Annotated in this window: 84 protein-coding genes, 3 tRNA genes, 1 CRISPR repeat array and 1 riboswitch; of the genes, 46 read left to right on the plus strand and 41 right to left on the minus strand. The window is 41.3% G+C overall.

Translation table 11 applies throughout. The features are described from left to right. Positions 1 to 65 precede the first annotated feature (65 nt). The 16 genes from KDU71_RS07650 to KDU71_RS23195 all read right to left on the minus strand — a co-directional run bounded on the left by KDU71_RS07650 (position 66) and on the right by KDU71_RS23195 (position 7,818). Positions 66 to 467, minus strand: coding sequence for a hypothetical protein (locus KDU71_RS07650; RefSeq protein ID WP_212189338.1), 402 nt, complete (start codon positions 465 to 467; stop codon positions 66 to 68). Between the two features lie 4 nt (positions 468 to 471). Then, positions 472 to 1,083, minus strand: coding sequence for a hypothetical protein (locus tag KDU71_RS07655; protein WP_212189339.1), 612 nt, complete (start codon positions 1,081 to 1,083; stop codon positions 472 to 474). Continuing rightward, positions 1,034 to 1,861: a hypothetical protein gene (locus KDU71_RS07660; protein ID WP_212189340.1), complete on the minus strand. Its 828-nt coding sequence runs from the start codon at positions 1,859 to 1,861 to the stop codon at positions 1,034 to 1,036. The genes KDU71_RS07655 and KDU71_RS07660 overlap by 50 nt, the downstream gene beginning before the upstream one ends. After that, a complete protein-coding gene (locus KDU71_RS07665; RefSeq protein ID WP_212189341.1) occupies positions 1,858 to 2,136 on the minus strand; it encodes a hypothetical protein in 279 nt (92 codons plus the stop codon). The genes KDU71_RS07660 and KDU71_RS07665 overlap by 4 nt, the downstream gene beginning before the upstream one ends. After that, positions 2,136 to 2,585: a hypothetical protein gene (locus KDU71_RS07670; protein WP_212189342.1), complete on the minus strand. Its 450-nt coding sequence runs from the start codon at positions 2,583 to 2,585 to the stop codon at positions 2,136 to 2,138. Before KDU71_RS07670 ends, KDU71_RS07665 begins: the two co-directional genes overlap by 1 nt. A 75-nt stretch (positions 2,586 to 2,660) precedes the next feature. Continuing rightward, complete coding sequence (locus KDU71_RS07675) at positions 2,661 to 3,167, minus strand: hypothetical protein (RefSeq protein ID WP_212189343.1); 507 nt, start codon at positions 3,165 to 3,167, stop codon at positions 2,661 to 2,663. Next, a complete protein-coding gene (locus KDU71_RS07680) occupies positions 3,164 to 3,526 on the minus strand; it encodes a hypothetical protein (RefSeq protein WP_212189344.1) in 363 nt (120 codons plus the stop codon). Before KDU71_RS07680 ends, KDU71_RS07675 begins: the two co-directional genes overlap by 4 nt. A 300-nt stretch (positions 3,527 to 3,826) precedes the next feature. Next, positions 3,827 to 3,936 (minus strand) — tRNA-OTHER (locus KDU71_RS07685). Positions 3,937 to 4,058: 122 nt separating this feature from the next. Further along, positions 4,059 to 4,131: transfer RNA gene (locus KDU71_RS07690), tRNA-Asn, on the minus strand. Positions 4,132 to 4,429: 298 nt separating this feature from the next. Next, positions 4,430 to 5,053, minus strand: coding sequence for an MBL fold metallo-hydrolase (locus tag KDU71_RS07695; RefSeq protein WP_212189345.1), 624 nt, complete (start codon positions 5,051 to 5,053; stop codon positions 4,430 to 4,432). A gap of 1 nt (position 5,054) precedes the next feature. Next, a complete protein-coding gene (locus KDU71_RS07700) occupies positions 5,055 to 5,861 on the minus strand; it encodes a recombinase RecT (protein ID WP_212189346.1) in 807 nt (268 codons plus the stop codon). A 7-nt stretch (positions 5,862 to 5,868) separates the two neighbouring features. Next, positions 5,869 to 6,909 carry a DUF1351 domain-containing protein gene (locus tag KDU71_RS07705; RefSeq protein WP_212189347.1) on the minus strand — a complete coding sequence of 347 codons (1,041 nt, stop codon included), beginning with the start codon at positions 6,907 to 6,909 and terminating at the stop codon, positions 5,869 to 5,871. Positions 6,910 to 6,914: 5 nt separating this feature from the next. Beyond that, positions 6,915 to 7,109, minus strand: a complete 195-nt coding sequence (locus tag KDU71_RS07710; protein ID WP_212189348.1) for a hypothetical protein — start codon at positions 7,107 to 7,109, stop codon at positions 6,915 to 6,917. After that, positions 7,109 to 7,312 (minus strand): hypothetical protein, encoded by a 204-nt coding sequence (locus KDU71_RS07715; protein WP_212189349.1) that lies wholly within the window; start codon positions 7,310 to 7,312, stop codon positions 7,109 to 7,111. Before KDU71_RS07715 ends, KDU71_RS07710 begins: the two co-directional genes overlap by 1 nt. 10 nt (positions 7,313 to 7,322) lie before the next feature. After that, complete coding sequence (locus KDU71_RS07720) at positions 7,323 to 7,559, minus strand: excisionase (protein ID WP_212189350.1); 237 nt, start codon at positions 7,557 to 7,559, stop codon at positions 7,323 to 7,325. Then, complete coding sequence (locus KDU71_RS23195; protein ID WP_212189351.1) at positions 7,522 to 7,818, minus strand: response regulator transcription factor; 297 nt, start codon at positions 7,816 to 7,818, stop codon at positions 7,522 to 7,524. Before KDU71_RS23195 ends, KDU71_RS07720 begins: the two co-directional genes overlap by 38 nt. A gap of 328 nt (positions 7,819 to 8,146) precedes the next feature. Between KDU71_RS23195 and KDU71_RS07730 the strand changes: the two genes are divergently transcribed. From KDU71_RS07730 to KDU71_RS07760, 7 genes are all read left to right on the plus strand, one after another. Then, complete coding sequence (locus tag KDU71_RS07730; RefSeq protein WP_212189352.1) at positions 8,147 to 8,668, plus strand: helix-turn-helix domain-containing protein; 522 nt, start codon at positions 8,147 to 8,149, stop codon at positions 8,666 to 8,668. An 18-nt stretch (positions 8,669 to 8,686) separates the two neighbouring features. Next, on the plus strand, positions 8,687 to 8,992 hold the full coding sequence (locus KDU71_RS07735) for a hypothetical protein (RefSeq protein WP_212189353.1): 306 nt from the start codon (positions 8,687 to 8,689) through the stop codon (positions 8,990 to 8,992). 277 nt (positions 8,993 to 9,269) lie between these two features. Further along, complete coding sequence (locus tag KDU71_RS07740) at positions 9,270 to 9,659, plus strand: hypothetical protein (protein ID WP_212189354.1); 390 nt, start codon at positions 9,270 to 9,272, stop codon at positions 9,657 to 9,659. Beyond that, complete coding sequence (locus KDU71_RS07745; RefSeq protein ID WP_212189355.1) at positions 9,613 to 10,029, plus strand: hypothetical protein; 417 nt, start codon at positions 9,613 to 9,615, stop codon at positions 10,027 to 10,029. Before KDU71_RS07740 ends, KDU71_RS07745 begins: the two co-directional genes overlap by 47 nt. Next, positions 10,026 to 10,829, plus strand: a complete 804-nt coding sequence (locus KDU71_RS07750) for a DUF1566 domain-containing protein (protein WP_212189356.1) — start codon at positions 10,026 to 10,028, stop codon at positions 10,827 to 10,829. The genes KDU71_RS07745 and KDU71_RS07750 overlap by 4 nt, the downstream gene beginning before the upstream one ends. Then, positions 10,829 to 11,596 (plus strand): hypothetical protein, encoded by a 768-nt coding sequence (locus KDU71_RS07755; protein WP_212189357.1) that lies wholly within the window; start codon positions 10,829 to 10,831, stop codon positions 11,594 to 11,596. Before KDU71_RS07750 ends, KDU71_RS07755 begins: the two co-directional genes overlap by 1 nt. Positions 11,597 to 11,616: 20 nt before the next feature. Continuing rightward, positions 11,617 to 11,808, plus strand: a complete 192-nt coding sequence (locus KDU71_RS07760; RefSeq protein ID WP_212189358.1) for a hypothetical protein — start codon at positions 11,617 to 11,619, stop codon at positions 11,806 to 11,808. Here KDU71_RS07760 and KDU71_RS07765 read toward each other — a convergent pair. After that, positions 11,786 to 13,012: a phage integrase SAM-like domain-containing protein gene (locus tag KDU71_RS07765; protein WP_212189359.1), complete on the minus strand. Its 1,227-nt coding sequence runs from the start codon at positions 13,010 to 13,012 to the stop codon at positions 11,786 to 11,788. The genes KDU71_RS07760 and KDU71_RS07765 overlap by 23 nt on opposite strands. A 315-nt stretch (positions 13,013 to 13,327) precedes the next feature. Here KDU71_RS07765 and KDU71_RS07770 point away from each other — a divergent pair, with 315 nt between their 5' ends. Continuing rightward, positions 13,328 to 14,377 carry a nucleoid-associated protein gene (locus tag KDU71_RS07770; protein ID WP_212189360.1) on the plus strand — a complete coding sequence of 350 codons (1,050 nt, stop codon included), beginning with the start codon at positions 13,328 to 13,330 and terminating at the stop codon, positions 14,375 to 14,377. A gap of 82 nt (positions 14,378 to 14,459) precedes the next feature. Here KDU71_RS07770 and KDU71_RS07775 read toward each other — a convergent pair whose 3' ends face one another. Both KDU71_RS07775 and KDU71_RS07780 read right to left on the minus strand, forming a co-directional pair. Next, entirely contained in the window at positions 14,460 to 15,212 is a 753-nt protein-coding gene (locus tag KDU71_RS07775; RefSeq protein ID WP_212189361.1) for a creatininase family protein, read from the minus strand. A 55-nt stretch (positions 15,213 to 15,267) separates the two neighbouring features. After that, positions 15,268 to 17,685: a S9 family peptidase gene (locus KDU71_RS07780; RefSeq protein ID WP_212189362.1), complete on the minus strand. Its 2,418-nt coding sequence runs from the start codon at positions 17,683 to 17,685 to the stop codon at positions 15,268 to 15,270. A 184-nt stretch (positions 17,686 to 17,869) separates the two neighbouring features. On the opposite strand from KDU71_RS07780, the gene KDU71_RS07785 reads away from it, so the two are divergent. Beyond that, positions 17,870 to 18,079 carry a DUF3820 family protein gene (locus KDU71_RS07785; protein ID WP_212189363.1) on the plus strand — a complete coding sequence of 70 codons (210 nt, stop codon included), beginning with the start codon at positions 17,870 to 17,872 and terminating at the stop codon, positions 18,077 to 18,079. Positions 18,080 to 18,129: 50 nt separating this feature from the next. Here the strand turns inward: KDU71_RS07785 and KDU71_RS07790 are convergent, their stop codons facing one another. Together KDU71_RS07790 and KDU71_RS07795 are read right to left on the minus strand one after the other, a co-directional pair. Next, positions 18,130 to 19,017 carry a DUF3078 domain-containing protein gene (locus KDU71_RS07790; protein WP_212189364.1) on the minus strand — a complete coding sequence of 296 codons (888 nt, stop codon included), beginning with the start codon at positions 19,015 to 19,017 and terminating at the stop codon, positions 18,130 to 18,132. 56 nt (positions 19,018 to 19,073) lie between these two features. After that, positions 19,074 to 20,012: a mechanosensitive ion channel family protein gene (locus tag KDU71_RS07795; protein ID WP_244828278.1), complete on the minus strand. Its 939-nt coding sequence runs from the start codon at positions 20,010 to 20,012 to the stop codon at positions 19,074 to 19,076. A 35-nt stretch (positions 20,013 to 20,047) separates the two neighbouring features. Here KDU71_RS07795 and KDU71_RS07800 point away from each other — a divergent pair, with 35 nt between their 5' ends. Then, positions 20,048 to 20,653, plus strand: coding sequence for an HAD family hydrolase (locus tag KDU71_RS07800; protein ID WP_212189365.1), 606 nt, complete (start codon positions 20,048 to 20,050; stop codon positions 20,651 to 20,653). A 5-nt stretch (positions 20,654 to 20,658) separates the two neighbouring features. Then, positions 20,659 to 21,288 (plus strand): trimeric intracellular cation channel family protein, encoded by a 630-nt coding sequence (locus tag KDU71_RS07805; protein WP_212189366.1) that lies wholly within the window; start codon positions 20,659 to 20,661, stop codon positions 21,286 to 21,288. Between the two features lie 67 nt (positions 21,289 to 21,355). On the opposite strand, the gene KDU71_RS07810 is transcribed toward KDU71_RS07805, so the two are convergent. From KDU71_RS07810 to KDU71_RS07820, 3 genes are all read right to left on the minus strand, one after another. Beyond that, a complete protein-coding gene (locus KDU71_RS07810) occupies positions 21,356 to 23,362 on the minus strand; it encodes a tetratricopeptide repeat protein (protein WP_212189367.1) in 2,007 nt (668 codons plus the stop codon). Beyond that, positions 23,363 to 25,510 (minus strand): tetratricopeptide repeat protein, encoded by a 2,148-nt coding sequence (locus KDU71_RS07815; RefSeq protein ID WP_212189368.1) that lies wholly within the window; start codon positions 25,508 to 25,510, stop codon positions 23,363 to 23,365. A 128-nt stretch (positions 25,511 to 25,638) separates the two neighbouring features. Next, complete coding sequence (locus KDU71_RS07820) at positions 25,639 to 27,261, minus strand: M23 family metallopeptidase (protein ID WP_212189369.1); 1,623 nt, start codon at positions 27,259 to 27,261, stop codon at positions 25,639 to 25,641. 302 nt (positions 27,262 to 27,563) lie between these two features. Here KDU71_RS07820 and KDU71_RS07825 point away from each other — a divergent pair, with 302 nt between their 5' ends. Both KDU71_RS07825 and KDU71_RS07830 read left to right on the plus strand, forming a co-directional pair. Then, entirely contained in the window at positions 27,564 to 28,316 is a 753-nt protein-coding gene (locus KDU71_RS07825) for a NigD1/NigD2 family lipoprotein (RefSeq protein ID WP_212189370.1), read from the plus strand. A gap of 313 nt (positions 28,317 to 28,629) precedes the next feature. Beyond that, positions 28,630 to 28,703, plus strand: a tRNA-Arg gene (locus tag KDU71_RS07830). A gap of 110 nt (positions 28,704 to 28,813) precedes the next feature. After that, positions 28,814 to 30,234: direct repeats of the CRISPR family, unit length 36 nt; unit sequence GGTATATCGTATTGCTTATTAGAATCAAACCACAAC. 192 nt (positions 30,235 to 30,426) lie between these two features. Here the strand turns inward: KDU71_RS07830 and cas2 are convergent. The 8 genes from cas2 to KDU71_RS07870 all read right to left on the minus strand — a co-directional run bounded on the left by cas2 (position 30,427) and on the right by KDU71_RS07870 (position 40,470). Next, positions 30,427 to 30,765, minus strand: a complete 339-nt coding sequence (cas2, locus tag KDU71_RS07835) for a CRISPR-associated endonuclease Cas2 (RefSeq protein ID WP_212189371.1) — start codon at positions 30,763 to 30,765, stop codon at positions 30,427 to 30,429. 49 nt (positions 30,766 to 30,814) lie between these two features. Next, the gene (cas1, locus tag KDU71_RS07840; protein ID WP_212189372.1) at positions 30,815 to 31,702 is read right to left on the minus strand and encodes a type II CRISPR-associated endonuclease Cas1; all 888 of its coding nucleotides are present in this window, start codon (positions 31,700 to 31,702) and stop codon (positions 30,815 to 30,817) included. Positions 31,703 to 31,849: 147 nt separating this feature from the next. After that, the gene (locus KDU71_RS07845; RefSeq protein WP_212189373.1) at positions 31,850 to 32,437 is read right to left on the minus strand and encodes a transposase; all 588 of its coding nucleotides are present in this window, start codon (positions 32,435 to 32,437) and stop codon (positions 31,850 to 31,852) included. An 89-nt stretch (positions 32,438 to 32,526) separates the two neighbouring features. After that, positions 32,527 to 33,267 carry a hypothetical protein gene (locus KDU71_RS07850; RefSeq protein ID WP_212189374.1) on the minus strand — a complete coding sequence of 247 codons (741 nt, stop codon included), beginning with the start codon at positions 33,265 to 33,267 and terminating at the stop codon, positions 32,527 to 32,529. A 446-nt stretch (positions 33,268 to 33,713) separates the two neighbouring features. Then, positions 33,714 to 37,787 carry a type II CRISPR RNA-guided endonuclease Cas9 gene (gene cas9, locus KDU71_RS07855; protein ID WP_212189375.1) on the minus strand — a complete coding sequence of 1,358 codons (4,074 nt, stop codon included), beginning with the start codon at positions 37,785 to 37,787 and terminating at the stop codon, positions 33,714 to 33,716. Between the two features lie 597 nt (positions 37,788 to 38,384). Further along, positions 38,385 to 39,668, minus strand: coding sequence for a hypothetical protein (locus tag KDU71_RS07860; protein WP_212189376.1), 1,284 nt, complete (start codon positions 39,666 to 39,668; stop codon positions 38,385 to 38,387). Positions 39,669 to 39,850: 182 nt separating this feature from the next. After that, on the minus strand, positions 39,851 to 40,204 hold the full coding sequence (locus tag KDU71_RS07865) for a hypothetical protein (protein WP_212189377.1): 354 nt from the start codon (positions 40,202 to 40,204) through the stop codon (positions 39,851 to 39,853). Positions 40,205 to 40,269: 65 nt separating this feature from the next. Further along, complete coding sequence (locus KDU71_RS07870) at positions 40,270 to 40,470, minus strand: hypothetical protein (protein ID WP_212189378.1); 201 nt, start codon at positions 40,468 to 40,470, stop codon at positions 40,270 to 40,272. Between the two features lie 250 nt (positions 40,471 to 40,720). Between KDU71_RS07870 and KDU71_RS07875 the strand changes: the two genes are divergently transcribed. The 11 genes from KDU71_RS07875 to KDU71_RS07925 all read left to right on the plus strand — a co-directional run bounded on the left by KDU71_RS07875 (position 40,721) and on the right by KDU71_RS07925 (position 53,937). Next, a complete protein-coding gene (locus KDU71_RS07875) occupies positions 40,721 to 43,090 on the plus strand; it encodes a heavy metal translocating P-type ATPase (RefSeq protein ID WP_212189379.1) in 2,370 nt (789 codons plus the stop codon). 202 nt (positions 43,091 to 43,292) lie between these two features. After that, entirely contained in the window at positions 43,293 to 43,499 is a 207-nt protein-coding gene (ccoS, locus tag KDU71_RS07880; protein WP_212189380.1) for a cbb3-type cytochrome oxidase assembly protein CcoS, read from the plus strand. Positions 43,500 to 43,534: 35 nt separating this feature from the next. After that, a complete protein-coding gene (gene ccoN, locus KDU71_RS07885; protein ID WP_212189381.1) occupies positions 43,535 to 45,679 on the plus strand; it encodes a cytochrome-c oxidase, cbb3-type subunit I in 2,145 nt (714 codons plus the stop codon). A gap of 12 nt (positions 45,680 to 45,691) precedes the next feature. Further along, positions 45,692 to 45,886: a cbb3-type cytochrome c oxidase subunit 3 gene (locus KDU71_RS07890; protein ID WP_212189382.1), complete on the plus strand. Its 195-nt coding sequence runs from the start codon at positions 45,692 to 45,694 to the stop codon at positions 45,884 to 45,886. 59 nt (positions 45,887 to 45,945) lie between these two features. Continuing rightward, positions 45,946 to 46,569 (plus strand): c-type cytochrome, encoded by a 624-nt coding sequence (locus tag KDU71_RS07895; RefSeq protein WP_212189383.1) that lies wholly within the window; start codon positions 45,946 to 45,948, stop codon positions 46,567 to 46,569. A gap of 110 nt (positions 46,570 to 46,679) precedes the next feature. After that, positions 46,680 to 48,074, plus strand: a complete 1,395-nt coding sequence (gene ccoG / locus KDU71_RS07900) for a cytochrome c oxidase accessory protein CcoG (protein ID WP_212189384.1) — start codon at positions 46,680 to 46,682, stop codon at positions 48,072 to 48,074. Positions 48,075 to 48,105: 31 nt separating this feature from the next. Further along, entirely contained in the window at positions 48,106 to 48,549 is a 444-nt protein-coding gene (locus KDU71_RS07905) for a FixH family protein (protein ID WP_212189385.1), read from the plus strand. Between the two features lie 7 nt (positions 48,550 to 48,556). Beyond that, positions 48,557 to 49,258 (plus strand): sulfite exporter TauE/SafE family protein, encoded by a 702-nt coding sequence (locus KDU71_RS07910; RefSeq protein ID WP_212189386.1) that lies wholly within the window; start codon positions 48,557 to 48,559, stop codon positions 49,256 to 49,258. Between the two features lie 122 nt (positions 49,259 to 49,380). Beyond that, positions 49,381 to 49,592, plus strand: a riboswitch (cobalamin riboswitch). Positions 49,593 to 49,681: 89 nt separating this feature from the next. Then, the gene (locus KDU71_RS07915; protein WP_212189387.1) at positions 49,682 to 51,586 is read left to right on the plus strand and encodes a TonB-dependent receptor plug domain-containing protein; all 1,905 of its coding nucleotides are present in this window, start codon (positions 49,682 to 49,684) and stop codon (positions 51,584 to 51,586) included. A 6-nt stretch (positions 51,587 to 51,592) separates the two neighbouring features. Further along, positions 51,593 to 52,633, plus strand: coding sequence for a YncE family protein (locus tag KDU71_RS07920; protein WP_212189388.1), 1,041 nt, complete (start codon positions 51,593 to 51,595; stop codon positions 52,631 to 52,633). A gap of 224 nt (positions 52,634 to 52,857) precedes the next feature. Further along, complete coding sequence (locus KDU71_RS07925; protein WP_212189389.1) at positions 52,858 to 53,937, plus strand: YncE family protein; 1,080 nt, start codon at positions 52,858 to 52,860, stop codon at positions 53,935 to 53,937. 52 nt (positions 53,938 to 53,989) lie between these two features. On the opposite strand, the gene KDU71_RS07930 is transcribed toward KDU71_RS07925, so the two are convergent. Both KDU71_RS07930 and KDU71_RS07935 read right to left on the minus strand, forming a co-directional pair. Then, positions 53,990 to 54,421, minus strand: a complete 432-nt coding sequence (locus KDU71_RS07930; protein ID WP_212189390.1) for a thioesterase family protein — start codon at positions 54,419 to 54,421, stop codon at positions 53,990 to 53,992. A 122-nt stretch (positions 54,422 to 54,543) separates the two neighbouring features. Beyond that, entirely contained in the window at positions 54,544 to 56,121 is a 1,578-nt protein-coding gene (locus KDU71_RS07935) for a peptide chain release factor 3 (protein ID WP_212189391.1), read from the minus strand. A 184-nt stretch (positions 56,122 to 56,305) separates the two neighbouring features. Here KDU71_RS07935 and KDU71_RS07940 point away from each other — a divergent pair, with 184 nt between their 5' ends. The 10 genes from KDU71_RS07940 (at position 56,306) to KDU71_RS07985 (ending at position 66,602) form a co-directional block, all read left to right on the plus strand. Next, a complete protein-coding gene (locus KDU71_RS07940) occupies positions 56,306 to 57,166 on the plus strand; it encodes a histidinol-phosphatase (RefSeq protein ID WP_212189392.1) in 861 nt (286 codons plus the stop codon). Between the two features lie 96 nt (positions 57,167 to 57,262). Continuing rightward, complete coding sequence (locus tag KDU71_RS07945; protein ID WP_212189393.1) at positions 57,263 to 57,910, plus strand: cation diffusion facilitator family transporter; 648 nt, start codon at positions 57,263 to 57,265, stop codon at positions 57,908 to 57,910. A 7-nt stretch (positions 57,911 to 57,917) separates the two neighbouring features. Next, on the plus strand, positions 57,918 to 58,490 hold the full coding sequence (locus tag KDU71_RS07950) for an AraC family transcriptional regulator (RefSeq protein ID WP_212189394.1): 573 nt from the start codon (positions 57,918 to 57,920) through the stop codon (positions 58,488 to 58,490). Between the two features lie 119 nt (positions 58,491 to 58,609). Continuing rightward, positions 58,610 to 59,899, plus strand: a complete 1,290-nt coding sequence (locus KDU71_RS07955) for a permease (protein ID WP_212189395.1) — start codon at positions 58,610 to 58,612, stop codon at positions 59,897 to 59,899. Positions 59,900 to 59,906: 7 nt separating this feature from the next. After that, positions 59,907 to 60,164, plus strand: a complete 258-nt coding sequence (locus tag KDU71_RS07960) for a hypothetical protein (protein WP_212189396.1) — start codon at positions 59,907 to 59,909, stop codon at positions 60,162 to 60,164. Positions 60,165 to 60,291: 127 nt separating this feature from the next. Continuing rightward, the gene (locus KDU71_RS07965) at positions 60,292 to 61,902 is read left to right on the plus strand and encodes an XdhC family protein (protein ID WP_212189397.1); all 1,611 of its coding nucleotides are present in this window, start codon (positions 60,292 to 60,294) and stop codon (positions 61,900 to 61,902) included. A 119-nt stretch (positions 61,903 to 62,021) separates the two neighbouring features. Further along, on the plus strand, positions 62,022 to 62,507 hold the full coding sequence (locus KDU71_RS07970; protein WP_212189398.1) for a hypothetical protein: 486 nt from the start codon (positions 62,022 to 62,024) through the stop codon (positions 62,505 to 62,507). Positions 62,508 to 62,553: 46 nt separating this feature from the next. Beyond that, positions 62,554 to 63,033 carry a (2Fe-2S)-binding protein gene (locus KDU71_RS07975; RefSeq protein WP_212189399.1) on the plus strand — a complete coding sequence of 160 codons (480 nt, stop codon included), beginning with the start codon at positions 62,554 to 62,556 and terminating at the stop codon, positions 63,031 to 63,033. Further along, positions 63,030 to 65,174, plus strand: coding sequence for a xanthine dehydrogenase family protein molybdopterin-binding subunit (locus tag KDU71_RS07980; RefSeq protein ID WP_212189400.1), 2,145 nt, complete (start codon positions 63,030 to 63,032; stop codon positions 65,172 to 65,174). The genes KDU71_RS07975 and KDU71_RS07980 overlap by 4 nt, the downstream gene beginning before the upstream one ends. Before the next feature lie 165 nt (positions 65,175 to 65,339). Further along, complete coding sequence (locus tag KDU71_RS07985; protein WP_212189401.1) at positions 65,340 to 66,602, plus strand: KamA family radical SAM protein; 1,263 nt, start codon at positions 65,340 to 65,342, stop codon at positions 66,600 to 66,602. A 30-nt stretch (positions 66,603 to 66,632) separates the two neighbouring features. Here KDU71_RS07985 and KDU71_RS07990 read toward each other — a convergent pair whose 3' ends face one another. Further along, on the minus strand, positions 66,633 to 68,255 hold the full coding sequence (locus KDU71_RS07990) for a diflavin oxidoreductase (protein ID WP_212189402.1): 1,623 nt from the start codon (positions 68,253 to 68,255) through the stop codon (positions 66,633 to 66,635). Between the two features lie 176 nt (positions 68,256 to 68,431). Between KDU71_RS07990 and KDU71_RS07995 the strand changes: the two genes are divergently transcribed. Beyond that, a complete protein-coding gene (locus KDU71_RS07995; protein WP_212189403.1) occupies positions 68,432 to 69,202 on the plus strand; it encodes a hypothetical protein in 771 nt (256 codons plus the stop codon). Between the two features lie 30 nt (positions 69,203 to 69,232). Here KDU71_RS07995 and KDU71_RS08000 read toward each other — a convergent pair whose 3' ends face one another. The 4 genes from KDU71_RS08000 to KDU71_RS08015 form a co-directional block, all read right to left on the minus strand. Continuing rightward, the gene (locus KDU71_RS08000) at positions 69,233 to 71,638 is read right to left on the minus strand and encodes a mechanosensitive ion channel family protein (protein WP_212189404.1); all 2,406 of its coding nucleotides are present in this window, start codon (positions 71,636 to 71,638) and stop codon (positions 69,233 to 69,235) included. Positions 71,639 to 71,764: 126 nt separating this feature from the next. Continuing rightward, positions 71,765 to 75,022: a VPS10 domain-containing protein gene (locus KDU71_RS08005; protein ID WP_212189412.1), complete on the minus strand. Its 3,258-nt coding sequence runs from the start codon at positions 75,020 to 75,022 to the stop codon at positions 71,765 to 71,767. 281 nt (positions 75,023 to 75,303) lie between these two features. Continuing rightward, entirely contained in the window at positions 75,304 to 76,104 is an 801-nt protein-coding gene (locus tag KDU71_RS08010) for a hypothetical protein (protein WP_212189413.1), read from the minus strand. A 376-nt stretch (positions 76,105 to 76,480) separates the two neighbouring features. Continuing rightward, entirely contained in the window at positions 76,481 to 78,817 is a 2,337-nt protein-coding gene (locus KDU71_RS08015) for a S9 family peptidase (protein ID WP_212189415.1), read from the minus strand. Positions 78,818 to 79,104: 287 nt separating this feature from the next. Between KDU71_RS08015 and KDU71_RS08020 the strand changes: the two genes are divergently transcribed. The 9 genes from KDU71_RS08020 to KDU71_RS08060 all read left to right on the plus strand — a co-directional run bounded on the left by KDU71_RS08020 (position 79,105) and on the right by KDU71_RS08060 (position 94,234). After that, positions 79,105 to 81,351, plus strand: a complete 2,247-nt coding sequence (locus KDU71_RS08020) for a spermine/spermidine synthase domain-containing protein (RefSeq protein WP_212189417.1) — start codon at positions 79,105 to 79,107, stop codon at positions 81,349 to 81,351. A gap of 109 nt (positions 81,352 to 81,460) precedes the next feature. Next, positions 81,461 to 82,249, plus strand: a complete 789-nt coding sequence (locus KDU71_RS08025; protein ID WP_212189418.1) for a PhzF family phenazine biosynthesis protein — start codon at positions 81,461 to 81,463, stop codon at positions 82,247 to 82,249. 142 nt (positions 82,250 to 82,391) lie between these two features. Then, the gene (locus KDU71_RS08030) at positions 82,392 to 85,742 is read left to right on the plus strand and encodes a two-component regulator propeller domain-containing protein (protein WP_212189420.1); all 3,351 of its coding nucleotides are present in this window, start codon (positions 82,392 to 82,394) and stop codon (positions 85,740 to 85,742) included. A 124-nt stretch (positions 85,743 to 85,866) separates the two neighbouring features. Further along, positions 85,867 to 86,448, plus strand: coding sequence for a peptide deformylase (gene def, locus KDU71_RS08035; protein WP_212189422.1), 582 nt, complete (start codon positions 85,867 to 85,869; stop codon positions 86,446 to 86,448). A gap of 214 nt (positions 86,449 to 86,662) precedes the next feature. After that, positions 86,663 to 87,724: an efflux RND transporter periplasmic adaptor subunit gene (locus KDU71_RS08040; protein WP_212189424.1), complete on the plus strand. Its 1,062-nt coding sequence runs from the start codon at positions 86,663 to 86,665 to the stop codon at positions 87,722 to 87,724. 12 nt (positions 87,725 to 87,736) lie between these two features. Then, positions 87,737 to 90,808 carry an efflux RND transporter permease subunit gene (locus KDU71_RS08045; protein ID WP_212189428.1) on the plus strand — a complete coding sequence of 1,024 codons (3,072 nt, stop codon included), beginning with the start codon at positions 87,737 to 87,739 and terminating at the stop codon, positions 90,806 to 90,808. Positions 90,809 to 90,914: 106 nt separating this feature from the next. Further along, the gene (locus tag KDU71_RS08050; RefSeq protein ID WP_212189430.1) at positions 90,915 to 92,276 is read left to right on the plus strand and encodes a TolC family protein; all 1,362 of its coding nucleotides are present in this window, start codon (positions 90,915 to 90,917) and stop codon (positions 92,274 to 92,276) included. A 176-nt stretch (positions 92,277 to 92,452) separates the two neighbouring features. Beyond that, a complete protein-coding gene (locus tag KDU71_RS08055) occupies positions 92,453 to 93,415 on the plus strand; it encodes a sensor histidine kinase (RefSeq protein WP_212189432.1) in 963 nt (320 codons plus the stop codon). Positions 93,416 to 93,430: 15 nt separating this feature from the next. Further along, the gene (locus KDU71_RS08060) at positions 93,431 to 94,234 is read left to right on the plus strand and encodes a LytR/AlgR family response regulator transcription factor (RefSeq protein WP_212189434.1); all 804 of its coding nucleotides are present in this window, start codon (positions 93,431 to 93,433) and stop codon (positions 94,232 to 94,234) included. 54 nt (positions 94,235 to 94,288) lie between these two features. Here KDU71_RS08060 and KDU71_RS08065 read toward each other — a convergent pair whose 3' ends face one another. Beyond that, on the minus strand, positions 94,289 to 95,128 hold the full coding sequence (locus tag KDU71_RS08065) for a myosin/kinesin family protein (protein WP_212189436.1): 840 nt from the start codon (positions 95,126 to 95,128) through the stop codon (positions 94,289 to 94,291). A 93-nt stretch (positions 95,129 to 95,221) separates the two neighbouring features. Here KDU71_RS08065 and KDU71_RS08070 point away from each other — a divergent pair, with 93 nt between their 5' ends. Together KDU71_RS08070 and KDU71_RS08075 are read left to right on the plus strand one after the other, a co-directional pair. Beyond that, positions 95,222 to 96,529, plus strand: a complete 1,308-nt coding sequence (locus KDU71_RS08070; protein WP_212189438.1) for a hypothetical protein — start codon at positions 95,222 to 95,224, stop codon at positions 96,527 to 96,529. A 189-nt stretch (positions 96,530 to 96,718) separates the two neighbouring features. Continuing rightward, complete coding sequence (locus KDU71_RS08075) at positions 96,719 to 97,795, plus strand: methyl-accepting chemotaxis protein (protein WP_212189440.1); 1,077 nt, start codon at positions 96,719 to 96,721, stop codon at positions 97,793 to 97,795. 57 nt (positions 97,796 to 97,852) lie between these two features. On the opposite strand, the gene KDU71_RS08080 is transcribed toward KDU71_RS08075, so the two are convergent. Next, positions 97,853 to 98,614: an energy transducer TonB gene (locus KDU71_RS08080; protein WP_212189442.1), complete on the minus strand. Its 762-nt coding sequence runs from the start codon at positions 98,612 to 98,614 to the stop codon at positions 97,853 to 97,855. Positions 98,615 to 98,985 lie beyond the last annotated feature (371 nt).

Consider the following 98,985-nt stretch of genomic DNA (forward strand, 5'->3'; position numbering starts at 1 on the left):
TGGTAGTGATTTGGGTCATTGGGCTTTGTAGTAAAATAGAATAGCCCCATTGAGTGAACCCGAACTTACACGACGGTGCGAAGCTGTATTAACTTCTTCTGGAAGAACTGTTTTTTAAAGGCAATGGCTTTGGAGATGTCGGGTGTGGCGTTTAATGATTGATGAAGACATTTTTCAATTCTGATGATGTCTGACTTATCATTCGAGGTATTCTGTTTTTTGGCCTTTTGCTTTTCATAGTACTTTTTTTCGTGCATCGCCATTTTTTCCTTATTCTTTGCGCGATACTGTCTGGTATAATCCTTATGTCTGGACTTGTTCTTCTCTCGCCAGATTCTTACACTTTCAATTCTGCAAGCTTTGCATCTTGAACTTATTCTCTCTTTCCCTCGTACGTCTTTAAATTTATAATACTCGTCTATGGGTTTTTCCTCATGACAGCAAGAACATATTTTTGTTTCTTCCATGGTATTAGGTTTTTTTAGATATGCGTTCAGTTAACTCCATCATTTGCTTGAACTCGTCTGCCTTCCTAAATTGCTGACGGTTGTATTCTGCATGATGCTTATCGTCCTCCTTGAAATTTCGATCTCTGATAAATTGATATAGCGCCTTATCTTTCATAATCACATCACCGCGTTCGGACATGTATTGACGTGCCCATCTGGTGATTGTCATCGGATCTATGTTGCCAAAAAATTTATCGAAGTAGCCGGTAAATACCTGGTCGAAAAACAACCACAGTTCGCCCATTGTAATATCACCAAGGATGGTCAATAGCTGCCTTCCAAGGTTCTCAATTTGGCTATTACTAAGCTTGAATTCGTCCTTAAAGTTTAAATGAAGGTTGAGATAAACAAGATAGCTTTCAATTAAAACAGCGGGTGTTTTTTCGGTGTAGAGGACCTTCAAATCGCGCAGGGAGAAGGTGTTTGTTGCAATCAGCTTCTTTCTTGGTGCATGGCTGTATTGCTTCGTCATCGCCTCAAAATTGCAGCCTGCCACAAATGTCGAAGCAGTTGGGAATTGTTGTTTAACTACACTTGCGGTCTTCTTCTTCCAGTCGGGTAATGACTCCTTCAATGGCCTGGCCTTGTCTGGAAGGTTGCTTTGTTGACGTGCTATTGTTCCTTGAGGAATCTTCATTGTTTTTCAGGTTTTCAAGGTTTTTAATCCAGTTCTGTTCGTTCCAACCATCACAAATGAAGTTTGGAAACTTGTGGTTCCAGGTCGCTTTTGACTCCTTTCGATAGGTCTTATAGGCCTCAAATTGCTCCTTAAATAGTTTCAGCTTGCCAGCCTTCTCTAGGCCCATAATAAACTTGATGGAATCCATCCACTGCCGCTCATTGCCAAGTTCTGTTATGCCGAAGTAGTCGCAAAGAGCTGCTTGAGTTTCTTTGTCGAATATCAGTTCATCGGAGGTGGGAAACTGTATTTCAGGCTCTCTCACTTTTTTGTTATTCATTGGGAAACCATTCGAAAGGCTTTCAAACGATTCGAAACCAATTCGCTTAAGGAAGTCATGAATGGCAGGTGTTAAGTTATTATAAAGCTTTCGAGCATGCTTAAGCATATTTGCATTCATGCTTTGGTTTTTTATCCAATTAGGGATAATAACATGGCCGTGGTAAAAGAACGCTTTCTTTTCTTGATGAAACTTATCACTAATATGCTGGGCTTCATTCTTATCTAGTCCTGTGTCAAAGGCGATGCGCTTGACGCTTATTTCATAGATACCAATCAGGTTGGTATTAAGGTTCGATAACAGATAGATCCAAACGAGCTTTTCCAGAGGCTTGAGGTCTTCAAACCACTCGTCAGTCCATATGCGGGTGTTTATTGAGCGTCGTTCATTCATGGGGTGAGGATTTTATTAATTTTCCTTTCAACAGAGCCATTTGAACAACAATCTCTCCAACAGTCCACAAGATTATTGTTTTTCACAATTACGCCTAATATTACATAGACAGGGCCGTTGTTTTTCTCAACGTATGCACGGAATACTTTACCTTGCTTTTCAAGTCTAAAATGAGGTGTAGTTGTTATCTGTCCTGAAGGAATGCTTTTGATATGGAAATCCCAATCAGGGTATGGTTCAAAGCCAAGATTCAGTAGTGTTGATTCGTTGTTCATTAGTTAACAGGTTTTTCCAAATTCAAATACCAATCCACCAGCTTCACTGCTTTGTCAAAACCGATGGCAAAATCTGCGTAGTAGCCTCTTTGTCGAAGCTTGAGTATCATTTCGTGTTGTTCCTGCAGGTGATCGTAGTATCCTATGATTACACGTTTTTTCAAACCTCTAACTTTGCGATAGATGGGTTTTTTCATAGCTCGTAAGGAGCCGTCTTTCTTGTAAATTACTTCACCTGTTCGTTTCAACTCGATAAACAGACCTAGATAACGTCCACGAGGCTCATAAAGGGTTAAATCAGGATAAGCACGACTAGAACGAAGTTTACTTACTCGTTTAGCCGTGCTTTCCGGTAGTTTTACTCCCGATAAATCAGTATTAAAAAGCACATCAGGATATTGGTGCGCTAAATAGATACATAAAGCTTCGTGTTCGTTCTCTTCTCGCATCAGCCTGCATAACTAAATAACCATGCAAAGCCTGCTGCAATGATTGCAACGGCAATAACTACTGCAACCAATTCTTTAGCTGTTGCTATTCGAATCTGTTTCATGTTGTTGGTTTAAAGTATTGATATCTATTGCTGCACCACGGTCAATAAGGCCGTGTAGGTCGTAGTGATGTTTTGCAAGCCATTGATAAAAAAGTAATGGGCATTCTGATGCAATCTCATCATCGATAGCTAAAAGAATATTAGGATGCCCACTAAGCGATTCAATGCCAGTTAAGCAAGTTGGAACGTCCTCAGGTTCATCTCTGTAAACTTTTAAATCTGCGCAGGTGATTTGCTCCTTACAGAATTGAAGAAACTCATTGTCCTTGGCTAAGTCGGAGAGGGGGCGAAGAATTGGTTTAAAATTATCAGGCGTTGAGTTAACCGTATCATGACAAACAATGGAACTATCACTATAAATTGCGCCAATTGTGCCAACAATATATTTTCTGCAATACCTGTCGTTTCTTTCCCTAAATCGTACTTTTAACGCATACGGTAAATAAATCGCCAGCTCTTCCAATGTTGCATGTTTCATGACGCCTTCTGTTTAATTGCAAACCCTTTGGGCGTTTCAAAATAGGCCATTGATATCATCTGATAGTGCGATATTTGGCGCACCTGAAAGACTGCTTTACCTTGTTTGCGAAGCTGCTTTGCCTCTTGCCGAAGTAGTTGGTTTGTTTGCTTTCTTGCCTGGCTATTGACAATCACCACATGATCGTCGTTCACCGGCACAATCCAAAATTGCTGGCCGGTCAGCTCATGGCATTTCATTGCGCATTTTTTCACCTTCTTTTCGGTGCGTGTGTTCCAGACCATAGGCTTACCGATGAAGTCCAATGGATTTTCGGGTTTGAATAAGCTGATAAACCAGCGATAGAATTCTTTTATCATAGCAGTTGGTTTAAAGTGAATAATCTTAAAAAGCCCCCTTACGACATGTGGGGCGGTGCCGTGACTACGCTACAGCTCTTAGCTGCGTGAAATCATGAGTAATTGTTTTGCCGTTTAAAGCAGTGTTTACCTTCAGTTCATCTACTTTGTCATTGCAGTCAAAACCAAGTCAACCCCGTCACTACGGCTATCACGTTACGTTTTACCGTGCTTGATTTTCACACTTTTTAATTGGCATGTGGAGTTGAGGGGATTCGAACCCCTGTGTTGCAATGCGTTTCAAAGAACGTCGTTAGGTAGTGAGTAGAGCAGGATTCGAACCTGCGTGTACAGCGTACTTGCCTTACCTCATAGAGTCGTTTGACAATCCTTTAAGTTGCTGTTCGCCTAACCGATTCAGCCATCTACTCAATCGCGGGAACCTATCTCAGTGATCGGCCGAGAAATAAACAATGTCATCAACGTGGATAACCTGCAGCTTATCATCGTGAAGCAATTGTTCACTTTCAGTTCCCTTTCTCACAAAAGTTTGCGCCTCATGATGGACTCGAACCATCGACCCTCACCTTAACAGGGTGCCGCTCTGCCAACTGAGCTAATGAGGCGTTTCGAGGTCGGGAGCCGCACTTTGATTACGCTTGGCGATGCTTAAGTTTGTATGAGCTTATATGACTGCTCCCTCCTCGGTTAAAAAATAGAACGCCAAACATTCGGTTCTCACTATCGGCTTAAGCCACCTTATATCACGGCCGTAAATGGCTAATAAAGTGTGTATCTGCCCTCATATTCCGGCCCAAAAAGGCTAATAAGGGTGCTTGCGCCAACTGTTTGGCACATTATGTCAATGATCTTGTTTGCTTGTTTTGCGTGGTTTTCAAGAGGCGGTTCATGCCTCCTGAAAGGTTATATGTGCTTACTCTCGTGTAGCCTAAGCACTTGATAATTGTCACCTTTATTTCGTAAAATAAAGTCTTGAGCTTGCTGTTCGGAAAGGTGACTGTTGATAGAGCCCTCTTGATGTGCGAACTGACCTTTAGCCTTCAGTTTTGCTATATTCTCAAAAACCGTTTCTTCATCGTAATTGTGCTCAATTGCGTATAGGTCATATTCCAGTGCAGTTATACCCTCTAAGTGAGCAGAATCAGTAGCATGAAAAATTTTATGGTTCTTGTAGTAGATTCGATACCCATAGTTTGGAACATCATGATAAAGCACTACTGGTGAAAGTCTAAACAAACCGTAGTTGTATATCTTACCAGGCAGCAACACATCAATGTTTCTAATGTCATTAAGGTGTTTTACCATCCATTCTCCACAGGCGAATCTAATAGTAGGTCTTTCGTAGGCAAGTTTCTTGATGGTTGATAGCTTAAAATGATCCCCATGTGTATGGGTTAATAGCACCACCTGAATGTCTTGTATTACAGGCTTGACGATTGAGAAGGGTACGCCGCAATCAACCATTATAAAACCATGATAAATAACGGCGTTGCCTTCACTGCCTGTTGAAAGAACTTGATAACACATTTTACAAGTTGCTTAGATCTACTACTTTTCCGTTATTCGCTCCGTTGCCAGGCTCGGCAGGTTCATTTTGAGGAATCACCTCAGCTTCTTCAAACCTGGCACCCGATGTTTGTTCTGCATGCTCATTGTCACTTTCAAAAGCTGTTTGCATATCAGTGGTCATAAGGCCATAAGTACCCAATAAACCTTTCAATACTGTCTTTAATGACATTTTCGGACGAGCATCAGGATCACTCCATTTTGACTTCTTAGTTTTGTATTGCTTATCCGACTGATACATCTTTGAAAATCGCAGAGCGTGAGCTTCGATTTGATCCTCTGACATATAGAGCGAGGCCTTAAATCCGTTTAACAGTTCTAAATAGGCCACGTAACCAACAACGTCATTGTCCGGATGATCACCCAAGAACTTTAATTCGCCAGTGATTTTATTGCGCTCCAATTCATCTTCGCGTATCTCAACTGCATTGATATACTTATAAGCACCGGTTCTGATGGCAAGCTGTATCAAGCCTTTATACCCAATCTGGAAGCTGGGAACATCTTTGTAAGGGATGATGTAGGCATAGCCCAGGTTTTTATTAAGTGGGAGATTTAATGATGTGGCATTCATAGCACACTTCATTAGGTCGGCAGGATCGCAGGCCGCAAGCTTAGCGTCTTGATCACACATAGCGATAAGGTTACTTACAAACTCTGTTTTTCGCTCTTTTAGTGTTTCAGTTAAGAAATTTGCTGTTCTAGGAGCGTTCAAAAAAGTTGCAATGCTAACTTTTTTGGTTGTGGCAGGGGTGTTTGTCTTAGCCATAATTCAGTTATTTAATAGTTTGGAATTCGATGTTATTGTCGCGCATATATTGTGCGAGGGCCTTTAATTGCGTCATCGTGCCTTTTACTGTAAACTTAGCTTCAAGCATTTCTGGCTGTGCTGTTTGCTGTTGTGGAGCTTCAACACTAGGGGCCTTTAAGGTTTCTTTTTCGACAACCTTTTCCACCTTGGGGGCTTCTTCTGTCTTTTTTGCGTCAATAGCTGCTTTAATCTTAGCTTCCAATTCTACAAATCGAGACAGAAATTCATCATCAGATATGTTTTCAACGTCGGAAAGGGTTATAAATACATTCTCCTCATCTTGCACCCAATTGTACGTTTTAGTCAGATCATGATAGACCATAGCAACGCTTAATAATTTAGTTTTGCGTTTTTCTGTTCGAAGCTGCTGTTGGCGAAGAGTCTCTTCTTTTTCGCGCTGTTTGCGGTTGACAATCTCTGTGATTGCCTTCGAAGCATTCAATGTTCTCTTGTATTCGGTCATTATCTCAACCGAAAAATCATGCGCTTCAATCAATATGATGTCGTCAACTACTTTTTGAATAAAAGCATTGCATTCATCCTTATACTTCTTAAGTGATGTAGACAGATTGATATTGATTTTTGCATCTTCAAATGTTAAAAAATCAATCTCAGAGGCCACGCATAATTCATTGAAATAAGCTTCGACTTTCTGCTTTTTTTCATCCTTTAAGGTGATTTCTACACTTTCAATTTTGCCTTTTAGCTTGGCAATTGCCTCGGCATACTTGGTCGATACTTCATTTTTATACACTTCATTGAAGCGTTCATATGGCTCAGCAATGGCACCTTTAACAGCTTTTCTCTGTTCCTCAAAGCTTTTAAGTTCATTATTCAAGTCAGCTCTAAGAGTTTTAAGAGACTTGACAGTATCTTCAGTAGCCACCAGGTTGTCTATGTTTAAATCAACCAATCTCTTCGTAACGTTGGCTCCAATTTCATTTAGTGCATGATGAATAACTGGGGCTTGGGATAGCTTAATTTCTAAGCTCTTTACTTCTTCCATGATTATTAGTTATTAATGGTTTGATTCTTCTTTACTTTTCGCAGGATGCCGTTTTTGATAATCTGTTTCTCTTTTTCAAAATCGTGCTCCTGTAGGTCGTATCTGATAGCCATTCCTGTTTCACTGTTGACTATCCGCAAGATTCCGTGGTCCGGTGACGATATCATCGTCAGTTTTTCAGTTAATTTTTCTTCACTCATTATCGTGGAGGTTTAGAATAATCGATTGGATAAAAGGTGTCTGTCTCATCGTAAAAACCGCAGTCCATACACCATGATGTGCCACTCTTCTTATCCTCTTTGATATCGGTTCCTTCGCACTCGGGGCATTTTGGATCTTCATTCCAAAGCCTTTCGGGCGTGCTCCAAGGTGCATCGTGCAGGTCTGTATTCTGGATGAGCATGATTATTGTGTTAGCCTGCAACTCTCACAGGAATTGAACATCTTGATTGCTCGACGAATGCGTCCAGGTCTGTTCTCTTGTAGAGAATCTTCTTACCATTGGGGATGTAGAACGGTAAACCATGATTTTCGCGCCATTCACGAAACATATTGTGATTACCTATCCCAAGATAAATGGCTGCTTCTTGCTCGGTGAGCCATTGCTTCTTTTCAAGATTGCAAACAATTGTAGTTTCTTTCTTCGCCATGTTTAGTGGTATTGAGGTTTCTGATTATTTTCAACTTATTGTCGCTTGGAGAGCGTCTGAATTGCACGTTGAAGGTGCATTCTAACCAGGCGCGTGAGAGGTCAGTGCGGCTTTTACTCTGTGTTTTCTCAAAAGCCTTCTGAATGTGCGTCTTAACGGTGTCGATGGAGATGAACAGTACCTCCGCGATTTCTTTGTTCGATTTTCCGAGAAAGATTAGCATGGCTATTTCTTCCTCCCTTTCTGTCAATAGTTTCATGATTATCCCGATTCATTGTTGTTGGTTTATTTTGTATATAGTTGGTGAATGACCCTTTGAGTCATCCTATAGAATTGTTGTTTTCACACTTTTGAGTGATTGACGTCAGGTTTTTTGTTTTCATAATTTTGTATTAGATTTAAATTAAACCAATAGCCAATAATTTGAATTAATACACGTCTTGTTTGCTTGTTATTGTGTTGTTATTCATGGTTTAAATGGTTTATTGGTATTTGTTAAATCGAAAATACAACCAAAGTGTGCATATATGCAAATTAAATTTGTTAAAATGCACACATTAGTTGTTTGTTTAGAATAGTTCTAAATAATGAGACCTGAAGAGATATTGAGTAAATTTCTTGATGAGCTTGGAGTAAGTGCATCTGAGTTGGCTGAAAAGCTTGGTTATGAAAGGGCTGAAAAGCTTTATAAAATCCTTAGAGGTCAAGCGAAGAGTATATCAGTCCAAATACAGGAGGATATATTGAGAGTGTATCCAGGCACTAATAAGTTGTTTTTATTGACTGGCGAAGGAGAGGTGTTTAAGAGGGAATTTAATAATAATAAGATTGGAAATTACATTGAAAGTCATGTTGGAGATATAAATACACAAGTTTTTGAAGAATTAATTGAGATTTCAAAAGACATAAAGAGTATTCCTGATGATAAAGATGAGCTAAATAGAATTATTCATGGAATGTCTGATGAATCGCATAGTGGGTTGAAGATTTTATTGGCGACAATAAAAAGGCTTGAAAAGGAGCTTGATGTAAAGGATGAAATTATTAAATCGAAAGACGAGATAATACAATCAAAAAACGAAATTATAGAGCTATTGAAAAATAAATAACCCACCAAATCAAACCTAATGAATGCAAAAAAACTAAAAACACTCCTTTTTGAAAGGAATGAAGAAGGTGTATATGATGTAGAGGTGTTAAAAAAGCTTGAAGACTTTCTCGAAGATGCGAAAGAGACAACTGATGATAAAATCTCTCTATCTGAAGTTAAGAAATCAGAACTGATGTTTTATAGTGAATTGCTTCACAATAAATACACAAGAGAGAAGTTAAAGGCTATACAAAGCAATACAGGAGTTGTTAAGGTTATTGTGTTGATTTATTTTGTGATTTCGCTGATAGTGGCATTCTTTTTATTGCTTGGCTTGCGATGATAAACAATAGGATAGTCATATCGGACAGTCAAATTGGGGCCTATATTGAAAAGAGCTTAGGGAAAGTTAGGTTAGGTAAAAAAGAGCTCCAAAAGGAGAATGAACTTTTACGGAAACGTATTGATGAACTGGAAGAGGAAATACGAAGCCTTAGAGAGAAAAAATAATTATTCGGGATAATTAGATATACACTATTGCTAATTAATTAAGAAGGGAGGTGACGCAACAGACATCATCTAGACGATCATTGTGTTGAAAATAATGTGGGAAAATAGTCATGAAACTATTTAAGAAGGGAATCTTAAAACTAGGTATTTGCAGGTATTTAAATCTGCGTCAACGCATTAAGTTAGAACGTAAAAAAGCTTTGATTGAGCTGAGGGAAGAGCAACTTAAATTAAAGCTTGAACTCGTAGACGATAGAGATAGGTTTCTGAAAGAAAAACTAAATGTTGTTCGGAATCTTATTGATTATCAGTTAGAACTTAATACTGTCAGTGAAACACAAATTAAGATTATTCGTGAATTTTTGGGGGAACCAGTCATGGAAAAGATCCGAGGGCTAAATATCAATATAGCCCATTCGGATATAGAAAAAGTAACCCTAAAACAGACATCTAATGATCGAGAAAAGGAAAGTTTGGGAGAGCAAAAGAGCGATCCTTGAATACTACGAAGCGCTTTCGCTTCTGGTAAAGAGATACAAGCAATTCCTGCCCTCTTCGGAGTACAGGGATGTTATGTTGAAGTCTTTACAATACTACACCGAACTGCGCTGCAACCATCTGGTTGTTGACTCTGCTTTTGCTGGGCCTGTAAGCGAGAATGATATCGTTTGGGCCTGCGAGCAATATGAATCAATTGCGAATAAGAGCCTGTTAGATAAATTGCATGTTGTACGGCCGTACTCCGTTTATACGCAATATTCTATACTTGAATTTCAAAGACGCCTCTATGGGAGCATACCTATTTTAGTTTACCCCACCATGGAGGAAGTCTTGAATTCTATCAAACCAAATTTAATTCCCGCAAAATGAAAAAACTACTGTTTGGCCTGATGTTGTTTCTTGTTTATGGGTGTTCCTCTTCGGAAACAGAAGAGCCATATCAGATAGAGTTTATGAATACTTCTTCTTTGGGCCTATTATATAATCATGTTCCTGTAAAACTTTACGCTATGTCTTCGGATGAAAGGCTTGATAAGGTTGAATTTTATTTTGATGACGAATTAATTGGAGTTAAGATTTCGGCACCCTATGAAGTTGAATACGTGCCAATAGATGTGCCACCTGGCGAACATGGCATTTCAATCATTGCATATTTCGATAATGAACCGTTGGAGATGTATTATGGAGCGGTTAGTCTGCAGCTAAGGTTAGGTGATAAATATCAGGGCGGTGTTATTTTTAAGCTAGATGATGACGGAGAGCATGGATTAATCGCATCAGAAGAGGACTGTGTAAATGGAGGCGATAAGAAGTTTGGCTTTAGTGGTTATGGTAAGTTATATGGGGCAACCAGTGCGACGGATGGCTTGGTGAATACGGAAGCAATAGTCAAAGAAGCTAATTATTCTTGGGTTGCTGCGGCTGCTTGCTATAACTATGAGCATGGGGGATATGATGATTGGTATCTTCCGTCTAAATCTGAACTTGAACTGTTGTCCGACAATTTTAAGATTGTTGGCGGGTTTGAGTTTACTGATGAATACTCAAGAGGGTATTGGAGCTCAACTGAGATTGATGAAACAACGGCTTATCTTGTGAGGATAGAGGCAATGACTGGTAAATATTACAAGGACAGAGTCTATCAAGTTAGAGCCATAAGAAAGTTTTAATGTTACGCATCGAAATACATAAGTCGCGCTCAAAGCGCTATGCTGAAGTGGTTGAATTAGCTCACAGGTATGGAGCTATTAAGGATAGAGAACTTTTAATTCTAACCATTGAAGATTATGATCTTTTTTCGGCTTATGAAGATTATTTCGATCTATTAATGATTATCTGCAAATGGAAAACTGTAAAGGCATATTATAGGGGTGAGCCGGTAAAGTTGTATCGGTTCATCCTTAATAGTAAATTCATTTACGACTGCGCCTCAGAGCGTCATAATGCTGACGAGAAGTATTGCTGGCAAAATCCACATAAAGAGGGATGGACTTGCAAGAAGCTTATAAAGATAAGCCGTTATGTTCGTGATGGAGTAAGAAATTATTATGAATATGGAGCCTTCAATAAAGATGTATGGCGTATAGATAAGAATGCACTACTTGACAAGCTAGGTAGTGAAGTGCTATCTTCCAAGTGTCATCTATGCCCATATTTTGATTTTCAAAATATCGTCGAGATAGTAGCCCGGGGGTTGCCAGAGTGCCTGATTGCTGATGGTATATTCTTCGTGCAAGAGAATGGCAGGATAAAGCACAAGATTTCAATTGATGAGATTAATCAAATGCAAATGATGGGCGTATTGTCAAAGCTGGTTAATTATGGCTTTACAAAACTTGCGCTATCGATGCGCCCAGGAGAGAAGTTTTACAACGCTGATAAAATGTATAAAAAGCATCTAGATGGATATCTGAAAAGAGGCATTAGCCTCAATTAAACCAATTTAAAACCAAAACCATGAGTTATTTTTTTAATAAACTGAAAGCCAAAAATCAAAAGATTAAGGAGCTTGAACGCATTATTTTAATGAAGGAGCGCTTAAACAAGGAGCTTCAAAATAGGTGCTCGGTGCTTGAGGATGAGTTAATTTTTGCATCACAAGACATGCAGAAGAATATGGAGGTGCTTAAGACTTTTGCTTCTTCTTGAGATTGAAAGCATATTCGATCACCTTTTTATTAGCCTTGTCTACTTTCTCCTGGTCAAAATTGATGTATATGTCTGTTACGGTTTTTTGCCCATGGCCAAGTGCGGCAGCGATCGTTTCCTTAGGAATTTCAAGTTCTGCTGCATATGTAGCCCATGAGTGTCGTGCATGGTACATCGAACAAACAGGGATATCAATTTTTTTTGTTATTCGCTCAAGGCTCTTGTTGAAGCCGTTGGCCATAGAATTTTTATTGGCATACCGTTCACTGTAAAAAAGCAGCCTTTCACCACTGCCTTGATGTTTCTTTATGATATCCATGGCCATTGGATGGATCTTAATACTATAATCCCTTTTAGTCTTTCGTCTTTCGTACACCAACCGCTCGCCTTGAATACAGCCTTTCTTAAGGTGAAACAGATCTACTGGGTTAATGCCCTGTAGAAGGAAAGAAAGCAGAAAAGCATCCCTTCCGATTTCTGTACTTTGAAGGTCTGGTGCATGAAATTGTGCAATAGCTCTAAAGTGGTCCAAACTCAAGTTGCGGTGTTTGGTTTTGGGTTTGGGAATTTTAAATCCTCTTCTTCCAAAAGGGTATAACTCAAATGGAATAAGTGGAGTTGGTTCATCTAAGGCCTTATTAATGATTGCCCGAATATTTCGAAAATCCAAAGACCTCGTTGTTTGCGAATAGCCATTTGACGCCATCCAATTTTCGTAAGTCTCTAGCCAATGCTTATTGATGGAATTAAAATTGATGTTTTCATTATTAGTGAAATTATTTATCCTTTTTAAAGTCTCCTTATATATACCCCATGTTCTTCCAGGTCTGGCCTTCATGAGTTCGATTTGCTTCTTATAGTATTGAGTGAAAGAAGAGGGGTTGTAATGGTCTCCATTTTGAACGGCTTCAATTCGCTCTTTGACATCATCAACAGACAATAGGTTTATGTGCTTGATTTCATAGAGTGTCTCTTTTAGCTCAATAATAAGCTTCTGCAGCTTTAAATTTGTGGCTTTTAGGTTGGGTATTTCCGGTGTTTTTTTCTTAAACTGTGCAAGTTTATTATCCCAATTTTCTTTTGTTGACGTGTATTCGGTTTGTAAATACCTGTTAGCTCCCTTGTGGGAAATTCTAATTTTTAACGGATATACCTTTGTTTTCGAGCTATATCTTGTGTCAAGATACAATGATACTTTGGCCATGGTTTATTGGTTTACTTGCACATCTTTTGCACATTTTTCAATACAAAAGTGCAAAAATGTGCAAAATAATGCAAGTGAAAATTGAAGGGAAGTTATGTGTGTGTTCTTTAAAAGTATTGTTAATAAGGGGGTATAGCGTATTTAGTTTATCTGTTATTAATAGGTTGTTAACGTTTCATGGACGGTTACAGCTGCAATACTTTGAGTTATTGCAGCTGTTTTTTTGAGTTTAAAATTAAATGATCAACCAAGAATAACTTTGAAAAATACTATTTTCGTGAGCCGAAATAATCGAAACGAATAAATTTAAGGAAGATGATTGACTTTACGCAAACAACCATTCAACACATTGTAGTGCATCATATTGGCTGCCGGGCCGAAGCTGAAGAGCTACGTTTTTCAAAGGGTGAGTTGCAGCTGCACGATGATGAGATGGTGATTGATGTACTAAAGCAATACTTCTTTAAACCTTTTAAGACAGAGGCTTATTTCAATTTTCATCACGATGATGGAGTAGAACAAAACCTGATGTTTGGCCTTGTGGATACCATTTTTAATAATCCGGCTTCGTTTTACGATAACTCAATTGCCATTGCCAATCATCTGTATGAGCAATCCAATCACCCAAAGATAAAGGGAGGCGAATTTTATATGGTATTGTTTAATAACTGTGTGGTAGATGGCGAGATAGTAGACGCACTCGGTATTTTTAAATCTGAGAATAAAGATACCTTCCTGAAAGTGATGCTACGCGATAATAACTTTGAATTGGGCGCGCAAGAGGGAATTAATATTAAAAGGCTGGATAAGGGCTGCCTGGTATTTAATACCGAAAAGAGTATGGGCTACAAAATATGTTCGGTGGACAATATCAATAAAGGCAACGAGGCGCATTTCTGGAAAGATGACTTCCTGGGTTTAAAGCCGCGTGAGGATAATTACTACTTCACCAATAATTATCTGCAAATGTGTAAAGGCTTTGTGGATGAGGTGTTTAATGATGAAAATGAAGTGGAGCGTCCTGACCAGGTGGATTTACTCAACCGTTCGATGGATTATTTTAGTAAACATGCTGCCTTTGATGAGAAAGAGTTTGAAAAGGAAGTGATTCGTCAGCCCGAAGTGGTAGATGCCTTTCAGGATTATAAAAGCTTTTTTGAATCGGAAAAGAGCATGCCTCTGCAGGATAGTTTTGATATCTCCAAAGATGCCGTTAAGTCGGAGAAGAAACATTTTAAATCGGTATTGAAACTCGATAAGAACTTCCATGTGTATGTGCACGGAAAGCGTCAATATATGGAAAAAGGATTTGACTCTCAACGTGGACTGAAGTTCTACAAGCTCTATTTTGAATACGAAGAATAACATCAAAAAGCTATTAGGTGTTATCCATCAGCTGATGTCTTTTTGATGTTATTCTTATTGTTATGTGTTAGTTTTTAGTTGTTTAATATCCATAGAAATCATCCACTGACGTTTTGGACAGGTCTATCAGAAACTGGCTAATTACCTGGCATAGATCATTGAAGAAGCGCTCTCCTTTTTCAGCGGTTGACTTAGACGGGTTACCCACACCAGTATCGTTACTTACTTTGGTCCATTCGCGCTCGGCCCAGGCCCATTTTTGATTGAGTGCATTCACCTTAAACAGCTTGTTTTGGCCGTTGCCGGCTTCGCTTAATGGGCGAACTAACTCAGGGTAGAGGTATTGCATTAAGCTGGTCTCGGTTTCATCGGCATGGTCGCCGGCATGGGCAAAGTACTTGTCTGCCTCCAGGGCCTGAAACCAGTTGCAGGTCACCAGTTTCTTGCCGGGAAACCGCAGCCCCAGTTCGCGAATCATGGTCTTGAAATCATTACCTCCATGTCCGTTAAAAATCAGTAGCTTATCACATTGCTTAAACACCGATGTGGCCACGTCTTTCAGAATTGCTTGTTGTGTTGAGGGCAGCATGTTAATGACATAAGGAATATCGGTTTGCCCCGTATTAACCCCAAACGGTATTTCGGGTAAGACGAGTACTTTAGCTCCCCGCTCGTTGGCCAGTTGTGCCGATTGGTTAATAATCACACCATTCTGATAGTTGTCTGTTCCATAAGGCAAATGAAAGTTATGGGCTTCGGTGGCACCCCAGGGTAGAATTGCCAAATCAAAGCGGTGCTTTTTTATGTCCTGAAGATTAAGCTGTGCTAGTTGCATATGTTTGGTATTAAAAATTAAGAGCTGCTTTTGATAAAGCAGCTCTTAAGATAGTCTATTGTTTGTTTTTTACATACTTTTCAAGCCATTGATCTTGCTCCCATAGCATGTGTAATACCGATTCGCGGGCACGATAGCCATGACTCTCGGATGGCAGCAGCACTAAACGAACGGTGGCTCCCAAACCTTTAAGTGCATTAAAATAACGTTCACTTTGCATGGTGTAGGTGCCAGAGTTATTGTCTTCCACACCATGAATCAATAGGAGTGGATGCTTCATTTTGCTGGCATTCATAAATGGTGACATGGTGTTGTAAATGTCTGGTGCCTCCCAGTAGTTGCGTTCTTCACTCTGAAAACCGAAAGGCGTAAGCGTGCGGTTGTAGGCGCCGCTGCGTGCTATTCCAGCCGCAAACAGATCAGAATGAGTTAGCAGGTTGGCTGTCATAAAGGCGCCATACGAATGGCCACCTACAGCTACTCGCTCACGGTCAATGTAGCCTTGCTCATCCAGGTAATCGATGGCGGCTTTGGCATTGGCTACCAATTGCGGTACGAAGGTGTCATTAGGCTCTTCATCACCTTCACCAACAATAGGGAAGGAGGCGTCATCCAGCACGGCATAGCCTTTCATTACCCAAAATACTGGTGAACCATACCAGGGATAGATAAACTCGTTGGCGGAAGTTGTTACCTGTCCGGCGCTTTGTTTGTCTTTATATTCAGTTGGATAGGCCCACATGATGAGTGGCAGACGCTCTTTGTTGCTCATGTCGTAATCTGCAGGTAAGTATAAGGTTCCCGAAAGTGGTAAACCATCCTCACGTGTATATTTTACTAACTCCTTGTGTACGCCTTCCAGACTCTTAAACGGATTCTCGAATTGCGTTACCGGGCGTGGTGCCTTACGCGACTTAATATTGCGGGCATAATAATTTGGGTAGTCTGTAGGTGACTGAACGCGTGTTATGATTTCGCCTTTTCGAATATTAATAATCTTCGAGATGGTTTCCAGCTTGTCCTTGTTTTCAGCCTGGTATAAACGGGTTGCTTTTTTGGTGCCCAGGTTCATCATATCAATGAAAGGTTTTTGACCTTCTTTCGAATAGCCATCGCCTTCGAGGTAAACATTGCCCTTATCCATCACCAATATTTCGCGGTTGTATTCATTACGCTCGGTAATAAAACTACCTGGATCATTATAACGGTCCTGATAGTTGCGATCGTAAAGTACTTCTGGCTGCTGGCTGGCATCTGAAGGATTAAACAGATAGGTTTTTGTATTGCGTGTATTCCACCAGTAGTCGTAAGCCATGGCTACATTATCGCTTCCCCACGTGATACCGGCAAATCGGTTAATGGTTTTTAATAAAGAACTTGGTTCTTCGGTAAAAGGAGCTGCCCATTCAAATACCTCGTCGCGGTGTTCAGCCTCTACTTCCGGATCTCCTTTATCCAATACTTCCGCCCAAACCAAGGTGGCAGGCTTGTCATCGCGCCAGGTGATGCTACGTTTACCAGTCCGTTCGGCCATAAAACCTTTTGGTAGTTCTTCAATTAGTGGTACCTCTTCAATGGTTTGGAATTTTTTGCCATCCTTGTCGGTTAAAATATAGTCCGTTGGAAACCGGCGGTAAGGTACTATGTATGAAAAAGGTTGCTTAATGATAGATACAATGGCATAGTTGCCGTCCGGTGAGAAATTGATGCTGCGATAAATGGCCTTTGGTGCCCAGTCAGCCTGTTGGCCATCCAGGGTCACTTTTTTAAGCTCCGATTCTGCCAGTTTAATGAAGTTCTCTTCATCCAGCTTATCTTTCAGTAAGTCCTGGTAGGTGCGGTTCTGGGCTTTTTGGCCTTCGTTAACTGAAACAACAGGACCTTGCGGAATGGCAGTCCCTTTATCAACCAGCTGACCTCTGTTGGCAGGCATTGTTTTTACAATCAGAGTACTGTTATCTTTCATCCAGCTGAAAGGCGCACCCAGGTTGCCGTTCAGATTAGCTTCGGTGAGTTTATGTGCTGTGCTGGTGGCAATATCAATGTACCATAGTTCGGTACCATTGCTTACGGTGTTCGTGAATGCCATTTTGCTTTGATCAGGTGACCAGGAGAAGTTGGCCAATCGCGCATTTTGAGGCATGCCTTTTACTTCCACAATGCCTTCTTTCTTTTTCTGCAGCTTAACAGTGTTTGAAAACCTGGTGCGCGATGAAATGTTGGTCACAGGATTGGTGCGGATGCCTGCCAGTTTTATTTCCTGCTCCGATAGTTCACCAATGCTTTTGTATTGGTTGCGGTAGAAAAGAACAATGACTGAGCCATCGTCGTTTATGGAAGTGCCGGGAGGCAGAGGTACATCCGCCAGTTGGAGAATCTCTTCAGAAGGTTCCTGATATGTCAGGTCGATTTGTGCGCTTACTGTCAGGCCACACAGCAGTATGCCGGTTAAAAGTAACAATAGGTGTTTCATTTGCATTTAGTTTTTGTTTAGACCCCATTAGTGGGTGTAGATTTAATTTAGTTGTTTTAAAAAGTAGAAAAGTTAATGTTTAATATTTTACTGTACAACTCAAGGAATTGAAAAGCGCTTAAATGGCCACTTGAAGGAATAGAATCATTTGAAAAATGTATTTTCGCAGGCATAAACCTCGAAGATGGATTCAAAATTACTACTGCTGTTAACTACCATGCGCATGCCATATGGCAAATATAAAGGTTGGATATTGTGCGATTTACCCGAACCTTATCTGGTTTGGTATCATAGCAAGGGCTTTCCGGAGGGAAAGCTGGGCATGCTGTTGCACACGCTCTACGAGATTAAACTTAACGGACTGGAGTATTTATTAAAGCCCCTAAGGAAATAAAAAAGCCTTGATTAATAATCTAACCAAGGCTTCTCTCCGATTAGTCCGACTTATTGTCCGAACTTATAACTTATGCCAAAGCCAAAGAGCTGTTTGAATTGCACGCGTGGTCCTTCCACTTCTTTTGCAGCATTTACATACTTAATATCATCATCGTAGATGAGGTTAAATGTAGCTACAGCACTTAAAAATGAATTAACCTTCATGTTAAAGGCCAGTTCCCAGTCCACATCTATATTTTGTGGCTTTTTCATATTGGAGAATAAATCCAAACGGGTGCTCACATCCACGTTTTTCACGATGTTGGCTTTTTTGGCCAGCAATTTGGCAGATGCACCAAATTCACTGCGCAAATTTTCACCTTCCTTCACACCAAAAGCACCGGCGTTGGATAACGAGTCGTCCAGTACAACCGTCATCTTGCTGGTTAGTGGCGATAGGTACACTGAGAAATTATCATTGGGCTTGTAATCCATACCCAGCGATAAGTTGAGATATGCCGGAGCCATAAATTCCGATAGCTTGGTGGTGTTTTCCGGCGGATCACTGTAACCCACATCAAATTGCGTTTTAAAATCCATTAAAGCAGTGTAGTACCATTTACTACCATCGGCCTGGTAGCCCAGTTTAGATGTCAGGTAGAGTTTGTCTTCGGTTTTAACCATGTTATCGCTGCCCTGCTTGGTTAAACCATAGCCCATGTCAATGGTATTATCCCACTTGATTTTGTTTTTGCTGTAGTTAAAATACGAGTTGAGCAAAAAAGTACCGGCAACCGAGTTTTTACCACCTGCCGCCCAGTTGGTTAGTGAAACCTGGTTGAAGGTAAATGAGGGTGTGCCACCTATTTTCCAGTGTTTGATGGTATCGTTTTCAGCGGTTTGACCAACGGCCGTTAGCGCCATAAATAATAGGCCAATGCCTAATGCTTTCTTCATAAATTGATTAATAAGTAGAAAGCTCTGCCGGTTAACAGAGCTTTATGGGTTAATAATTATTTTTCATTGAACAAGTGCACATCTCTTTGCGGGAATGGGATGCTGATGCCTTGTTTGTCAAATTCTTTCTTCACAAATTCCATCATGTAGAAATAAACGGTCCAGTAGTCGCTGGTTTTGGCCCATACACGTGTGACCAGATTAATAGAGCTATCACCATGTTCCAGCACGCCAACAAAAATGGCAGGATCTTTCAATATCAACTCCTGCTTGCCGGCTACCTCAATAATAATATTGCGAGCTTTATCGATGTCATCATCATAGCCAATGCCAAATACAAAGTCTACACGGCGGGTTTCTTCTTTAGAGTAATTAGTCATGGCCCCAGTCGATAAGCCTCCGTTTGGTATAATAACCACTTTATTGTCGGGTGTTGTAAGGATAGTGTTGAATATCTGAATTTCCTTGACAAGTCCAGTGTGGCCTTGTGCCTCAATAAAGTCTCCCACCTTAAATGGCTTAAGAATAAGCAGGATCACGCCTCCGGCAAAATTTTGTAAGGTGCCTGATAGTGCCATACCTACTGCCAAACCGGCTGCACCTAATATGGCTATAAATGAGGTCATTTGAACACCCAGATAGCTAATAACGCTGATGAACAGCAGTACCTTTAAAGTTACCGATGTAAGGCTAATGATAAATGGAACAAGTGTTTCATCTACACCTCTGGTTGCCAGTAGTTTCTTGAATCCTTTGACAATTTTATTGATTATCCAAAGTCCAATAACGGCAATCAGAATAGCTGCCAGGAGTCTGATACCATTGGCTATTACCCAATCATAAATGGGTTTCCAGTCAAATCCATTAATCCCTAATTCTTCCATAATTTTTAAGTTAAGTTTACTATCAAAGTTGGTGGTTAAACATTTTAGCTCTGCTAATGTTCTGCCAAAGTTAGAAAATGTTAGCGTTTCGAAATGTATTTTTACATTCATAATGTTTATTTTCGCGCCACTAAGCAAAATAAGCCATGATTGATAATAAAGCACTAAATCAGATAGTTATTCCGCAGCACATTAAAGGATTAATTTTTGATATGGACGGTACTCTTTTAAATAGCACACCTATTCATTATAAGGCGTGGCTGGGGGCCTGTCAGCCGTTTGGCGTTGATTTTGAATATGAGTACTTTATCCGCCTGACAGGGCGACCTGTTTTAGAATTGAGTAAGGATTTGATTGCTACTTTTAACATGGCCATAGCTCCTGAGGAGTTAGTGCAGCAGAAAGAGCGTCTGGTTGAGCAGAATTTACACAATGTGGAAATTGTAGAGGCGGTATATGATGTGGTCAAACGATATGAAGGCCAGTTACCCATGGCCGTTGGTACGGGTGCCAGCCGCGAACGAGCCATGCGTTTGCTGAGTGATAGTGGAATTATTAATCACTTTGAAGTTGTAATAACATCAGATGATGTGGATAATTACAAGCCACATCCTGATACCTTTTTAAAAGCTGCTGAAGCCATTAAAGTTAATCCTGCTGAGTGCATGGTGTTTGAAGATGGTCATCTGGGTATGGATGCAGCGGTAGTAGCCGGTATGCATGTAATCGATGTTAAACCTTATTACCGCTAGTGGCCATGGTGCAGTCATTCGATTTATTGCTTTTGTTCGACTACATTGGTACCATGGTATTTGCCATTAGTGGAACGCTCACAGCGGCTCAAAAACGGCTTGATATTTTTGGTGCCATATTTATTGGTTTTGTAACCGCCATCGGTGGAGGTACTGTCAGAGATATTATGCTAGGGAATCTGCCTGTTTCGTGGATTCAATCCAATAATTATTTCTTCGTCATACTGGCCGGCATTTTAATCACCATCCTGTTTAAAAAACACGTCATCAGGCTACGCAATACCTTGTTTCTGTTCGATACCATTGGTATTGGTGTATTCACGGTATTAGGCCTCGAGAAAGCCATGGCATTTGGTATTTCGGCGCCTATTGCTGTTATAATGGGGCTTTCATCTGCTGTGGTGGGAGGTATTATCCGCGATACCTTAACCAATGAGGTACCCCTCATCTTTCACAAGGAAATATATGCCACAGCCTGTATTACAGGCGCAATCATTTTCCTGATACTGCACTATTTGCATGTGCCTGAAGTGATTTGCGAGAGTGTAACTGTATTAAGTATTATTGGTATTCGTTTGTGGGCGGTGAAATACAACATTACCATGCCGCATATCTCGTTAAGCGAAAAGGAGTAACATTCGCTATTTATTAAGCTGTTGATGTGTTTTTGTCAGTGTTGAGTATCTAGTATGGATAAACTAGTTATTCGTCAAAGCCAAGATGCTCGGCAATGTTTTTGTATTCGGCAGCCTTTTGCATGTCCCCCATTTTTTCACAGGCTACTCCCAAATAAAAGTAGGCTTCGGCCTTGTCTTTTTTGATTTGGGTGGCCTGCAACAGGTCGTTGTAAGCCTGTTCATACCTTTTGAGTTCAAGGCGGGTACGCCCCCGGTTGTACTTTACCTGATAGGACTTTCTCTTGAGTTTATCGGCTTGCGAATAGTCTTTGTCTGCACCTTCTAAATCACCCATCTCCACATGTAAACCTGCTCTTTTGACCAATGCATCAAAGAATTGAGGCTTTAGTTGAAGGGCTTTGTTGAAATTACCCAAGGCCGATGGTTTATCTTTAAATTTAAGCAGGCATTCGTTGGCCATCAGGTAATATTCGCGGGCAAATTCTTGCACATTTTTTTGCTGGCGTTTAATGGCGGCGTTCAACTCTTTCACCTCATGCTCCAGTTGAGTTATTTTGGATAGTTTAATGGCAATCATTCGCTGGACCGATTCAACCGAAAGAGCCTCTTGCTTCTCGTTAGCCAATGCAAATGAGTGCACGGCATCGTTAAAGTTACCTGCATCGAAGTGCAGTTGCGCATTTTTGTATAAATCCTGTGCTTCGGCTTTGTTCAGTTCCTTTTCAATGAGTACTTTATTATTGGCAGCCTTTGAGAATGCAACCACTTCGTTGTTGACAATGACATCGCGTGGCGAGATTTTGGTTTTAAGCACAATGCCGTCCAGCGAAACGCAACGCGAGAGGGCTACGTATAGCTGGCCTCCCGCAAAGGCTCCACCTGAGAAGTCGAGCATCACTTTATCGAAGGTTAGTCCCTGGCTCTTATGGACGGTGATGGCCCAGGCCAGTTTCAATGGATATTGGGTAAATGAGCCTAGTTCTTCTTCAATGATGCGGTTGTTTTTTTCATCGTATTTATAGCGGATATTGCGCCAAACTTCTTTCTCTACCAGGTGGATCTCCTCATTCTGAAGACGAACGTATATACCGTGTTCATCAATCTCTTCAACGCGTCCAAGGCTGCCATTGTACCAACGTTTTTCCATGTCGTTTTTAACAAACATCACCTGGGCATTTTCTTTTAGCACCAATTCTTTTAAAGTGGGCAAACCCGATTCGGGGAACTCACCGGATATACGTCCTGTGAACTCATGTTCGTGGCCTTCGAGTTGCTCCAGTTTACTGTCGTTAATGTAATCCACCGTATCCCGACGAGTTGCCAGGGTAATAAAGAACTCATCAATTGGGCTCTGAAACCCCGGATTAAAACGTTCGTTGATAGCAGCAATGTCGATATTGCCAGCCTGTTTTAGCCGGATGCGATCAAGGAGGTTAACAAAGGTGTCATCATTTTGTCGGTATACTTTCTTCAGTTCTATTTGTACCAGAGGGATTTGTTTAAATACACGAGCCGAAAAGAAATAAGGGGATGGATAAAAACGGCGCAAAATCTGCCAGTCATCCCGCTTAACAACCGGTTCGAGCTGGAATACATCGCCCACCATCAGTAGCTGCTTACCGCCAAATGGCTGGTTCATATTTTTGGTGAACACCCTTAATACTCTATCAATAAAATCCAGCACATCACCCCGCACCATTGATACCTCGTCAATAATAAGCAGATCCAATTCTTTAATGATCTGTGTGTGCGATTTGCGGTATTTCAAAAAGTCGAAAATACGGCCTTTTTGTGTCGATAAATCCGGGTCATCGGGCAGGATAGGGCGAAAGGGTACTTTAAAAAAGGAGTGAATAGTTACGCCACCTGCATTAATAGCTGCAATGCCGGTAGGTGCCACCACCACAAATTTTTTATGCGTGTGCTGGCAGATGTATCTCAGAAACGTTGATTTCCCCGTTCCAGCCCGCCCGGTTAAAAACACCGACGAATTAGTGTGCTGGATTAGCTTCAGAGCATCCTGAAACTCTGTATTATCGGTATCAAAGTTGTCGGGCAATACATTATTCATTTACTCTACCTCTGCTATGCTTTCTTTTCCTGTTAATTCTTCCGAGCCATAACGTTTAATTACATTATAAGCTTTGTAAATACCAAGCTCACCAGCTTTACTTAAATCAGCTGTTCCTTTGGCTTCCTGGTTGAGGAATATTAATGTGAGTCCACGATTAAAATAGGCCTCGGCAAATTCAGGATTAAGCTCAATGGCCTTTGTAAAATCCTCAACACCTTGCAAGAAGTTCTTTTTAAGGCAATGGATAATGGCCCTATTGTAATAGGCAAACTCAAACTCTGGCGATAATTCAATGACCCGGTTCAAATCATTAATGATGAGTTCGTAGTCCAGGATGTGTGATGCCTCACCTTCTGGCTTTGGCGTTGTGTGATTTGTTTTGGCTTTAATAGGGCCTTGCAACATAACATTGTTTGGTGCCTGTGTGGCTTCTTCCAGAGAGGCAATGACTTCCACCATTTTATGGCGAGAGTAAGCACGGTTAAACAGCGCAACCACATTGCTTGGGTCCGACTTTAGTATTTCGTTATAGTCAGCCATGGCGTTGCTGTAGTTCATTACCATACTATACAAGGCTCCGCGAGCGATTAATATATCGCGGTCGGTTTCCTCATCTTGCAGCTCCTGTGTGATATCGTTAATATCGTTGGTCAGGCGTATATATTTAAGGCCTTCTGCTTCTATTTCGCGGTTGGTAATAATCAGTGGTCTTTTATACAACTCTTTTTTATTGAAAGCTACCACCTCTTTTTCGTAATAGGCCGGACGGCTAAGAATTGTATCGCCTGAGTAATAAGTTAAACCAAAGACAGGTTCCAAATCGATGAAGATGTTACGGTTTTGTACCTTACCACGGATGCTCTCCACCAACTGTTCATCCTGTTCGTTTTCTTCGAAATCATCCAGTACCGCAATCTTATCGTAGTTTCTTATGTCCTTATCGCTTTTACTGCGAGTGGCTTTTTTCTTGGGTCGTTTGTCTTTACTCTCATCCTTATCTTCACTATCCTTGCTATCTGTTTGGCTGTCCAGTGCCATGTCGCGGTCACGTCGGTCCGATTCCAGTTTGTAAGCGGTCATCATGTCAATTTGCGCTCCATTTTCATCGCCCATCCGCCTTTTGATAGCTGAGCGGATACCATAGGCCTGGCCAAAGTTGGGGTAGTTATCAATGATGATGTTGACATCCCTGAGAGCTTCCTTGTTTTGTCCCAGTTCATTGTATAAAATGGCCCTGTTAAATAAGGTTAGGAGATTGCCCGGATCGAGTGCCAGAACCCTTGAGAAGTCTTCAATAGCCCTGTTTTTATCGCCAACCTGCGCCCGTAACAGTCCACGGTTATTGTAGGCCATGCTATTCTTGGGATCCAACTCTATCACTTTATCAAAATCGCGCATCGTACCTCTCAGGTCATCCAGCTGGTAAAGGATTGCACCACGTATCATGTAGTAATTGGCGTAGTCGCTTTTTAGCTCAATCACCCGGTCAAAATCCGTTTTGGCATCTTCGTAATTACCCAGTTGATAATTGAGAAAGCCTCTGAAAGCAAAACCATCGGACATATAGGGATTTAAATCAACCACTTTGCTGAAATCCTTAAGGGCACCAATGGAGTCACCGGCATGCGTTTTAGCTGCACCACGGCTGAGGTAGGCACTTAACATACCTGGGTTGATGTCGATGATACGGTCAAAGTCAGTAATGGCCTCATTGTATGCTTCAGTAGCCGAATGACTATTCCCACGGTTGATTAGGAGATTGATGTTGTTAGGCGAGATCTCCAGCCCGCTGCTGTAGTCTTTGATGGCTTGTTCGTGATTATCCTTTTTGCTCATGATGATGCCCCGAACGTTATAGGCATCCACCATAAAAGGATTTTTGCTTAAGCAGGTGTTAAGGTCTACTTCAGCCCCATTATAATCTTCAAGATAGTATTTGGCTAGTCCTCTGAAGAAATAGGGATCAGATAAATAAGGTTTAACCCTGATAACTTTATTGAAGTATTGAATGGCCAGTACATAATCCTCAAAATAGAGTGCATTTTTACCAATGGTCAGCATCCGATCGGTATTGATCTGTGCATTCATGGTTGGTAAAAGCAGGCATTTAAATAGTAATATAATGAGTGTAAATTTCTTAATCATACCGTTTCTTGTGTCAAAACAATGCGAACAAAGATACAATTGTTCATTTGTTTGCGGTCATCAATTTAAAATAATGTCTATGGCATCAACAAAAACCAAGGGGCTATCTTGCAAAAATTAAGCCAGCATTAAGTACTGAAATTGTATGTTTTGGTAGTTACATTACCTCTGTTATCAACCACCTTTACCGTTAGCTCATGTTTACCTTTTTTCAGAAATGGCATGTGCTTAAATGAGCCTGTCAATCGATAGTTCTTGGCATCATATTCAAACAAGGCCCATTGTCCGTTGATGTAACAATCGTAGCTTCTTATGCCGCTAAAACTATCGCTGATAATCAGCTCAATGGTTTTTCGTGCACTGTAGTTATTACCTTCAGGTGCTTTTCGCAGCTTGATGCTGGGGGCAATGGTATCAACAGCCAGTGTAAACTTGCCAAAACTTCTGGTTTCTGTTGACATACGTCCATTCCCCATTTTTCCGCCAAGCGAATATATCTTGTCAGAACCCGATACGCCTGCCACACACAGCTTATCGCTGTATTTCAGCAGTGAGTCGGGAACGGGTATACTAACTTTCATGGAACGATGCAAGGGCGTATAGCGGTCGCCTATGAAATAGACAGGTGCTATCATATTCTGTTTTTCTTCTTTGTGAATAAACAGGTTGGCATCGGTATATAAAGCGTTGGCGGGTATGCTGAGTTCAAATCCTAAAGTATCAAGTGTAAAGGTGCTGTTGTAGCTGACCTGCACCAGCGCTTCTTCTTTGGGTTGGCTGTCAATGTTTAGTGCTTTCTCACCAAGTATGCTAAATTCCAAAACCGATTGGTTACCGGCAAAATCCTCTATCAAATATTTAAAATTCTTTTTGTCACCCTCTTTCAGTTCAGTAGTGTATGTATTCTTTTTACCATATAGCTTAAGGCGGTTATTGGGCTCAACAAAACTTTTCTGAATCACTTTGCCGCTTCTTACTTTCTCGGCATAGTCAATGTGCGAGTTAAGGTAGCGTGTTTCGGCAAAACTAAACTTATCAATCAGAAAGTTGTAAACCAGTGTATCGTTCATAAAGAGATCGATGCTGCGAATGCCGCATTTGCGCCAACTATCGCTAAAGTAGTCAAGTACTTGCACGCCGATACCAATTTTACCATGGGCCGTAAAGGTTTTGGTGCCTTTGGGGTGGAAGCTTTTCTCATAAAAAACGGCAGGTATGTATTTGTCTTTATGCTGTCCATCAATACTTGCATCATCGGCAAGGCAGTACAGTTTCATGCCTTGCACCTGTGGACGTACATCATCCGCAATGTCATCTCTGAAAAACAACGGGTTGATGGGCTTTTGTGTGGCTTGCTCGCGCACTTCATAGTGCAGGTGCGGTCCTCCTGAACTGCCCGAATTACCACTGTAACCAATTATTTCTTCTCGCTCAACCGGCACTTCTTCTGGCTTAAAAAACAGTTCAACCGCAAAGGATTGCTGTTTATACTGTTCGGCCCTGACCAATGAGTCTATTCTATCGGAATAGCGTTCGAGGTGGGCATAAACAGTGGTGTAGCCACCGGCATGGTCGATGTAGATGGCTTTGCCATAGCCATAGGGGGATACTTTGATACGTGAAACATGGCCTTTGTCAGAAGCATATACACGATAGCCCGTTTTTCGATTGGTGGTTAAATCAAGCCCCGAATGAAAATGATTGGAACGCAACTCGCCAAAACTACCACTGACGGATGGTTTAAGTTTCATCGGTTTAGCAAATCGTTCAAAATCCGGTGACTGCGACAGGCTTCCCTGGGCAACCATCGTACATACTAGTAGCAAAGCATACAGCCTCATATCAATCCCTCGTTAGCATTTATAAAATCCATCCAAAAATAGCTTTCTGTACACATAAAAGCAATCAAATGGTGGATGTTTAAAAGGATTTAACGCAACCTATTTCTTAAATTTCCTTCTAAATGGTTAATCAATGTAAAAGCCTTAAAAGTGGCACGGTATTTATAATAATTACAGCAAAATGGAAATTTTTAACATTAAATTTTTATCCCATGAAGAAGTTTAAATTTGGAGTTTTATTGGCCCTGATAGGTTTTATGACCTATAGTTGTTCAGATGATGATGGGTATTCTTTAGGAGATTTTTGGGTAACAACCGGTACGGTAGTAAAGACAACAGATTACTTTTATGTTGTAACTGACGGTGGGGATGATCTTTGGCCGGCTGCTACAAATGTATCGCCAGGTAGTCTGGAAGATGGCATGCGTATACTGGTTAATTACACAATATTAGGAGAAGATCCTGATGGGCAATACGATTATTACGTGAAAGTTAACGGCATCAGCGAGCTGCTAACCAAGCCAATTTTCAACTTTGATGAAACAACATCAGAAGCGGTAAAAGATTCGATTGGTAACGATGCGGTAACAATTACCGATGCCTGGTTTACAGATGACTACCTGAATGTACAGTTTGAGTATGGTGGCGGACCTGGTTATATACATTTTATTAATCTGGTGAAAGATACCGAGGACTTAACAACAGAGAATGGTGAAATTATTCTGGAGCTGAAGCATAACAAAAATGGCGATCCTTATAATTACCTGCAGTGGGGCATAGCTTCAATTGATATTTCGGAAATAAAGCAGGAGGGCCAGAATTCAGTTGATATTTTTGTTCGCAGCCTGGATAAGGAAGGTAACTATCATTACAATAAAGTACTGACGTATAATTATGATCAGCCAGAGATTGAACCATATGCCAAGCAGTTTTCGGACAAGCCAATGGCCGACATGGTGGAGTAACCAATCGATAGAGATATAACATTAAGAAGGTCGCATTCGTTAGTTGATGCGACTTTTTTTGTGCCTAACGAAATCGGTAGTATGCAAATTGACTGTGGCAAAGTGTAGCACCCTCCAATTTTATATGTGTGAAGTGCTGATTGAAAAGATCTCAAAAAAAGATGATTGTGTAAGGTTCTATATACCTTGCTATTGCTGAATTTCGTGAAAAATAATTACATGTTTTCTGTAAAAAAATTTGGTGTATTAAATCCATAATGTCTATATTTGCACCGCATTTGAGAACAATGGTTCACAAACAAAGCAAAATAATGGTCTTGTAGCTTAATTGGATAGAGCACCTGGTTACGGCCCAGGAGGTTAGGGGTTCGAGTCCCTTCAAGATCACAGGAGAGCAGCTAATCAGATGATTAGCTGCTTTTTTTTATTTCTTTTTTGCAAGTCCAATGCTTTCCCAAAGTTTCAAAACTTTGGAAAGGATATTGTTTTGTAGTCTTCTCACTTAGTATTGCTTATTAGAATCAAACCACAACTCCCAACTATGCGAGTGAGCACTGGGCGTGGGTATATCGTATTGCTTATTAGAATCAAACCACAACAGACGAATAAACATAACCGTTACCGCCATTGGTATATCGTATTGCTTATTAGAATCAAACCACAACTTAACCGACCACGGAACCAACCCAACAGAGGGTATATCGTATTGCTTATTAGAATCAAACCACAACAAAAACACCATCATTGTAGCCAATCTGTTTGGTATATCGTATTGCTTATTAGAATCAAACCACAACACTGTCAATCTTTGCTCGTACCATCGAATAGGTATATCGTATTGCTTATTAGAATCAAACCACAACCAAGACGTATGAGGTGTGTGATTATCACAAGGTATATCGTATTGCTTATTAGAATCAAACCACAACACAGGCATTGACAATTTTGAAGGCAGTCTAGGTATATCGTATTGCTTATTAGAATCAAACCACAACCCATATCCAATGGTTAAATTAATAAGCCCAGGTATATCGTATTGCTTATTAGAATCAAACCACAACTTTTCGTAGTAACTCATGATACCTGTTTTTGGTATATCGTATTGCTTATTAGAATCAAACCACAACAGCATCATTAAGCTGCTTTGCACTGCCTAAGGTATATCGTATTGCTTATTAGAATCAAACCACAACATTTAATTATATTATATGAACCAGATTAATGGTATATCGTATTGCTTATTAGAATCAAACCACAACTCGTGGCGTGAATTATACCACAGACGTAAAGGTATATCGTATTGCTTATTAGAATCAAACCACAACATATCCAAGCTTGAAGTTAAAGGGATGAAAGGTATATCGTATTGCTTATTAGAATCAAACCACAACTAAATTTCACCGCTATTATTTTCATATCCCGGTATATCGTATTGCTTATTAGAATCAAACCACAACAGATCCTTGTGATGCATCTAACGGCCATAGGGTATATCGTATTGCTTATTAGAATCAAACCACAACTGGATAAAGACTTTATAAAGGAGTGTCGTTGGTATATCGTATTGCTTATTAGAATCAAACCACAACGTTCTAACGGGATTCTGTTATGAAGCGTAGGGTATATCGTATTGCTTATTAGAATCAAACCACAACTAAAAACAAGGAAGCACCACCGTAGGGTAGGGTATATCGTATTGCTTATTAGAATCAAACCACAACTTATAACCCTTCAACGTCAAATAGGCAATGGGTATATCGTATTGCTTATTAGAATCAAACCACAACCCGTCCCTATTCTTAACAACTTTGACTGCGGTATATCGTATTGCTTATTAGAATCAAACCACAACAATCTTAAATTCAGAGCTTGTGATAGTTGCGGTATATCGTATTGCTTATTAGAATCAAACCACAACCGCGCGCCATACAGCTCGGTATTTACGGTGTATGCAGCGTGTTTTTTATTGCAAAAAATGACACGGAAGTGCGTTTGAAACTAATTATGTGGTGTTTTTTTTCAGGATGTCAAAGAGCGAATGGTAAATGTAGTAAATACCTAACAGGTTTTCAAAACCTGTTAGGTTTAGTTATAAGGTGATAAATATAGCTTAAAATAGTTCCAGCTGTTGAGGTGCTTCTTCCGAAGGCCGGATTTGAGCGCCCCATATGTTGACCATGTTCGAATATTGCTTGTCGGTGATACGCAATATGGTTATCTGGCCCTTGTCGGGCACGCAACCTCTGATGCGCTTTTCGTGCACATCAGCGCTTTCGCCACTGGCGCAATGGCGGGTGTATACGCTCCATTGCATCATCGTAAATCCATCCTTCATCAGGTCTTTACGAAAGCGTGTGGCCAGCTTACGTTCTTTTTTGGTGGTAACGGGGAGATCGAAAAATACAAATAACCACATGATTTTATAGGCGTTTAGTCGGGTATGTTCCATGGTGTGTTGGCTATAAACTTTTCCAAAGTTTTGAACTTTGGAAAAGGTGTCAGAAGGTGGGGTAGGTAATTTTCTTATCATCGCCACTGAAACAGCGGGCCAGTGAGGCGGTGGTCATCGACAGGGCCACCATCAGCGGACGTTTTACTTTGCCAATGCTTACGTCGCAGCTCAGCACCTGCAGCAGGTGGGCTTTGGTAGCTTTTTCGAGGATGAGGTCGTTACAGCCTGACTGCCACAATTCGTAAACGGCCTCATCAACATAGGGGCGATAGGGCTCCATAATGTCATCGGCCAGGCAGTAGGCGTTGTAGCGGTTGCTGTGATGGATGCCCAGGGTGGGCAGCAGACCCGAGCCAACCAAAGCACGAGCCACGGCCGAACGTAGCACAATGTAGCCGTAGTTGAGAAAGTTGTTGGGGGCATCGCCATAGCGGTCGCGTGTAAAGTTACTGCCAAACAGCCGCTGCCAGTAAAGGCGGGCTGCCGTGCCCTCGCGGTTGGTATGGTCATCGGTTTTGACCGAAGCAGCCAATGCGGCCAGGGGACCGCTATCAATACCTTTGCTGTGCAGCAGCGCAGCCTGGTTACTAATCTTGGCCGTAACGGTTTGCTGCCACAGCTGCTTTTTGAGGGGCAGGCTGCTGTTTATCTGCTGGCGAAACAGTTCGTTTTGCAGATGATGCCCATCCAGATTAAGCAGCATGGAGGCAGGCAGGTGCTTATCGTCGCAGATGATAACGGCCACGTTGTACATGTTGAGCTGTTGTAGTGCGGGCATGGTGATGCTTATCTGCGGATGTTGCAATATGGCCATGCCGATGTCTTCGATGGGGACTGTACGTGGCGCATCGCTGTTTTTTTGTGCTACCACCAACTGATTTTGGCAAACCGACAAGTGAGCGGGATTGGTAAAGAAAAGGGTGCGTTTTAGCATGATAAAGAGGTGTTTGGGGTTTTCTCTTTATGCGTTTATGGGGTTGAATTGGTTGGAGGGAGTTGATAAGTGGCTGAAAAAGAGTGATGAGTGGCGGGTTTTTGAAACCTAACAGGTCTTTAAGACCTGTTAGGTGTGTAGGTGTAACTACTCAAAGGTTAGTTCGTTGATTAGGGATAGATTATATTGTTGTTTTTCGAGCATGTACTTCAGGTTCTCAGTATCGCCAAATAGTTCAATAACTTCGGTTCGGCACAGGTGACTTGGTTTAGTTGAAAGTAAACTTTGGTACGATGAGAAACGATAATCAGGTGAGCTGGCCACCTGGTGCTTATCTGGGTTGGTGTTGATATATATAATCAGGTTTTGCAGATACTCTTCATTGGTTATTTCAATGCGCTTAAGATGTTCCTGAAACAGGCTGCCGGTTCGATGGTAGCGTTTGTTGATTGCTTTGGTATAGGCGTTAAAGCAGTTGGCAAAAGGTTGGTGAATGGCAGATTGCCCATCTTGCCAGGAGTCAGGTAGCTTGTGAGCTTCTTTTATCCGGATAACAAAATGGAAATGGTTAGGGAGCAGGCAATAGGAGTATACATTGAGCCACGGGAGCCAATGCTTTTTAATTAGCTTGAGGATGAACCAGTAATTTTCAACATCTAAGAAGAGTGATTCGCGGTTGTTCCCTCTGTTGTACAGGTGGTAGTAACGACCGGGTTCAAATGGTTGGTAGTTCATTGTTGGTGATTTAAGTTATTAAACCGATTAAACCTAACAGGTTTTCGAAACCTGTTAGGTTTGAGCTTTGTTTGGCTATTGTACTGCGCTTACTTCACCACTATGCCCAGCTTTTCAAGCAGCTGTGGGCTGTCGGCCAGCGCCAAGCGGGCAATCGTCTCGTAATCGTTCACCCACTCGGCCAGCTCTTCGAGCTTGGCGTCGCGCAGCTTGGTGGCGTTTTGTGCATCACCTTTTTCGCGCATAATCACATCGGCATAGCTGGCCACGTTGTTAATCAATTGCTGGCCCTGTGTAAGGGCCTCCCGGTCAGTATTGAATTCACTCATTTTTGCCAGCCAGCTGTCGTTGCTCAGCAGGTTGTTATAAAAGGTGTCGCCCTGTAGTATCCAGCCACTTAACGAGGTGGCGCGGCGACCGCTGAGCCTGAGGGCTACCTGGGCTGCTTTGTCGTCCTTTAGCGCTATGCGGGCCACAGCCAAATGTCTCAGGTATACCTTATCCGCCTTCTCACGTTCGGCATTGCGCGTGGCAAAGGCCTGTTCTACCTCACCATACTCCTTTTCAAACTGCTTGCAAAGATTATCTGATTCGTCCAGTAACACTATGCAAGTTTCAAAGCGTTCGGCGGTGTAGCCCATTGTTGCAACGCGCGTCTGAATTTGTTCGTCATTGATGGAGTTGTTGATGCGCAGGCGGCATTGAAATAAAAATTCGGCAACGGTTAATTTTGATTGATTCATGGTAATAAAAATTAAAAGGTTAATAATTGAATGATAGCCATCAGCTACCTGATTGTTTACTTTGATAGGGGAGCGGACTGCTGCCAACCAATGGCAAACTGCTCACTAACGGCGGCGAAATGCTCTTAACGCACGCGAAATGCCTGCTACGGCCGTCGGGTGCTGTTCGCTATCGTCGTTTAGTGTTTCGCGCGCGTCATGCACCTTTTCGCCGTGGTGATGCAGTGTCTCGCCCTCGTATATGCCTGAGTCGCTATGGTACGGAGCAGTTTGCTGGCGTAACGCATCGCTTTGCTTATGGTACGGAGTATTTCGCCGGTGTTGGCTACCTGTTTGTTGGCCGTTGGATCGGTTTCGCCGGTGTGCCATGCAATTTAATTGGCTGCGGCCAGTCTATGACGGTGGGAGATGGGTGTTTTGCATACTTTTAAAGGGGTTGGTTAGTGCTTTGTTTCAATCGCTCGCGTGGCGAGGGGCGCGGTGCCTGGCTCCCCTTTTCCGGTATCGGGTAAAACGAAAAAGGGGAGGTGGTATTAGTTGATGGCTTCGATTTTGCCTAGGGGGCTTATGGTGAAGTCAATATTTTCGATGAGGGCATTGAATTGGTTATGGTTCAATTTTCTTTGGCCTTTGTATTTTTCATCCCTTTTATATTCTCCATCAATTGTTTTTAGTTCGGATGCGGGTGATGCTTCTTGGTGAAATCTTAATACTATAGTCGCATATTCATCAATTTTCCCAGAAGGGCGTTTTATTCGTTGATTACTTAATCCAGCAACCTTATAAAGTCTTCTTTTTATCTGCTCGTTATCTAAGTCCCACACTTCATCGGGCGTATTTTCCCATAAAATAACCATGGTGCCGGTTTTGATATTGGCTTTGTGCTTAAGTTCAAGCTTGCCGTTGGGCTTTGTTTTGGGAATTAAACCTTCGTTCATAGTAATACCTTGTGGCCTTAGCTCTGCTTTAACGGATTGTTTATAGTACCGGGCAGCTGTAAGGTTGTTAATCAACTCAAAGTCCCGTTTTGTCTTTCCTTTAGCATCCAATCCCTCATAAATGGCCATCAGGTAATTACCATCATTCGCTGCGTAGTACTTTTCCTTGTGGGGCCTTGCGGCTTTTGTGCTTTTGTCGCGCTGTGCTTTAATCTCCAGTGGGTTGGTGACTGATGGTTGCAACAGGCGCACTTTATTAATGGGGATGGGTGCTCCGTTTTTATTGGGCATGGCATACAGCTCTTTGCACTGTTGTTCAAGTGCTGCTATCTCGCTTTTGATAGTGGGTTCTTCGTGTTCTTCAGCTTTCTGATATTGTTTCCTCAGCTTCTCAATCTCTTTTAACAGGGGTTTCTCGGCCTTGCGGGCTTCAGTGAGGATGTGCCGCACCTTATCATCTACCACATTTTTCAGGTCGGCATCAGTCAGGTCAGCCACTTTTTTGCGTACTACAAAGCGGGTTACTTCTTCTGTTTCACCTTTTTTGTTTTCAATTTTCTGTTTGATGGCGCCATAAAAGGTGTCTTTATGCAGGCTGCCTCTTACTGAGTCGCCGGTTTGGATGATTGGGTACCCCTTGGCATCTCTTTGGATAACACCTCTTTTTCGCAGTTGCTTTTTGTTTTTCTTCGCCAGGTTATCGGGTGTGTAATGCGATACAAACAGTTCATCTTCGATTTGTTTCACATCCTCGGTGAAAGTTGGCCAGGGCTTGTCAAAATGCGGCTTGTGGGTATGGCCATCCTCGCGCAATCCTTCCCAATCGTGGTAAAACTTAGCCAGTTTATCGTAATTGGCTTTGGTCATGCAGGCTATAGTAATGGCATCTATGCAGTGATGCACGTGGTTAACCCGTGCTTTCTTCTCGTAAATATCCTGCAAGCCCCATGTTTTGCGGAAGTCGGCCACCGTGGTTCCTTTAACGGTAAATACTTTGCCAAAAAGTGTTTGCAGGTACAGGCGTGAGTACTTGGTGATGATGCCAATATCTACCAATTGACTGTTTTTAAAACCACTTGGCACATCCCGCATGGTAAAGCGCTGGTATTTTTCCCGCCAGTAGTCGCGCTCAAGGCTGAACTCGTGACGACGCCGGATGGCATTGTCTTTAGATTCTTTAGTGCCGGCACCCCGGGCATTTTTAACTTCCTTCTGAATTTTCTTGTCGAGGGCTTCGTATTCGTCCTTCCAGTGTTCAATACGTTCTATAAAAACCTCATGGTTAGGAAGCTCAGTAGGTATTTTGTTACGTTTTACGGCGCGGTTAAACTGATTGTCGCATAAGGTGAGGTTAACCTGTGAATTATCAAACGACAGGCTTTGAGGTATCGTGTGTTCAATATCGTATTTGGGGTTAGCGCCTAAAAAGTCATTTAAGCCAATGCTTTGGCCGGTATAAATGCACACATGTTTTTGTTCTTCCCAAAGTTGATATTTCAGAACTTCGCCTTCGGTTGGTTCGGTTGAAATGCCATTGTTGCTAAAGTGCTCTTTTATTTCGGCAATGTATCTTTTCCGGTCGTTTTCGCGCTTACGTTGCCAGCTTTGCAGGGCTTTGCGCTCATTGGCATTCATCAGGTCGCGCGCCATTTCAATATGTATGGTGGTGTTGGAGTCAATGGTGTCGTTCTTTATTAATTCATTAATCACCTTGCGCAACTGGTGCAGGGCTCGCATGGCCATTGGATTGCGCACCGATGAGGTAATAGGGCTTCCCAGGTAGTATTTGCCATCATCACCCTTAATGGCGGGTTTGTATGTTTCTAATGCCGATGGGTGATATAGTTTATCCGCATTAACACTACCGAAGTTGTCTTTCAGAAATTGAATTATACGATCGTCGATACGCTGAACCTGGGCAAATTTTCCTCTGCCCATATTCAGCTGCATCTGCTTTTCTAATAAGTCAAAAGCCTTTGCTTCAATGCGTTGTTGCTTGTCATCGGTAAATGTATTAAACCTATTGATACCATAATACGCCTTAATGCGGTTCAGCATGCTTGTTTTGTAGATGTTTGCAGCCTCTTTACTCCATGTGGCGTCTTCTTCATGGTTGAGTTTAATAATGCCGTTGACGATATCTGTTATTTGCTTTTCTTCGTTTTGTGTTTTAATAATATCGTTTATGGTATGGCGGATGATGGCCTTATTTTCGGCATTGGCCCATATCTCAGTAGGGATAACTTCTTCCATATTGGCCAGAAAAATGGCATGCGAATAGATTAATCCTTGTCGCAGGTATGGCAATACCTTTTTGATGGCTTTGAGGCTAAGGGATGCGAAATCTTGTTTTAGGTGTATTTTAATAAATTCCCTTGTCTGTTCTTCATTCAAATGAAGTTTATTGGTCGCAAACTCAATAAGCTTTTCATCGGAATCAAATGTCATCAGCACATGCCATACGTCATTAATATCTATATTGGATGTTTGATTATCAGTGGCGCGGGTATGCTCTATAGAAAGGTTTTGCCAATTATCACCAAAAAACGATTGAAAGCGGGCTGAGACCGGGCAGCCGCTAACTGTTGTTTTCATGCTGTAGTTAAACAACCAGTCTTCGGGGTTTTTATCCTTTGATTTGTAGTATTTATATTGCTTTTTAGGCGCCAGTTGTTTGGCTATGTCTTCAAAATCAAAGTGCTCTTTGCTCTTGCGGTAGAACAGGTGGCTGATTTTTTCTCGTTCGCTTTCGTTCAGCGGCCTCAGTTTTTCATCTGCCGGAGTTTTAATTTTAATATTATTCAGAAAGCACAGCATTCGGTATTCCTCAAAAAGAGGATGAGAAACGGCGCAACGTGGCTTATTGGTTTCAAACGGGCATTTACCAATCAGTCCCTTTTGCGATTTAAGAGGCCGCTGATAGAAGATGGCGTTTTTTAAGGCCGTAACTTCGTCGTCAGGTAATTGCTGTAAATTGCAGATGTGTATAAACTCATCCAGGTAATGGGCTTCTCTGTGAGTGTAATGGTCACGTATCTTTGCGCCTTTGGTGTATAGCTCATAAAAGTATTGTCCAAGTGTTTTGTTACCCTTTACCTCATTTATTTCATTGATGCCGGTGATAACAGCCCCATTTTCATTCTCCTTTGTGGTTTCCAGTCGGTTGCTTAAGAATCCCCGTCGTTGAGCCATGTGGTAAAATGCACGGCCAAGGGCATGGCGGTTTTCTTCTTGTGTTAAATCTAATTTTTGGGTGGCAGCCTGGTGTCGGTAATAGTAGGGGTTTTTTGTTTGAGCTTTTCTGGTATCTACATCTGTATCATTGTCAGTCATCCACCAATGCCTGAATGCCATGTTACTTGGGTAAATCTTTTTGTAGCGCCAGGCATCCAACTCTTCGGTTGTTAATTTGGGGCAGTAGTTGAATTCGCTAAGCAGCTTGAGCGTGTTAATTTTTCGCAGCTTTCGGCGGTATTTAATGCGTCGTGCACTTCTATAGCCTGTTCTTTCTGCTGCTTTAGAGCTTTCAACACCTTTTTCAATCTTAACACCTTCCTGAAATATTCTAACACCTTTATCAACTGGTTGAAAGGTAATGTTGTCTTCTGTTTCCACCACAGCCCATCCAATGCTGTTGGTGCCAAGGTCAAGTCCGAGTATTTTACTCATTTGTATAGGGGTTTAATTTTGTAAGACATTAGCTGTTGTTCATAAAAATGATTCTAAATATAATAATTAATGAATCACTAACAAATTATGTAGTGGTATATTGGTTTAAGTATTTAATATTAACTAATTGCAAGATTTAATGTGTGGAAATGAAATATTAAGAGAAGTGAGAGCGTTGTTTTGTATGTTAATTATATTTTGCTACATTTGGTGTCAAGAATTTAAAAAATGCTTATTAGATTCTTATCACAATAAGGCAGCTGCTTGTCAGTTGGCCGAAGGAAATTATCCTATACTCCCGCCTCGGTGGGAGTTTTTTTATTTTAGGGAACTTACTTTTTAGCTTACAGAAAATCTTTTCCAAAGTTCAAAACTTTGGAAAAGTGGTATTAGCGCTTCTTATCCAATTGTAGCACGAAAGTTGTTCTTCTTGCACCAGGCATCATCCACTAATTACCTCTAATAATTGCTGCACCCTCGTATGACGTACTCTGGACTACGAACTTCGGACTCTTTCATAACAGAAACGGACCACCCTTTAAACATTATAGGTTTAAAGAAGCGATCCGTCGCAATGTGTTGTTTATAGCTTGTGACTTAGAAAATAAAACCTACACCCAGTTCAAACTGATTTTGTTCTTTCGGGGCATCGGCATAGCGGTTGTTGCGAAACTGGTAGTTAGCTTTAAAAGTCCAGTTTTTCTTGGGGCGAACGTTAAAACCAACTGAAATAATTTCAAGGTCTTTCAGGTCGGCCACCACATCATCCTGACCAATGAGTGGTTGCAGGTTGCTGTCAATTTTCTGGTGTGTGTTCATACCCTCGTAGCGCACAAATATGGGTAGCTTCCAGTCCGATGCTTTGTTGATAAAAGGCATAATATCGTAGCGTCCCTCCAGGTAGTAACCCACTGTTTCGGCTCCCACAATCTCGTTGTTAATCTGGTAAATCTGCTCGGTACCGCTTAGCCATCCTTTTGCATATAAACCAAATAGGGTGAAGCCACCAATGTTGTGGGCTGCTGTTACGGTTAACAGTCCCAGATTAGAGTCCAGTGACTGACCGCTCATAGCGCCTTCGCTAAAGCTGTAACCACCCGAAGCATCGCCGTAGTAACCTGCTATTGACAGCAGGGTGCGGTCTTCGTGGCCATAGCCCAGCTTACCGTTAAAGGCTACGGTTGGCGGCCACTCGGTCCACTCGGTGTAGCGGCCGTTACGTATCCAGGTACCCGATGTAAAGTCCTGTCCGCGCATGCCTTTGGTTATCCCAAACTGGTACTCGGTATCAGGCATCAATTCGCCATAGAACAGCACGCCTTGCTCCAGCCATTGAGAAGGAATAATGGTGCGTTCCACCTCTGGCCTATTTACGGTGTAAAAAGCAATGGGCTCTTCGTTAACATTCACCCAGCCCAGGTTCAACGGATAGTTACCTACTCTCACGTTAAAGTGCTTGTGTAGTAAGTAGTCGAGCGATACTTCTACGTTGGCTTCAAAATGACCTTCGCGTGTGCCGTCGTGCAGGTATTCCATCTGCACCTCCGACATAATAATGAACTTATCGCTTATTTTATAGCCTAAATACACACCTGAGCGGTACAGGTTAGAGTAATACTGTTCTATCTCTTTACTTTCTTTATTACCAACTGTGCCGTCGTAGTTGACATAGTTAACCTCACCAAAGCCACTGATGGTAAAGCGCTGCTCGGCACTAAAAATTTTTGACGATGCATTGGCGAAGCCCGATTGCTTGATGTATTTCAGCTCTGAGATGGCCCCCTTTTTTGAGATAGTATCTTCCGGAGTGGTTGTTTCTTGTGCGTTAGCTTGAAATAAAGCAAGCAGGCCGATAAGTAGTATGTAAATATGTAATTTCATTGTGTTAATTGTTTGTTGTACACTGGTTGTGCCTCTTTTGTAAGCTTTTTTTTTGCTTGATTGTCAATAGAGTAAGCTGGTGCTATTTTATAGCAATACTATAATTGCAACTGCATCTATTGAATGAGTTGAATGAAGATGATTGAAATTGAAGTGGGTACACTGTTTTTGTACAGTGCTTATTAGCCTGCTTTAGGCGGTGGACTGGATATTTTTTGCTCGGGAGATTGATAGCTGCAAGTATATTCGGGGTATGCCATCTGCTGGTGCAATACAAAGAAATTGATTATCATAGGCGTGTTGCAAGCCCATACTTTCAGAGGTTTAACCGGCTTGCTGTCTTCATCATCCATATCGGCAATCTCTATATCATCGTCTATAATCGACAGGGCGAGTTCAATAATACTTTGTATATCATTGTGCTTGTCGGTTATATCAATGCTTTTGCTATGGTAGTTAAGCAGGTTGTTAAACAGCATGCCTATAATCAGCCATAGTCCTAATCGCAGTTTTCTATTTAGATGATGCCTTATCATAGATTACAAATACGGGCATGCCATACCAAATATCGTGCCTTAGTTGGCGTTAAAAGGCAAGTTGTTTAACTACTTTTCTTCCTTTTGCTAATGGCATCAGTCAGTAGCTTGACTGGGAAAACAATACCAATGCCAAACAGCAAACCGGCAAAGAACTCTATAAGGTCAATGTCGAGTGTGATGCCCGGTGTAGCAACTAATATTTCAATTAATATGGAAGCTGTGAGTAATAAAAAAGAAATGAACAGAGTTTGTTTTTTGGTCATTTTAGATGGATTTGGAGTTTGTAAATAGTGTTTTTACAGTTTATTGGTATTTTGTAAGCCAATTTAATAAAAGCATATTTACTTAATCCTGATTCAATCTAAAAATAGCAGAAAACAAAGAAGGCATCAGGTAAATAGATGCACCACACTTGATTTTAATTATTAATCGCTATGTATAAAAACAAAATACAGTCTCTGGTTTTTATATGGTAAGACAAATAATTCACAGCACATTCTAAACCTTATATAAATGTCAAAAACTTGCTATCATTGCGGAAGTCCCTCTCAATCGTGGGTGCGGCATGACGATAAAGATTTCTGTTGCGAAGGCTGCGTGATGGTATATGATATACTGAAAGAGAATGATATGGGGGCGTATTATGATATTGAAAATGCGCCCGGTATCCGCAATAAGAAGGTCTCTGTTGACTATTACGATTACCTGGATCAGGAAGATATTAAGCGTTCGGTACTTGATTTTTATGATGGTTCAATTGGGCGTATCAAGCTATATATTCCGGCTATTCATTGTAGTTCATGTATCTGGTTAATAGAAAACCTTCACCGCCTGCATAGAGGCGTTATTCAATCGACAGTTAATTTCAACAGGCGCGAGGCTGCCATCACCTTTAATGAAGAGGAAATTAAGCTAAGCGAACTAATGACTTTGCTTGCATCCATCAATTACAAGCCACATATTAAAACCGAGGAACAAAAGAAATCAGCTAAACGTAGTAAGCAGCTTTTGATTAAATTAGGAATTGCCGGGTTTATTTTTGGTAATGTGATGCTGCTCAGTTTTCCTGATTACCTGTCTGAAGATATTACATTAAATCCCGAAATAATAGCCTGGTTTAAATGGATCAGCGTGCTATTATCCATCCCGGCCATGTTTTATTCAGGTAATGAGTATTTTATTGCAGCCTGGAAAAATATAAAGAGAGGCATTGTATCCATTGATATGCCCATTGCTATTGGTATAACCGCTATTTTTGTGCGTAGTTTATTTGAGATAATCACCAATTCAGGGTCAGGTTATCTTGATTCTCTCACCGGCCTGGTGTTCTTTCTGTTGATTGGCAAATGGTATCAGGCCAAAACCTACGAAGCACTAAGTTTTGATAACGACTACAGCTCTTATTTTCCACTAGGTATAACCCGCATAGTTAATAATAATGAGGAAATTGTGCCGATAAGTGAACTGCAGAGTGGTGATACAATACAGGTACGAAATGGTGAAATTATTCCGGCTGATGCGAGTTTATTATCCATTGGTGCATCCGTCGATTATAGTTTTATTACAGGCGAATCGGTACCTGTCAGGAAAGAAAAAGGTGATTTAATTTATGCCGGAGGGCGTGTGCTTGGCAATGCCCTGTTGCTTGAAGTGCAAAAGAAGGTAGAGACTGGCTACCTGGCAGAACTGTGGAAGGAACGTAGCGCGACTAATGAGAAAGAATCGATGATTTCTCACACACTAAATGTAGTTAGTAAGTACTTTACCATTGTTATTATTTTAATTAGTACGCTAACTGGTTTGTATTGGGCATTTGTTGATGGCTCAAAGGCTGTGATGGCCTTTACTTCTGTATTGATTATTGCATGTCCCTGTGCCTTGGCTTTATCCGTCCCATTTGCATTTGGTCATGCCGGTCGTATTTTGGGTAAGAACCATTTATACCTTAAACTGACAGCTATTATTGAAAAGCTGACCAAAGTGGATGCCATTGTATTTGATAAGACAGGTACATTGACCGATCCTGAGCATTTTGAGGTTGAATTTAAAGGTGATATGCCGGATCGTTATATGCAGTCTATGATAAAGTCGCTGGCACATCAGTCGCGACACCCATTGAGCCGTGCGCTGGCAAAGCATCTGGAAAAGGCCGATACCTTTGAGGTATTCGATTTTGAAGAGCAGGAAGGAGCAGGTGTGGAGGCTCAAATAATGAATCATCAGGTGAAGCTGGGCTCAGCTCAGTATGTGCAGGCCGAAAACCAATCGGGTAATCAATCAGCCCAGGTTTATGTGCGCATTGATGAACGAGTGATTGGTTATTACACCATCAAAAACTATTACCGTCCTGATTGGCAAAAGATGTTGCAAACTGTTCAGCAATATACCGATGTGCATATTCTCTCGGGCGATAACGATGCCGAGCAGGAAGCACTGAATGCCATTGTGCAGGATGCGGATAAAATACACTTCTTTCAAACTCCTAAGGACAAGCAGGCTTATGTGCAAGCGCTAAAAGCGCAAGGTAAAACTGTGATGATGGTAGGGGACGGCCTTAATGATGTAGGTGCTTTAAAAGAGGCTCATGTGGGTATCGCCGTGGCTGATGATGTGCATCAGTTCTCACCATCGAGCGATGCTATTATTAGTGCAGGAGAACTCAAGTATCTGCCACGTTTTATCAGCTTCTCCAGAGCATCACTTAAAATAGTATATGCTTCTATCATCATCTCATTTCTATATAATGTTGTAGGGTTGTCATTTGCAGTATCCGGTCAGTTAAGCCCGCTTTTTGCAGCAATATTAATGCCTTTAAGTAGTGTTTCGGTGGTGGTGTACACCAGTGTGAGTGTTATGATGGCTGGCAAACGGCGTGGTTTATGATGTTTAGGAATTAATTTCTTAATGTTTGCGATTGACTGTGAGTTAAATAGCTTAATGTTGCTAAAAAAATTAATAAATGTTAAACAATCGTATTGAGCTGATTGTCTTTAAAGGCGACAAAAGTTAAAGAATTAAATGAATAATAAGACCTTTAAATCTTAATTAATTTTCTACTTTTGCTTTGCATTTAGAATAATAACGCATGGAAATAATTATCTTACTTGTAGTTGCCAGCTTATGTGTAGCGCTGATATTTCTGGGCTTGTTTGTGTGGGCGGTAAAATCGGGGCAATACGATGACGATTATTCACCATCGGTGCGTATATTGTTCGATCAACAGGAAGAGAAAAAAGAATCTAATAGTAAAATCCAAAATCTCAGTAAAGTTGGCAAGCAGGCAAAGGCTTGATGACCTTCTTCTGAATATTGAAAAATGTTGAACACATGAAGCAAGAGACGTTTTATTACGACAATAAAATTGTCAAATATTTTATGTATGCCACCATTATTTGGGGATTGGTAGGTATGGCAGCCGGGGTATTGGCGGCACTACAAATGGCAATGCCAATCTTTAACTTTGAGTTGGAATACACAACCTTTGGTAGGGTAAGACCCATTCATACCAATGCAGCCATTTTCGCTTTTGTAGGAAATGGTATTTTTATGGGAGTTTACTTCTCCATGCAGCGATTGCTTAAAACACGCATGTATAGTGATGTTTTAAGCTATTTGCATTTTTGGGGGTGGCAGTTGATCATTGTATTGGCAGCCCTCACACTGGCTTTAGGCTTTACTACCGGTAAAGAGTATGCCGAGTTGGAGTGGCCAATTGATATTTTAATTGCTGTCATCTGGTTAGTTTTTGGCTGGAACATGTTCGGTACCATTATGAAGCGAAGGGTGAAGCACCTGTATGTAGCTATCTGGTTTTACCTGGCTACCTTCATAACAGTTACCTTGTTGCATGTGGTCAATTCGGTGGAGTTACCAGTTACTCTAACAAAGAGCTATTCCTGGTATGCCGGTGTGCAGGATGCTTTGGTGCAATGGTGGTATGGTCATAATGCGGTGGCATTCTTCCTGACGACGCCATACCTTGGCTTGATGTATTATTATATACCAAAAGCCTCTAATCGCCCGGTTTATTCCTACCGATTATCAATCGTGCACTTCTGGTCGTTTCTGTTCATCTACATATGGGCCGGTCCGCACCACTTGTTATATACAGCTTTACCCGATTGGGCACAGTCACTGGGTACGGTCTTTTCCATTATGCTGCTGGCCCCGTCATGGGGAGGTATGTTAAATGGCCTTCTGACCCTCAGAGGAGCCTGGGATAAAGTGCGCGAGAGCGCCACACTGAAGTTCCTGGTGGTAGCAGTTACCTGTTACGGTATGGCTACTTTCGAAGGCCCGATGTTATCACTTAAAAGTGTGAATGCCATCAGTCACTTTACTGACTGGACGGTAGCTCACGTTCATATCGGAACACTAGGCTGGAATGGTTTCCTGACGTTTGGTGTGTTATACTGGTTAGTGCCTCAAATATTTAAAACCAAATTATACTCCGAAAAACTGGCTGGTGCGCACTTCTGGATTGGCACAATAGGTATTCTGTTTTATGCCATACCAATGTATTGGGCCGGATTTACACAGAGTTTGATGTGGAAAGAGTTCACTGAAGAAGGCTTGTTGGCATATCCTAACTTTCTGGAGACAGTAACACAGATTCGTCCGATGTACTACATGCGTGCCTTTGGTGGTTTAATATACTTATTGGGTGCTGTGCTAATGGGTTATAACCTGTTTAAGACAGCTGCTCTGGGAAAAGTGACAGCCAACGAAGAAGCAACGGCAGTAGTTGAGGATATCCATAAGGGTAAGAAAGGTGAGAAAGCGCATGGTTGGTTAGAGCGTAAGCCTGTTCAGTTTATGGTGATTTCACTGATTACTGTTTTAATAGGAACTTTTATCGAATTGATTCCAACTTTCCTGATTAAGTCGAATGTGCCAACAATTGCCAGTGTGCAGCCATATACGCCATTAGAACTGGAAGGCCGTGATATTTATCTGCGCGAAGGTTGTTACAACTGTCACTCGCAAATGATTCGTCCGTTCCGTTCTGAGACAGAGCGCTATGGAGAATATTCGAAAGCTGGAGAGTTTGTGTATGATCATCCGTTCCAGTGGGGCTCTAAGCGTACTGGTCCGGATTTGGCCCGCGAAGGTGTGATGACTGGCAAAATCTATAAACCGGATGCATGGCATTATCAGCACATGCTTGATCCGCAAAAGCTGAATGAAAACTCAATTATGCCTAAATATCCATGGCTAATAGAAGATGATCTGGATGTGTCTGATTTGCCAGCTAAGATTAGGGCCATGCAAACACTTGGTGTGCCTTATCCCGAAGGATATGATGAAATGGCTTTAGAAGATTATTATAAGCAGGCCGATAAGATTGTGAACAACCTGAAAGTGGCTGGCATTGAGTCATCACGTGACAAAGAGATAATTGCTTTAATTGCCTACTTACAGCGTTTGGGTACGGATATTTATAAAACAGCACCAGAAACTGTTACTGAATAAAGGAGGGAAGCTATGAAGTTAGTCAGACATTACTTGGAATCAATATCGGGTGTTGAAATATATCCCATCATTTCGTTCTTTATCTTTTTTACCTTTTTCCTGGTGGTGACCTATATGGTGATTCGTATGAAGAAGGAGTACATCGAAGAAGTGGCTAATTATGCAACAGATAAGGCAGATGAGCTGCCGCTGTCAAATGAAAGTTAAAATATGGAATAAGAGCACTGTTTGTGCGGTGCTCTTTGTTAAAATATTACTTCACATCTATGGAAGAAAATAAAAAACAGCAGGAAATACCTGAAATAGACCCGTTGACAAATGATAAGTTTGTGCCGGAGCACGAATTTGATGGGATACGTGAATTAGCAAATAATCCGCCCTGGTGGCTCACATTTATATTCATTTTTTCAATGTTATTTGCATACATATACCTGGCCAAGTATCATTTTTATGGCGATGGTGACCTGCAGATACAGGAGTATGAAAATGAGCTGTTGGCTGCTAATCCTGAAGAAGAGGAGGAAGAAGCTGGAGGTATCAGTATCGAAACTGTTGAGATTGATTTCTCAGTACCATTGGCCGATGCAGCTGGTTTGGATAAGGGAGCCAAGATATTTAAAACCAACTGTGCCGTTTGTCACCTGGCCGAGGGGCAGGGATTGGTTGGTCCTAACCTGACAGATGAGTATTGGATACATGGTGGTAGCTTTGCCGATATTACACGAATTATTAATAATGGTGTGGTAGAAAAAGGGATGATTGCCTGGAAAGGGCAATTATCTGACAAACAGATTCATCAGGTAGCTAGTTATGTTACAACTTTGCAGGGAACAAATCCACCTAATCCTAAAGACCCAGAAGGAGAAAAGTATGTACCTGATGCAGAATAAGCAGGCAATTAAACGACTGTTGTTATTAAAATACTAACTTTATAGAGCCCGATACATTGTTATTGGGCTCTTTAGTTAACCCGAATGTAACGAAAGCAGATTTCCAGTTTATGAACAATGATCAAAATTCTTTCCGCGACCGAATCGTCACCATGAATGAAGAAGGCCGTCGTAATTGGGTATATGCCAATCAACCCAAAGGTAAATACTACAATGCACGTACCATCGTCGGAATCATCCTTTTGGCTTTTCTGTTTCTGGCGCCTCATATAAAAGTGGCCAATGGCGAGCCGCTGTTGTTATTCAATATTTTGCAGCGCAAGTTTGTCTTGTTTGGCGTTGTATTCTGGCCACAAGATTTTCATTTGTTTGTTATTGGCTTAATCACCATCATCATCTCCATTGTGACCTTTACGGTGGTTTATGGTCGGGTATGGTGTGGATGGGCTTGTCCGCAAACTATTTTTATGGAAATGGTATTCAGGCGCATAGAATACTGGATTGAAGGAAGTGGCGATCAGCAGCGTATCAGGGCTAAAGGTGAAGATACTTTTGATAAGCTGTGGCGTTCATTATTAAAGCATTTTATTTTTATTGTTATCTCATGGGCCATTACCCATACGATGATGGCATATATTGTTGGGGCTGATAAGGTACATGAATACATTATTAGTTCACCGTCTGATAACTTAAGTGTTTTCATTGCGATTATGGTATTTACCGGTGCTTTCTATTTCGTGTTTGCTTATTTTCGCGAGCAAGTTTGTTCATTGGTGTGTCCATACGGTCGTTTGCAAGGTGCCTTGCTGGACAATAATACACTGATGGTGACCTATGATTTTAAACGGGGCGAAGGACGTGCGCCGATGCGCAAAGGAGAAGATAGAGCTGGAGCAGGTAAGGGAGATTGTGTGAACTGTAATAAATGTGTCAGCGTTTGTCCAACCGGTATCGATATTCGAAATGGTATTCAGTTGGAATGTATCAACTGTACTGCTTGTATGGATGCCTGCGACAGTACTATGCGACGCTATAATCTGCCTGAAGGGTTGATTAGAATCACCTCGCAGAACAATATACAGAATGGCTCGTCATTTAAGTGGACACCTCGCATAATAGCCTATACAGCGCTCACTACTGCTTTGATTGGAGTGTTGGTTGTGCTATTTACCTTACGTTCGAGCTACGAAACAACTATATTGCGTGTGCAAGGCTCACTCTACCAGAAGATTGATGAGGATACCTATTCTAATATATATAACTATAAGATTATCAATAAGACGGAGCATGAAGGTAATCTGAGAATAGAGTTGGTTTCGCCTAAGGGAACAGTAGAGCTGGCAGGTAGTTCGCTGCTTATAAAGAAACAGGAGAAACTACAAGGGGCATTCCTTATTAAGCTGGATAAGGAGGTATTGGAAGGCACCAGCACACCTTTGGTATTAGGTATCTATAATGGAGATGAGTTGATAGAGACCATACATACCACATTTGTAGGACCATAAATTCTAATTTTAACTGATTTATACTATACCGATGAAGTTTAACTGGGGACACGGAATTTTTTTAGTAATTGTATTAGCTGTTGCGGGATTTTTATCAATGGTGTTTATTACTACACGCGAGCGTATCGATATGGTTACTGAAGATTACTATCCAAAGGAATTACGATACGATGATCAAATTGAGAAGATCAAAAACTATAATGCGTTGAGTAAAAAAGTGGAAGTGACACTAGGAGATGCCTTATACATTCAGTTTCCTGATAATATTGCCAATGCACCAGATATAAATGGATTGGTGCACTTGTATCGCCCTTCTGACAAAGACCTTGATATTGAAAAAGGCATTCAACTAGACAGCTCCTATGCCATGAGCATACCACTTAGTGATTTGATGAGTGGCAAATATGAGTTGATTATTGAATGGCAAGCCAATGGGCAACCTTATTTAACAAAAGAAGTAGTCTACGTCAACTAATTGCGATATGTACATAATAGAAGGATTTATTTTTGGCTTTTTAGGCAGCTTACATTGTGTAGGCATGTGCGGGCCATTAGCCTTAGCTTTACCATTGCCAACCAGCTCGGCAGCAAAGAAAGCCTTAGGAGCCGTTTTCTACAATAGCGGTCGGGCATTAACATATGGTTTGTTAGGACTCATCTTTGGTTTCCTGGGAGCCGGCTTGAAGTTGTCAGGAATTCAGCAATGGGTGTCTATTGCCTGTGGAGTGCTCATGATTTTGTCCGTTGTACTGCCAGGTGTTATCAAAATGCCAAAATCCACCAATAAAGTATCTACCTCAATCTATTCCAGCTTAAAAAAGAAGATTGGCGATTCGCTCAATCGTAAACGACTGAGTAATCTGCTTGTTATTGGGATTTTGAACGGTTTTTTGCCTTGTGGCTTAGTGTATGTGGCCATTTCTAGAGCGGTTACTTCAGACACGGTTGCCGATAGTGTTTTATTCATGGTGTTCTTTGGATTGGGTACTTTGCCGCTGATGTTTGCAGTGGCTTATTTTGCCAATATCATTAAAAGTCGCTTTCTGCATAAATTAAGAATGGCCATACCTGTATTTATAGTCATACTTGGGATACTATTTATTCTACGAGGCATGAATTTGGGAATTCCGTATATAAGTCCAAAATTCCAGGAGGAAACAACGGAGGTTAAGTGTTGTCATTAAAAAAAACAATAATAATTCCTTTAGAAGTTGCAAGCCAGATGTATAAGTCTGGCTTTTTATTTATACTGTTTCTAAAGAAGATAACATTTTGAAATAAATGTTTCTTGACTAATTCAATTACATTACTTTTGTGCCGATTTGGTTCACAAGGCAAGTATCACTGCCGTGTGATGAAGAGGGAATGCCGTGAGAGTCGGCAACAGTATCCGCTGCTGTAAGTCCCATCCGGTTATAAACTGGAAAAAGCTGTAATCAACAAGGCCACTGTTCAGGGGAACGGGAAGGCGGTTACAGTGGGATAAGTCAGAAGACCTGCCAAAGAGTATTCAATTGTTCATGCCATTCGGAATAAATGCAGAACGATACATTCAATGTGTATTCTATATCCGTATTGTAAGAACAGTTTAATAAACCTGTAAAAAGATGAGGTGTAAACTGTTGATAATTTTTTTGGTGCTGTCATTGCCTGTGTGGGCAGATGGTGAAGTGCGTGATTCTGTTACCGTGAAAGAGGTCGAGATTACTGCAACACGCCGTCAGCATCTTAATGATGGCTTTCAGCATATGGAATTGTCGGGAGAGCTTAGAGGGAGTTATTCTTATCGGACGCTAGGTGAAGTATTGATTAATAATACAAATGTGAACGTTAGGTCATATGGTTCTCCAGGATCGTCAACTTCCATTTCTTTCAGAGGACTAAGCGCTTCTCAAACTCAGATTAACTGGAATGGCTTTCCAATCAACTCAGTGACTTTGGGTTCAGCAGATATATCCAATGTGTTGGTATCTTCATCAAATTCAGTGTCATTGGTACCGGGTGCAGCAGGGGCCACCTACGGAAGCGGAACTTTCGGCGGAGCGGTCAATATTGATTATAATTCAGCTAATGCAGGAAATAGAGGTGTTATTGATCTGACAATTGGCGCTTTCGATTCATATAGAGCTGGAGGTAATTATCAATTCAATAAGAACAAACTGACTCTTCATGGTAATCTCTGGGGAGAGAAATCTGATGCGGATTACGATTATTTTGACGCTATAAAGCAGAAGGAATATAAGAGGCAAAATGCTGACTACCATCAAGCTGGTTTCGAGCAGTATTTCAGCTATAAACCAAGTGTCTATTCTGAATTGAAAGGAGGCATTTGGGCGCAAGCTAAGGACATGAATATTCCGGCTATTGAGGGAGCTTCATTAAAAAGCTACGAAAATCAGAAGGATTCAACTTTGCGTTTATTTCTAAGCTATAAACGTGTATTTACTTCAAGTGCTTTGGAGATTAAAGGTGCCTGGTTTTACGCAGATCAGCATTATATACAAAAAGATAGCATTGATGCACCTAAGGTTTTAATTGATTCACGAATAAAGAGCAAGGCTTGGATGGGCGATGTAAATTACCGTGTTTATTTCACCAACCATCTATCTTTAGATGCAGGTGCCACTTATAGTTATACCAAGGGAATAGTTGATGCCTATGGAGGTGAAGCGCATGACCGCGTAATCGGTTTGATAGGAGGACTTAAGTATACCAATAAGGTGAGTTTTAATATAGCGGTTCGCAAGGATTTTGGCAATAATGTTAATTCGAATATACTATTTAATGCTGGTGTGCAGTATCCCTTAGTTAATAACTTAATCGTCAGAGGTGCTTTTTCCCAAAAGTTCAGGCGACCAACATTTAATGACTTATTCTGGAAACCAGGCGGTAATACTGATTTGCAACCTGAAGAAGGCTATTCTGTTGAGGTGGGTGGCAATTATCATCTGGATATGAAACAGTGGGGGCGGCTAACCGCTGACATTGCAGCCTATTACAGTCCGGTAGAAAACATGATTGTCTGGCGCCCCGAAGGTGCTCTTTGGTATGCTAAAAACTACAGCGATGTATTGACTCGCGGAGTGGATGTACAAGTTAATCACGAGAAGCAATTTACTTCCTTGTTGATGCAAAACAATGCATCCTTGGGCTATAATAAAGCTACAATTGAAAGCATTGAAGGAAATATTCAGGCTCAGGTGGGACGTTCGTTATACTATTCACCAGAGTGGATGTGTCATGTTTCCTCAGGCTTTGTTACCAGTAATAAAATAGCTTTTCAGCTTAACTGGAAATTTGTTTCCAAACGATACTACGACGATTCAGTGTATGCATTGGATCCGTATTGGTTGATGAATGGCCGCATGGCAAAAACGTTCAGTTTTGGTAAGCAAGAGTTGTTTGCTCAATTCTCACTCGAAAATATATTCAATCAGAGCTATCAGTCCATTCGTTCGTACCCTATGCCCGGACGCACATGGCAAATAAAAATAAAATACATACTTAATTAAATAATCATGAAAAAGTTTAAGTTTCAAATTCTTTTTGCTCTTGTAGCACTTCTGTTCGCATCCTGTACCAATGATGATCCAAAGCCGGAATATCCTTCGTTAAAAGGTGATTTTGTTGTTTGCGAAGGTGGTTTTAATAAGAACAATGGTGCAATTAGTTTCTACTCAGCAGAAGTAAGCGATAATAATATATTTAAATCGGTTAATGGTAGGGATTTAGGTGATGTTGTAACAGATTTTGAGGTGGTTGATACATTGGGTTTTATTGTGGTCAATAATTCTCAAAAAGTAGAATTGGTAAGAATGCGTGACTTTAAAAGTGTTGAAACAATTGATGATCAGCAGCTGACTTACCCTCGATTTGTGAAGCAGGCTACCAAGAGCACTGTTTATATTTCAAATGGTTCGATGGACGGTGAAGTCCTAATATACGATTTCAAGAAGTTTGAATTGGTTGGCAAAATTGCTGTTGGTCAAGGTCCTGAAATGATGGTGAAGATTGCTGATAAAATGTATGTAGCCAACTCAGGTGGGTGGGGTGCTGATAATACCATTTCAGTCATCGATATTAATACAAGTAAAGTAGTTTCTACCATTGAAGTTGGGTTTGGAACAACAGTTTTAAAAGCAGATGCAGAAAATAACCTGTGGGCATTCAGCAGAGGTGCTTATGATGCCAACTGGCAATTGTCAGACGCTAAAATTTATAAAATCAGTACCAAAACAGACGCGGTTGTAAATTCATTTGCTATACCTGCCACCTTGGCCACTTTTGGAACTAACCTATTAGCCGTTTCACCCAAAGGATATGTATATTACATTTCAGATGCAGTATATAAAATGGATATTGATGCAGAGGTACTTCCTACCGAAAAATGGTTGGACCAGGCTCTTTATGGTATTGAAGTAAATCCTGATTACAACACAGTATATGGAATGGATGCCAATAATAATAAAGTACTTTTGATGAATGAAGCAGATGCTAGTGTACTTAGCTCGTATAGTTCAACATCCAATTATCCTAATTCAGTATACTTTAACAACTAATACTCCCTAACCAAACTCCAACTTTTGTTGAAGTTTCACATATGGCCGGTTTATCCGGCCATTTTTATTTCAAATGGTTGTTTAGGAGCGCTGGCTAGCGGTTTTAGGCCTCTGTAATAAAAACAAAGAAGAGACTTATCAATATTTAAAAAAGGAATAATATCTTTGGTAGCTTAAATAAGGCAAGCGCCTAATTAATAAAGAAACATAGAGTGAATAGACATATGAAGAAATTATTTATTGCCCTTGGCTTTGCTTCTACCATTGGTTTTACCGCCTGTAACGATGTAAGTATCTATAATCTGGAAGAGCATCAGGGAGCGTTTATATTAAATCAGGGAACCAGCAACGGCAGTATCAGCTATTATAACTACGAGCGCGAAGAGTGTAAGAATGATATTTATAATGCCATTGGTGCAGGTGCTACGGCCATGGCGATTAATAAGACCTCTGATTTTACAAAAGGGATTGCATATGTAGCGGTTCCTTCTGAAAATAGTATTGAGATGATTAACCTGGAGGGTTTTATAGGAGCTGGCAGTATAGAAGATTTTACTTCTCCTGTTGATGTAATGACCACCGGGGGCTCAACTATTTATGTCGCTCATGGCGAATCAAGTGTTTCAGCCTACGACCTAGAAAGTAATACGATTGTTAAAACTTATGAAGTAGCGCAAGGTCCGCAAAAACTTATAAGTTCAGGAAAATACCTGTATGCAGCATGTAAAGGCAGTGGCGATGGCGCCAAGGTGCACGTAATTGACATGAGTAACCAGACTAAAGTTGATACGGTTGATTTAGTATTTAATAATCCCATTGACATGGTCGTAGATATCGATCGTAAAGTATGGGTGTATTGCAATGGTGATACGCAAGGTTTGATTAAACTAGACCGTCAATTTGTAACAGAAGAAATCGGAGAAGAAGATGATAAACGTGATACTACTTACCTGACCAATGAACCAATTGATTTTGAGTTAGGTCCTAAGTTGGCCGATTCGCCTCATCCCTTAACAATTTCAAACGATGGACGCACCCTGTATTACGTTTATGGTAAGCTTTGTGAGAATTCAGTTTATATTGATAAGGACGAAGAAGAGGAGCTCTCTACTGCTGCAATTGTGACAGGTGATTATGCCAATGAGCCATTTAGAGGAATTGATTACGATTCTCGCAGGCGTCGCCTGATGGCTTTAACAACTAACGGAGAGTTGGTAGTGCATGGAAAATCAGAAGATATGTGGAGCGCTAAGGAAGTTTATAAGGTTGGTGCCAAACCAATAATGACCAGGTTTAACTTTTAAAGATTGACAAACAATATTCAGTAAAGGCTAACCATCGCGTTAGCCTTTCTTTTTATCCACCATGTTCATCTACAAATGTTTTATGGCAAACAATGTAGCGCTCATGAGCACCTATACCAATAGAATCACCTTTTTTATTGACCATGGCTACATCAAAAAACAGTTTTTTTCCTTCCATAAACTTAAGATGTGCCCGGCAAATCACCTCTTCGCCTAATTTGGCGGTATGGAGATGGCGAACATTCATTTCCGTACTAACTGTATCGTAGCCAACCGGCAGGTTAGGATCAATCAGCGCCACGCAGCATTGTTCCATATACACAATCATGGCGGCGGTTGATATAAATGGCACCTTACCGGTTCTTAATGAGGTTGCCAAATCGTCCTTGTGCACAACAATGTTTCGCTCTGTTTGGCTGCCAACCGAAAGGTGATAGTTACTCGGTGGGGCACCTTTATGTTTTTTATCGCAATCTGTGGTCATAATAGTAGGGCTTAATCCTATAAATTTACTCTATTTTTTACAGGAAATAAACCCCTTCAGGACATAAACCCAACAAAAAAGGTGAGCTTTTAAACTCACCTTCTTTGTATGATTTGTAGCATTTAAAACTCCGAAGTGAAATGGAATTTAATATTTTTGAAATTACTCTCAGCCATTTGAAGCATGTAGGCTGAGTCGGCCATAAACACATCACGTCCAAACTTATCTTTAGCCATGTATTGTAATTTACGTTTCTTAAAGTCTTCCAATTGTTCCTTGTCATTGCTTTCCAACCAACAGGCTTTGTACAAGTTGATTGGTTCGTAACGACACTTGGCTCCGTATTCGTGTAGTAAACGGTATTCAATTACTTCGAACTGAAGAGCACCAACAGTACCAATCACTTTACGCCCGTTAAACTGACTGGTAAAAAGCTGCGCAACACCTTCATCCATAAGCTGGTCAATACCTTTAGCCAATTGCTTCGATTTCATTGGGTCGGCATTTTCAATATAGCGGAACAGCTCAGGCGAGAAACTAGGTAAACCTTTATAGTTGAGCTTTTCACCCGATGTTAATGTGTCACCAATTTTAAAGTTACCAGTATCAGGTATACCCACAATATCGCCTGGATAGGCCTCATCGATAATTGACTTCTTTTCGGCCATAAAAGCAGTAGGGCTTGAGAACTTCATGTTCTTACCATGGCGTACGTGGAGGTAGTTTGTATTTCTTTGGAATTTACCCGAACAAATTTTTAGGAATGCCAGACGGTTACGGTGGTTAGGATCCATATTAGCATGGATCTTAAATACAAAACCCGTCATTTTTTCCTCCTTGGCATCTACTACACGCTCTTCAGCTTGAGAAGGTTGTGGCGATGGAGCAATCTTTAAGAAACATTCCAGCAGCTCCTTCACGCCAAAGTTGTTTAAAGCACTACCAAAAAAGACAGGAGCTACCTGGGCATCCATATAGGTTTGTGATTCAAACTCAGGGTAAACACCGTTCACCAGTTCCAGTTCTTCACGAATCATATCGGCTGATTCGTCGCCAATCTGTTCGGCCAGTGCCGGATCATTTAAATCTTTTATCGAGATGCCGTCTTCAAGCACTTGTTTGCTTGGCTCAAACAGGTAAAGACTTTCGTCAAACAGGTTGTATACACCTTTAAACTGTGGGCCATTACCAATTGGCCAGCTCAATGGGCGTACCTTAATTTTCAGTTCTTCTTCAACTTCATCCAGCAGATCAAAAGGATCTTTACTCGGGCGGTCAAGTTTATTAATGAAAACAATTACAGGGGTATTGCGCATACGGCATACTTCCATCAGTTTACGCGTTTGAGCCTCAACTCCCTTTGCAGAATCAACAACAATAATAACACTGTCAACAGCTGTTAGTGTGCGAAAAGTATCTTCGGCAAAGTCCTGGTGACCTGGTGTATCAAGGATATTTACTTTGTATCCATCGTATTCAAAACCCATCACCGAGGTGGCAACAGAAATACCTCTCTGCTTCTCAATCTCCATAAAGTCAGAGGTGGCTGTTTTCTTTATCTTATTTGATTTAACAGCACCTGCCACGTGTATCGCACCACCAAATAAAAGTAATTTTTCTGTCAACGTTGTTTTACCGGCATCAGGGTGACTGATAATGGCAAATGTACGTCTTCTGTTTATTTCATCAATAAAACCCATGTCCTTCAATTTTGCAAGCTGCAAAGTTAAACAATCAGGCCAATTTCATGTTTTTCATGAAGAGATTTGTTTGATTAAAATTTAAGCCTGTTTTTGCATTAGTTTGAAGATATTTTATAATTTTTGCTTCTGAATTAAAAGTAAATGTAGGCAAGAGATTAAACCTTTGATATTATTGTGAATTATGGGATGGACAAACTACCACGGGCATTGTGATTATTGTGACGGTCAGGGCAAGATTGAGGATTATATTTTGAAAGCTATTGAACTTAAGATGGATGCCATCGGTATTTCATCGCATGCGCCTGTGCCATTTTGGACGGATTGGAATATGCAGGCTGAAAACTTGCCTGCTTACCTTAGAGAGGTAGAAGAGTTGAAAGCAAAATATGAGGGGCGTATAGCTGTTTATAAATCGCTGGAAGTAGATTATATTCCGCAACTGATTTCGGCCAAGCATGATTTAATCAAAAATGCTGAGTTGGATTATGTCGTTGGTTCAGTGCATTTCATAGGGCAGATGAATGATGGTACCCACTGGGCAGCAGATGCCCCCTTAGACGAATTTAAACAAGGCTTGCAAGAGAGTTTTGATGGAGATATTAAGCAGGCTGCCATTCGTTATTATGAATTGCAGCGTGAGATGCTTGAGTGTGCAACACCCGATATCATTGGGCATATGGATAAGATAAAGATGCACAATGTTCGTTTAAATTTGTTTGATGAAAATGCACAGTGGTATATTGACGAAGTGCATAGAACACTGGAACTGATTAAAGAGAAGGGTGTTATTGTGGAAATCAATACCAAGGCTTATTTCCGTGACGGGCATTTGTTTCCGGGGCCTGAACACTTTGCAAAAATTAAAGAACTGAATATTCCGATTACTATTAACAGTGATGCACATCATCCTGATAAACTGCTAAATGGTTTTGATGAGGTGGCACAGTTGCTTTTGGAAGCAGGTTTTACGCATACCACCGAGTTGATTGATGGAGAGTGGAAAGCGATAGAGCTATGTCGTGAGGGGATCAATGTTAGTTAAAACAAGTTATGCAGGTATGCGCATAAAAACCACCATTGATTGGTATTTGATAAGATGATGAAAGCCATTAGTTTTGTAGATTAAACCTAAGGTTCTATGGAAAAACATCATCATGAAAAGAAAACGCTTTGGGTGGTTTTATTAACCGCTGTTACCATGGTAGTTGAGATAATTTATGGTATCATCACCAATTCAATGGCTTTACTGGCAGACGGCATTCATATGGGATCACATGTGCTGGCCATAGGTTTAAGCTGGCTGGCCTATGTTTTGGTAAGGCGTTTGTCAGCTTCCGGAACATTCAAAGGAGAATCAAAAAAAATTCTTTCTCTTTCGGGTTATAGCAGCGGATTAATGTTGCTGATTTTTGCTTTAGTCATAATGGTTGAAGCCATTGAGCGTATCTTTCATCCGACCGATATCGTTTACAAAGAAGCTATACTGGTAGCCATCATAGGGTTGTTCGTTAATATTGCCAGTGCTTTTTTATTGCACCATGATCATGAGCATTCGGACCATAACATAAGGGCAGCCTATTTACATGTAATAGCCGATGCCCTAACCAGTTTAACGGCTATTATTGGCCTGACGGCCGCCATGAAGTGGGATATCCCTTTTATTGATACTGTAGCTGCCATTATCAGTTCATTGGTAATTATCAAGTGGTCGGTTGGTTTATTAAAAGATTCAGGTGCAGCTTTACTGGATCTTCCAGGTTCACATGAGCATCACCATCATCATTAACAGCTGTATGAGTAAGACCATTCTGCATATTAAAAATATGGTTTGTAATCGCTGCATAAAAGTAGTGAAAGAGGAGTTTGATATATTAAAGCTGCCTGTGACGTCGATTGAGTTAGGTATTGTTGAGTTGGATAAAGAGCTGTCGTCAGTCGACATAAATAAGGTGAAAGCTGTGCTTTCTGACAACGGCTTTGAGCTGATTGATGATAAAAAAGGACAACTGGTGGATAGTATAAAAACACTGATCATTGAAAAAATACATCATTCTGATGTGGAAGGAGAAACTGTTAACAGTTCCGATTATCTTTCGAATGCCTTGGGCTATGATTACTCATACCTGAGCAAGTTGTTCTCATCCGTAGAAGGATTAACCATTGAAAAATACATCATTCTTCAAAAGATTGAAAAGGCCAAAGAGTTGTTGGTTTACAATGAGTTGTCGTTAAAAGAGATTGCCTGGAAATTAGGTTACAGTAGTGTACAGCATTTATCCAGCCAGTTTAAAAAGATTACCGGGCTTACACCATCACATTTCAAGCAACTAAAGGATTACAAGCGTAAACCATTGGATAGAGTATAAACCAAAATGATGTAACTCTTATCCATAAAACTGTAAGCATTCTGAACCGGATTAGCACTTACTTTGTATTGTTAGTAACAGCGCATCTGGTTAGGCCAGTTGTATAACTTAAACGGATTATGAAAATCACAGAATTCATACTTTCATTTTTAGGAGATTTTTTCGCCATTCTAAGTGAGATGTCTCCCTATCTACTTTTAGGTTTTTTATTTGCAGGTTTATTATATGCTTTTATCCCCAAGCAGCGGATTGAGAAGTACTTTAACGGACACCCCTTTAAATCGTCAGTATTGGCCTCACTGTTTGGTATTCCATTGCCGTTATGCTCTTGCGGTGTTATTCCTACCGGTGCCGCTTTTTATAAGAATGGGGCATCAAAAGGTGGTACTGTTTCGTTTCTTATTTCTACTCCGCAGACAGGTGTAGATTCTATATTGGCTACCTTTTCACTGATGGGCTTACCTTTTGCTATTATCAGGCCGATGGCAGCCCTGGTTACCGGCATATCAGGAGGTTTAATCACCAGTGTTATCACCGCTAATGAGCCCAACAGTCAAACATTTCATCAATCAACAACCAAGCATAAAACCATTTCGCAAAAATTCAAAGCCGTATTCCAATATGGTTTCGTGGAGTTCATTCAGGATATATCCAAATGGTTGATAATTGGTTTGGTGCTGGCAGCTATTATCTCTGCATTAATACCTAACAACTTTTTTGAGTTGTTGAATATGCCACCAGTTCTGCAGATGCTGATGATTTTACTGGTATCGGTACCTTTGTATATCTGTGCGACTGGTTCAATTCCTTTAGCGGCTATTTTAATACTCAAAGGCATCAGTCCCGGAGCTGCTTTTGTATTGCTGATGGCTGGTCCGGCCACCAATGCAGCCACCATTACTATGATTGGGAAAGTAATGGGAAAGCGTAGTTTATTAGCATATTTAGGTACAATCATCTTTGGTGCACTGGCCTTTGGTATGCTGATTGATTATGTATTACCACTAGAGTGGTTTACGCAGATAGCTAATCAGCATCTGGGGCATCAGCATGGCGAAGGCTTAAGCTGGTGGCAGATAGCATCGGGCATTGTTCTGTTATTGCTCATCATCAATGGATACTATCAGAAATACAAGTCATCAAAACCGGCAGAAACAGTTACGCCGGTCATTAATCAGCAGACAGCCACACAGTTTACGTTTGCACCTGTTACAGCCAAAGTTATTCAGGTAGATGGGATGACTTGTAATCATTGTAAAGCCAATGTTGAAAGTAACCTGGAAAAGCTTGACTTTATTGATAGTGCAAAGGTGAATCTGGCTAATAAAACAGTAACACTTGAAGGTGGAAAGATTGAGCTGGATGTGGTGAAAGAACTTATCAACTCCTTAGGCTATACCTGTAAATAGAAACAGCATGGAACCATTTAAATTTAAAAAGCTTGAAATAGAGCAGGAGGGGAGCTGGCTGAAGCGTTTGCTTAAGTCACCGCATTTTAAGAAAACCATTGTATACGCCGCGATAGGAGCTTCAATCGGTTATGTTTTGTTTATTATTGAGCAGGATGCTGCGAAATTAATCCTCTGGAGCGATACGGCCATGCAGAATGTATTAATGGGTATGGCTTTCGGTGTTTTTATTACCAATAGTCCCTGTGCAAGAGGAAAATGCTAATGGTTTGCTGGCCTCATGAATTTTAACTTAAAGAATGTCATGAACCAGCAGAACAGTTTCACCTCTGCCGACTGACTTTTTTAATTCGAACGATTAAAGTAAATTTAGGCATATTCTTCATTCAGTTATGCTTAATATTTATCAACATCTGCTTCAGTTAATTGAACAGGAACAGCCAGTTATCCTGGGAACGCTGATTTGTAAGAAAGGCTCGGCGCCACAGGTGCCAGGGGCTTCAGCCATATTTAATCAAGATGGTTTACTGAAAGGAACATTAGGCGGAGGTATTCTTGAAGCCGAAGCCGAACGGCTCGCCTGCCGTCATACTGCCGATATGCATCATTTGATGCGAACCATCAGTTATACGGCTAAAATTGAAGATGAGGCAGGTGCCATTTGTGGCGGTGAAGCCAGTTTTTTACTGGATTTTTCACCAGAGAAACATGTCGAGGTATTCTCACAAATGAGCAGTTCGTTAAAGAAAGGGAAAACGGGTCATTTAATTATACTTGTATGTGAGCAAAAGGGTATAAGACGTTATTGGCAGGAAGAAAAGTATAGGTTGCATGAAGATTTACTACGCTACAGACCATACGTGGCAAAATGTCATCAGCATCAAACAACTTGTTATAACCTGGTGGATAATGTACATGTGTTGGTAGAATGGCTCAGTCCTCCAGCCAGGCTCATAATAGTTGGTGCAGGTCATATTGGGCAAGCATTGTGTCACATAGGTTCTTTACTAGATTTTGAGGTCACTGTACTGGATAACCGTCCTGAATATGCCAATGAAGCTATGTTGCCTGACGCTCGACAGCTAATAATTGGTAACCTAAGCGATAGTATCAAAAAGTTGCAGCCAACACCTGATACCTATGTTGTTATTGTTACTCAGGGACATAAAACTGATTACGCTTCTTTATTGGCTTGCCTGAAATCAGATGCCGGTTACATTGGAATGATTGGCAGTAAACGTAAAGTGCAACTTATAAAAGAAGATTTACTGAATAAAAAACTGGCCACGCAGACTGAACTGGATGCCATTTATTCCCCCATCGGATTGGATATTGGTGCGAAAACGGTTCAGGAAATAGCTGTGAGTATTGCTGCTGAGCTGGTACAGGTGCGTCGTAAAAAAGTGTCAGTGAAGGATGTAGCGATGATTATATTAGCTGCCGGAATGAGTAAACGGATGAATGCGGCCAAGATGTTGCTACCTTTTGGCGAGCAAACCATCATTGAAACCGTCGTGGATGCATCGCTGCATTCAAAAGTGGATCATACAGTTGTCGTTACCGGAGCAAATGCAGAGCAAATTTCCCAAAAAATAAATCATCTGCCGGTACAATTGGCTTTTAATGCTGATTATGCCGAAGGTATGCTTTCATCAGTTCAATGCGGTGTCAGAGCGGTCGATGGTTTTGGTGCATTTTTTGTTTTGCCGGGCGATCAACCCTTTGTTCAGCCTGCAACAATCAATCGCATGGTTGATGCCTATCGAAAAAGTGATAAAGGATTGGTAGTACCTGTATTCGATGGCAAAAAAGGCCATCCAGTATTGATTAGTGGCAAATTTAGAGAGAAGATTAATCAATTGGATCCAAACATTGGCCTACGTCAACTATTTCATCAACATGCCGATGATATAGAATATCTTGAAATTGAATCGGATGAAGTTGTCATAGATTTGGATAACAGGGAGGAATACAACGAGGCTCTGGGACGTTTAAAAGGATAATTAGAATTAACTTAAGCTATGGTATTCTTATCCATATCTCATCGATGTAGATTTAGATTTGATTTGTTAAGTGGTTAATTATTAACTTTAGATATCAGGTTTAAGTCAATGCTAAATGTATGAAATCTCTGAGGATTATTTATTTGTTAGCACTTTTGTTAGTTGTTTTAGTGGGTTTTGTTCATCAGCAACCGACATCCTCCCAAATGACGGATCAATTAGCAACCATTTTTGAAAGTGGTCATGTAAGAGTAACAATCCCTCATCATGGAGGATATGCGGCAAACACTTTTGGAAAGAGTATTTTACGTATTCAGCGGCAAAAAAATGACTCCACCTATCAGCTTAAATATAAAGATGCGATTGATCGGCGAAAATTAGAACTAATCATAAACCAGCAAGAATATGATACGCTCAAAAGCTTATTTGTTAAACTTATTGGAATACATAATCCTGCCAAAAAGCTATCGGGCAACTGTTTGGAAATTGATCACAACTTTATAATAGAGTCATCCAATCAAACGCTTGTGATAAAGCCTGAGAAGTTGCTGCCTGAACACAATTGTGTGATGAACTGGCTTTATAGTAAAGAACTAAATAATTAACTACCTTAGTAGTTGAACACTACCAGATAAAATAAACATTGACACTATGGAACAGATTTCATTCTCTCTTAATAATAAAACAGTTATGGTCGAAGCTAATCCCAACGATATTTTATTGTGGGTTTTGCGAACTAAACTGGGTTTAACAGGCACAAAGTATGGCTGTGGTATAGGTTTTTGTGGCTCATGTACCATTCTTGTTGATGGTGAAGCCATGCGTTCCTGCGGTATGGCTGTAAGCGAGGTGGCGGGCAGGCAGGTGACTACTATCGAAGGCCTGGCTATTGGGGATAAGCTGCATCCTGTTCAGGAGTCATTCGTCATGCATGATGCGCAGCAGTGTGGCTATTGTACCCCGGGTATGATTATGAACGCTGTGGGTTTATTAAATAATAATCCTAACCCCAGCCGGGAAGAAATAATTGAAGGTATGAATGACAATTTGTGTCGATGCGGATCATATCGTCGAATTACTAACGCAGTAGAATCAGCCGCTAAACAAATGAATGGAGGAAGCAACAAATGAAAGAGAATCAAATACATCAACTCTATTTCGACAATGTTGATCAACCAGTTCGGAGCATTAACCGACGTAACTTTATTAAGAAACTGGGAGGTGGTTTAATCATCGTTTTTTCTCTTAGTTCATTTGCTTTTAAATCAAGGTCAGAAGATGATCATGATAAGCGCAGCGATGAAGAACTGGACTTGAATGCTTATTTACGCATTAAAGAAGACGGCACCGTTGACTGCTATACCGGTAAAATTGAAATGGGGCAGGGTGTTATCACATCATTGGCACAGGTATTGGCCGAGGAACTAGAGATACCAATGAACACCATCAATATGGTGATGGGCGATACCGAGCTGTGTCCATACGATGCGGGTACCTGGGGCTCATTGACCACCCGCTTTTTCGATCCGCTTTTGCGCGCTGCCGCAGCCGAAGCAAAAGCCGAATTACTAAAGCTGGCAAGTGTAAAGCTGCAGTGTGCCGAAAGTGAATTGATGAATAAGGATGGTTTTGTTGTTTCAAAAACAGATACAAAGCGTAAAGTAAGCTATGCTGAATTGACAAGGGGTCAAAAGATTGTTAAAACCATTAGTGCACCACCGAAATTAAAGAAAGCAGAAGATTTTAAGACTATAGGACAACCAATCATCAGTACCGATGCTATTAAAAAGGTCACAGGACAAGCTGTATATACTTCAGATATTCAACTGCCCGGCATGCTGTATGCTTATCTAAAAAGGCCGCCAGCCCACGGAGCTGGTTTAAAATCATTGGATGTGTCACGCGCACAGAGTATCCCCGGGGTTACAATCATTAATGAAGATGGATTAATCGCCGCTTTGCATAATGATCCCTTAATGGCGGAAGAAGCCATGGTTAAGATGAAAGCTGAATGGGAAATTCCTGAAGCCAAAATGAATACAGCAAGTATCTTTGAGCACATATTGAAAACAGCTGATTCAAGCAGAACGACAGAAGAAAAAGGGGATGTAGCAACAGGATTACAGGAAGCTGAGAATATTGTAGAAGCGAATTATTTAGATGGTTACAAGGCTCATGCTTCCATTGAAACACATGCGGCCACAGCGCAGTTTGAAGGCGATAAGCTGGTGATGTGGGCCTCAACACAAACCCCTTTTGGAACCCGTGAAGCTGTTGCTGATGCTTTAAATATTCCGCTTGAAAAAGTGCATATCAAACAAATATTTATTGGAGGTGGGTTTGGTGGTAAGATATATAATCAACAGGCCATTGAATGTGCCAAACTGGCCAGATTGACGGGTAAGCCCGTGCAAGTGGCCTGGTCGCGTCAGGAAGAGTTTATGTATGACTGGTTTCGCCCGGCGGCTGTTGTAAAGGTCAAAGCTGGTGTGCAAAATAATGGTCGCTTAAGTGCTTGGAATTTTGATATTTATTGTGCGGGCCCAAGGGGAACACAGGATTTTTACAATATTCCGAATGTTAAAACACAAATAGTTAACGGTAAGAATGTTCATCCGTTTGCTACCGGCGCCTGGCGCGCACCGGGAAATAACACTACTACTTTTGCCCGCGAATCGCATATTGATGTTGTGGCTGAAAGAGTAGGTATGGATCCGTTAGAATTCCGCTTGCTTAATATTGAAGACCCAAAAATAAGAAAGACTTTACAACTGGCTAAAGAAACCTTTGGCTATACAACTGCTAAAACTGGTACTAATCGTGGTTGCGGGATAGCTATCGGTGCCGACGCAGGCACCATTGTAGTATTGTTGGCCGAGGTGGAAATAGATCCTGAAACTGGAGTAGTGAAGCCATTAAGAATGGTGTGTGCACAGGATATGGGGCAGGTAGTCAATCCGCATGGTGCCATTGTACAAACCGAAGGTGGTTTGACTATGGGATTAGGCTATGCGCTTTACGAGGATATCGAATTTACTGGTGGAGCTGTTGAAACACAGAACTTTGATACTTATGATATTGCCAAATTTGCAATAACACCTCCAATCGAATGTGTATTTGTGGATGATATGAATGCCCCTCCTCAAGGTGGAGGAGAGCCAGCTATAATAACGGTTGGTGGAGCCATAGCCAATGCTGTTTATCATGCCTGCGGAGCACGTGTCAATCAGATGCCAATAACGCCTCAACGCATTTTGGAGGCACTGGCTTAAAATAAATATCAGAAGGCTGTTGATGACACAACGGCCTTTTGTTTTGTTCAGTAAAACCCGATAAAGCGTATTTGTAGGTGAGTATGGATGTATTCCGCCATGACGAAAACAATTTGTAATGGCTCGTGTTGGTATTGATGAGGACCAATAGCATCAGTAAAATTTATGAAGATATTAAGTTATAATATTAAAAATTTTAGGCAGATTGAATACATGAAAATGCTTCCGGAGGAGGTGAAGCATGAGATTGAAATTGTTTCACGGGTATTGCCTTTCAAAGCCAACAATTATGTGGTGGATTACCTGATAGACTGGGCAAATTTTGAAACAGATCCCTGTTACATTTTAACTTTTCCTAATCGACATATGCTGCGAGAAGCTGACTATGATAAGGTTAAGTGGGCGGTTGAAAAAGGCCTGCCGCAACACGAAATAACAAAAATAGCCAACGATATTCGCTTAGGCCTGAATCCGCATCCGGCGCAACAACAGTCAAATATACCCAAGCTCAATGGTGAGCCTTTGCCGGGAGTACAGCACAAATACCGCGATATTGCCCTGTTTTTTCCTACCCAGGGACAAACCTGTCATGCCAATTGTACCTTTTGCTTCCGCTGGCCTCAGTTTGTAAAGGATTTGGATTTGCAGTTTTCCATGAAGGAAATAGATCAGGTATGTGAGTACTTCAGGCAGCATGAGCATTTGCATGAATTACTATTTACCGGTGGCGACCCAATGATCATGAGTCCGCGCACCATCAGTAAATACATTGATACCATTTTCAAAGCCGACTTAAAAAACCTAAAAACAATCCGTTTTGGAACCAAATCATTAACATGGTGGCCGTTTGTTTTTCTGCCTCAGTATAATGAAGAGGCACAGGAGATGTTGGACCTTTTTAAGCACATTGTCGATAAGGGTATTCACCTGTCCATTATGGCTCATTTCAATCATTATCAGGAAATGTCGAACAGTGCCGTGGCTGAGGCTATTGATAATATACGAGCTACAGGTGCCGAAATTCGTACGCAATCTCCTTTACTGAATCACATCAATGCCTCCGCAGAAGTATGGGCTAAAATGTGGGACCAACAGGTGAATATGGGCATGGTGCCGTACTACATGTTTGTCGAGCGCGAAACCGGGCCTTATGAATATTTCCAGGTGCCTTTGGCTAAGGCCTACGAAATATACACCGATGCCATACGTGTTACATCGAGCTTAGCTAAAACGGTAACGGCTCCATCCATGTCGGCCGCCATGGGCAAAGCGCAGATTATGGGGATTATCGATAATCCGGTGAATGGCGACAAGTACTTTCAGATACAATACATCCGTCATCGCGATTATAAGCAATCATACAAGCCATTTTTGATGCATTACGACGAAAAGGCTACCTGGATTGATCAGCTTAAGCCGGTTAAATAAGAGGTATTAAAGAAAATCAGGAAGAAGTAGTTAATATACTTCTTCCTGGTATTGTTTATTGCTTTTAAGCTCTTCGAGGTGTTGACCCGCCTGCTCTTCGTTTAACTGCAGATACTGACTAAATACCTTAATTAAACTTGCGCGTACCGAAACAGCCAGCTTATCTTTGCTGCCGCAAACATATATGACGGCGCCTTTATTAATCCAGTTCATTATTTCGCTACCTTCCTGCTCAAGAACTTGATTGATGTAGAACTTTTGCTCACCATCTCTTGAAAAGGCTGTGCTTAGTTTGCTTAGCAGGCCTGAGTGCTGATAGCTCTTTAATTCCTCTTCGTAAAGGAAATCCGTTTGTCGGTTTCTTTCACCAAATAATAGCCAGTTTGGGCCCGATGCCTTACGTGCAAAGCGTTCTTGCAGGAAACCACGGAATGACGCAATACCCGTACCAGCACCAATCATGATAATGGGAGTAGTGTCTGTTTCCGGCAACCTGAATTTAGAGATGCTTTCAAGCGTAACGGGCACTCTGTCACCCACATCCAGGCGGTTCCATAAAAAGGATGAGCATACGCCATTACGGGTACGTTGGTCGTGCCTGTTTTCAATGATTTTAACTGTAATATCAGCTTGTTCGCCCACAACCAGGCTACTTGATGCAACAGAATATAAGCGCTGGCTCAGTTTGCGCAGTACACTCAGGAATCCTTCAACCGTTATAGGGCCCGGGAAATCTGTCACCATGTCCATCACATCTTTGTCTTCAGCATATGCTTCCAGTTGTTGGTCATCAGCAATCAGTTCGTTAAGTGCTGTGTTATTCACAATTTCGGCATAGTTACGAATCACAAGCGGGGTAATCAAAGTCAGCTCATAATCATGTATCAGCAGCTCCTTGAGCATACATGTCTGGTTCTTTATCTCCACCGGATAGGCTTTGTCAAATCCAAGTTGCTTGAGTAGCTCATCCACCAGGCTGCGCGAATTGGTGCCATAAACCCCAATGGCATCGCCGGGTTGATAATCCATACCAGCGTTTTTGAGTGATAAGCTCACGTGCAGCACTTTTGTACTACTGCCTTCGGCGGTAAGCATAGTTTTCTGAAGCAGTTCTGCTTTATAAGCGGATGTGGAATCGTGTCCCAGCTTCAGGTCAAATACAAAGCCTTCCTTTTGCGGGGGATGAACCGCTTTTAGCTGACTTTCCAGTGTTTTAAATACATCCAGCACCCAGCTTTTGGCTGTCTCCTCAAAATCGATGTCACATTTGACATGCTCCATTAAGCGTTGGCCCCCCAACTCTTGCAGGCGCTTATCAATGTCTTCACCGGTTTGACAGAAATAGCGGTAACTGCTATCGCCAAGGCCAAGTACAGCATACCTGGTGTTTAATTGGTTGATAGTGTTTCCGTGAATATATTCATAAAAACCTTCGGCTTGTACCGGTGGTTCTCCTTCACCATGGGTGCTAACTGCCACAAGAAGATATGGCATCTGTTGCAATTCATTAAAATCCATGTCCTGCATATCGCGCAATTCAGAAGCATATCCCAAACTTTTGGCATATTCATGGGCCAGTATTGCAACCGCCTTGGAGTTGCCTGTTCTGCTGCCAAACAGGATGTATATAGTATCCTTAAATGTATTCATCATGTATGTGGTTTAATCATTCAAGGATCTGTTATCGAAATTGTTCAGATATGGCCTGTTTTTGATGCATAAATGATAATGTAACTAACATAGCAGGTAATGGGCGAATGGTATTATCAAAATGTATTGTATATTTAGGTACTCTTGTTTACCTGAGTTTTACTCAAATCACATCCCTTATGTTGGAAAATCCTGTTTTTATAATTTTTGTGGTCGGCTTTATAGTCGTTATTGTTCTGGCTTCTTTTTTTAATAAGAAAGCACTGATTAAACGTAAGCTTAAAAAGGCTGTTTTGAAGCACCTAAGTGATTTTAGAGATGGCGATGTGGCGAAGGTGGTTGGGACGGTTGAAATTACCGATGAAGCTTTGGTCGCGCCTTTGTCAAACAGAAAATGTGCCTATTACCATGTACTTGTTGAGCAAAAGGTGTCCTCGGGCAAAAGCTCCCATTGGAAGAAGTTGATTGAAGAAGAGGTAGCCGGTAAATTTGTTATTCGCGATGGTGCAGATTATGCCTGCATTGGCAGAGGTCAACTGAAAAGTTATATTGTACAGGATCGCAACTTCTCATCGGGTTTTATGAATGATGCCAGTGAGCAGCTGGAGTGGTACCTGAATCATAAGGGCTATGAGAGCGAGAATATGCTGGGTTTTAATAAAACTTTGCGTTACCGTGAAGGTATTCTGGAGGAAGGAGAGGAGATAGCGATATTGGGCAAGGGTGTATGGAAGAGTGCTCAAAGCCTGAACCTGCCAGAGGCTTATGGGCGAGTACTGGAAATAGCAGAAGATGCAGATATACCAGTGTATCTAAGCGATGATCCGTCAACCACTAAAGCCATGGTGCAAAAAACAACACAAAAGCAGAAGCTACAGACGGGAGGGCATGTTCCCGATAATCGCTATTTCAGAAAAACAACGGATAGTCGATATTTCCAAAAAAAGTGATGCAACCATTATTTTGACAGCAGACTTTGGCTACTTTTTGTCAGGTTGGCTGATAATATGAATATCTCGCTGAGGGAATGGGATAGTAATGCCTGCTTGGTTAAGTGCATCATAGACCATTTGCGTAATTTCACTTTTAATTTTTAAACCTTCCTGTACTTTCGATATCCAGAATAATAGCCTGAAATCCAGTGAGCTGTCGCCCATGTTGATAAACAGTACGCTTGGTTCAGGGTCTTTGAGCACATCATCATGAGTATGTAAAAGACCTTCCAGTATCTGTTTTACCTGTTCGGCATCGGAGCCGTATGCTACCCCTACGATTACCTCATGGCGACGTTGCGGATCAGAATGTGTCCAGTTGATTACTTCATTGGATATGAGCTGACCATTGGGTACAATCACTTCGGCACCATCAAAGGTGCGCACAATGCTGGAGCGTATGCCAATTGATTTAACCCGCCCCAACAGCTGTCCCACTTCAATCACATCATCAATTTTTATGGGACGTTCAAAGAGCAGTATTAATCCCGATACGAGGTTGTTAAAGATATTTTGTAAGCCAAAGCCAATACCAACACCAAAGGCCCCAATCAGTACTGTAAGGCTCGTCATGGGTATGCCCGCCATAGATACAGCCAGGGTGATACCAATGGTAATAAGTGTGTATTTAGCCAACAAGGCGATGGTATGCGGGAGTCCCTGACCGAGCTTTGTTCGACTTAAAACATCCTCTTCCAGTATGGTTTTTATCACATTAGCTGTGAAAATTGAGAGTATTAAAATGGCAATCAGCAGGATGATGCGCCCTAAAGAAAAACTGAATGTATCGCTGATGACGAACTGGTAGGTAAGTACGTCTCCAATAAAGGTCAGTACTTCATCATCTAATTTTATACTCAGCAGAATAATATAGATGCCCATAATAACAGAGACAGTAACAACAGCCTGCACCAGTCTTTTTCTTAAACTGGCTCCATGCGTATAAAACACTTTAAGATTACGGTTACGCATGCTGTCAAACAGGTAATCAATCATACCAATGGCAATAAGCATAGATACGAACAGCAAAGCAATGCTAAAGGTATTTGTCAGGATGGTGTTAACTATTAATTCAGTGAGTACAGTATATCCGGCAATTCCCATTAATGAAAAAACGACAAGTAAGCCTATAACACCAATCAAAAAGCGGTTTATGAATGATCTTAATGGTTTACCGGGCAATATCAATTGAAGAAGGTACAAGCGGATATTAACCAGTACCACCATTTCGATGAGTGCTGCAACAATAATAAATACCTGGTAGTGAATTTGATTGGGTGGAAATAAGTTGAATGGGAGTTGAATCAGAATCAGGGTAAATAATATCAGAATATTTATAAACAAGCGCCTATCAACCAGGCGAGACAATAAGATGATGAGTGGGATGCAAATAACAACCCGAATGATATCTTTAAATAATAGAGGCTGATTGGGAAATAGTAAAGCCGACAGCCAGATGATTATTACAAATGCAGTGCTTTTGTAATCGCTTAAGAGGCGATGGAATTGCTGTTGGTAATAGGAACCGTTTTCAATGATGCCCTTTCGCATGATAACTTTTTTTACCCACCGAAAAGCCAAAATGCCACTCAACAACAACACTAAGAACATGAAGGCATTGGCGCGATGGTCTTTTAGATAATCCGCCACCAGCTGTCCTTCTATCTTCACATTCTTTTTAAGAGCCGTTTTAACAGAGCTAAAAGAGTCATGCTTAAACAACTCATTAAAAGCTAAAGGACTACGGGCAAAAACATTGTCTTCATCTTCATTTATTTGTTGTTCTATTTCATCTACTAAAGACAGTACTCTGGCCCTTTCAGTAATGGCTTGATCCTGGGCCATTAATAATTGACTTTCCTGTTTAACGAGCTTACCAAGTAGCTGATTTTTTTGAGTGTAAACCCGATTAATATTACTCTGAATAATACTGTCTTTGGCCTCACTACCGAGGTATTGCGTAATTGAATGCCATTGCTTATCAATTTTTTGCACGCTGCGGCGTTGTGTATCCAGCTTATCCAACTCTGCTGCAAGAATATCAACTATTGATTCTACTTGTTCCTGACGTTGTTTCCAGTATGAGCGTTTATTGAGCAGGTGACGCCGGTTGAAGCTACTGAGGTCTTTGTAGTTTTCTGTTTCGTAGATACTGTCGATGTCCATCAGCCGTTCCTGACTTTCATTGATGAGTTTGTTGAGCTCATCCTGGTCTAATAATGCTTTATCAATTTTATTAAGTTGGGAAATGGCCATTGCACTGCGCCCCGGCACTTCAATAGCATCTATCTGTACAATAATATTGCTGGCCGAATCATTCTCAGCTATCTGGCCATTGGCCTGAACAGCAATTAACAGGGTGCATATAAAAAAGCAGATACGAAAGACAGTCATCCGATTAGAGTTAAAAATTATCAGTTAAAAATACGCAGAAGAATTGTAAACAACCTATTGATGTAAGCAAAAGGAACTTCCTTTTTTCAGAAAGTCCTTTTGCTAATGCATTTTCGAAATACCATTTCAGGGCAGAGGCATGCCTTCCACCCATGGGCCGTCATTATCCAGAATAAGCTGCATCACCTGTTTCAGGTCAATCTCCACCATTTGCTTAACGTCTTCTTTAATAATCATCAAAGCATGTTGAGCAATGGCCAGATTCTGCTTTTGAGTGGCTGTTGGGCCATAGGTGTTGTTGGCAATATTCTGCGAAGCAGCCATGAAACGACTGTTAACTGACGGTTTTGATTTTTCACCAATCATGTTTTTGCTGGCGTTGCCGTTTAGCTTTTCATCAATGTCGTATAAACGTTGCCTGATATCGTGTAATTGCTGCTCTGCAATGCCTGCTTCCAGTTTCGATTGTTGCGCGGCCAGAGTCAATGCATCAACCTGCTTAAAAGCTTCTTTAACAACTTTATTGATGGCCGAGATGTTTTTTTGCATAGTCCTCAACTCAGCGATATATCCATCAATACTATTTTCGTTGGCTTGCTCAAGGCTTCCTGCATTAATGGGCACCACCTCAAATTCAATGGGCGATGATAAAGGGATTGTCTCACCATCGGCTTCCTTGGATAAACTGGCTATGTATGTGCCCGAAGGTGCGAGGTAGCCGCTGCCCTTGTTTGATGGTTTAGCGGGGCTGACAGGGGATATGGAAGCATAGCGCAAATCCCAGGCTATCCTGTGGAACCCTTTGCCTGCCGGAGCTGGCAGGCGGCGGATTAATTGACCATTGTCATCGGTAATGCTGAGCCACACCTTTGTAGTATCTTGCCGGCGCTCTTTCTCCACTTGTTCCCAGCCCAGAAATTGTATTGCCTCCCCTTTCTTCAGGGTTGCTTTTTCTTTTTTCCGGCGTTGCTGCTTTAGCATGGGGTAGTCGTCTTTCAGGTAGTAGGTAAAAACAGCTCCAAAAGCGGGGTTGGGTGCTGTAAAGAAAGCGGCACCCTGCGCTCCTTTGCCTCCCATGGTCATGCCCGGGCGTGGAATATAACGCAATGCAGCACGGGTAGGGAAGAGGGTGGCTTCTTGCTGAAGTTGTTCCTGGTTTACATGGCGCAATGGGGAGTAGTCATCCAATACATAAAAGCCGCGACCAAAGGAAGCACCCACCAAATCGTTTTCACGTCGCTGTATAGCAATATCTCTGAATGAGATGGTAGGTACATTGCCTGTCAGCTGTGTCCAGTTATCGCCTCCATCAATGGTGAAGTAAAGGCCAAACTCGGTGCCCACAAAGCATAAGGAAGGATTGATATGGTCCTGTACAAAACGCCAAACCAGAGTTTTGTCGGGGAGATTACCTTTAATGACACTCCACGATTTACCTTTGTCGGTACTTTTATATAAATAGGGTTTAAAGTCACCAAATTTATGGTTATCGAGACACACATATACCGTGTTGGCATCAAACAAATCGGCCTTAATATCATTGACAAAAGCGGTGGCTGGTACTCCGGGCAGTTTATCTACGGTCAGGCTACGCCAGTTGGCGCCTCCATCGTCCGTAATACTAATTAGGCCATCATCGGTGCCAGCATAGATCAAGCCTTGCTGCAAGGGCGATTCAGCCAGCGAGGTAATGGTGTTATAGGTAGACATGGCCGAAAGGTCCCAGGCATTGTCCCAACTTTGGGTGCTGCCCATTATTGGCAGGCTTAGCCGTTCTTCGTTTTTGGTCAGGTCGCCCGAAATGGCTGTCCAGCTATCGCCCCTGTTATCGGAGCGCCACACCCGCTGTGAAGCAAAATACAGGCGTGATGGCTGATGCGGACTCACCAGAATGGGTGCATCCCAGTTAAAGCGCTCAAAAGGTTCGCCCTCTTGAGGTTGCGGTTGTATATGCACAATCTCACCGTTGGTTTTGTCCACGCGCACCAGGTTACCTTCCTGCCATTCGCAGTAAACAATGTTAGGATTACCGGGCTCGGTAGCTGGTTGATGGCCATCGGCAAAGAGGGTAATGTACCAGTCGGCATTGCTAATACCGCTGGATTTATCGGTGCGTGAGGGGCCACCCTGTGTGTTATTATCCTGTGTCCCCCCATAGATGTGGTAAAATGGTTCGGCATCATCTACTGCCAGCTTGTAGAACTGGGTGACCGGCAGATTGGCTACATAACGCCAGTTTCTGGTGCCGTCGAATGTTTCGTACAGGCCGCCATCGGTACCTACCAGCAGGTAGTCAGGATCACCATCTCTGAAAGCAATGGCATGATTATCCGAATGTTTGTGCTGTTCGCTCATTCGCTTAAAGGTTTTGCCTCCATCTGCGGAAACCTGCATACGTACATCCACCAGGTACAGCTTATCGAACTGATGCGGACAGGCATACAGCTCCTGGTAGTAGTGTGGTCCGGTTGCACCAGAAACAGCATCCGACATTTTGCTCCAAGATGCGCCTTTGTTGGAGGAACGATAAACGCCTCCCGTACGATGGTTCAGCTCAATGGCGGCATAAAGCACATCGGGTTGCTGAGGTGATATGGCCAAACCAATCTTCCCCATATTGCTGTCAGGTAGTCCTTTACTCAGCTTTTGCCAGGTGTTGCCACCATCATCGGAACGGTAGATGCCCGAACCCGGGCCGCCGCCCATATAAGCTGCTACGTTACGATGACGTTGCCAGGTGGCAGCATAAAGCACATCGGGGTTACGCGGGTCTATTACCAAATCGGTTGCCCCCGTCCATTGCTTGTCGCCCAAAGTTTGTGTCCAGTTTTGTCCGCCATCGGTTGAGAGAAAGATGCCTCGCTCGCCGCCTTTACTCCAGAGTGGTCCCTGGGCTGCTACCCATATTACATTGGAGTTATGCGGGTGGACAATGATTTTGGATATGTGTTCGGTGGCTGTCAGTCCCATGTTTGTCCAGGTGGCACCATCGTCTTCACTTTTGTAGATGCCATCGCCAAAACTAACGTGTCGTCCGCCCACATTTTCGCCGGTGCCCAGCCATATCACATGGTGATTGTTTGGGTCGATGGTAATGCAGCCGGTGGAGTATACACTTTGCTTATCGAAGATGGGTTGCCAGGTGGTGCCGGCATTTACGGTTTTCCACACACCACCCGAACCAACGGCTACATACCAGATGTTTGGATTGGCAGGGTGAATGGCTATATCGGCAATGCGCCCCGACATGAGCGCAGGACCAATGCTTCGTAGTTTGAGTCCTGAAAAAGTGCTGTCGTTTAAAAGTGATTGAGCTGATAACGCAAATGAGCATACAATTAATGTGATTGAAAGAAGAATGCCCCTTTTTCTGATTCTTTTCATGGTGAATGTATTGGTGATACTTATATGTATATATAAATATATGGGAAATAATTCACTTATGTAGGTAGGCGATTGAAAGTGTGTCTGTTATATTGATTTGATATCGAAATGAGCTTTTGGTTCATATATTCCCAAAGACGCTTTCGTTTATTATCGGCATTAACCATTGCAATTTCACAGTTTTGCTTATAGCTCATATTGAAATGCAATTGGTATTAAATCAGAGGCGATAAGGTGAGAGGGCATGTATTGACTGCCTGACGAAATTTAATACTTATGTTTTATTTTGCCTTTTCATGGATCAACTTTTCATGGCATATAATGTGTCCGGTCCAAATATCAATCTGAAAGAGCTCTTCTGAAATTAGTTGATTGTATTCATTATATGCGCACTTGTTTTCAAAAACCAAGGTGCCATTTTGATGTGAGCAATTGAGCAGCATATTATTGTTACTGTCATAGGTATAGGTATCAATCACTTCATTATTATTGATGTAGTCTCTTTGCGTTTTCTTAATTAGGTTTCCATTGTTGTCATATTCAAAGTGTTCGCCGTTGCAAAGTTGGTCATCACGAAATAGTTTTTCATATAACAATTTCTCGTCTTCCTGGTAGGTTTTCTCGTATCTGGATATTTCATTATTGTCAGCATCCAATTCTATTTCAGCCACCACGCGTCCTAATTCGTCCAATTGGTAAATCTCATAGCCCGTTACATCCCCATTCTCATCAGTTATTGTTGCTTTATCGGCGTTTCCGATATCTGTAAAAGCGAAAGTTTTAATGGTTTTTCTACCTTCTTCAAACTCAAATTCTACTTTATCAATTTCTCCATTATCATTCCTGGTATAAAGGTGCCTCTCTAATAATTCATTAAATGGATCATATTCAATAAACTCTGTGACTTCACCAGTATCAAAGTATCTGCAAACGCGCTTATAAAGAACGTTGTTGTTGGAATCGTATTCTGTTTCATTGAGCATATTCCCATGAGCGTCTATCGTAAATGATTTAAACAGATACTTATTCATTTCTTTTTTGTCTGTATCAAGCTCAATTTTTGTTGTAGTCCAATTCTCCATCTGGTTTTGTTTGCTGAAGGTTATCTTACGCAGATACCATTTCTGGATTTTTAGTTCAGTGCTTACTAAATTATAATTTTCATTTTAATAGTCATCATTATGTATGGAAATATGGTTATAACACAAAGGTTAAAGGAATGAAGCGTAAAGGTTAAACCTTTTGGCATAAAAGGTTAAGGGAAAGCGATGAAAAGGTTAAACCTTTTGGCAAGAAAGGTTTAAGGCAAGGGGTGAAAAGGTTAAACCTTTTATCATGAAAGGTTAAGGGAAACAAATTTTGTGCTTTAGAATCGTATTCTTAGGGGAGATAAAACAAACGCCCCAGATTCAAGATTGAATAAGGGGCGATTTAATATTTGTAGTGTTTTCGTTTTACTTATGGTAAATCCAAATCCACATTATTGCGGTAATCACCCAACAGGTGTTCGGCAAAATGGTACCATATCATCTTCTCAAAATACGGCGAATATTGTGAGAATCCGTGGCGCACATTAGGGATGATCATAAAATCGAAGCGCTTACGGGCATCCATCAATGCTTTGACAACGCGCATGGTGTTGGCCGGGTGCACGTTATTATCAATCTCGCCATGCACCAGCATCAGGTGTCCTTTCAGGTTTTTAGCAATGGATGGATTAGTAGGTATCTTACTGCTAAAACTTATTTCATACTCGTCATCAGAGGCTTCCACTTTGGTTGAATCTTTGACTTCCTCTGTTTTTTTGATTTTTTTCTTCATCTCTTTCACGCCGTGGTGTGTTTCGCCCCACCACTTGTTGTAGATGTTGTTATCGTGGTTACCGGCCGACGATACAGCAGCTTTGTAAAAATCAGGATAGGCAAACATGGCCGCCGTTGACATAAAACCACCGCCGCTGTGCCCGAAGATGCCCACGCGTTTGATGTCGATATAATCGTAACGGTTGGCCAGTTGCTGCAGGGCAAACATATCGTCTTTCAGGGCGTAATCGCGCAGGTTGTCGTAGCCATAGGTGTGGTAGTACTTGTGGCGCTTAGGACTGCCGCCGCGATGACCAACAGAAACAACGACAAAACCCAGCTGAGCCAGTGCCGTGTTGTAACGCGCTGTTACTGTAAAGTCGCGCACCACAGCTTCGGTTTGCGGGCCTGGGTACACGTATGATATCACCGGGTATTGGCGGGTCGAATCGAAGTCAAAAGGCTTCCAGATGACACCATGCAGGTCGGTGACGCCATCTTCGGCTTTTACCACAAATTTTTCGGGGAACGACCATCCCAGCTCTTTCACACGCGTCAGGTCCATGGTTTCCAGTTCCATCACCACAGCACCGTTCTTATCACGCACCACTGCTTTGGGTGCCAGGTCAACACGCGAGTAGTTGTTCACAAAGTAGTTGGCGTGCTTATCTGTTTTAGGCATGCTAAAGTGATGATTCGCTTCCTCTGGCGTTATAGTGTGCGTTGCCGTACCATCAAAACTGCTGCGGTAGTAGATGTTGTAGTAGGGATCAAAGCCTTTTTCCTTGCCATAGGCCGGGTAGTAAATGGTGTTTGATGCCGTATCGATGCGTGCAATCTGGCCAACCACATAGTTACCTTTGGTTATCTGGTTCTTGAGGTTACCGTTGGCATCGTAGCGGTAGAGTTGTCCCCAGCCGGTACGCTCCGACCACCAGATGAATTCCTCACCTTCGTTGATGACGTGCAGCTGATTCATCTGGTCATTAAAATAAGGTTTTGATTCTTCACTGAAAAGCGGGGTGACTTCACCCGTATTGGTGTTGATGCGCACTACTTCCAGCTCGTCGCATGTACGCTTTTTACGTATAGCAAATAGCTTGTCCGATGTTTTCGAGGGGCGGTAGGCACGTATGCTCTGGTCCTTCCACTTGGCCAGGTCGGGCTTCACCCAATTCTCACCTGCTAAATCATAAATCTCCAGGTGGGGGATGCCAATGTGTTCATCGCCAGGCATGGCATATTTATAGGTTTCTACTTTTGGGCGCGGGTCCGACACAGAATTGATAACCGCCATTTCTTTTACCTGGCGCATATCATAGCGCATAGTGTAAAATTTCTTCTCATCCTTAAACCAGGACACCCAGGCCTTCAGACGCTTGTCTGACGTGGTATCGCCGCCATTACTCTGGTAACTAAACCAGCGTTCACCATCAGTGGTCAGCTGTGTTTCAACGCTATCGGCATCATTGGCACGCATCAGGTACAGGTTGTGCTGACGGGCAAATACAATGAATGTGCTATCGGGCGAGTAGCTTTTCCAGGCATCTTTAGTTTCCTTCTTCACTGTATCAATTTTACTCACCAGCCTGGTTTTCATATTGTACTTAAATTTGAGCTCATCCATCTCAAACGTGAACGACGATTGGCTGTTTTTCTCAAACTCAATCTTCTTAATTGGCAAGTCATTCACATTATAGGCCTTGTGTGTGATGGTAGTTACTTTGGCGGCCAGGTCGTTATTGTCAAAAAGTGGTGTTTTAGTTCGCTTCACCGGATTTACAAACCAATAGAAGTTGCCGTCAGCTGTTTTGTAGTTATACCAAAATAAGTGACTGTTTTCAATCCAGTTAGGATTAACACGGCTTGAGCCAAGGTATTTTTTAACATTACTCTGCGTAAACTTCTTGGCCAGGTCAAAGTTGGCCTCCTGAGCTGAGGTCACCGTTATAATGGCACCCAATAGCATCAGCCATAGAAAGTGTTTTTTCATAGTCGATATTGAATTAATGTATGCATGGCGAATATATATATTCCTTTATGTTCTGGATATGACATTTCTTTCGTTTCCTTATGAATGATTAATAAAAGTGGTATTGCAGGTGCTTTAGTTTCTTGGCTGTGTTCGAAAATGAACGCTCTTTCGCCCTGATGCGAACAGCTTTCTCAGCAGATTTTAGAGGTAACTGAATATAATTACTTGAAAATTATAATGCTGCACTATTAGGTATGCTTCTTGCTTAATTAGGCGAGACTCAACACGACAAAAACCTAAACAAAATGAAAGTGACCAAACAAACCGTATTGATCTTCCTGTTATCTCTATCACTCATATCCATGGAAATCATCTGGTCGAGGATTTTTTCGGCCGAATACTTCTACACATTTGCTTTTCTTATACTAAGTATCAGTATTCTTGGGCTGGGGCTTGGCGCCTTAACACTAAGGATGAGCAAGCGACTGGCTGCTAAAGAGTCGTATGGATGCCTGTTGAGTTTAACAGGTTTGCTTATGTTGGCCGGACCACCAGCGGTTCTTTACCTGAAACTGGATTTTACGCAGCTTCTGAATAGTTACCAGATGTTGTTGAAACTGATGGCGACCATCATCATTCTGGGTTCATCCTTTTTTACAGGTGGTATAGTCTTAAGTAGTATTTTCAGAAAGGCACATGTCGCCATGCCACAATTATACATGGCTGATTTGCTGGGGGCAGCCCTGGGTGTGGTTGCTTCTGTTTTATTAATGAATGGCATCGGCACCGATAAGGCCGCTTTTGTGATTGTTTTGCCTGTGTTCATCGCCTCTTTTCTGGCATTTACTACTTGGTTTAAAGCCATTCCTGCCTTGCTGATGTTATCAGGTGTTATATTACTACCCCGTACTGATCAACTTTTGGTGAGTGCACAAAAAGACAGGGCAGAAGTTATCTATCAGCACTGGGACGCTATGGCAAGGCTCAAGGTATACAAGTACAACGATGAATATTGGGGGCTGAATATTGATAATGCGGCTAACTCGCCAGTCATTGCCTTTGATGGTAACTTCAACCGTCCCGACTCATTACGAATTCCTTTCTCCATTCCTTCAACTTATCTCACAAGCAAATTTGATAACTGCCGGTTTCTTTCGTTAGGTGCCGGTGGTGGAGGTGATGTGCTGATGGCCTTGCAGGATGGTGTTGCCGAGGCGCACGCTGTTGAGGTTAATTCACACATCAATACCATGATGACTAGTGGTTTTTTAAATGAATTCTCTGGTAACTTGTATAACGATGCGCGTGTGAAGGTAGTGAGTGAGGATGCTCGTGCCTACGTGCGTCGCTTCGATAATTATTTTGATGTCATCTATTCATTAAGCTCCAATAGTTTTGCTGCTTTGGCATCTGGTTCATTTGCACTGGCAGAAAACTATTTGTTTACCACTGAGGCCTTTCAGGACTATTACAAGGCTTTATCTCCCAACGGTTATCTGATGATGGAGCATCAGTTTTACGTACCTCGTATGGTATCTGAGGTGCTTGATGCCCTGAAGTGTGAGGGGGTTGAAAACCCCGCAGCTCACCTGGCTGTATATCATTTGCCTACCATGCGGCGCCACTTAATACTGTTGGGCAAGCAGCCGCTTGATGGGGCCACCATAAGTCAGGCTGTTTACGAAACAAATGAGGAGAACTATGCATTTTTCAGGCAGTTGTATCCGGCAGCTGACTCCCTGCAGGCCAACCCCATCAACCAGATTATAACCAATGGGTGGGAGGCGCGTCAAGCGGAAGCGTCCACCAACCTGTCGCCCTGCACCGATGATCGACCTTTTACAGGGCAATTGGGGCTGATGAAAAATTTGTCGCTCGAACAGGTTAAAAAGCGCTTGTTGCCATACGAGTTTCAGGGTTTTCCGCTATCGATGGTGATTGTATTGGTTATAATGGCACTTGTGGCACTTGTGGTATTACCACTTAACCTGTTGCCTTATTTCAAGAAAAACAGCAACCTTACAGCTGCGGGCTGGCTCTATTTCTTTGCCATTGGTGTGGGCTTTATGGCCATTGAAGTGGTGTTAATACAAAAATATACCTTGTTCATTGGTTCATCGTCCTACACCTTTATGACTTTACTGTTTGTACTGCTGGCCAGTTCCGGATTGGGTAGTTATTTCAGTCCCCGTTTTAAAACCTCTCTGCCATTTGTTGCCATCGTTTTGTGGTTGATAGCCGATGCTGTATTGTTTCCGTTTGTGGTGGCTCATTTGGGTGTGTTATCATTGGCATGGCGCATCATTATCACCTGCCTGATGGTGGCACCTATTGGCTTTTTTATGGGTATGCCATTTGTTAAAGGCAGTGCTAAATCCGGGGAGTTGATTGATTGGGGATTTGCCATCAATGGAGCTGCTTCAGTCATTGGAAGCACACTGGTGCTAATACCAGTATTTTTATATGGTTTCACCTATGGTATGGTCATGGCCGGCGCATTCTATTTATTGGCATATCTGCTGATTAAAAAAACATTTGTGGCCGCTGGCTGATTAATTATAGCTGGTGCAGGTTCTGTATTTATTTGATATCTTTAAGCTATTGAGTTGAGCTGGCTATTGGTGTTGGATGTACTTTTTAGAAAAAAATGAAACTATTGTTATGAAGTTAACCATCTATCAGATTGACGCATTTACCGATAAAGTGTTTGGGGGTAACCCGGCTTGTGTGGTGCCATTGGAAGATTGGCTACCAGACGAGCTACTGCTGAAGATAGCTATGGAGAATGCCGTGGCCGAAACCGCCTTTTTTGTTAAAAAAGAAGATAGGTACCACTTGCGCTGGTTTACACCTGATATTGAGATGGATTTGTGCGGACATGCTACATTGGCTGCTGCTTATGTGCTGAAAGTTCATTTGGAACATGCCTGTAATAACATGGTTTTTGAGACAATCAGTGGCCAGCTGGAAGTAAAGTGTGACAGGGATGTATTTACCCTTGATTTTCCATCACGGCCAGCGCAAAGAGAAACACTGCCAAAGGCTATAAAAGAAGCTATCAATATACAACCCGATGCCGTGCTGAAAGCCCGTGATTATGTGTTAGTGTATCCATCGGAAAGCATGGTAATGAATCTGCAGATTGACCGTAATACCTTTGATAGAATAAACCTGGGGACAGGTGGAGTAATTGCTACCTCAAAAGGTAGCAACTGCGATTTTGTGTCACGCTTTTTCACTCCGCAGGCCACCATACTAGAAGATCCCGTTACAGGTTCGGCGCATTGTACTTTAGTACCTTACTGGAGTCAGCAGCTCAATAAAAAGGAGTTAACAGCCTTTCAGGTGTCTGAACGAAGGGGCATACTTTATTGTAAGGACTTGGATGAACGCGTTTTGATAAGTGGCAGAGCACGCACCTATATGGTGGGGCATATCTGGGTTGAATAATTCTTTGTAAATATTTTTGAATAAAGTGTATCGTATAATTTGGGAACTACAACTTCATCCGCTATTTTAGTTTTTAATTCCCATTTATTGACTTGGTTTATGGCATATCATTAAGTAATTTTATGCAACTAACCCGGTTAAAATGAAAAACTTCCTATTGATAGTATCTTTGCTGTTATGCTGCCGGCTGGTGCATGCGCAAGATTCCCCGATTCGTTTCCAGAATATCACCATAAACGATGGTTTATCTTTAAGCTCCGTTTATTGCATTCATAAAGATAGTAAAGGCTTTATGTGGTTTGGCACTGAAGATGGCTTGAATAAATTCGATGGCTATCATTTCACCATTTATCGCACTGATGTGAAAAACCCCAATAGTATCTGCTACAAATGGATTGAGCACATTGCTGAGGATGCCAATGGGAATCTGTGGTTTGCCTCACGTAACGGTATATCCAATTTTAACCCGGTTACCGAAGTTTTTACCAATTACAAAGCCGGGCAGTCTGAACTAATTGTTAACGATACCATTACCTGCCTTGAAATTCATGGTAATAATGTGGTGATTGGTACTAAAAAGGGCTTGAGCCTATTCAACGTCATGAACGGTGAGGCCGTACTTTTTGATGAACCAGTATCTATTAACGCCATCCAATTATATAAAGATGATTTAATCATCGGAGCAAGTAATGGATTGTTCCGGTTGACGTCTGATAATAAGCTGAAGCGTTTATCTGGTTTTGACATTACGGATATTACCATCAGTCAGCACGTAGCCTATTATGCCACTGCAACTGGGGTATTCAAATACGAATTGGATGGAGGAGCTACGGCATCGCTTAAGGTATCAAAAGCTATTGAGGGCATTGATAACCTGGAAGCAGACGGGCAAGGACGTTTATGGATAAGTGCCATTGGGGGATTATGGGTATTCTTTCCTCAAAAGGGATGGACGAAAAAACTAGTTGATACATATAATACTACACGAAGCCTGGCTATTCACACCAGTAAGTCGTTGTGGATTGACAGTAACGAAAAAGTATGGTATGCCACACATGGCGATGGCCTGTTTATTGTCAACAAAAAGCTTCAGGTGACGCGGTGCCTTCACAACCCTACCGATAAGGAAAGTATAAGCCAGAATGCCTTTAACTGCCTATATGCCGACCAGCAAAATGGCAATATCTGGTTAGGTACCTATGGTGCAGGCATAAATATCTATCAGCCTTCGGCCAATAAGTTTGATCTGATCAAGCATAATCCATTAAATACCAATAGCCTGCCCAGCAATTTTGTCTGGTCTGTTTTCGAAACAGCTGATAGCTGCCTTTGGGTAGGAACCAACGATAAAGGGGTGTGTCGTTATTGTCCAAAAACAGATCGGTTTAAAACTTATTCGCATACAGCAGGTGACATTAGCTCATTAAGCAATAATACAGTACGTGAAGTGTATCAGGACAGCCGTGGTACGGTATGGATTGGCACTGATGGTGGAGGATTAAACCGTTTTAATGCATCGACCAGAGGTTTTAAAGCCTATGTAAGTGATGAAGATGATGAGCATACTATATCTGATAATTCAGTGCGTGTCATTTTTGAAGACAGTCAGCAGCGTTTGTGGGTGGGTACCAGACATGGGCTGAATCTGTTTGACCGCAAAACGCAAGGTTTTAAGCGTTACTTAAATAAACTCAGTGACCCTAAGAGTATATCGAATAATTTTGTTTATGCCAGTATCATCGAAGATAAGCAGGGCAAGCTTTGGATTGGTACCTATGGTGGTGGCCTCAATCGTCTGGATACTGAGACGGGTGTATTTGAGCATTATACCAGTGAAATGGGAGAGGGACAAAGCCTAAGTAATGATATTGTATTTTGTATTTATGAAGACAGTGACGGACTGATATGGGTGGGTACTAATGAGGGATTGAATATTCTTAATCCGGACAGTGGACAGGTAAAGGTATTGGGTATGAAGGACGGTTTGCCCAATGAGGTTATTTACAGTATTCTGCCAGATAAAACCGGGCAGTTGTGGTTGAGTACCAATCATGGTATTTGTTGCATCGATCCCTCAACGCTTAAATGTAAAAACTACGACGTGAGTGATGGTTTGCAAAGCAATGAGTTTAATGGTGGCGCCTTTCACAAGGGCCGTTCAGGCAAATTATATTTCGGGGGTGTATACGGACTAAATGTGATGATACCAGAAGTACTCACTGCCAGTTCTTTTGTTGCTCAACCGGTTATTACACGCCTGGAGGTGCTGGGAAATGAAGTTAAAACATTAGCCGGAACTGACAGGCATGGTAATGCTGTGGCAGAAGTTGATAGCCAATACGTTTTGCCGGCCGATATAAGTTATACAGACCAGATTGTGCTTGATTACAGTCAACGGTTTTTTGCCTTGGAATATTCAGGGCTTAACCATCTGTTTTCGGACAAAACCCAATATGCTTTTCAGTTGTCTCCACTCGATAAAAAATGGACCAAGGCCGGCAATCGCAATTATGTATCGTTTGCCAATGTAAAGCCGGGCGACTATGTGTTTAAGGTATTAAGCACCAATAGCGATGGCGTGTGGAGTCAAGATCCTGCAGAACTGAAAATCACCATTCGTCCACCATTCTGGCAGGCCATCTGGTTTGTGCTGATTGAGGTGTTGATTGTATTGATGCTCGTCATTTTCATCTACCGTTTCTTACTCAAGATAAAGACCAATAAACTTTTGATGGTGCAAAATGAACAGGTGCTTGAGGCCAACCGGCAGCTGCATATATCCGAGGAAAACCTGAAGCAGATGAATGCCACCAAGGATAAGTTTTTTTCCATTATATCGCACGATTTGAAGAATCCTTTCAGCAGCCTGATGTCGATCAGTGAGATGTTAGATGAAAATTACGAAGTAACTGATGAAGAGGATAAGCGGCATGCGGTAAAGCGCATTAACAGCTCGGTACATAGCATTTATAAGCTGCTTGAAAATCTGCTAACCTGGTCGCGATCGCAAAGGGGCAAGATTTGTTTTAAAGATGAGGATTTTGATGTTTCAGCATTGCTAACCGAAAACATCAACCTATACCGAACGGCAGCCACCAGGAAATCTATCAGCCTGGTAAATAAAGCAGCTGATTCAATGATAGCGAGGGGCGACCGGAATACAATCAATACGATTATTCGTAATCTTACCGGCAATGCCGTGAAGTTTACCGGTAGCGGTGGTGAAATACACTATTCAATTCATGAGCATGATAGCTTTTGGAAGATAAGTATCAAAGATACAGGCTTGGGAATTAGTGAAGAAAACCAGCAGCAACTGTTTCGGATTGACAAAAAACTTAAGACCGAAGGAACGGAAGGCGAGAAAGGAACAGGCCTGGGGCTTATTATCTGTAAGGAGTTTGCGGAAAAGAACGGAGGTACTATTGGTGTTAACAGCCAGGAAGGCATTGGTTCTGAATTTTGGTTCACAGTGCGTAAAGGTAAACGTTAATGGTTTGTTGTTAATGAAACAATACCGGTGAACTCGCATCGTTTTAAGGCAATAAACTTTTCACTTCGATTTTGGTTTACCCTAAAAAGACTATTTTTGCAGCGGAAAACAAAAAAGAAGATAAATGGCATTAGCGATAACAGCATATGGTACCAAGGTACTCCGAAAAGTGTGTGATGAAATTACTGCGGATTATGAAGGCTTGCAGGTACTGATTGACAATATGTGGGAAACCATGTATGAGGCTGGTGGTGTTGGGCTGGCTGCTCCTCAGGTTAATAAAGCCATTCGTCTGTTTACGGTTGATACAGTGCAGGTGTATGAGGGGATGAAGGAAGATGATAAAGAAGATTTATTTGAAGATGAGCAACCTGTGAAAGAGGTATTTATTAATGCTAAAATTACAGGTGAATCAGATGAGGTATGGGCCGACAATGAAGGTTGTCTGAGTTTACCCGACCTGAGTGGTGAGGTAGAACGTCCCTGGGCCATTGAGATTGAGTATTATGATCGTGACTTCAATAAACAAAAGAAAACGTTTACCGGCTATAATGCCCGCGTTATTCAGCATGAGTATGATCATACCGAAGGCATTTTATACGTCGATCATCTTTCTGGCATCTCAAAGCGACTGTTGAAAGGTAAATTAAACAAGATAGCAGAAGGCAAAGTGGCGCCGCGTTACCGCATGCGATTTGCGAAATAGGGCTATCTGAAATCATATTTGAAAGGTCTTAATTAAATATAATTAGGGCCTTTTTTAATAGCTTATTGTGTACTTCGAGCAATAGCTCAACCACCTCGTACACTAATATTGCAACTTCGTGCATAAAGCATCCTACTGCCCTTTTTCCAGAGGTATTTTTGTCAATAGAAATTAACTATTCTCAAACGAAAAAGATAACAAATAGGATTTTATCATGATTAAACAGATGTTACAAGGGGTGGTTGCAATGCTAATAATCGGAATGGGGATTATTGGCTGTAGTTCATCAGATGAAAGCAAATCAGCAACAACACGCCGCTATGTTAAAGTAGAGCGCCTGGGCAAGGCTCAAAGTGCCGAGGAGCTTATATTCCACGGACAGCTAAAGGAAAAAAAGGAAGTGAGTGTAGCATTTAAAGTAGGCGGACAAGTCTACAATATGTTGGTGGATGAGGGTGATTATGTGACAAAAGAACAGGTGATAGCCCGCATTGATCCTCGTGACTACAAAATCCGTTTACAATCGGCTAAAGCGCAATTCGAACAGGCCAGTGGTGAATATACCCGCTACAAAGAACTTTATAATAAGAATAAGCTACCCATTAACACGCTGGAAAAACTCGAAGCCGGTTACCTGGCAGCCAAGAGTGCGTATGAATCAGCCGAAAATGCACTGGCTGATACAGAGTTAAAAGCACCATTTAATGGCTATATCTATCGTAAGCAAACGAATAATTTTGAAAATGTGGCTCCCGGGCAACCTATTTATGCCTTATTGGATGTGAGCCATCTCGAGGTACTATTCAGCCTGCCTGAAAGTAAAGTGAATAAAGCAAAAAGCTTTTCGCAAATTACCATTGATGTAGCCAATGCTGGTGCTTATAATGTGCCTGCTAATGTCTTGTCTGTTAATGAGAAGGCCAACGGGAATGATATGTTTGATGTGCGTCTGATGGTAAACAATCAGTTGGATAACGGATTGAAGCCTGGCATGTCGGCCAAGGTTAGGATTCAACTGAAGGCGGCTGACAGGGCTGGTGTTGTTGTGCCAGTGGAGTCTGTGTTTTACAAAGAGCAGAAAGCCTATGTATGGGTATTTGATGAGGCCAGCTCAACAGTATCAAGCAGGGCTGTAAAAGTCAATAAACTGGAAAATAATGGCCATTTGTCAGTTAGTTCCGGCCTCACCGGAAACGAATATGTGGTGACAGCCGGTGTGTATAGTTTAACCGAATCGCAGGCTGTGCGAATTTTAGAGAATACAAACCTTTTATAAGCCTAAATCAATATGTTAGATAAGATATTATCTCAAAAAGCTTTTTTGAGCTTCATCTTTATTGCCTTAATTATAGGCGGATTGTATTCTTTCAATTCGATGGGGAAGCTCGAAGATCCGGAGATTCCTGTGAAGGCAGCTGTGGTCATTACCCGTTACCCGGGTGCATCAGCCGAAGAAGTGGAGCAGGAGGTGACTGATGTGCTTGAGAAAGCGATCCAACGTCTCGAAAATATTGATTTCCTCGAATCGCGTTCAACACCGGGATTGTCTGAAATCACCATCAATATTAAGTCGGGAGTAAAAACCGCGGAAATGCCTCAGTTATGGGATCACCTTCGCCGTAAAATAAGTGATGTAAAGGGTAATTTGCCTGCGAACGCATCCGAACCAATTATCAATGATGATTTTGGTGATGTGTCTGGTATATTTTTAGCAATTTCCAATGATGGATACGAGTATCATGAGTTTCAGAATTACGTTGATGACGTGAAACAAGAGCTGATGTTGGTAGATGGCGTTAAGCGTATCGAAGTATTTGGTAAGCGCACCGAGGTGGTGAATATCAGTTTTGATAACGAGTATTTTGCCTCCCTGGGTATTAACCCCATGCTAATTTTTCAATCGTTTAATGATCAGGGGGCCATTGTTGATCCGGGTAGCTTTGTGACTGGAAGTGAGCGCATACGTATTAGCATAGGCAATAAGTTCCAGAACCTGGACGAAATACGCAATTTTGAGGTGAAACTTCCCAATGGCGGACGTTACCGTCTCGGCCAAATTGCTAAGGTTGAGCGCGAATTTTATGAGCCAACCCTTCAAAAGCTTAAATTCAACGGACGGGAAGCCATCAGTTTGGCCATCTCCATGGAAAAGGGTGGCAATGTGATAGTGCTTGGTGAGGCTGTTGAGAAACGCTTAGCCGAACTGCAGGAAAAATTGCCGGTTGGTATTGAGTGTCATAAGGTGTTTTATCAGCACAATAATGTGAGCGACTCAATCGACGATTTTATGGTTAATCTGATTGAGTCGGTGATTATTGTAATAGTCGTATTGTTGCTGGCTATGGGTATGCGCGCTGGTTTGCTCATAGCCAGTGGACTGGTGTTTACTATTCTGGCAACATTTATTATTATGGCCGGGTTTGATATAGAGCTGCACCGCGTATCATTGGCGGCTATTATCATTGCCATGGGTATGCTGGTGGATAATGCCATTGTAATAGCTGATGGCATCCTGATTGACCTGGATAAGGGCATGGAACGCAAGAAAGCTTTTGTAAACACGGCTAAAAAATCAGCTATACCACTTTTAGGTGCTACTCTGGTGGCCATTCTGGCTTTTATGCCTCTGGCTTTCAATAGTACAGGCGCTGGTGAGTTTTTACGTCCATTGTTTTATGTTTTGGCTATCTCCTTGTTCGTAAGTTGGGTGCTGGCAATGGTACAAACACCATTTCATGCCGAGTATTTTTATAAAAAACGCTCAAAGAAAGGAGCTGATGACGAAGAACACGATCCTTATGGCGGTCGTTTTTACCAGGTTTTCGGACGATTTATACGTTTTGCACTTTGGCATAAGTCCTTCTTTGTGATTGGAACAACCGTAATATTGGTGTTGTCATTCTGGTCATTTGGTTTTGTGAAGCAAAACTTCTTTCCTGGTGCTGAGTATGACCAGTTTATTCTTGAGTACCGTTTGCCCGAGGGAAAAGACATCAGCCAGGTAGAAAAGGATCTGGATGAGATACAGGTGGCTATTGCTGATTGGGATAACATCGGCTCGGTTGTAACAGGATTGGGCAGCACACCGGCTCGTTATACACTTATGCGTCCCATGAACGGACTTAGCCTGAGCTATGGTGAGCTGATTATCACCATCAAGGACAAGGAGCAGATTGACCAAACTATTGAAAAACTTCAGAACTATGTCAATCAATATTATCCCGAAGCTTTTGCAAGGGTAAGAACCTATATTGCTGTTGGAGGTGATTTTAAAATTGAAGCTAAGTTTACCGGTCCCGATGATGAAGTGTTGCGTCAGTTGGCAGAGCAGGCTAATGAGGTGATGCGTCAGGAGCCAAAGGCCGTTTTTGTAACTAACGACTGGAAGAACCAGATTAAGGTGCTGGCGCCTGTTTATTCACAGGATCGGGCACGCGAGCTGATGGTGAACAGAGCTGATGTGGCCAATGCTCTGGCGATTGCATCAAGTGGTATGCCGGTTGGCTTGTTTTACGATGGTGATTACCAGCTTCCAGTTATGCTCAAGCTGGATAAAACCATTGAACAGGACGTTAATCAGTTGGCTTCGGTACCCGTATGGTCGGGTTTGCCACAAAGTGTGGCTTTAAGTCAGTTGGTTGATTCCATTGATGTACGATGGGAAAACAGTATGATTCGCCGTTACGATAATCAACGTGCGATAATTGCTCAGTGTGACCCGATTACGGGTGTTGCGCCACCTGAACTGTTCACAGCCTTGCGCGATAAAATTGAAGCCATTCCATTGCCCGAAGGTTACAAATTAGAGTGGCTGGGTGAATATAAGAGCAGTAATGAGGCCAATGAAGGTTTGGGTGAGAAACTACCACTGGCTATCCTGTTAATGATCATCATTGTCATAGGCTTATTTAATAATTTCCGACAACCCATCATCATTTTCTCAATTATGCCATTGGCCTTTATTGGAGTGATTATAGGCTTCCTGGTAACCGGCACTTATTTCACCTTCTTTTCAATAATCGGTACCCTTGGTTTAATGGGTATGATGATTAAAAATGCGGTGGTACTACTCGATGAGATAAATCTGCAGGTAGGCGAAGGAAAAGATAAGCTCACAGCGATAATTGATTCGACATTATCGAGAGTGCGACCAGTAATGATGGCTTCACTGACCACTATTTTGGGTATGTTGCCATTGGCCTTCGACCCGATGTTTCGTACTATGGCCATTGCCATTATGTTTGGTTTGCTGGTAGGTTCGATCATCACTCTGGTTGTAATACCCGTGCTGTATGCTGTGATGTACAGGGTCAATACTAAATCGTTACATGCTACAATTGTAAAAGAGATAGAAGAATAATTTTTTTCATGTATAGGTTAGGTAAAGGAGCTGGTTGGCATTGCTTTGTTAGCCGGTTCCTTTTTAAAGAGAGAATGAACTAACCATCTACTATAAAACTTTCAGTATGAAACACTATATATTCATCATAGCTTTGTTCATAAGCATTAAAGGGGTTGCTCAACAACAGGTTTCATTGCAGGAGAGTCGTCAAATGGCACTCGATTACAATAAGTCGCTTAAAGCAGCCAAGTTAAAGCACTTTGAAGCTGAATCACAACGTAAAGAAGCACGTACCGCCTATATGCCAAATATTGACGGAACGGCTACTGCCACCTATCTGCCTAGTATGGACGATATTAATATACCAGGCTTTCAATTACCAGTGATGGATGCAGCGGGTAACCAAACAGGCCAAAATGTTGGTTTCCCGGGTATGAGTATTGGCACCGAAAAGATGCAATATTATAACGGTCAGGTGGCAATGCAACTGCCACTCTATTTGGGCGGACAAATCAGGTATGCCAACCAAATGGCTGATATGGGTGTTGTAATTTCCGAGCAAGCCTATCAGCTAAAGACTGATGAGGTTATTTTTAACACAGATAACACCTATTGGAGTCTGGTGGCTTTTAAAGAACAGCTGACAGTTGCCTACAAGTACTACGAAATGCTGGATTCATTGGAGCAACAGATGAAAGACATGTATGAGTTGGGCTTAACTCCCAAGAGTGAACAGCTGATTGTAACTGTACAAAAAAACGAGGCTCAGCTAAATCTGATGAAAGCTGAAAATGCTTTTAAAGTGATGAAAATGAATCTTTGCCAGATTGTTGGGCTTGATATGAATACCAATATTGATGTAACTGATTCATTAAACCTCAATCCAGAGCTCATTACCATGAGTAACAGCGTTGACCTGGCTTTTGTAAACCGTAACGAACTTAAAATGCTGGATGGACAAGTTACGCTATCGGAGCTTCAAAAAAAGTCAGATATGAGTGCTTATAAGCCTCAGTTAGGTGCCCAGGTCAGCTATGGTTACATGGATATTCCAAACCTGGTTGATGGACAGACCATGACACAGGCCTCTGCTCAATTGTCCATACCATTGGTGCACTGGCGCGAAAAGAAGCACAAAAAAGATGCTGCCAAATTACGAATTGAACAGGCCCGCCTGCAGCTCGATGAAACTAAGGATTTTGTGCAGCTGGAGGTACAGCAGTACATCATAAGGGTTAATGAAGCTTATGAGGCCATTATGCTCGCCAAAAAGAATAAAGAAGAATCTGAAGAGTCGCTGGAAGAGGTAACAGCCAGTTTTGAGGCCGGATTAAATACCACCACCGATGTTTTGAATTCGCAGGCAGCCTGGTTGAGTGCTAATGCTGAACTATTAAATGCACTGGCCAGCTACGAGGTGGCTAAAACTGCTTATTATAAAGGAATTGGTCAGTTATACACAGAAGCAGACACAAACAGTAATTAATAGTGTTTCTCGATTTGTAGTGGCTCATTTTAAAAAGTTGAGATGAGTCACTACCTTTATCATCATGTATGGGAATAGATATGAAAACATTTGATAGTTGTTATTACGACCGGTTTTTGAAGGGCAAACCTATTTTATTTATTAATTATAAAACCAGGTTGCTATTTGAATGTTTGATGGGAACAGTTTTTTATGCTGTTTTATTGGCAATTTTCTATTCGGGCCAACCTATTGAGTGGAAGGGCTATCTTTTTTCGCTATGGCTATTCATTTTTATCAGCGAAGGGATATTTGCATTTAATAAGCTGATTGCCTGCAAACATCCCTGGCATACGCATACGCGTGGGCGTGTATTGTTTTTATTAAGCTTTTCCATTATATGGTTTTTACTGGCCATCATGATGGCTCACTATTTTAAACCTTGGATTGAGTCTGGCGAACCCATGGCTCCAGTAGCCTATAATGTTAGCCTCATTATCGCTATATTGTTTGTAACGATTTATGTAGTACTGCTATTCGCTTATAATTACCATCAGAGCTTAAGTGTAGTTATGCTAGAGGTGGAGCGTTTGCAACAGGATAAACTTAAGCAGGATTACCGGGCCTTGCAGGATCAGATTAATCCACATTTTTTATTCAATAATCTGAGTACGCTTATTGCTATCATCAGGCACGATAAGGAGGCAGCAATACGTTTTGCCATTAATTTTTCAGACGTGTACCGATATGTACTTGAGAGTAATAAACATCGTTCTATCAAACTAATTGACGAGTTGAAATTTCTGAAAGCATATGGAGCTCTGCACCAGGAGCGTTTAAAAGAAGGATTAGTTGTAGAGCATCATTTCGATGAAGAATATTACAACTGGCACCTGCCTCCTTTAAGTATGCAGTTACTGCTCGAAAATGCAGTGAAGCACAATGTAGCCACTAAAGCATCGCCCTTAAAAATGAAGATGTATACCAAAGATGGAAAGGTAGTGGTCTCCAATAATATCAATGCCAAAACAACCACCTACAGTACAAATACAGGATTAAGTAATTTACGCGAGAGGTATAAGTTATTGACGAATAAAGAGGTGGTTATTATCAAAAATGGCAATGAGTTTAGGGTAGAATTACCACTAATCAAACAATAAGTTAAAGCAGAAGCAATGGAAATCAATATCATAATTGTAGAGGACGAAATACACAGTGGTGAAATGCTGCGGGATATGATTGCGGAGATTCGTCCTTCCTGGAAAGTAAAAGCCATGCTGCAAAGTGTGAGTGAAACCGTTGATTACCTTAAAACACATGAGCATCCGCAGATTATTTTCTTAGATATTGAACTAGCCGATGGCAATTGTTTTTCAATTTTTGAGCAGATTGAAGTGGAGGAAAGTGGCATCATTTTTACTACAGCCTATAATGAGTTTGCTCTCAAAGCTTTTAATCTTAACAGCATCGATTATTTATTGAAGCCTATAAAAGAAGAGGAGTTGGAACGAGCCATCACCAAATTTGAAAAGGCCATTGAGGTAATTAATAATTTGCATGAAGGGGAGAGCCCTAAGAAGCAAGCTGATGTAATTGATTATACCGAATTAGCCCGATCGATTGCGAAAACACAAGGTGGTTATCGCAAGCGCTTTTTAATTGCCAGACGTGATGCCTTTTTTAAGCTTGGTGTTGAAGATGTGGCCTATTTTTATTTTGATGCCCGGGTAACGTTTGCTGTTACTTTTGAAGGTAAGCAACACATACTTAACCAGTCACTGGATAAGCTGGAAGAAGAGCTTGATCCGGAAAAGTTTTTCCGTAGTAACAGGCAAACGATTATCAATGTAGATGCTATTGAGCGCTTCGAAAGCTATTTTAGTGGTAAGCTGGTAGTGAAACTGGTTAATGGCCTTAACGATAAGGTAATGATTAGTCGGGCTAAAGCCGGTCCATTTAAGGAGTGGATGAATCATTAACTATTAATTAGATACAAAAGAAGGCTGTCTCAATCGAAACAGCCTTTTATCTTATTAAAAATAAATGTGCACTATTAAATCGCCACTGGCATAAGGTTCAAAAGTGAAGCTATTACCACCTGAATCGACGATAATCTTATTTGCATCTGTTGTGTACTTTCTTTCTTTTTGTTTGCTGTAGTTAAATCCTAACCCAAATTCACCACCCAGTGAAATTTTTGGGGCAAAAAACCACTCAACCCCTATCAAGCCTGCTCCATTAAATCCGAGTGTCTGCCCACCTTCTTCCTTAAATTCCAATTCGGGCATAGTTTCATCAACGTATTCAACGTTTCCGGTAACGTACGTATTATTGCTATTATGCAGGTATCCGCTGTAGGGCATTGATGATATACCAGCTTCATAACCATAATACCCTCTGATACGACTTTTAATCGGTCGATAAAACTCTTGTCCAACAGATAAGCCAATTGCCAGGGCATTTTGAGTCAGGTAAACATTTTTGGGAGTTTCTTCTCCGCTACCATCTTTATCTTTTGAGCTACTATAGCCAAACAGAAGTTTTACGCGCCAGGCCCTGTCATCACGTGTATAAAATTTAAAGTAAATAGTTCCTGGATTTTGGGCTGTAAAGGCAAATTTTGGAGCATCATTTACCACATTGTATGAATAATAGCCATTTGAGTAATTGTTGGTTACAGTTTTATTACCAATCATATTTCCAAAATACTCTAAAAACGGATTAGCATTGATACTCAACGACCAGTCACCTTTTTCAGGGAAATAGTAAAAGCCTCTTTTAGATGTAAGGTTAAATTTTGTGGTATCTGTTTGAGCTAATGAAAGTGTTGAAAGAAATAGTAAGATACTTCCTGTTAATAACAGATGCTTCATTTGGTTAGATTTTATTATTAATAAATTTCTGCTAAGATGAATATTTTTTTGCTAATTTTACAAAAGTAAACATTCTTTTTAGTAACCTAATCTATGAAAACAGTTAAAATAGTTAGTATTTGTGGCGTTTTTGTTTTTCTGATGAACATCTTATCATCTTGTGAATCAGATAGTGATGATTATACGGCATTAAGTGAAAATTTGCGAATTAGTGCCACCGAAAATGATGGTACTGTACAATTAAAGTGGACACTTGCCAAAATAAATAATTTCCGCGAGTACAGAGTATATCGTTCAAAAGATAAAAATAATTATTACCAGAATTCACTTATATATAGTGGAACAGATTTTTTTCACCATACATTTGTTGATGAAAACCCCAATGCCTTAGGAACAAATTATTATTGGGTAGAGGCATTGAGTGGGAATGATTTTGACTATACGCGTTCGTATAAGAGTAACATTGATTCGATTAATATAGGTAATTATCCTTCCTTTTCATTTTTCCCTAAGAGCGTCATCCATAATAAGGATGAAATGTTGGTTGGCTTTATTGACGGTCGCAACAAATTTACGCTTTATAATTATGAGAGTGATGTTGTTGTAGGAACAAAAGAGGTTAATTATAATTTCCAATATCCGTGTTTTGGGAAATACAATGGGTTGACAGAGTTGTATTTAGGTGAGAATAATACCAATGAAATTGGGATATATGATACCAAATCACTCAAAAAGACAGGTAGTTTACCATTGAATAACCAATACTTATATAGTTTGGCAAGCAATGGTGATGGTAAAATATACGCTTCGTGTGATTATGGTAGTTATATTGAGGTGATTAACCGCAATATGACAGGGGCATACTTGATTAATAGTTCATATGATCAACAATATTTGAAGTACAGTGAATCGCAAAATGCACTCATCGCTAATGAAGATGATAGTTATAGTTACTTGTATGTTTATAATGCTGATTCGTATGGCGACATTGGTTACAATAATTACAGCTCTAGTTATCTACAAGGGTATAACTATAGCTGCATAAAGGAAGATCCTTTTACGGGCCATATTTATATCCAGCCTTATGGAAAGATGAAACCAGCGGGTGTTAGCAATACTGTATATAGTAATTTCGGAAATTGTCAGGACATTGCTTTTAACTCTATCAATATTTTCACCGCTCCATTTAATAGTAAGGCACTCTATAAATACGATCGTAGTGGAAACTATGTGGGCACTATTGATTTGCCAGGATACCCGGTATATATTTTAGTTGAAGATGATAAGTTGATAGTGTTTTTTGTTGAGCAGGCAATTTCAGTATCACAGGTTGAGTATAATCGTGTCTATAAAGGTTATAACCAAGATACCCCCTTTGGTATATATATTGTGAAGAACTAATTAGGAAGAAAATACGCATTGAAAAACGCCAACTGATATAATACCAGTTGGCGTTTTTCGTTTTATGTGTCATGGTAAGTGTTAAATTATAAGTAAGAATTGTTTTGAAGATAAGTGCAGTTTGATGTATGAATTACAATTTGCTAATAATAATTCATATTCGTTTATTGTTGCCCAAAATCTAATCCTATGAAGAAAAATAAAAGTATTCTGCGCAAGCTTTTTATGTATATGATGGGATTTGGCATAGGCATGGGGTTTATTTTCCCGGTATATGCCAATTTTTTTGTTGAATGGAAAGATGGGTTATTCCCTTATTTTCTGGTAGGTTGCATAATGGCGGGTATCACAGTAGGGATAGTCAGCTTTTGGTTTGTGAAGATTATTTTAATACGACAATTGCTTAAAATGTCAGCGGTGGCCGAAAGTATTTCCAAACGCGATATATCTCAATTTCTTGATATCAAAAGTGATGATGCAGTAGGTGATATTGCGAGTGGATTTAACCTGGCTATTCAGCGCTTGAATGAATTCGTTGATGAAATGAAGGTTATTTCAGGAAAGGCTCGCAGCATAGTTGGTAATAAGCAAGATGTTAGTGGATCGATTAATAGCCTTAATGCGATTTTAAACCAGGTAACCTCGTCTGTTTATTCAGCCAATGAACATTCTAAAACCATTCAGGATAAGGTAATTATCAGTAGGCAATCGTTGCGTAGTACAACCAGTAACCTCGAAACTACCTCCAAAAGTATTCAATCCTTTGAAACCTCTGCTAATAAGCTGGCTAAACATGCTGAAGAGATTAACCGTATTGTTTTGCTCATTAAGGAGATTGCCATTCAAACCAACCTCCTGGCACTAAATGCAGGTATTGAGGCGGCCAAGGCAGGTGTACACGGTAGGAGTTTTTCTGTGGTTGCCAATGAGGTGCGTAATCTGTCTGTGGATATTGCAGGCTCGGTGCAACAGGTTGAAGGTATATTCGCCGCTTTAAATGATGAACTTCATCAAACTGAAGCAATTAATGCTATTATTGCCACACAATTTAATGATAACCTGAAGCAAAATCAGCAATTTCAGGAGGTTTTTTCGACCATTGAACAGGCTTCGCAAGCCAATTTGGGCGAGGGACATCAGCTGATTGAAGTGATTACAAGCCTAAACTCAACTGTTACTGATATTAACCAGACTTTCAATGCCTTCTCGCAATACATTGCAGAACTAGATGCTACTATGGAGCTTTATAAAACAGGTAGGCCATAAATGTAAATAGCCAAAGATATTATATAGCAACATCTTTGGCCATTGTAATTGTCTATATTATTTGATTGTAATAACTGCCATATCCTGATTCATCAATAAATCATTTTCAAATTCCCTGTAGGCCACTAGTTCGAGGTATTTATTTAGGTGCTGGCGCATTAAATCATTGTTTCCCTGTATTTCACATACCTTGGCTTGCCAGAAAGTGATAGATAAGTCATCAGGTTTAAATTTCTCAGCTCTTGCAAGGCAGTTTTGTGCATAGCGGGCTTTACGATTGGTTTTTCGATCTTGTTTGTTTTTTGCAAGTGGCAGGTGTTGAATGTATTCAATGGCGTATACTTGTGTAACAGCTTTGTTCATGTAATCAATGGCCAATTGGTTATGACTGGCATTGCCAGGGATGTCAAATTTCACAAATACGGTTTTCTCCATTGCGGTTGCTTCTCCATTAATCTTTCCTGATAACCAAAGTTGACTGCTGTTGCTGATGGCATTAAGTACTGCGTTGTCAAGTTCCGGAGCCACCGAATTGCTTACAAATGCATTGTTGACCTGACCATCAGCTTCAATGGTGAAAGTGACTGATACGATGCCCTCGTCTTCCAGGTAATCATAGTTAGAAAGGTAGCTGAGTTCGTCTTGAAGATATTGATTAAGGCTTAGGCGTTCTGTTTCATTATTACTCATGTCACCTCTGAAAACAGGTGCTTCAATGCGTGTTTCTTCTATAAACTTCTGTTTAATAGCCTCTTCTTCCTGTGCAATTATGCTTATTGTAAAAAGCATAAGCACCATTCCTATTCCTATCTTTTTCATGGCTTTAAGTATTAAGTTAATAGTGTGAGGGCTAGCTCAACTATTACACCAAATTTAACAAATGACAGTGGGATAGTCCTTAATTGTGTTTGGCATGATTATTAAAAGAGTAAAAGAGTGCGGATATGAATATAAATTGTTCGAAAACGGACAAAAAGATACTAATATGCTTTAAATTCATTGCAGCGGCATTCATTATAAAATCACAAGCACTAATAGAATCAAAGGGCAGTGGTAATCATTTATATAATAATTCGGACTGCTAGTAAGAAATTGCTTTTCATATACTCTAATTAAATACAAGTTTTCAAGCCACTTTTTCAGCGGAGCTATTAATATTTTTCGTTCTCGGGTCAATACATATGTAATCT

Source organism: Carboxylicivirga sediminis, from assembly GCF_018156225.1.
GTDB classification, from domain to species: domain Bacteria; phylum Bacteroidota; class Bacteroidia; order Bacteroidales; family Marinilabiliaceae; genus Carboxylicivirga; species Carboxylicivirga sediminis.

Excerpts from the sequence above, each read along its gene's own strand:
- KDU71_RS07650 (WP_212189338.1), bottom strand. The coding sequence starts at position 467 with ATGGAAGAAACAAAAATATGTTCTTGCTGTCATGAGGAAAAACCCATA.
- KDU71_RS07660 (WP_212189340.1), bottom strand. The coding sequence starts at position 1,861 with ATGAATGAACGACGCTCAATAAACACCCGCATATGGACTGACGAGTGG.
- KDU71_RS07665 (WP_212189341.1), bottom strand. The coding sequence starts at position 2,136 with ATGAACAACGAATCAACACTACTGAATCTTGGCTTTGAACCATACCCT.
- KDU71_RS07670 (WP_212189342.1), bottom strand. The coding sequence starts at position 2,585 with ATGCGAGAAGAGAACGAACACGAAGCTTTATGTATCTATTTAGCGCAC.
- KDU71_RS07675 (WP_212189343.1), bottom strand. The coding sequence starts at position 3,167 with ATGAAACATGCAACATTGGAAGAGCTGGCGATTTATTTACCGTATGCG.
- KDU71_RS07680 (WP_212189344.1), bottom strand. The coding sequence starts at position 3,526 with ATGATAAAAGAATTCTATCGCTGGTTTATCAGCTTATTCAAACCCGAA.
- KDU71_RS07695 (WP_212189345.1), bottom strand. The coding sequence starts at position 5,053 with ATGTGTTATCAAGTTCTTTCAACAGGCAGTGAAGGCAACGCCGTTATT.
- KDU71_RS07700 (WP_212189346.1), bottom strand. The coding sequence starts at position 5,861 with ATGGCTAAGACAAACACCCCTGCCACAACCAAAAAAGTTAGCATTGCA.
- KDU71_RS07705 (WP_212189347.1), bottom strand. The coding sequence starts at position 6,909 with ATGGAAGAAGTAAAGAGCTTAGAAATTAAGCTATCCCAAGCCCCAGTT.
- KDU71_RS07710 (WP_212189348.1), bottom strand. The coding sequence starts at position 7,109 with ATGAGTGAAGAAAAATTAACTGAAAAACTGACGATGATATCGTCACCG.
- KDU71_RS07715 (WP_212189349.1), bottom strand. The coding sequence starts at position 7,312 with ATGCTCATCCAGAATACAGACCTGCACGATGCACCTTGGAGCACGCCC.
- KDU71_RS07720 (WP_212189350.1), bottom strand. The coding sequence starts at position 7,559 with ATGGCGAAGAAAGAAACTACAATTGTTTGCAATCTTGAAAAGAAGCAA.
- KDU71_RS23195 (WP_212189351.1), bottom strand. The coding sequence starts at position 7,818 with ATGAAACTATTGACAGAAAGGGAGGAAGAAATAGCCATGCTAATCTTT.
- KDU71_RS07730 (WP_212189352.1), top strand. The coding sequence starts at position 8,147 with ATGAGACCTGAAGAGATATTGAGTAAATTTCTTGATGAGCTTGGAGTA.
- KDU71_RS07735 (WP_212189353.1), top strand. The coding sequence starts at position 8,687 with ATGAATGCAAAAAAACTAAAAACACTCCTTTTTGAAAGGAATGAAGAA.
- KDU71_RS07740 (WP_212189354.1), top strand. The coding sequence starts at position 9,270 with ATGAAACTATTTAAGAAGGGAATCTTAAAACTAGGTATTTGCAGGTAT.
- KDU71_RS07745 (WP_212189355.1), top strand. The coding sequence starts at position 9,613 with ATGATCGAGAAAAGGAAAGTTTGGGAGAGCAAAAGAGCGATCCTTGAA.
- KDU71_RS07750 (WP_212189356.1), top strand. The coding sequence starts at position 10,026 with ATGAAAAAACTACTGTTTGGCCTGATGTTGTTTCTTGTTTATGGGTGT.
- KDU71_RS07755 (WP_212189357.1), top strand. The coding sequence starts at position 10,829 with ATGTTACGCATCGAAATACATAAGTCGCGCTCAAAGCGCTATGCTGAA.
- KDU71_RS07760 (WP_212189358.1), top strand. The coding sequence starts at position 11,617 with ATGAGTTATTTTTTTAATAAACTGAAAGCCAAAAATCAAAAGATTAAG.
- KDU71_RS07765 (WP_212189359.1), bottom strand. The coding sequence starts at position 13,012 with ATGGCCAAAGTATCATTGTATCTTGACACAAGATATAGCTCGAAAACA.
- KDU71_RS07770 (WP_212189360.1), top strand. The coding sequence starts at position 13,328 with ATGATTGACTTTACGCAAACAACCATTCAACACATTGTAGTGCATCAT.
- KDU71_RS07775 (WP_212189361.1), bottom strand. The coding sequence starts at position 15,212 with ATGCAACTAGCACAGCTTAATCTTCAGGACATAAAAAAGCACCGCTTT.
- KDU71_RS07780 (WP_212189362.1), bottom strand. The coding sequence starts at position 17,685 with ATGAAACACCTATTGTTACTTTTAACCGGCATACTGCTGTGTGGCCTG.
- KDU71_RS07785 (WP_212189363.1), top strand. The coding sequence starts at position 17,870 with ATGGATTCAAAATTACTACTGCTGTTAACTACCATGCGCATGCCATAT.
- KDU71_RS07790 (WP_212189364.1), bottom strand. The coding sequence starts at position 19,017 with ATGAAGAAAGCATTAGGCATTGGCCTATTATTTATGGCGCTAACGGCC.
- KDU71_RS07795 (WP_244828278.1), bottom strand. The coding sequence starts at position 20,012 with ATGAATGTAAAAATACATTTCGAAACGCTAACATTTTCTAACTTTGGC.
- KDU71_RS07800 (WP_212189365.1), top strand. The coding sequence starts at position 20,048 with ATGATTGATAATAAAGCACTAAATCAGATAGTTATTCCGCAGCACATT.
- KDU71_RS07805 (WP_212189366.1), top strand. The coding sequence starts at position 20,659 with ATGGTGCAGTCATTCGATTTATTGCTTTTGTTCGACTACATTGGTACC.
- KDU71_RS07810 (WP_212189367.1), bottom strand. The coding sequence starts at position 23,362 with ATGAATAATGTATTGCCCGACAACTTTGATACCGATAATACAGAGTTT.
- KDU71_RS07815 (WP_212189368.1), bottom strand. The coding sequence starts at position 25,510 with ATGATTAAGAAATTTACACTCATTATATTACTATTTAAATGCCTGCTT.
- KDU71_RS07820 (WP_212189369.1), bottom strand. The coding sequence starts at position 27,261 with ATGAAACTTAAACCATCCGTCAGTGGTAGTTTTGGCGAGTTGCGTTCC.
- KDU71_RS07825 (WP_212189370.1), top strand. The coding sequence starts at position 27,564 with ATGAAGAAGTTTAAATTTGGAGTTTTATTGGCCCTGATAGGTTTTATG.
- cas2 (WP_212189371.1), bottom strand. The coding sequence starts at position 30,765 with ATGGAACATACCCGACTAAACGCCTATAAAATCATGTGGTTATTTGTA.
- cas1 (WP_212189372.1), bottom strand. The coding sequence starts at position 31,702 with ATGCTAAAACGCACCCTTTTCTTTACCAATCCCGCTCACTTGTCGGTT.
- KDU71_RS07845 (WP_212189373.1), bottom strand. The coding sequence starts at position 32,437 with ATGAACTACCAACCATTTGAACCCGGTCGTTACTACCACCTGTACAAC.
- cas9 (WP_212189375.1), bottom strand. The coding sequence starts at position 37,787 with ATGAGTAAAATACTCGGACTTGACCTTGGCACCAACAGCATTGGATGG.
- KDU71_RS07860 (WP_212189376.1), bottom strand. The coding sequence starts at position 39,668 with ATGAAATTACATATTTACATACTACTTATCGGCCTGCTTGCTTTATTT.
- KDU71_RS07865 (WP_212189377.1), bottom strand. The coding sequence starts at position 40,204 with ATGATAAGGCATCATCTAAATAGAAAACTGCGATTAGGACTATGGCTG.
- KDU71_RS07870 (WP_212189378.1), bottom strand. The coding sequence starts at position 40,470 with ATGACCAAAAAACAAACTCTGTTCATTTCTTTTTTATTACTCACAGCT.
- KDU71_RS07875 (WP_212189379.1), top strand. The coding sequence starts at position 40,721 with ATGTCAAAAACTTGCTATCATTGCGGAAGTCCCTCTCAATCGTGGGTG.
- ccoS (WP_212189380.1), top strand. The coding sequence starts at position 43,293 with ATGGAAATAATTATCTTACTTGTAGTTGCCAGCTTATGTGTAGCGCTG.
- ccoN (WP_212189381.1), top strand. The coding sequence starts at position 43,535 with ATGAAGCAAGAGACGTTTTATTACGACAATAAAATTGTCAAATATTTT.
- KDU71_RS07890 (WP_212189382.1), top strand. The coding sequence starts at position 45,692 with ATGAAGTTAGTCAGACATTACTTGGAATCAATATCGGGTGTTGAAATA.
- KDU71_RS07895 (WP_212189383.1), top strand. The coding sequence starts at position 45,946 with ATGGAAGAAAATAAAAAACAGCAGGAAATACCTGAAATAGACCCGTTG.
- ccoG (WP_212189384.1), top strand. The coding sequence starts at position 46,680 with ATGAACAATGATCAAAATTCTTTCCGCGACCGAATCGTCACCATGAAT.
- KDU71_RS07905 (WP_212189385.1), top strand. The coding sequence starts at position 48,106 with ATGAAGTTTAACTGGGGACACGGAATTTTTTTAGTAATTGTATTAGCT.
- KDU71_RS07910 (WP_212189386.1), top strand. The coding sequence starts at position 48,557 with ATGTACATAATAGAAGGATTTATTTTTGGCTTTTTAGGCAGCTTACAT.
- KDU71_RS07915 (WP_212189387.1), top strand. The coding sequence starts at position 49,682 with ATGAGGTGTAAACTGTTGATAATTTTTTTGGTGCTGTCATTGCCTGTG.
- KDU71_RS07920 (WP_212189388.1), top strand. The coding sequence starts at position 51,593 with ATGAAAAAGTTTAAGTTTCAAATTCTTTTTGCTCTTGTAGCACTTCTG.
- KDU71_RS07925 (WP_212189389.1), top strand. The coding sequence starts at position 52,858 with ATGAAGAAATTATTTATTGCCCTTGGCTTTGCTTCTACCATTGGTTTT.
- KDU71_RS07930 (WP_212189390.1), bottom strand. The coding sequence starts at position 54,421 with ATGACCACAGATTGCGATAAAAAACATAAAGGTGCCCCACCGAGTAAC.
- KDU71_RS07935 (WP_212189391.1), bottom strand. The coding sequence starts at position 56,121 with ATGGGTTTTATTGATGAAATAAACAGAAGACGTACATTTGCCATTATC.
- KDU71_RS07940 (WP_212189392.1), top strand. The coding sequence starts at position 56,306 with ATGGGATGGACAAACTACCACGGGCATTGTGATTATTGTGACGGTCAG.
- KDU71_RS07945 (WP_212189393.1), top strand. The coding sequence starts at position 57,263 with ATGGAAAAACATCATCATGAAAAGAAAACGCTTTGGGTGGTTTTATTA.
- KDU71_RS07950 (WP_212189394.1), top strand. The coding sequence starts at position 57,918 with ATGAGTAAGACCATTCTGCATATTAAAAATATGGTTTGTAATCGCTGC.
- KDU71_RS07955 (WP_212189395.1), top strand. The coding sequence starts at position 58,610 with ATGAAAATCACAGAATTCATACTTTCATTTTTAGGAGATTTTTTCGCC.
- KDU71_RS07960 (WP_212189396.1), top strand. The coding sequence starts at position 59,907 with ATGGAACCATTTAAATTTAAAAAGCTTGAAATAGAGCAGGAGGGGAGC.
- KDU71_RS07965 (WP_212189397.1), top strand. The coding sequence starts at position 60,292 with ATGCTTAATATTTATCAACATCTGCTTCAGTTAATTGAACAGGAACAG.
- KDU71_RS07970 (WP_212189398.1), top strand. The coding sequence starts at position 62,022 with ATGAAATCTCTGAGGATTATTTATTTGTTAGCACTTTTGTTAGTTGTT.
- KDU71_RS07975 (WP_212189399.1), top strand. The coding sequence starts at position 62,554 with ATGGAACAGATTTCATTCTCTCTTAATAATAAAACAGTTATGGTCGAA.
- KDU71_RS07980 (WP_212189400.1), top strand. The coding sequence starts at position 63,030 with ATGAAAGAGAATCAAATACATCAACTCTATTTCGACAATGTTGATCAA.
- KDU71_RS07985 (WP_212189401.1), top strand. The coding sequence starts at position 65,340 with ATGAAGATATTAAGTTATAATATTAAAAATTTTAGGCAGATTGAATAC.
- KDU71_RS07990 (WP_212189402.1), bottom strand. The coding sequence starts at position 68,255 with ATGATGAATACATTTAAGGATACTATATACATCCTGTTTGGCAGCAGA.
- KDU71_RS07995 (WP_212189403.1), top strand. The coding sequence starts at position 68,432 with ATGTTGGAAAATCCTGTTTTTATAATTTTTGTGGTCGGCTTTATAGTC.
- KDU71_RS08000 (WP_212189404.1), bottom strand. The coding sequence starts at position 71,638 with ATGACTGTCTTTCGTATCTGCTTTTTTATATGCACCCTGTTAATTGCT.
- KDU71_RS08005 (WP_212189412.1), bottom strand. The coding sequence starts at position 75,022 with ATGAAAAGAATCAGAAAAAGGGGCATTCTTCTTTCAATCACATTAATT.
- KDU71_RS08010 (WP_212189413.1), bottom strand. The coding sequence starts at position 76,104 with ATGGAGAATTGGACTACAACAAAAATTGAGCTTGATACAGACAAAAAA.
- KDU71_RS08015 (WP_212189415.1), bottom strand. The coding sequence starts at position 78,817 with ATGAAAAAACACTTTCTATGGCTGATGCTATTGGGTGCCATTATAACG.
- KDU71_RS08020 (WP_212189417.1), top strand. The coding sequence starts at position 79,105 with ATGAAAGTGACCAAACAAACCGTATTGATCTTCCTGTTATCTCTATCA.
- KDU71_RS08025 (WP_212189418.1), top strand. The coding sequence starts at position 81,461 with ATGAAGTTAACCATCTATCAGATTGACGCATTTACCGATAAAGTGTTT.
- KDU71_RS08030 (WP_212189420.1), top strand. The coding sequence starts at position 82,392 with ATGAAAAACTTCCTATTGATAGTATCTTTGCTGTTATGCTGCCGGCTG.
- def (WP_212189422.1), top strand. The coding sequence starts at position 85,867 with ATGGCATTAGCGATAACAGCATATGGTACCAAGGTACTCCGAAAAGTG.
- KDU71_RS08040 (WP_212189424.1), top strand. The coding sequence starts at position 86,663 with ATGATTAAACAGATGTTACAAGGGGTGGTTGCAATGCTAATAATCGGA.
- KDU71_RS08045 (WP_212189428.1), top strand. The coding sequence starts at position 87,737 with ATGTTAGATAAGATATTATCTCAAAAAGCTTTTTTGAGCTTCATCTTT.
- KDU71_RS08050 (WP_212189430.1), top strand. The coding sequence starts at position 90,915 with ATGAAACACTATATATTCATCATAGCTTTGTTCATAAGCATTAAAGGG.
- KDU71_RS08055 (WP_212189432.1), top strand. The coding sequence starts at position 92,453 with ATGGGAACAGTTTTTTATGCTGTTTTATTGGCAATTTTCTATTCGGGC.
- KDU71_RS08060 (WP_212189434.1), top strand. The coding sequence starts at position 93,431 with ATGGAAATCAATATCATAATTGTAGAGGACGAAATACACAGTGGTGAA.
- KDU71_RS08065 (WP_212189436.1), bottom strand. The coding sequence starts at position 95,128 with ATGAAGCATCTGTTATTAACAGGAAGTATCTTACTATTTCTTTCAACA.
- KDU71_RS08070 (WP_212189438.1), top strand. The coding sequence starts at position 95,222 with ATGAAAACAGTTAAAATAGTTAGTATTTGTGGCGTTTTTGTTTTTCTG.
- KDU71_RS08075 (WP_212189440.1), top strand. The coding sequence starts at position 96,719 with ATGAAGAAAAATAAAAGTATTCTGCGCAAGCTTTTTATGTATATGATG.
- KDU71_RS08080 (WP_212189442.1), bottom strand. The coding sequence starts at position 98,614 with ATGAAAAAGATAGGAATAGGAATGGTGCTTATGCTTTTTACAATAAGC.